Origin of the sequence: Xanthomonas graminis pv. graminis (assembly GCF_030168915.1) — a bacterium.
GTDB lineage: Bacteria > Pseudomonadota > Gammaproteobacteria > Xanthomonadales > Xanthomonadaceae > Xanthomonas_A > Xanthomonas_A translucens.
In genome coordinates this window covers 745,533-860,875 of the sequence record NZ_CP076255.1, presented here as the reverse complement: position 1 = coordinate 860,875, position 115,343 = coordinate 745,533, and the positions used below count along the sequence as shown (strand labels likewise).

The following is a 115,343-nucleotide window of genomic DNA, read 5'->3' as shown; positions in this document are numbered from 1 at the left end:
CGGCCCGGGCGCGCGCCGGGGGCCGGGCCGGCTCACTCCGCGGCGCCTTGCTTCCAGTAGAATCGGCCATCTCTGCACCGGTGCCCGCCCGCCATGACCGCTTCCCGCCACCGCCTCCCCGCCCTGCTCCTGCTGGCAGCGCTGCTGGCCGCGACCCGCATCAACCACTTCGGCGCGATCCCGGACGCCTCGTGGGCGGTGTTCTTCATCGGCGGCTTCTACCTGCGCAGCTGGACCCGCTGGGCGTTCCCGCTGCTGATGGGGCTGGCGGTGCTGGTCGATTACCTGGTGATCCGCGGCCAGGGCCTGGACTTCTGGCAGCACTACTGCGTGTCGGCGGCGTACTGGTGCCTGCTCCCGGCCTACTTCGCGCTGTGGGCCGGCGGTAGCTGGCTGGCAGGGCGCTACCACGGCGCCGACTGGCGCGCGTTGGGCCTGACCGCGGCCAGCCTGCTGGTGGCGGTGGCGCTGTGCCACTTGATCGCGCAGGGCAGCTTCTACTGGGTCAGCCGCAGCGTGCCCAACCCGACCCTCGCCGGCTGGTGGCAGAACTACAGCGACTGGCTGCTGCCGTACCTGGGCAGCGCGGCGCTGTACACCGCGCTGGCCGCGGCGATCCAGGTCGGTGTCGAGCAGCTGGCGCGGCTGGGCCAGCGCGGCCAGCCGGCCGGCCACTGAGCCAAGGCCTGGCAGCCGGCGATGGGCAACCGTCTCTCCAAGATCTACACCCGCACCGGCGACGACGGCAGCACCGGCCTGGGCGACGGCAACCGGGTGGGCAAGGATTCGGCACGGGTGGCCGCCTACGGCACCGTCGACGAGGCCAATTCGGCGATCGGCGTGGTCCTGGCCTGTGCGCTGGCCGACGACGTGCGCCACCTGCTGACCGCGATCCAGCACCAGTTGTTCGATCTTGGCGGGGAGCTGTGCATCCCCGGCCATGCGGCGATCCACGCCGCCGACATCGACGCGCTCGAGCAGCATCTGGACCGCTACAACGACACCCTGCCCGCGCTGCAGGACTTCATTCTGCCGGCCGGCGGCGAAGCCGCGGCGCGCTGCCACCTGGCGCGCACCATCGTGCGCCGCGCCGAGCGCGAGACGGTGGCGCTGTCGCGCCAGGACGCGGTACGGCCGGAGGCGATCCGCTACCTCAACCGCCTGTCCGACCTGCTGTTCGTGCTGGCGCGGGTGCTGGCCCGGGCCGATGGCCAGGGCGAAGTGCTGTGGCGCCACGACCGCCGCCAGGCCTGAGCGGCCGCGGTAGCACGCGCAGCGGACGGCCGGCATGCTGATCTATACCCATCCCGCCTGCCTGGGCCATGAACCCGGGCCGGAACACCCGGAGCGGCCGGAACGCCTGCAGGCCGTCACCACGGCGCTGCGCGAGGCCTTTCCCGACCTGGAATGGCGCGAGGCGCCGCTGGCCAAGCTCGGCGACCTGGCCCGGGTCCACGAGCGCGAGCTGATCGACAGCGTGCTGGCCGACATCGACGGCCATCGTATGCTCGACGTGGACACGGTGATCTCGCCCGGCTCGCGCGCCGCAGCCCTGCGCGCCGCCGGCGCCGGCCTGGCCGCGGTGGACGCGGTGCTGCACGGCGCCACCGACACCGCCTTCTGCGCGGTACGCCCGCCCGGCCACCACGCCACCGCCGCCACCGCGATGGGCTTTTGCCTGTTCAACAACGTGGCCGTGGCCGCCGCCCACGCCCGCGATACGCACGGCCTGGAACGCATCGCCATCGTCGATTTCGATGTGCATCACGGCAACGGCACCCAGGCCATCTTCGAGCGCGACCCGCGGGTGCAGTACCTCAGCACCCACCAGTCCGGGCTGTTCCCCAACTCGGGCGGGGTCCACGACCGCGGCGTCGGCAACCTGCACAACGCGCTGTTGCCGCCGGGCAGCGGCGGCTTCCGCTTCCGCAACACCTGGGCCGACCAGATGCTGCCGCTGCTGGACGCGTTCAAGCCGCAACTGCTGCTGATCTCGGCCGGTTTCGACGCGCACATGCGCGACCCGCTGGCCGACCTGATGCTGGAAACCGAGGACTTCGCCTGGCTCACCGTCGAGCTGCGCGCGCTGGCGCAACGGCATGCGCGCGGCCGCGTGGTGTCGCTGCTGGAGGGCGGCTACGACCTGCAGGCGCTGCGCGAATGCAGCGTCGCCCACGTCGACGCGCTGCGCTGAGGCCGGCCCGGACGGATGAACCCCGTCCCCGGCCCCGGGGACGCCTTCATTGCCCCCATGCATGGGATGGGGCAAGCTAGCGGTCGTTTTAGCCCGATACCTGACGCGCGTGCGCCGAGCCCTCCGCCTGCTACCCCTTCCGTTCAGTATCGCCCTCTGCCTGCCGGCGATGGCGGCCGAGAAGCCGCCCAACTGGGGCCTGTGCCCGACCCCGGACGTGCTGCCCAAGTTCGACGATGCGCCCAAGGTCGATCCGAAGATGGCCGCGCTCCGCGACCAGCAGCCGACCGATATCGTTGGCGACAAGCTGTCCGGCACCACCACGCTGCCCAACTACGACGGCAACGTCGCGCTCAAGCGCGGCGACCAGTTCATGGGCACCGACAGCCTGCGCGTGGATACGGAAACCGGCAATTACATCGCCGAAGGGCACGTGCGCTACCAGGATTCGTCGATCCGCATGGTCGCCGACCGCGCCGAAGGCAACCAGGACACCGACACCCACAAGATCACCAACATCCGCTACCAGCTGATCGAGCGCCGCGGCAACGGCAAGGCCGACTCGGTCGACCTGCAGGGCGCGCTCGGGCAGATGCACCGCTCCACCTACACCACCTGCGACCCGTCGCAGGTGGTGTGGGAGCTGCATGCGCCGGAGATCGATGTCGACAACGACGAGGGTTTCGGCACCGCGCGCAACGCGGTCCTGAAGATCTACAACGTGCCGATCCTGTACGCGCCCTGGTTCAAGTTTCCGATCGACGATCGACGCACCAGCGGCTTCCTGTTCCCGGCCATCGGCCTGTCCGGGCGCAACGGCTTCGACTACATGCAGCCGTACTACCTGAACCTGGCGCCGAACTACGACGCTACCTTGTATCCGCGCTACATGAGCTCGCGCGGCTTCATGCTCGGCAGCGAATTCCGCTATCTGTACGACGGCGGCAAGGGCGAACTGCAGTCAACGTACATGCCGGACGACCGGTTGCGCGACAAGGACCGCGGCAAGTTCGAATACCAGGGTTACCACAACCTGGATTCGCACTGGCAGGCGCGCGCGTCGGTGGCCTGGGTCAGCGACGAGCGCTACACCGAGGACTTCTCCAACCGCCTGCTCGGCAACTCGGTGTCCAACCTGCAGAGCACGGTCGGCGTCTACGGCACCGGCGAGACCTGGACCGCCGGCCTGATGGCCGATCGCTGGCAGCTGACCGACTACACCCTGACCGAGGACGCGCTGCCGTACAACCGCCAGCCGCGCGCCTTCTTCAACTGGGACCAGTCCTTCGGCAACTACTTCGAGGCCGGCCTGTACAGCGAAGCGGTGCGCTTCGTGCACGACGACGTGCATGAAAAAAGAACGGACGGCACTTACGAACGTACCGGCGTGACCACCGACAAGCCCGGCGGCACCCGCCTGGATCTCAAGCCCTATCTGTCGATGCCGCTGGCCGGCGCCGCCTGGTTCCTCAAGCCGACCGTGGCCTGGCGCTACACCACCTACCAGCTGGACAAGGATCTGGCCGCGACGCTGGGCGGCGATACCTCGCCCACGCGCAGCCTGCCGATTACCACCGTCGATGCCGGCCTGTACTTCGACCGCGACGCCAAGTTCGGCGACACCAGCTACCTGCAGACCCTGGAACCGCGGCTGTTCTATCTGTACACGCCGTACCGCAACCAGGACGACCTGCCGATCTTCGACACCCGCGAATTCACCTTCAGCTGGGGCCAGCTGTTCCGCGATTCGCGCTATACCGGTGCCGATCGCCAGAACGACGCCAACCAGATGACCCTGGCGCTGAGCTCGCGCCTGCTGCGCCAGGACGACGGCAAGGAAAAGCTGTCGGTCAGCCTCGGCCAGATCCTGTATTTCAACGACTCCCTGGTCAGCCTGCCCGGCAGCAACACCAGCATCCAGCAGGGCAAGTCGGCATGGATCGCCGACGCCAACTACATGCTCAACGACCGCTGGACGATGGGCGCCACCTACCAGTGGGATCCCAAGTACCGGCGCAAGGACCTGGCCAGCTTCCGCACCCGCTATCTGCTGCCGGGCGACGGCATCATCAACGTCAGCTACCGCTTCCGCCGCGACCTGCTGGAGCAGACCGACGTGTCGGTGCTATACCCGATCAACCCGACCTGGAGCCTGGTCGGCCGCCACTACTACTCGCTGCAAGACAGCAAGCCGCTGGAAATCATTGCCGGCGTGCAATGGGACAGCTGCTGCCTGGCCGTGCGCGCACTGGCGCGGCGCTATGTGCGCAACCGCGAAGGCGATCTGGACACCGCGTTCCAGGTCGAGTTCGTGCTGAAGGGACTCTCCTCGCTTGGCCAGGACACGGACCGCGTTCTGCGCCGTGCTATTCTCGGCTACAACCGCGACGACCTGTACTTGGTCCCGCCCAGCAACACCACGACCGATCCGGACGCTTACGATCCGAACCTGATTCCATGACCAATACCCTTTCTGTGTTCCTCGTCACCTTGCTGGCGATCGCCGGCGTGTCCGCTCCGGCTGCCGCGCAACAAACCCAACCACTGGACCGCATCGCTGCGGTCGTCGACGAGGATGTCGTGCTGCAGAGCGAACTGGATCGTGCCGTTCGCAACGTGAAGGCGCAGTATGCCGGCCGCGAAGCGCAGCTGCCGCCGGACAACGTGCTGCAACGCCAGGTGCTCGAGCGCCTGGTGCTGGTCAAGTTGCAGGTGGCGCGCGCCAACAGCACCGGCATCCGCGTCGGCGACGACGAACTGAACCGCGCCATCGGCAGCATCGCCCAGCAGAACGGCACCGACGTGGACGGCCTGCGCAAGAAGCTCGCCGCCGACGGCATGGCGTTCGACGACTTCCGCAACTCGGTGCGCGACGAGATCACCGTGCAGCGCCTGCGCCAGAGCTTCGCGCAGAGCCGCATCAACGTCAGCGAGAGCGAAGTGGACGCGGCGCTGGCGCAACAGGCCACCACCGGCGCCCAGTACCACCTGGCGCACATCCTGGTCGGCCTGCCGGAAGGCGCCACCGCCGACCAGATCAAGACCGGGCAGGGCAAGATCGACGGGGTCAAGACCCTGATCGACAAGGGCGAGATCGATTTCAGCGCGGCCGCGGTGCGTTATTCCGACAGCCCCAACGCACTGGAAGGCGGCGACCTCGGCTGGCGCAGCCTGGACGAGATCCCCAACGCCTTCGCGCAGCTGATCCGCGACATGAAGCCGGGCCAGGTCGCCGGCCCGCTGCGCGGCCCCAGCGGCTTCCAGCTGCTGAAGCTGGTCGAGATCCGCGACGCCTCGGCCAACCCGGAAAAGAAGACGGTTACCGAGTACCACGCCCGCCACATCCTGATCCGGGTCAACGAAGCGCAGCCCGACGCCGCCGCCAAGGCCAAGATCGAGACCCTGCGCGCGCGCATCGCCGGCGGTGCCGACTTCCAGGCCGTGGCCAAGGAGTCGTCCGACGACGCCAACAGCCGTGGCCAGGGCGGCGACCTGGGCTGGTTCCCGGTCGACGCGTTCGGCCCGGACTTCGGCCACCAGATCGAAGGCCTGAGCGACAACCAGATCTCGCAGCCGTTCCGCACCGAGGCCGGCTGGCACATCGTGCAGCGCGTGGCCACGCGCCAGACCGACGTGACCAGCGACAGCCAGCGCGCCCAGGTCCGCGAGACCATCGGCCGCCGCAAGCTGGAAGAAGAGTACAACCGCTTCCTGCAGGAAATGCGCGGCGAAGCCTATGTGAACCTGCGCGTCGGCGGTGCCGAGAGCGCCGCTGCGCCTGCGGCCGACGCCACCGCGCCGGCGGCAACCCCGGCACCGGCCGCCGCCAAGAAGTAAGCCGTGCTGCCCTCGCTCGCGCTGGTGCCGGGCGAGCCGGCCGGGATCGGCCCGGAACTGTGCGTGCGGCTGGCGCAACGGCCGCGACGCGACTGCCAACTGCTGGCCTTCGCCGATCCCGACACCTTGCGCGCCGCCGCCGCCGCGCTGTCGCTGCCATTGCAACTGCTGCCCGAATCCGCCCCCGCCCTTGCACCCGGCGACCTGCGCCTGCGCCCGGTCCGCAACGCGCTGCCGAGCCGCTTCGGCCATACCGAACCGGCCAATGCCGCCGCGGTGATCGGCGCACTGACCCAGGCCGCCGACGCCTGCCTGCGCGGCGAACTGGCCGGCCTGGTCACCGGCCCGGTGCACAAGGCGGCGATCAACGCCGGCGGCATCGCCTACACCGGCACCACCGAACTGCTCGCCCGCCACGCCGGATGCGAGGTGGTGATGATGCTGGCCAACGACATCGTGCGCGTGGCCCTGGCCACCACCCACCTGCCGTTGCGCGCGGTCGCCGATGCGCTGACCCCGGCATTGCTGGAACGCTGCCTGCGCATCGTCCACGCCGCGTTGCGCAGCGACTTCGGCATCGCCGCGCCGGTCATCGCGGTGCTCGGGCTGAACCCGCATGCCGGCGAGGACGGGCATCTGGGCCGCGAGGAAATCGAGATGATGGCACCGGTCCTCGACGCCTTGCGCGGCGAAGGCATGCGCCTGCTCGGCCCGCTGCCGGCCGACACCGCGTTCCTGCCGCAGAAACTGGCCGGCGTCGATACGGTGCTGGCGATGTACCACGACCAGGGCCTGCCGGTGCTCAAGTACAGCGGCTTCGAGCAGGCGGTGAACCTGACCCTGGGCCTGCCCTACCCGCGCGTGGCGGTCGATCACGGCACCGCGCTGGAACTGGCCGGGCGCGGCAGCGCCGACCCGTCCAGCCTGTTCGCCGCGGTCGCGCAATGCGCGCAACTGGCCGCGCGCCGCCCGCTGCTGTAGGAGCAACTGTCTTCTCATCCGATAACCTCACGCCATGGTGTGCGATCTCGTGCCATGGCGTTGAGTCGGATAAGCAGCACGCGCATGCATGCGGTGATGGCGACCTTGGCGGGCTTGCCGCGTGCCCGTAACTGTTGATAACGCTCCTTGAAGGAGGCTTGAGTGCGCACAACGCTCCAACAGGCCATGTACAGCACTCGTCGGATCGTGGCACGCCCGCCGCGGATGCGGCGTTTGCCGCAGTGCTGCCCGCTGTCCACGTTGTAGGGAGCCAGGCCGACCAGGGCCGCGATCTGGCGACGATCCAGCGTCCCCAGTTCGGGCAGATAGGCCATCAGGCTGGCGGTGGTGACCTCGCCGATGCCCGGGACCGTGCCCAGGGCGTGCGCCAGCGCATCGTCGAGCTGGCACCGCACCTGCTTGATCGCCTGGTTCATCCGCTGGATACGGCGGCGCACGTCGCCGATCTGCTCGATCAGGCACGCGCGCACCATGGCCAGGGTCGCCTGATGCAAGCGACGGCGCTCGTCGTCACGTTGCTGGACCAGTTGCTCGCGGCGCTGGACCAGCATGCGCAGTTGCTCACGCAAGGGATCGGGAGCCGGCGCGGGCGCTTGCACCAGGTGAGCCATGCGCGCCAGCAAGGCCGCATCCAGCGGATCGGTCTTGGCGGTTGTGCCCAAGGCCGTGGCGAAAGCGCGTGCCCGGCGCGGATTGATCCGGGTCACCGGGATCCCTGCCGTGGCCAGTGCCGTCATCACCGCCCGTTCGTAGCCGCCGGTGGCCTCCAGCAGCGCGTTGCCGACGCAGTGCCCGGCAAGGTGGTCGCACAGGCGCTGGTGGCCCTGGGCGGTATTGGGAAAGGACAGCAACTGGTCCAGGGGAAGCACGTGGACGGCCAAGGTGTCCTTGGCCACATCGATACCGATCCAAAGAGGCATAAGCGTTAGGTAGACTGGGGGACAGGAGAGAGCCACCTCGTCGCTGCCCACGCTTGTGAAGTTCGAGCGAACGCTCGTTCAACTGTTCGGGCTAGGCAACGAGGTCGATGTGCGGCCGCCCTGGCTCCTACACGTGCTTGAACACTACGGCCTGTCGGCGTGCCGCACATCGCTCTCCACTCAAACTGTAGAGCAATCTCCAGACACAAGCGGCTTCAGACGCGAACAGCACGTTGCCGACCTCGACCCGGTTCCAGCGCAGCGCGGCGGTCACGTGGGTGGCCTCGCTCACTTCCCAGGTGTCGGCGGCGAACACGCCCAGCGTGCTGCTGCGGCCGCTGACGCCGGAAAAGAACTCCCGGTCTTCGTCTGGATCGGCGACCACCGAACGGTCGTCCTGCACGAACGCCTCCTGTTCGTATTGCCGGTAGCGCACCCGGTTGCGGTCGTAGGTGGCGCCGAGGCTGAGCGCATGCGCGCCGGCCTGGCGGCTGACATTCAACGCCACGCCCTCGGCGCTCTGGCGCATCTGCGTGGTGTTGAGCACGCCGCTGTGCAAGGCGTCGGCAGCGGCGCGCGACACGGTGCAATCATCGTCCAGCGGCGTGCCGTCGGCGGCGTAGCCGTCGGCGCAATCCTCGACGAATTCCTCGTAGTCCTCATTGATGTCGCCGTTGACCGTGTCGCGGCGGCCTTCGCGGTAATAGGCCAGCAGGTGCAGCGCGGTAGCCGCGTCGAAGCGGTGGTCCAGTTGCGCGGTCAGCAGCGTGTTGCGGTTGCGGGTCAGGTCCGGCGAGGTGTAGACCGCGTTGCGGTCGGCTTCGTACAGGCCGGGCTCGATGCCGTCGTCGCTGTAGCGGCTACCGGGCAGCAGGCCATTGCCGATCAGGCGGCTGTGCCCGTGCAGCAGCGACACATCCCAGTCGGTGCTGTCGCCTTGCTTGCCCACTTTGCCGAACACGGTGCCGAGGCGGCCTTCGGAGGCGTCGCGCCAGCCGTGCTCGTCGAAGCCGGTGACCGCGACGAAGGCATGCAGGCCATCGCGACCGGCATAGCCATAGGAGGCGTCCAGGCGCTTGCGCGCGCCGCTGCCGAACGACAGATCCGAGCGCAGGCCCGGCGCAGTCAGGCCGGATTGGGTGGTGAACGCCAGCGCGCCGCCGAGCGTGTTGGGGCCGAACAAGGGGTTGGAGCCGGGCATCAGCGCGACGCTGCGGATCGCCGCCTCCGGCATCATGTCCCAGCTGACGATGTCGGCGAACGGCTCGTTCATGCGCACCCCGTCCAGGTACACCGACACGCCCTGCGAGGCGCCCGGCAGCGCCGAGGCGCGGAAGCCGCGGAAGGTGAGATCGGTCTGGAACGGGCTGCCCTGGACTTCGTTGGTGTCCACGCCGTTCATCTGCCGCAGCAGGAAGTCGGTGAGGTTGCCGGCCTGGCTGCGCGCGATGTCGTCGGCGTTGGCGATCTGGATCGTGTACGGCAGGTGGTCGGCATCGATCAGGGTGCCGGGAATCGGCGTGGCGGTGACCTCGACCCGGTCCAGCGCGGTGATCTGCGCGTCGTCGGCATTGACCGTGGTCTGCGCGCCTGCAGGCGCCGCGGCCAAGGCCATGACGATGGCGGCGGCCAGTGCGTGCGCGTGCGCCTGCCGGATACCGCGTCCTTTGCTGCTAACCATGCGTGCTCCTTGATGTCAGTAAAGTACGACCGATTTGATGCCCCTGCCCGCGCGGATCGCATCGAACGCGCGGTTGATGTCCTGCAGCGGCAGCGTCTCGCTGATCAGTTCGTCGATGCGGATCTCGCCGGCCAGGTAGCGCTCGGCGTAGGCCGGCAGTTCGCTGCGGCCCTTGACCCCGCCGAACGCGCTGCCGCGCCAGGCGCGGCCGGTGACCAGCTGCAGCGGCCGCGTGCTGATTTCCTGCGCGCTCGGCGCCACGCCGAGGATGATGCTTTCGCCCCAGCCCTTGTGGCAGCACTCCAGCGCCGCGCGCATCGCGCGCACGTCGCCGACGCACTCGAAGCTGTGGTCGGCGCCGCCGTCGGTGAGATCGACGATCACCTGCTGCACCGGCGCGCCGAAGTCCTTCGGGTCCAGACAGTCGGTGGCGCCCAGCGCGCGCGCCAGTTCGAACTTGTCGCGGTTGATGTCGACCACGATGATGCGCCCGGCGCGCGCCATCACCGCGCCCTGCACCACCGACAGGCCGATGCCGCCGAGCCCGAACACCGCCACGCTGTCGCCGGGCCGCACCCGCGCGGTGTTGAGCACTGCGCCAATCCCGGTGGTGACCGTGCAGCCGAGCAGGCACACCTTGTCCAGCGGCGCGGAGGGATGGATCTTGGCCACCGCGATCTCCGGCAGCACGGTGTACTCGGCGAAGGTGCTGGTGCCCATGTAGTGCAGGATCGGCCGCCCGCGCAGCGAGAAGCGGCTGCTGCCGTCGGGCATCAGCCCGCGGTCCTGGCTGGCGCGGATCGCCTGGCACAGGTTGGTGCGCCCGGAGCGGCAGAACTTGCACACGCCGCATTCGGGCATGTACAGCGGGATCACGTGATCGCCGGGGCGCACGCTGCTGACGCCGATGCCGACCTCCTCGACCACGCCGGCGCCTTCCTGGCCCAGGATCACCGGGAACGCGGCGTCCGGATCGGCGCCAAACAGGGTGCTGGCGTCGCTGTGGCACACGCCGCTGGCGACCAGGCGCACCAGCACTTCGCCGGCCTTGGGCGGTTGCAGGTCCACGTCCTCGATGGCCAGCGGTTCATTCGCCGCCCAGGCGACCGCGGCTCGCGTCTTCATTCCCCTCTCCCCGCATCCTGTCGCTGTGCCGCATGCGCTCCTCGCCTCACTGCGCGATGACCACACCCCAGGGCATGTCGCCCACTGCGATCTGCTTGATCTCCTTCATGCTGGCCGTGTCGATGACGCTCACGCTGTTGGAGCGGCCGTTGGCCACGTACAGCTTGCGGCCGTTGGCGCTGAGCGCCGGATTCCATGGGCGCTGCCCGACCGGGATCTCGGCCAGCGTGCTGCGCGCCGCGGTGTCGATCACGCTGACCGTGCCGGCGCCGCCGTTGGAGGCGTAGACGCGGCGGCCGTCGCGCGAAATGGCGATGCCGGCGGTGCGCTGCCCGGCCGGGATGCTGGCCACGCGCCGACGCGCGACCAGGTCGATCACATCGACCGCATTGGCCGTTTCCTGCGCCACGTACACGGTATTGCCGTCCGCGGCGAAGCCCATGCCGCGCGGATGGCCGCTGGTGGCGATGACGCCGGTGGACTTGCCCGCCTTCAGGTCGATCACGTCCAGATCGTCGGAGCCTTCGTTGCTGGTCAGCAGCAGCGCGCCATCGGGGCTGTAGACGCAATGCTCGGGCGCCTGGCCCTGGGTGGCGATGCGCGCGCCGATCGCGAAGCTGGCCGGGTCGATCAGCATCACCTGGTTCTGCCCTTCCACGCACACTGCGAACTGGCGGCCGTCCGGCGACGCGGCGATGCCTTCGGCGTTCTCGCCGATGTCCACGCTGCGCAGCACCCGATCCTGCAGCGTATCCAGTTCCAGCAGCCGGTGGCCCTGCGCATCGATCACGTACAGATGCCCCGACGGGCCGGGCAGGATCTGCTGCAGGCGCTTGCCGAGCTGGCCCTGCGCGGACAGCGTGCGCAGCACCGTATCGGTGCCGGTATCGATCACCGAGATGGTGCCGGCACGCTGGTTGGGCACGTAGGCCAACGCGGCCGCCGGCGTGGCGGACGGTTTGACGGCCGCACTTGGCGCCGCAGTGTCGGCGGGCGCCGGCGCGCGCTGGCAGGCCGCGACGGCCAGCAGCAGCGGCAACGCCGCGCTGCGCAGCGTGCGTCGCGCGCCTGGGGTCATGGCGCCGCGCCTGCGGTCTTGTTGATCGAATGGATGAAGGCCAGCAGCTTTTCGGTATCGCCGTCCTTGAGCACCGGCGCGAACGGCGGCATCTGCCCGACCACCTTCTCGTGGCCGACGCGGACCTTGCCGTGCGCGGTCATGCCGGCGGTGCCTTCGCTGATCAGCGTGCGCAGCGTGTCGTCGTCGTGGCCGTAGACCCAGATGTCGTTGGTCAGCGGCGGGCACATGCCGCCGCCGCCGGTGCCGCCGTGGCAGGCGCTGCAGCCGGCGGACAGGAAGATCTTCTTGCCTTCGGCGGCGAGTTCCGGAGTCACCTTCACCGGCGGGCCTTTCGGAATCGGGGTGACCGCGGCCGGCGGCGGGGTCGGCGCGGCGGCAACCGGGGCAGCCGCCGGAGCGGCGCTGGGTGCAGGCGCGGGCGCGGCGGCGGCCGGGGCCGCAGGCGGCGCGGCGGCGGGCGCGGACGGCGGCGCATCCTTGCCGCAGGCGGCCAGGGCCAGGGTCAACACGAACACGGACAGGTGCAGCAGCTTCGGCACGACGGAGTGACGGACGACGGCGTTGCGCATGGGAAGAGAACCTTTGCGGGACGGACTGTGAAGACGTGCACGCCGCGGCTGCGGCGCGAGCAGGGCGGAGGTGGCGATCATTGCGTGCGTCGGTGTTCGGCCTCCGTCAGCAGTTGCGCCAGCGACGCATCGCCGCGCTGTTGCGCCAACGCCGCCGGGGTCTTGCCGTCGGCATCGCGGGTCCCGGCATTGGCGCCGGCGGCGAGCAGGCGGCGGCTGGCGGCCTCGCGGCCGGCCGCGGCGGCCAGCATCAGCGGGGTGACGCCGGCGCGGTTGGGCCGGTCGGCCTCGGCGCCGCGCGCCAGCAATGCATCCAGCATCTTCGGATCGTTGCGCGCCACCGCGAACATCACCGGGGTGAAGCCGGCCGGATTGCTGCGGCGCACGTCGGCGCCGGCGCCGAGCAGGGCCTGCACCAGGTCGACATCGGCATAGGAGATCGCCAAGTCCAGCGCGGTCCAGCCATCCGTGGACACCGCATCGACCTTGGCGCGGCGCGCCAGCAACTGCTTCAGACTCTGCGCGTCGTTGCCCCAGGCCGCCTTCATCAATGGCGTCCAGCCGCTGCTGTCGCGGCTTTCCACGTTAGCGCCGGCGGCCAGCAATTCGCCGACCAGGACCGGCGCCTGGTTGCGGATCGCCTGGTGCAGCGGCGGCTCGCCGAGCAGGTTGGGCCGGTCGGCGCTGGCGCCGTGACGCAGCAGCCAGGCCACGCGCACGCCGTCGCCGGCATCCAGCGCATGCGCCAACTCCTGGTTGGGGTCGGCACCGCCAGCGATCCGCAATTGCAGTTGCGCCAGCATCTCCGAGGACGCCTGCGCGCTCGGCGTGGTGGTGTCGCCGGCCGGCGTGTCGTAACTGCCGTGCGAGCGCAGATCGCCGTTAACGATGCAGTCGGCGCAGGCCACCAGCGGCACGTGGTATTCGCGCAGGATCGCGCCGATCCTGCCGGCGCTGCGCTGCATCGCCGCGTTCAGCGCATCGCGCAGGTCGGCGTTCTTGCGCGACACCGCCCACGCCATCGAATATTCCAGCACCTCGTCGTCGATGACGTTCAGCGGCACCACACCGAGGCCGCCGCGCGCGGCGTAGTAGCCGGCGACCGGCCCCCAGGATTCGGCGGCGTCGAGCTGGCCGCCGGCGACGCGTTCGGCCAGCTTGCCCGGGTGGTCCTGCGGCGAGGTCGCCGAGTCGTAGAACAGATATTGCACGTCGCCGGATACGCCGTGGTCGAACAGGGCCTGCCGCGCCGGCGAACTCTGGAACACGCCGATCTTGAGTGTCTTCAGCGCCGGATCGTCCAGCGACGCCGGCTGCAACGCCAGGCCCTTGCGGATCACCAGCACATAGGTGGAGCGGTACAGCGGCTGCGTGGGCAAGCCCATCTCGAAATCGCTGTTCATGTCCATCAGCACGTCGCAACGCCCGGCGTTGATCGTGCTGCGCGCCAACCCACGTTGATAGTAGGTGCGCCATTCGTATTCCAGCCGCCGGCCCATCGCCTCGGCGAGGACCTGCGCGATCTTGTTCTGGAACCCTTCGCCGGCGCGATTGGACAACGGCATGTTGCCCGGATCGGCGCAGACCCGCAGCACCGCCGCATCGGCGGCGAGCGCGGGGGCGGACGTATCCGCCTTGGGTTTGGCGGCCGCGGTGGAAGCAGCCTCAGGAACGCGAGCCGTCGCGGACGACGGCTCGCGCGTGCAACCTGCGGCGACGAGTCCGAGGCTGCAAAGCAACACCACGGCGCGCGCGCCCCGATACAAGCGCTGCGGGGCGATCGCCTCCCCCGGGCGGTCGCTCGCAACATGGACGCGTCGCCGCCTGCTCATCGTGCGGTCTTGGCCGCGGCGGCAGGTGCGCCACCCGCCGCAGCGGTGGCGGTTGCGCTGGCGGTGACGGTCTTACCGGCGCCGTCGATGCGGAAGGTATGCACCATGCCGCCCAACGGGATCTTGTCGAAGCCGTTGCTGAAGGCTAGACCCGCCGCACCCAGCGCGCCATACGGATCGCCCGGATCCAGGCCACCGGCGACCGGCAGGCCGATCCAGCCGCCGATGCCGGAGAACACCGCCACATACTGGTGGCCGTTGGCCTTGTAGGCGATCGGGTTGCCGATGATGCCCGACGGCAGCTTCATCTCCCACAGCTTCTTGCCGGTGTCCTTGTCCACCGCGCGGAACCAGCCGTCGAGCGTGCCGTAGAACACCAGCCCGCCGTCGGTGACCAGGGTGCCGCTCCACACCGGGAACTTCTCCTTGATCTCCCACTTGGACTTGCCTTCGACCACGTCGAACGCCTTGACGATGCCCAGCGCGCCGGGCTCGTTCGGCTTCATCATCACGTTGGCGAACACGTACGGCAGGCCCATCATGGTGTTGCCGCGTTCCTGCGGTTCCAGTTCCATGTGCCAGTTGTTGGTGCCGCAGAAGAACACCGCCGAATTGGCCGGATCCACCGAGCACGGCTGCTGGTCCTTGCCGCCCATCGCCGACGGGAACGCCTCGACCTTCTTGCCGCGCTCCAGCGGCGAATGCGCGGCGACCTTGATCGGGCGGCCGGTCTTCATGTCGATGCTCTCGGCCCAGTTGGCCGGCACGAACTTGTGCGCGCGCAGCAGGGTGCCGTCGCGGCGGTCGAGCACGTAGGCGAAGCCGTTGCGGTCGAACTGCACCACGGAGGGCACCTGCTTGCCGTCGATGGTCAGGTCGACCAGGATCGGCTCGTTGATGCCGTCGTAGTCCCACTGGTCGAACGGCGTCTTCTGGTAGCCCCACACCGCCTCGCCGGTCTCGATCTTGCGCGCGAACAGGGTCATCGACCACTTGTTGTCGTATTCGCCGCTATCGCATTCCTTCTGCGTGGTCTTGCCGCAGCGGTACGACGGGCTCCACAGGCCGGGGTTGCCGGTGCCGTAGTAGAGCAGTTTCAATTTCGGGTCGTAGCTGTACCAGCCCCACGCCGCGCCGCCGCCGCGCTTCCAGCCTTCCTCGGGGAAGGTCTTGACACCCAGGTCGCCGAGCTGGCCGTGCTGCGGATTGGCCTTGTTGAAATCCGCCCCCAGGCAGATGTCCTTGTCGGTGCCGGTGGCCTCGCACGACCAGGCCTGCTTGCCGTCGCCCAGCGCATACGCGGCGACGCGGCCGCGCACGCCGAACTCGTTGCCGCTGATGCCGGCCACGACCTTGCCGTCGGCGATGATCGGCGCCATGGTGATGGTTTCGCCCTTTTCCGGATAGGCGAGCTTCTGCTTCCACACTTCCTTGCCGGTCTTGGCATCCAGCGCGATCACGTCGCCGCTGAGGCTGGCGAACACCAGCTTGCCGTCGGCGTAGGAGGCGCCGCGGTTGACCGTATCGCAGCACGCCACCGCCACCGAGCGCTCGTCCTGCTGCGGGGTGTATTTCCACAGCACCTTGCCGCCGTCGTCCTGCGCGGCCAGATCGATCGCGAACACGTTGTTCGGATACGCGCTGACCATGTACATGACGCTGCCGATCACCAGCGGCTGGCCTTCGTGGCCGCGGGTGGCGTCGGTCTTCATTTCCCACGACATCTTCAGGTTCTTGACGTTATCGCGGTTGATCTCGGCCAGCGGGCTGTGCCGATTCAGGCCCAGGTCGCGACCGATGCCACCCCAGTTGTCCGGATTGCTGGCGGTGGTGGCGAATTCGCTGTCGGTATCGGCCACCGCGGCCGGCGCGGCAGCGGCCGGCTGCTGCGCGGCGGCAGGCGCGGCCGGCGCAGCGGCGTCTTCCTGCTTCTTGCAACCTGCCAGCACCAGCGCGGTTGCCAGCGCGAGCAGCGTCCAGGCACGGGTACGACATGGATGACTGTGCATCGTTCTACTCCCCTCGTTGAAGAGCCGCGGCACTCGCCGTCGAACGGCCCGCGCGGCGGGATGTGGAAACATCGGGAGCAAGAGAGCAATCGACGTGCCAGCGCGCTGCTGCACTGCGCCATCGTTGAGCCGCAAGCATCGGCCGCGGCACGGGCACAGATGCGCCTCCGCAGCGCTGCCGCCCTGTATCGGAAACGGCACACTTTGCGCCACGCGCCTGTATCGCGCTTGGCGCAGCGGGGTCGAAGTGCCATGTGCGGCAGCGACCGGCAGACCTGGCAGACACCAGGACAGGCGCCGGATCGATCCGTCGCTGTGCTGCCGGTGCGCGTTGGGGGCGCCTGAGACTCCTTGGAGGAACTTAAGTCCCGACGCTATTGCATCGCACAGCAGTGGTTGGAGATTCGGCGCTGCAGATCGCCGAGGCGAGCAGCAAACCGCAGCATCCGCGACGGCAAACTCTCCAGCTCTTGCTCTGCTCCGCTCTTGTTCTGCTCTTGTTTCTGCTGTTGCTGTTGCTTTGGACTTTCCGGGTTCCCTTACGCAGCGGCGAATAGATCGGGAAAAACCCCGAAGGGGCGGCCCACAGGGATGTGCGCCGTTCGCAGCAGGGGCAGGGCTCGCCGGAAAAAGGCGAAGCACTGCTTCGCCCCGGCGGGCGGGCCGGCGCCGCGAGGCGACTGCCCAGGACTTGGCCGCGTAGCGGACAAGCCCCTTCCGCGAATCCTGGCCTATTCGCGGACCCGGAGCGCGCAGCGCGGAGGGCGCGTAGGCAGGGTGTGCTTGACCAGCCTTCGACTGTGGTAAAGCGATTCTTTTGGTTACGTTGATCAGCCTGCGGCTGCTGAGGAGCGCTTCTTTGCACACGCAAAGAAAAGTGACCCGCCGCAAGGCGAAAGCGCTGCTTTTGCGATGCCAGCGGTAAATCACTGTAGGAGCGGCTTCAGCCGCGACACCTTCCTGACAGAACCAGTCGCGGCTGAAGCCGCTCCTACAAAAGCAAATGCATCCGCTGTTGCAGTGGCGATGGCAGGGGAATCAGAAGGATGCAGAGATTGGCAATTCGCCAAGTCACGCATGCGCACAGGACACCGGATCTGCATGACAGTGGCAACAACCGCAACTGGCGCGCTTTTCACTTTCGTGGGAGGGACTTCAGTTCCGACGGAGCTTCACCGCTAAAGCGTCGGGACTGAAGTCCCTCCCACAGAAAAGAACGCCCTACCCGGCCGCGTCCCGCCACCATTCCAGCAGCGCCGCGCAATCGGCGAAATGCAAATCGGCCAGCGCCGGCCAGAGATTGTCCGCATGCAGCAGTACCGTCGTCGCGCCAGCATGACGCCCGCACTGCAGGTCGTATTCGTGATCGCCGATCATTGCCAGCGCCTGCGGCGCCACGCCCCAGTGCGCAGCCAGCTGCTGCAGCCCGCCGGGATGCGGCTTGGGCGGCGCCTCGTCGCGGCCGAGGATGGCGACCTCCTCGAACAGGTCATCGACCCCGATCTCGCGCAACGTCAGCCGCGCCAATTCCTGCGCATTGCGGGTCAACACCGCCAGCCGGCAACCGGCCGCGTGCAGCGTGCGCAACAGCGACGGCGCACCGGGCGCGGCGACCGCGCCCAAGGCCAACTCGCGTTCGTGCTCGAGCAACCAGGCGTGCTTGGCCACGCCCTCCTCGGCCGGCAGCGCGGCCAGGTGCTGCAGGATGTCGGCCTGCGGCGGAATCTGCAGCGCGCGGCGGATCAGCGCGAAATCGTGCACCGCACGGGTCAGCGTGCCGTCCATGTCGAACACCCAGTGCCGCACCTGGCGCAGGCGCGCGCCAGGTGCCTCTACGCTCAATCCCATCCCGGCATCTGCGACCCGTCCAGGCCGCCGGTCTCGAACACCGCGGTGCGGGTGCCGCCGGCCTTCACCGGGAACTCGATCTGCAGCACCGTGGTCTTGCGCGCCAGTTTCCAAAGCGCCTTGTCGTCGCTGATGAACATCGCGATCGCCTCGTCGGTATTCGGGCGCCACGCCGCGGCCGCGCGCGGCGCGGCGTCGTCGGCCTTCAACTGCACCTTGCAGCCGCCGGCGCAGCGGAAATCGCCGGCCTGCAGCACCAGGTAGGCGCTGCGCTTCCATTCGGGGTGATCGCGGAACACCAGTTGCACCGGCTTCGGGCCGCTGCCGTCCACATCGACCTTGTCGCGGCTGTACAGCATCGCCGAGCGCTGCGTGCCCTTGCCGGCCGGCACCTGCGAATATTCCCAGGCGGCCTGCATGCGCCTCAGCTCGCGCGCCGCCTCGCCCTTGGCCTTGACCTCGGCATAGCCAGGCTCGATGCGCTCGGCCGCGTCCGAACCGGGATATTGCTCCAGCAGCGCCGCGCCGTGGATGCGCGCCAGGTCCCAGTTGCCGGATTTCACCGCGGCGTCGTATTGCTTGGCCAGGTCGTCGGCGGCCTGCGCCTTGGCCTGCGCTTCGGCGGCGGCCTGCGCCTTGCGCTCGGCCTCGTGGTCGCCGCAACCGGCCAGGGCGACGGCGCACAGCGCGCCGAGCAGAATGCGTTTCATCGGGGAACTCCTCGTTGGATCAAAGTAGCGATCGCCTGCGCGACCTCGTCCGGCTTCTCGACGATGGACATATGGCCGCTGCCGTCGAGCAACACCTGCAGCGCCTGCGGCACGCGCTCGGCGTACAGCGCCAGCGCGCTGGCATCGATCACCGCATCCTGCACGCAGTTCAGCAGCAGCGCCGGCTGGCGAATGCGCGCGGCTTCCTCGAACGGCAGGAAGGCCTCCTCGCTGCGTCCGATCCGCGCCAGCACCTGCTGTTCGAAGCCGGCCTCGCTGCGCCGCCAGGCGACGATCGAGGACACCGCCCAGGACGGGATGCGCGGCTTGCTCGGTTCCAGCACAAACACCGTATCGATGTAGCGGCGCAGCGAGTCGGCGTCGTATACGGCGAACGGATTATCGCCGTCCAGCACCGCCTGGCCGAAGGCGTTGTCGGCGAAGCGCACGCCGGCGGCGTTGAGCAGGCCGACGCGATCGAACAATGGCGGATGGCGCGCGGCGGCGAGCGCGGCGATGCCGCCGCCCATCGAATGCCCGATCAGCACGCATTCGCTGCCCGTACCGCGCACGCACTGCGCGGCGAACGCGGCCACACGCTCGGCCTGCGCGACGAAGCCGTAGTCCTGCCCGTCGATGCGCTGGCTCTCGGCCCAGCCGGGCAGATCGGGGATGAATAGGTGATAGCGATCGCCGAGCGCGCGCGCCAACGGCAACCAGTTTTCCTTGCTGCCGGTGAAGCCGTGCACCAGCAGCAGCGCAGGGGCGGCGGGATCGGCCGCGGCGCAGTGCAGGTAGGTCCAGCGATGCCCGGCAACCTGCGTCTGGCAGCGCCGTAGGCCGCTGCCCCGGCGCAGGCGCAGGCTTTCCAGGCGCACCAGCAGGAACGGCTTGCGGCGCAACACCAGCACCGCGCCCACCAGCAGCGTCAACCCCACGGCCAGCGCGGTGAACGCCAGCAGCAGCAACAACGTCATCAGCAACATGGAAGAGCCGGGAACCGGAAACGGGCCATGCACCTACCTTCGCATGCGGCTCGGTTTGCGCCAAGTCCTGCACGCTGGCGCAGTGCGCTCGGGTCGGCGTGCCGCAGGCAGTGCGCGGCGGCCATCGCCGTCGCGCAAACGAAAACGGCGCTGGGACTGCTCCCGGCGCCGCGATCCGTGCCGTGCGTTCGCACGCAGCGCCGCCTCAGTGCGCGGCGGCGCCCTTGTCGGCCTTGGCCAGCATGTCTTCCACCGACACCGTGGTGATCGGGTGGTAGCCGGGCTTGGCCTGGGCGAAGACCTGCTTGGCGAAGGCCAGGCCGTCCGCGGTCTTCACCAGCTCGGCGTAGATCGGCAGGATCAGCTTGCGGCGGCCGACGCGGGCGATGAACTCGCCGGCGGCCGGGCGCGCTTCGACATAGCCGCTGCGGATCGCCAGCGGATACCAGCGCATGGCGATCTCACCGTTCGCAGTGCCGGTGAAGTGGTAGGCGGCGTCGAGCTGCTTGAGCTGCTCGGACTTCAGCGTGGCGCCCAGGCCGCTGAGGAAACGCGTCCACTCCTGCGTGCTCCACGCATCGGTGACCTGCTTGGCCGGCAAGGTGCCGCTGCCGGCCCAAGCGATGCGCGCGGTATCGACCAGCGCGAAGTTGCGCGAACGCGCCTTCTGCGCGAACGCCGGGATGCCCGGCTCGTCCAGCCACGCGTGCAGTTCGGCCTCGCTGACCGCATCGGGCTTCTTGGTCAGCAGGTTCTTGTTCAGATAGGCGACGAACTGGTCGGTGTTGGCGCTCTGGAACGCGTGGTCGTCGAACCAGCCGCGCAGGAATGCATCGAAGGTGGCGCGGCCGAAGCGCTGCTCCAGGAACTGCAGGAACCAGGCGCCCTTGACGTAGGCGACCTGGCTCAGCGCGTCGTCCGGATCGCGCTCGGTCAACGCCGGCAGCGCCAGCGCCTGGTCGGCCGGGCGCATGTCCTTGACCTCGGCGAGCAGGTCGGTCTGGTCGATCTCGCGCTCCATCTCCGCCGCTTCGGCGCCGTACAGCGCTTCGGTGATGCGCGCCTGCACGTAGGTGGTGAAGCCTTCGTTGAGCCAGATGTCCTTCCAGCTGGCGTTGGTCACCAGGTTGCCGGACCAGCTATGCGCCAGCTCGTGCGCGATCAGCGACACCAGCGACTTGTCGCCGACGATCACGGTGGGGGTGGCGAAGGTCAGGCGCGGGTTCTCCATGCCGCCGAACGGGAACGACGGCGGCAGCACCAGCATGTCGTAGCGGCCCCAGCGGTACGGACCGTACAGCGTCTCGGCGGCGACGATCATCTTCTCGGTGTCCTCGAACTCCTTGGCCGCCTTGTCGGCCATGGTCGGCTCGGCCCACACGCCCGAACGCTCGGAGATCGGCTTGAACACCAGGTCGCCGGCGGCGATGGCCAGCAGGTAGGACGGGATCGGCTGCGGCATCTTGAACGTGTAGTCGCCGTCGCGCGCCGCCTTCGGGTCGTTGTCGGCGCTCATCAGCACCATCACGTCCGGACGCGACACGACGTGCGCGCTGTAGGTGAAGCGCACGCTCGGCGTGTCCTGCAGCGGCACCCAGCTGCGCGCATGGATCGCCTGCGACTGGCTGAACATGAAGGGCAGTTTCTTGCCCTCGGTCATCGACGGCGCCAGCCACTGCAGGCCCGAGGCGGTCGCGGCGGTGTGATAGGCGATGGTGACCTTCTGCGGCTGGTTCGGCGCTTCGATGGTCAGCTTGCTGCCGTAGATCTTGTCGACCGGCGCCAACGCGTACTGCAGCGGCGCCAGGTTGCCCTTGCCGTCGTCGCCCTGCACGTTTTCGATGGTCAGCTCGCGCGTGTCCAGCAGCAGCTGCCTGGCGCTCTTGTCCTTCCAGTCCAGCGTGTAGGTGGCGGTGCCGCCGATCTGCTTGCGGTCGAAGTCCAGCTTCAGGTCCAGCGCCAGATCCTTGATCACGACCTTGGCCGGTTCGGCGTAGGAGCTTTCGTCGTGGCTGCGGTCGGCGGGTTTCACGGCGGCGTCTGGCTTTGCGGGCATAGAGGACGCGGCTGGCGGTGCAGGCGCATTGGAACAGGCGGCCGCGGCGAAGGCCACGGCCAGGGACAGCAGGAACGGAGATCGCATGAACGCCACCGCGTGTAGAAAGCGTGGATTCTATCGCAGCCGTGCCGGGCGCCGCATGCGCCCCGCCAGTGACGGACGCTATGCCGGCAACTCCTGCACGAGCGGTTGCCAGGTCGCCGGAAGCTTGCCCAGATCGCGTTCCTGCCATTGCGCGTGGCCAAGATATTCCTCGGCGATTCCCTGCACCAGCCGCTGCCTGAGCTGCGCATCCATGTCCGGCAGCCGGGACACAGGCACGCCCCACTGCTGCGCGAAGCGGATCGCATACCGGTATCCGTCCACGTCCTCCAGAACCGGGCGAAGCGCAGGATCGGCCCACGACACGGCCAGTTCCTGCAACAACGAGGGACGTGCCTGGTCCGCGCGCAGCATCTGCTCGACACGACGCCTGGCCCTGTCCAGGAACGCCGCAGGATCCCCAAGTCGGAACCTGCGCGAACTCCAGCGGAATCCGTTTGCCCAATGCGGATCGGCCATCATCTTCCTGAGCAGGGAAATCGATCCTCCCTCGAGGATGACCGCGCCGCTACCGCCATGCCGGGCGACGGCATGCTTGAGCAAGGCGTTGGCCTCGGATGCGATCATCATGCCGTCGGACAGCCGGCGCGAGGCGAGATAGATCCGGCGCGTACCGCGCAGCTCCGACGGCAGCGGCCGCCCACTGCCGGTCGCCAACGCGGGGCAGCACTGGATCCGGTCCAGGGCAACCACCGGCAGTCCGCTGCGTTCGGCCAATGCCACGGCGGCGGCGGTCTTGCCGCTACACGTCGGACCCCAGATCAAATGCACGGAAACGTTCATTGTGCCCCTGCCTCTTCCTGGCGTTTTAGCGTGACGGATGGGGACGTAGGCCGCGCACGCGTCTGCATGAAATTGGCGATCGTCCTGGCGGCATGCAGGCCAATCCCTTCCTTCCAATTTTCGGACAGGATCAGGCCGCTGCTCAACGACCGTGCGGCGTCCATGCCGGGAGTCTCCCACTCCAGATGCGCAGAAGCGCCGACTGTTTGCGCGAAGGTGCGGCCAAGCATGGAGTCATCGCAGGTATACAGAAGGCAGATGCGTCCCCCATGCCGCGCCACAGCGTCGAAGCGGTTCGCCGCCTCGCGCGACATCGCGCCCCGTACCAACGGTATCGACGAATGGATGCAGACGATGTCAGTAGCGCGAAACCGCTGGCGATTTCCCGCATCGCGGCCATGGATGAGGAAAAACCGCACGTCCCCGGGCAAGCGGAATTCGCGCTGGCAAGAATGGTGAGCCCCGAACACATGCGGCACCAACTGCGACAGCGCAGGCATGCACTCGAACTCTTCGAAACACAGGATCTCCACCAGCACCAGCCATTCGAAGGCATCGTCGATGCAGGTGAGTGGGAGCAATGTCGATGTCATAGGTCACTATCACCGCGATCAGAATGAGCAGCCAGCCTACGCCGCGCGATGTAACGAGAAGGCCAAAGCGATGTGACGAATTTCTGCAGTTCTGAATCCGGTCATGCCGATCGCGCTGAGCTGCGCAAGCACCGCCGGAACTGCGGATTTGAGCAACGCCAGTGCGCACCGCAGATGATCGCCATCACGTCTCCGGCCCGCGGCGGTGGCGGCGGCCGCACCGCGCGACCGCGCCTCGCGCAGACAGCGGATCGCCAGGGACTACAACTGGCGCCGACGCGCCGACGCGGCATCTAGACCTTGTAGCCCGAGTGGATCGCGACGATGCCGCCGGTCAGGTTCTTGTAGTGGCTGCGGGCGAAGCCGGCCTCGGCCATCATGCCCTTCAGCGCGTCCTGCGGCGGGTGCTTGCGGATGCTCTCGGCCAGGTACTGGTAGCTGTCGGCATCCTTGGCGAACAGCTTGCCCAGCCGCGGCAGGATCTTGAACGAATGGAAGTCGTAGATCGGCTTGAACCAGTCGGCGGTGACCGCGGAAAACTCCAGCACCCGCGCCTGTCCGCCGACCTTCAGCACCCGGTACATCTCGCGCAGTGCCGCGTCCTTGTCGGTGACGTTGCGCAGGCCGAAGGCGATGGTGACCAGGTCGAAGCTCTGGTCCGGGAACGGCAGCGCCTCGGCGTTGCACTGCACGTAGTCCAGGCCCGCGACCAGGCCGCGGTTGGTCAGCCGGTCGCGGCCCACCGACAGCATGCCGGCGTTGATGTCGCCCAGCACCACCGCGCCGTCGCCGCCGACCCGCTCCTTGAGCAGCGCGGCGATGTCGCCGGTGCCGCCGGCCAGGTCGAGCACGCGGTCGCCCGGCTTGACCTGCGCGGTGGCCACGAAATAACGCTTCCAGGCCCGGTGGATGCCCAGGCTCATCAGGTCGTTCATCAGGTCGTAGTTGCCGGCGACCGAGGTGAACACCTCGCCGACCAGCTTCTGCTTGTCCTTGGCGGCGACGTCGCGGAAGCCGAAATGGGTGGTGCCTGAGGTGTAGGGGGATTCGCTCATGCGGGGGATTATCGCACTGCCGGCCGCTTCGTGGCGGTGAAGCGGCGGCACCGCCGCCGCGCCGGGGTGACAGCCGCCCGCCGCCTGGGCCAGACTCCAGGGCCACGCCCGCCATTGGCCCGACGATGCTGACCACACCCGATTACCGCGCCCTGCTCGATACCGCCATCGCCGAGGCCCGCCAGGGCCTGGCCGAAGGCGGCATCCCGATCGGCGCGGCGCTGTACCACAGCGACGGCCACCTGCTCGGCTGCGGCCACAACCGCCGGGTGCAGGAAGGCGACCCGTCGGTGCACGGCGAGACCGATGCGTTCCGCAAGGCCGGCCGCCAGCGCCGCTACCAGGACACGATCATGGTCACCACGCTGGCGCCGTGCTGGTACTGCAGCGGCCTGGTGCGGCAGTTCAACATCGGCACCGTGGTGGTCGGCGAATCGGTGACCTTCCAGGGCGGCATCGACTGGTTGCGCGAGAATGGGGTCAGCGTGATCGACCTGCACAGCCAGGAATGCATCGACCTGCTTGACGGCTACATCGCGGCCAACCCCGACGTGTGGAACGAGGACATCGGCGAGGACTGAACCGCCGCGCGGCCGGTTCAGAACCGGTACTGCACGCCGGCGGTGACCGTGCGCGCTGCGCCCACCGCCACCCAGGGCGTGGCCGCGACCGAGCTGGTGTAGTAACGGCGGTCGAACACGTTGTCCAGGTCCAGCGACACGCGCAGCCGTTCGTCGATGCGCCAGTACGCCAGCAACCTGGCCACGCTGTAGCCGGGCAGCTGCGCCGGCGCGATGCCGGCGTCGGCCTGCGCCTGGGTGTAGGCTTCGGCCAGCCGCTGGCCGCTGTAGGTCATGCCGCCGCCGAAGCCGAGCAGGCCGCCGCCGGGCAGTGCCGTCTCGCGCACCGCGAGCAGGCTGGCGTTGAACTTGGGCACGTTGATCAGGCTGCCGCCGAGCTGCAGCGTGTTGTCGCGCAGCACCTGCACCCGGTTCCACGAGGCGCTGGCGTTGAGCCGCCAGTGCGCGCTCAGTTGCCCGGACAGATCGGCCTCGGCGCCGCGGCTGCGCACGCGGCCGGCAGCGATCTGGTTGCCGGGGTTGCTCGGATCGCCGGTGAGCACGTTGTCCTTGACGATCTCGTACAGCGCCACGGTGCCGCCGAGGCGGCCATCGCGCGCCTGCCATTTGCCGCCCAGTTCCAGCGCGCGGCCGCTTTCCGGCGCCGGCGCATGCGCGGTGCCGGTGCCGTTCCACACGTCGGAACCGGTGTTGGGGCGGAACGTGCGCCCGGCGTTGAAGTACCACGACCACTGCTCGCCCGGCGCATAGCTCAGGCCGATGCGCGGCGTGGTCTTGGCCGGCGCCTGCGCGTAATGGCCGCCGCTGCGACGGTCGTCCAGCGCCTGCCGGTAGCGGTCGTGGCGCAGGCCCAGCAGCAGCGTCCACTGCGGCGTCAACGCGATCGCGTCCTGCAGGTACAGCGCCGCGTTGCGCTGGCGCTCGCGGGTATCGACGAACGGCAGCGGCATCGGCAGCGGCTGTCCGTAGACCGGTGCGAACACGTCCAGCGCGTATGGCGCGGCGGCGCTGGGGCGGATCCGCCGCATGCGCTGGGTCAACACGAAGTCGTAAGCCTCGGCGCCGAGCAGCACCCCGTGGCGCCAGGCGCCGGTGTCCACCTGGCCGCGCAGTTCGGCCTGCAGCGCGGTGTCGTGCGAGACGAAATCGCGCCAGCGCCGCTGCCGCCACAGGGTGCGGCCGTCCCCGCGCAGCACGCTGGGCTCGGTGGAATAGCCGCTCAGGCTGCCGTCGCGGCGCGAGGCGGCGAGCAACGCGCTCCAGTCGGCGGCGATGTCGTGCTGCAGCAGTAGCTGGTGATTGCGGTTATCGACCTGCACGTCGCCGTCGCCCGGCTCGCCAAGGAAGCGCGAACGCGGGATCGCGCCCAGGTCGCCGCGCACCGCGACGATGCCGCGGTCCAGCGGCACCTGCTGGCGCAGCCATTCGCCGTCGTAGCGCAACGTGGTCGCCTCGCCCAGGCGCCAGGTCAGCGCCGGCGCCACGAAACGGCGCCGGCTGTGCACGAAGTCGCGGAAGCTGTGCTTGTCCTCGAGCGCGACGTTGAGCCGGTAGGCGAGCGACTCGTCGAGCAGCGGGCCGGTGCTGTCGGCGGCGACGCGGTAGGCATCGTGGCTGCCGGCGGACACTTCCAGCGCCGCGGCCGGCCGCCACTGCGGACGCTTGGTGACGATGTTGAGCGTGCCGCCCGGCTCGCTGCTGCCGTACAGCGCCGCCGCCGGGCCCTTCAGGAATTCGATCGCCTCGATGTTGGCGGTATCGCGCGGGGCATTGTAACCGCGGTTGGCGGCCAGGCCGTTGAGCAGGGTCGCGCTGCCGGTGTTCTCGTTGCCGGGCAGGCCGCGCACCGCGAAGTTGTCCCACAGCCCGCCGAAGCCGTTCTGCCGGGAGATGCCGCCGACGTAGTCCAGGGTGGCGTCGAGCCGGGTCGCGCCCAAGTCGTCGATCGCCTGCCGCGGCAGCACCCGCACCGATTGCGGCAACTGGCGCAGATTCAGGCCGGTCTTGCTGCCCTCGATGGCGTCGGCCTGGTAGGTCCCCGAATCGCGGCGACCGACCACCCGCACCGCATCCAGTTCGGCCGGCTCCGGATCGGCGGCGGGATCGGTGCCGCGCAAGACCGTATCGGCGTCCGCCGGACCCGCGCACAGGCCGGCCAGCAAGGCCATGCAGGACAGGGACAAGGGCTGCGGCAAGGGTAACGGCATGGACAGGGCACCTTAAAAAGAGTGTTATGTTATTTCAATATTGGAACGAACGCAGCCTATGTCTCCCGCTTCTGTCGCCGCCTGCGCAACTGCTGCTCCCGCGTCCTCGCGCCTGGCCTCGATCGATCTGCTGCGCGGCACGGTGATGGCGCTGATGCTGCTCGACCATGTGCGCGAGACGTTCTATGCGCATCATCCGATCGGCGATCCGATGGACGTGGAAACCACCGCACCGGCGCTGTTCGTGGCGCGCGCCCTGGCGCACCTGTGCGCGCCGATCTTCGTGTTCCTGACCGGCCTGTCGGCGTGGCTGTACGCGGCGCGGCAGCCGCATGGTCGCACAGCGGCGGCGGCGTTCCTGCTCAAGCGCGGGCTGTTCCTGATCGTGCTGGAACTGACCCTGGTCAACTTCGCCTGGACCTTCGCCTTCCCGCCGCAGCTGCTGTACCTGCAGGTGATCTGGGCGATCGGGCTGAGCATGCTGGCGCTGGCGGCGCTGCTGTGGCTGCCGCGGCCGCTGCTGGCGCTGCTCGGGGTGGCGCTGGTGGCCGGGCACAACCTGCTCGATGGCGTGCATGTGCACGGCGACGGTCCGTTGGCCACGGCCTGGGCCGTGCTGCACGATCGCAGCTGGCTGCAGCTGGGCGAGCTGCGCGTGCGCACCTCGTATCCGTTGCTGCCGTGGATCGGGGTGATCGTGCTGGGCTACGCGGCCGGCCCCTGGTACGGCGCCGGCACCGCGCCGGCGCAACGCCAGCAGCGCTTGCTGGCCTGCGGCCTCGGCGCGCTGGCGCTGTTCCATCTGCTGCGCTGGCACAACGGCTATGGTGATGCGCCCTGGCGCGACCAGGCCGAAGTGGCGCACACCGCGATGCATTTCTTCAACCTGACCAAGTACCCGCCGTCGCTGCTGTTCCTGCTGCTGACCCTGGGCGTGGGCCTGCTGTTGCTGCGCCTGTACGAACAGCCGCGGCTGGCGCGGGCGCTGGCGCCGCTGGCGGTGATCGGCGCGGCGCCGATGTGCTTCTACCTGCTGCATCTGTACGTGCTGAAGCTGCTGTACCTGGCGGCGCTGGCGTCCTGGGGCGCGAACCACGGCGCCTTGTTCGGCGTGGACAGCGTGGCCGCGCTGTGGGCGATCGCCGCGGTGTTGGGCGTGGCCCTGTACTGGCCGGTGGCGGCGTTCGCGCGGCTGAAGGCAGGCCGCCGCGACCTGGCCTGGCTGCGCTACCTGTAGCGACGCCTGAGTTGGGTTGGGTCGGGATTCATCGCCGTGCAATACCGGCATGCTTGACTGGTCGCTCTGTCCGCGCCTGGAGACCTGCGATGCCGACCCGCCTGCCGCGCCTGCTGCTGATCGGCCTGGTCCTGGCCACCACCGCCGGCGGCGCCACCGCCGCGCGTCAGCGCGATGCCTGGGTGGTGCAGCAGATCCACGACTACAACCATCCCTATGCGGCGCAGCAGGCCGAACTGGACACCAAGATGGCGATCATGGCCCGCAGCGCCTACGCGTTCTACCGCGGCACCGACCATCTGTTCTACCAGGACATGAAAACCTTGCCGGCCTCGCTGTGGACCAGCCCGCAGACCGGCTACACCTGGCTCGGCGGCGACACCCATATCGGCAATTTCGACGCCGCGCGCGACAGCAGCGGCAAGGCGGTGTTCCAGGTCGCCGACTTCGACGAAGGCCATCTCGGCCAGTACGTATGGGACCTGCGCCGGCTGGCCGCGAGCATGGTCCTGGCCGGGCGCGACAACGGCCTGTCCGACAGCGACATCGGCAGCGCGATCGACACGATGGTCGGTGCGTACCTGGACAAGATCGGCGACTTCAAGGGCGGCGATGCCGAGAAGAGTTTCCAGCTGACCAAGAGCAACACCAGCGGCGTGGTGGCCAAGGCCATCGACAGCGCCGACGGCAAGAGCCGCGGCAGCCTGCTGGGAAAATACACTGCGGTCAGCGGCGGCAAGCGCACGTTCCAGTCCCTGGACAACCTGGTCGCGGTGGACAGCGCGACGTATGCGTCGGTCGCCAAGGCGATGAACGGCTACGTGGCCTCGATCGCCGCCTCCAAGCGCTATGCGCCCAGTTACTACACGATCAAGGACGTGCACCAGAAACTCGGCTCAGGCACCGGCAGCCTCGGCCGCCAGCGGCTGTACGTGCTGGTCGAGGGCGCCAGCGACTCGACCGGCGACGACGTGATCCTGGAATGGAAGCAGCAAGCGGCCAGCGTGGTCGCCGTCGCCGCGCCGTCGCAGATGCCCGCCTCCAGCTACGACGACCACGACGGCGAGCGCGTGGCGCGCACCGCCAAGGCGCAGACCCTGGATGCCGATGTGCTGATCGGTTACGCCAGTGTCGCCGGCGTGCCGTTCTATGTGCATGAGAAATCGCCATTCCAGGAAGACCTGGACCCGACCGCGCTGAGCAGCGCCGGCAAGCTGGCCACCGCCGCCACCTACCTGGGCCAGGCGCTGGCCTCGGCGCACGCGCTGTCCGACCAGGACTACGACCCGGCCGTGGTCGGTTACAGCATCGACAAGCAGATCGACGCGGCGGCCAGCAGCAAGAGCGGACTGAAATCGGAGCTGCGCCAGTTCGCGTTCGACTACGCGGCGCAGGTGCAGCTGGACTGGAAGGGATTCGTGGCCGCGTACCAGGCCGGGACGCCGTTGTACTGAGCGCTGGGTTCACCGCCACAAACCCTGTAGGAGCGGCTTCAGCCGCGACCGGGCATCACCGGTAACGCCCGGTCGCGGCTGAAGCCGCTCCTACAATTGTTCTGCGCGCTGCAATGCGCTCGCTGCGCAGGCGTACTTTCTTCCGTATCCGGTTTGCCGACAGAACGTCTGCGGGAGCGACTTCAGTCGCGACGAAGCTTTCCCAGGAAAGCCCGTCGCGATTGAAGTCGCTCCCACAACTTTACCGACCGCAAGCAAGTAGTTGCGCGCACTGCGGCGTGCCGGCTCGCCTGCGGCCAGCCGGCACGCCGCAGTTACAGGATATAACGGCTCAGATCCGGATCCTGCACCAGCTCGCCCAGATGCGTGTTGACGTAGGCGGCATCGACGACGACGCTCTGTCCGTCGCGGTCCGGCGCTTCGAAGCTCAGCGTGTCGAGCAGGCGCTCGAGTACCGTGTGCAGGCGCCGCGCGCCGATGTTCTCCTGGCGCTCGTTGACCAGGAACGCGATCTCGGCCAGGCGGTCGATCGCATCCTCGGTGAAGCTCAGGGTCACCCCCTCGGTCAGCAACAGCGCTTCGTACTGCTTGCTCAACGCCGCCTTCGGCTCGGTGAGGATGCGGATGAAATCGTCCTTGGACAGCGCCGACAGTTCGACCCGGATCGGGAAGCGGCCCTGCAACTCCGGGATCAGGTCGCTGGGCTTGGCCAGGTGGAACGCGCCGGAGGCGATGAACAAAATATGGTCGGTCTTGACCGTGCCGTACTTGGTGCTGACGTTGGAGCCTTCGACCAGCGGCAGCAGGTCGCGCTGCACGCCTTCGCGCGACACGTCGCCGCCCGTGGATCCCGCTTCGCCGCGCTTGGCGACCTTGTCGATCTCGTCGATGAACACGATGCCGTGCTGCTCGCAGGCCTCGATCGCTGCGGCGCGCACGTCGTCCTCGTTGACCAGCTTGCCGGCCTCTTCCTCGATCAGCAGCGGCCGCGCCGCCTTGATCGTCAGCTTGCGCGACTGCGACTTGCTGCCGCCCAGATTGGAGAACATCTGCCGCAGCTGCTGGCCCATTTCCTCCATGCCCGGCGGGGTCATGATGTCCATGCTGACGTTCACCGCCACGTCCAGCTCGATCTCGCGCTCGTCCAGTTCGCCGGCGCGCAGCATGCGCCGGAACTTGCTGCGGGTGTCGTTGTCCTGCGCCGAGGGTTCGCTGCGCGCGGCTTCCGGATCGAAGCCGATGCCGGCGCTGCGCCGCGGCAGCAGCGCGTCGAGGATGCGGTCTTCGGCGCGTTCCTCGGCCTGGGTGCGCACGCGGGTCTTGGCCTGTTCGCGATACAGCTTGACCGCGGTGTCGGCCAGGTCGCGCACGATCTGCTCCACGTCCTTGCCGACGTAGCCGACCTCGGTGAAGCGGGTAGCCTCGACCTTGACGAACGGCGCGTTGGCCAGGGTCGCCAGGCGCCGCGCGATCTCGGTCTTGCCGACGCCGGTGGGGCCGATCATCAGGATGTTCTTGGGCATCACTTCGTTGCGCAGCGCATCGGGCAGCTGCATGCGCCGCCAGCGGTTGCGCAGCGCGATCGCCACCGCGCGCTTGGCGTCGTGCTGGCCGACGATGTGGCGGTCCAGTTCCTGCACGATCTCGCGCGGGGTCATGGTGCTATGGGTATCGGTCATGTCGGGAAATCGAAGAAGGAATCGGGAAGGGAGCATCGGCAATGGCAAGCGCAGGCGTCATCGGCAACGGAAACAGGAACCGCGGTTGCGATTCCCGATTCCCCATTGCCGATTCACAGCTCCTCGACCACCACGTTGCGATTGGTATAGATGCAGATGTCGCCGGCGATGTTCAGCGCTTCGACCGCGATGGTCCTGGCGTCCAGTTCGGTGTGGCCGAGCAGCGCGCGCGCCGCCGACAGCGCGTAGGAACCGCCCGAGCCGATGGCGATGATGCCGTCCTCCGGCTCGATCACGTCGCCGGTGCCGCTGATGATCAGCGAGGTTTCCTTGTCGGCCACCGCCAGCAACGCCTCCAGCTTGCCCAGGCGGCGTTCGGTGCGCCAATCCTTGGCCAGCTCCACCGCCGCGCGGGTCAGCTGGCCGTGCTTCTCGAGCTTGGCCTCGAACAGTTCGAACAGGGTGAACGCATCGGCGGCGGCGCCGGCGAAACCGGCCAGCACCTGGCCGTCGCGGCCGAGCCGGCGCACCTTGCGCGCATTGCCCTTCATCACGGTATGGCCCAGCGTCACCTGACCATCGCCGGCCACGGCGACATGGCCGTTGCGGCGCACCGACAGGATCGTGGTGGCCTGGAAAACGTTGGGATTCTGACTGGGGTCCATGCGGCCTCCGGGGTGGTCTCACAGAGGTGGGGCCGGCCGCGCGCGCTTCAAGCGCAGCAACGCAGGCTCAGGGCGCGGGCTTGCGCTTGGCGCGCGGATGCGCAGCGTCGTAGACCTTGGCCAGGTGCTGGAAATCCAGGTGGGTGTAGATCTGCGTGGTGGCGATGTCGGCATGCCCGAGCAGTTCCTGCACGCCGCGCAGGTCGCCGGAGGATTCGAGGATATGACTGGCGAAACTGTGCCGCAGCATGTGCGGATGCACGTGCTTGAACAGGCCCTGGCGCCCGGCCAGCTGCTTGATCCGGATCTGCACCGCGCGCGCCCCGATCGGCGCGCCGCCGCGGCCCGGGAACACCGGCGCCTCGGCCGCCGCCTTGGTCTGCGCCTGCCATGCCAGCAGCGCCTTGCGCGCGTGCGAGCCGACCGGCACCAGCCGCTGCTTGTTGCCCTTGCCGAGCACGCGGACCAGGCCGCTGGCGAAATCCAGGTCGCGCCAGCGCAGCGCGCACAGCTCGCTCAGGCGCAGCCCGGAGGAATAGAACAGTTCCAGCAGCGCGCGGTCGCGCAGGCCCAGCGGCACGTCGGTCGGCACTTCGACCAGGCGCACCGCCTCGTCCGCATCCAGCACCTGCGGCAGCTTGCGCGGCGCCTTCGGCGCACGCAGCGCGGCGGCCGGACTGGCGGCGATCTGGCCGTGCTTGAGCAACCACGCATAGAAACTGCGGCACGCCGACAGGCGCCGCTGCAGGCTCTTCGGCGACAGCCCGCGGCGGTGCTCGGCGGCGATGAAATGGCGCAACTGCTCGGCGCCGAGCGCCACCATCTCACCACCGGCGTTGTCCGCCGCCCACGCTGCCAGCGCGGCCAGATCGCGGCGGTACGCGTCCAGGGTGTGCGCGGACATGCGGCGTTCGACTTGCAGATAGTCGAGGAACCGGGACTCGGGACTCGGGACTCGGGACTCGGCTGCAACGGCGGACGCATCGGCCCGCTTTTTCCGAGTCCCGAGTCCCGAGTCCCGAGTCCCGGCCTTCATGCGAAGCGCTGCAGCGCCACCGTCAGCGACTCGCCCATCATGCGCAGGAACAAGGTGCCCATGCCGGGGTAGAAACGGTTCGGATCGCGGCTGCCGACCGCGAGCAGGCCCACGCCCGGCAGCGGCAGCAGCGCGGTGGACTGCACTTGCTCGAGGCGCTCGGCGTACAGCAGCGCCTGCTTTTCCGGCTGCAGGCGGCCGCAGATCGGCTCGCCGTCCTGCAGGCAGTCGCGGAACGGCGCCAGCCGCGGATCGTCCTGCGCCAGGATCTGCAACCACGGCGCCTGCTCCAGCCCGGGCAGCGGGCGCAGCAGCACGATGCTGACCAGGTCGCCCTGGAAATCCTCCTGCAGCGAGGCGGCCATGGCGCGCACGCTGTCGGCGGCGCTGGTCTGCCGCATCAGCGCCAGGGTCAGCTGGTGGGTGCGCACCGCCAGGCGCTCGTTGACCTGGGCGTTGCCGGCCAGCTCGGACAGGCGCCGCGACAGCTCGCGGTTCTTGTCGCGCAGCACTTCCAGCTGGTAGCTCGCCAGCGACGCGGTCGGGCCGTCGTCGCGCGGCACCACCAGGGTCAGCGCCAGGTCGGGAAACTGTTTCAGGAACGCCGGGTGGCGGCGCAGCCATGCGGCGATTTCGTGCGCGCCGATCTTGTCCTGAGTCTCACTCACTGGATCCACTCCCCATCGAAAACGAAGGCGGCCGGCCCGGACATCACCACCGGCGCCGCGTCATGCGGCCAGCGCACGCGCAGTTCGCCGCCGGGCAGCACCACGCGCACGTCGCGCTCCACGCGGCCGCGCTGGATCAGCACCGCCGCGGCCGCGCAGGCGCCGCTGCCGCAGGCCAGGGTCTCGCCGACGCCGCGCTCGTACACGCGCAGGCGCACATGGCCGCGGTCGATCACCTGGGCGAAGCCGACGTTGACCGAATCGGGGAACGACGCATGCTGCTGCAACAACGGCCCCAGCCGCTCGACCGGCGCCGCATCGACCAGGCCCACTTCCAGCACCGCATGCGGATTGCCCATCGACACCGCGCCGAAGCGCACGCTGCCGCCTTGCAGCGGCAGCACGTATTCCTCGCGCATGCGCGGGAAGCCGATCAGCGGCACGTCTTCCGGGGCGAAGCGCGGCACGCCCATCGCCACCGCGAACTGGCCGTCGGCACCACGTTCGATGCGATGCGAGGCGAACGGACTGTCGATGACGAACGCATCGCTGCCGGCGGCACCGTCGCGCACCAGCCAGGCGGCGACGCAGCGCGCACCGTTGCCGCACTGCCCGGCCAGGCTGCCGTCGGTATTCCAGATGCGGTAGCTGGCCACCGCCTCCGGGGTACGCGGCGCCTCGATGGTCAGCAGCTGGTCGCAGCCGACGCCGAAGTGGCGGTCGGCCAGGCGTATCGCCAGCGCGGCATCCGGCGGCGGGGTGCCGTCGCGCAGGTCGAGCACCACGAAATCGTTGCCCGCGCCCTGCATCTTGGAAAAGCGCAGGCGCGCCGCGACGTTGGCCTCACTCATTCCCATCGGTGGGCGTGGGGCTGGTGGTGGCGGCCGGCTTCTGCTGGCCATCGACCGGCTGCGCCTGGCCGGCCGGATCGGTGGTGACGGGTGGCGTCGCGTCGGGCGCGGCGGCCGGTGCGGCTTCCACCGGTACCGGCTTCTGCGGCATCACCAGCGGGCCCTTGTTGCCGCACCCGGACAGCGCCAGCAGGGCGGCGCCGAACAGGGCGATACGGATCGGATGAGGGAACGATGTGCTCATGCGCCGAGTATAGCCAGAAGGGCATGAACCGGCTGTGCCGCCTGCCACGCTGTGGCCAGGCGCAGCCACGCCTGGGCCGAGGCAGACGCGCGATCCCGCTTCACTCGCGCGGCGGCGGCTCCGGGCGCAGCCACAGCCACAGCGCCACGCCACTCATGCAGCCGATCGCCACGACCTGCACCCAGAGCTTGTGCACGAACAGCAGCAACACCAGCGCGCAGACTGCCATGGTCAGCGTGGCCATCCACTTGCCGCGGCGGCTGACCGCGCCGTGCGCTTCCCAGTCGCGGATGCTGGCGCCGAAGCGCGGATCCTCCAGCAACCGGCGTCGCAGGCGCTCGGAGCCGCGCGAGGCGGCATAGGCCGAGATCAGCACGAACACCGTGGTCGGCAAGCCGGGCACGAAGATGCCGACGATGCCCGTGGCCAGGCTGACATAGGCCAGCAGCCACCAGGCCCAGCGGAAACGGGAAGGGGATTCCATCGGCGCATGATAAAGCCGCGACCGGATGGCGACGCGGGAGATGCGCGCTCGGCATCCGCCTCTTGTGCGGTGTGCGAGCGACTTCAGTCGCGACGCGTGGAGCGGTGCGCTCGCCTAACCTCGATGCAGTCGGGACTGAAGTCCCTCCCACAGTGCGCCCAGCCGGCACTCGGGGTACCCCGTCCTTGTGGGAGCGACTTCGGTCGCGACGCGGAATTCGTCGGCCGCCGGCTTCGAAAGCCGTCGCGGCTGAAGCCGCTCCTACAGGAAGCAGGTGGCGCGCCGGCCGCGTGCACTGTAGGAGCGGCTTCAGCCGCGACCGAACGCCAGGCCACTCTGCCCTACTTCGCCGCCTGCTCCACGCCCAACTGGTCGAGCACGAACGCGTACGATTCGGCCTGCTCGCGGTAGCGGCGGAAGCGCCCGGACTTGCCGCCGTGGCCGGCTTCCATGTTGACCCGGAACACGATCGGGCGGGTGCCGGTGTTGTCGTCACGCAACTTGGCCACCCACTTGGCCGGCTCCCAGTACTGCACCTGCGAATCCCACAGGCCGGTGCCGACGAACAGTGCCGGATACGCCTGGCGGGTGACGTTGTCGTACGGCGAATAGCCGAGCATGTAGTCGTAGTACTGCTTCTTCTCCGGATTACCCCATTCGTCGTATTCGTTGGTGGTCAACGGGATGCTCGGGTCGAGCATGGTGGTGACCACGTCGACGAACGGCACCTGCGCGACCAGCACGCGGTAATCCTGTGGCGCCATGTTCGCCACCGCCCCCATCAGCAGTCCGCCGGCGCTGCCGCCGGCCGCAGCGACCCGGTCCGGCGCCGCATAACCCAGCTTGACCAGGCCGCGGGTCACGTCGATGAAGTCGGTGAAGGTGTTCTTCTTGTGCAGCAGCTTGCCCTGGTCGTACCAGTCGCGGCCCATTTCCTGGCCGCCGCGGATGTGCGCGATGGCGTAGACCACGCCACGGTCGAGCAGGCTGACCACCGGCAGGTTGAAGGCGGGATCGGTGGACATGCCATAGCTGCCGTAGGCGTACTGGTACAGCGCCGCGCTGCCGTCCTTCTTGAAGCCCTTCTTGTACACCAGCGACACCGGCACCTTGACCCCGTCGCGCGCGGTCACCCACACGCGCTCGGTCTGGTACTTGCCGGCGTCGTAGCCGATCACCGGCTGCTGCTTGAGCAGCTTGCGCTCGCCGGTACGGGTGTTGAGTTCGTAGGTGGTGGCCGGCGTGGTCAGCGAGGTGTAGCTGTAGCGCAGCCACGGCGTGTCCGGCTCGGGATTGACCGACAGGCCCATCGAATACGCCGGCTCGTCGGCCTTGACGTAGTCCTCCTTGCCGTCGGCGAAGTGCAGGCGGATCCGCTCCAGGCCGTCGGACCGCTCGGCGATGGCGGTGAAGCCGTCGAACAGTTCGAAGCCGTCGATGAACACCTTCTCGTCGTAGGGCAGCCAGGCCTGCCACTGCGAACGCTTGGTGGCGCCGTCGGGCGCGGTCATCAGCGCATAGTTCTTGGCCTTCCAGTTGGTGCGGATCACCCAGCGCCCGTCGAAATGGTCGGCGCTGTATTCGACGTCGCGCTCGCGCGGCGCCAGCACGGTGAAGTGCTGCGGATCGGCGGCCGGCGCATAGCGCTGCTCCGAGGCCACCGTGCTCTCCATGCCGATGACGATGTACTTGTCGTCGCGGGTGCGGCCCAGGCCCATGTAGTAACTGTCGTCCTTTTCCTCGTAGACCAGCGCGTCCTGCGCCGCCGGCGTGCCCAGCACGTGCTTCCTGACGCGCACGGTGAGCAGCGTTTCCGGATCGTTCTCGACGTAGAACAGGGTCTTGTTGTCGTCGGCCCAGACCACGTGCGGCGACACGCCGGGCACGTGGTCGGCGTAGACCTCGCCAGTGTCCAGGTTCTTGAAGCGCACCACGTACTGGCGGCGGCCGACGTCGTCCTCGGTCCAGGCCAGGATGCGGTTGTCCTGGCTGACCACCGCGTCGCCCACGCTGAAATAGCCCTTGCCGGCGGCCATCGCGTTGACGTCGAGCAGGATTTCTTCCGCCGCGTCCATGCTGCCCTTGCGCCGCGCGTGCACCGGGTAGTCCTTGCCGCTCTCGTAGCGGGTGTAGTACCAGTAGCCGCGCTCGCGATAAGGCACACTGCTGTCGTCCTGCTTGATGCGGCCGACGATTTCCTTGTACAGCTTATCCTCCAGCGGCTTGAGCGGCTTCAGCAGCTGGTCGGCGTAGGCGTTCTCGGCGTTGAGATAGGCCAGCATCTGCGGGTTTTCGCGCTTGTCGTCGCGCAGCCAGTAATAGTCGTCCTGGCGGGTGGCGCCGAACGGCGCGGTGACCGTGTGCGGCTGCTTGGCCGGATGCGGTGGAGTGGCGTCGGTGGCGAGGGCGGAAGCGAAAGGCGCGGTCATGAGCAGGAACAAGCTCGCTAGCAAGGGACGGTGGTGCATCTAATGGGGCTCCGGCGGCGGTAACGCAACTAAGGACGCGCCGCCCAGGCCGGGAAGCGGCAGGCATGCGGCGCGGCGCCGCACGATGCCGGCCGAGTCTCCGCGCAACGCCGCATCCTGGCAAGCGCGCGCAACGATTTGTGCGGCGTGCTGCCCTATGATCGGGCCATGAGTCCGCCTCGCACCGAATCCCATACCGTGCCGCACGCGCCGCCCGCCTACAGCCAGCGCAGCCGCGACATCGAACCGTTCCACGTGATGGCGCTGCTGGCCCGCGCCAACGAACTGGAACACGCCGGCCACGACGTGATCCACCTGGAGATCGGCGAGCCGGACTTCACCACCGCCGCGCCGATCGTCGGCGCCGGCCAGGCCGCGCTCGCCGCCGGCCACACCCGCTACACCGCCGCACGCGGGCTGCCGGCGCTGCGCGAGGCGCTGGCCGCGTTTTACCGGCAGCGCCACGACGTGGACCTGGACCCGGCGCGGATCATGATCACCCCCGGCGGCTCCGGCGCGCTGCTGCTGGCCAGCGCGCTGCTGGTGGATCCGGGCAAGCGCTGGCTGCTGGCCGACCCCGGCTATCCGTGCAACCGGCATTTCCTGCGCCTGGTCGAGGGCGCGGCGCAGCTGGTGCCGGTCGGCCCGGACAGCCGCTACCAGCTGACCCCGGCTTTGCTGGACGCGCACTGGAACGCCGACAGCGTCGGCGCGCTGGTCGCCTCGCCGGCCAACCCGACCGGCACGCTGCTGGACCGCACCGAACTGGCCGCGCTGGCGCAGGCGCTGCAGGCGCGCGGCGGCCACCTGCTGGTCGACGAGATCTACCACGGCCTCAGCTACGGCATCGACGCGCCCAGCGTGCTCGAGGTCGACGACAGCGCCTATGTGCTCAACAGCTTCTCCAAGTACTTCGGCATGACCGGCTGGCGCCTGGGCTGGCTGGTGGCGCCGCGCGCGGCGGTGCCGTCGCTGGAGAAGCTCGCGCAGAACCTGTACATCAGCGCCTCCAGCATCGCCCAGCATGCGGCGCTGGCCTGTTTCCTGCCGGAAACCCTGCAGATCCTGGAAGCGCGCCGCGCCGAATTCGGCCAGCGCCGCGACTACCTGCTGCCGGCGCTGCGCGCGCTCGGCTTGCGCATCGACGTCGAGCCGCAAGGCGCGTTCTACCTGTACGCCGACGTGAGCGCCTTCACCGACGACGCGCAGGCGTTCTGCGCGCATTTCCTGGAAACCGAGCATGTGGCGTTCACTCCGGGCGTGGACTTCGGCCAGTACCGCGCGCGCCAGCACGTGCGCATCGCCTACACGCAGAGCCTGCCGCGGTTGCAGGAGGCAGTGGCGCGCATCGCGCGCGGGCTGCAGCGTTGGTCGCGCTGACCCGAACCGCTTGACCGCTCGGTCGCCGCTGCATCCAGCCAGCTCGACGCGCCGCCGCATGCAGCGGCAAGACGAAGGCCCGCTCCCTTGCCGGGAGGCGGACCGCGCCGATCACTTGGCCAACCGCTCCCACAGGAACCCGTACGCCAGCGCCTGCATGTGCGCGGTCTGCGCGTTGTTGGCCGCGCCGCCGTGGCCGCCTTCGGTGTTCTCGTAGTAGCTCACGTCCTTGCCGGCGTCGATCATCTTCGCCGCCATCTTGCGCGCATGGCCCGGGTGCACCCGGTCGTCGCGGGTGGAGGTCAGGAAGATCACCGGCGGGTAGGTCTTCTTCGGGTCGAACAAGTGGTACGGGGAGAAGGACTGGATGTAGGTCCAGTCGTCGGTATCAGGGTTGCCGTACTCGGCCATCCATGAGGCGCCGGCCAACAGGTGGCTGTAGCGCTTCATGTCCAGCAGCGGTACCTGCACCACCGCCGCGCCGAACAGCTGAGGGTATTGCACCAGCATGTTGCCGGCCATCAACCCGCCATTGCTGCCGCCCTGCACGCCCAGGTGCTTGGCCGAGGTGATCTTGCGCGCGGCCAGATCCTGCGCCACCGCCGCCATGTCCTCGTAGGCCTTGTGCCGGTTCTGCTTCAGCGCCGCCTGGTGCCAGCGCGGGCCGTATTCGCCGCCGCCGCGGATGTTGGCCAGCGCATACACGCCGCCCTGGTCGAGCCAGGCGCGGCCGAGGCCGCCGGAATAGAACGGGGTCATCGAGACCTCGAAGCCGCCATAGGCGTACAGCAGGGTCGGATGGCTGCCGTCCAGCTTGAGTTGCTTCGGCCGGACCAGGAAGTACGGCACCTTGGTGCCGTCCTTGGACACGGCGAAGTGCTGCTCGATCGCGTCCTTGGAGGCATCGAAGAAGCTCGGCATCGCCTTCAGCGTCTCGATGCTCTGCGGGCCGCGCTGCACGTCGGCCAGCATCAGTGTGGTCGGGGTCAGGAAGTCGGTGGAGGTCAGCCACACCTGGTCGTTCTCGTCGGCATCGACCGCGTCGACATCGATGCTGCCGAAGCCCAGGTCGCCGACCGGGAACGGCGCGCGCGCCCACTCGCCCTCGCCCGGGGTTAGCACCCACAGCCGGCTCTTGACGTTGTCCAGCACGTTCAACACCAGGTGCGACTTGGTCCATGCGAACGCTTCCAGCGAGGTGCTGTCGGTCGGCGTGAACAGCACCCGGAACGTACGCTTGCCGGCCATGACGTCGTCGAACTTGGCGGCCAGCAGCGCGCCGGCGGGATAGGTGGTGCCATCCACGGTCCACGGCTCGCGCAGCTGCAGGGTCAGCCATTCGCGGTGCACGCGCTTTCTGGCCGAGTTGGGCACGTCGATCTTGCGCAGACGGCCATCGGCGCCCCGCAGGTACAGCTCGTCGTTGTAGAAGGCCAGCGTGCGGCTGACGAAATCACGCTCGAAGCCGGGCGTGTCGTCGTGCGTCGCGTCGATGTACATGTCTTCCGGCTTGCCTTCGTAGACCAGGCGCGCGCTCTGCAGCGGGGTGCCGCGCTTCCACTGCTTGACCACGCGCGGATAGCCCGAGCTGGTCATCGAACCGGCACCGAAATCGGTATAGAGGTAGACGGTATCGGCATCGATCCAGCCCAGCCCGCCCTTGGCCTCGGCGCGGAAGAAACCGTCCTTGACCCATTGCTTGCTGCCCAGGTCGAACTCGCGGGTGACGTCGGCGTCGGCACCGCCGCGCGACAGCGCGATCAGGCAGCGGCGGTAGTCCGGGCGCAGGCAATCGGCGCCATGCCACACCCAGTTCTCGCCCTCGGCCTTGTTCAGCGCGTCCAGATCCAGCACCGTCTCCCACGTCGGCTCGGGCTTGCGGTATTCGTCCAGGGTGGTGCGCCGCCACAGGCCGCGCTCGTGCGTACGGTCCTTCCACAGGTTGTAGTAGTACGGGCCGATCTTCTGTACCGCCGGAATCTTCGCGTCCGAGTCCAGAACTTCGCGGATGCCGGCTTCGCGCGCCTGGAAGCCCGGCTCGGCGGTCAGCCGCGCCTCGGTCTTGGCGTTCTGCGCCTTGACCCAGTCCAGCGGCTTGGCGCCGGTGACGTCTTCGAGCCAAGTGTAAGGGTCTTGGGGCATCGCGGTTTCCTTTGCCGCTGCGGTGCCGGAGACGATCAGTCCGGCAAGCAGGCAGGCATGGGCAAGAGAGGGCATGGGTCAGGTCCAGGGGGCGGGGGAAGAACAGCCCAGGACCGTAGCACGCAGCACCGCGGCCCTCCCCCTGCCGAAGGTCAGGCCGCACGAGTGAACCGCCACGCCGGCGCGCGCCGCCGGCGCCGCGCCTGCACCCGTGGCCGTACCCGCGCCATGATCCGGCGCAACGGCCGCAGCGGCAGCGGAAAGCGGTGCAGCGCCCACCATGCGCTCAGCGGCATGCCCAGCAGCCATAGCGGCCGCCAGCCCAGCCATTCGCTGGAGCCGCGCGCGGCCGGCCATACCAGGACCAGGGCCAGGCCGGCGAGCAGTGCCTGCCGCACCAGGCGGCGCAGGCCGGGGTGCGGCGCGTGGGCGGGGCGGAAGGAACGGGCGATCGGCATGGCGGCGACTCCGGAGCAGGGCTGAGGCGCGCAGCCTGCCGCGCGGCCATCTCAACGGCTGCGACCCACTATTGACATGACTTTCGCCCGATACTGGGTAGCGTATTTCTTCAAGCCCCGGATTCCTGCCTTATGCGCCTGCTTTCCCTGTTCGCCTCCGTGCTGCTGCTCGGCATGGCCGTTCCCCTGCCGGCGGCGCGCGCGAAGTCCCCGGAGCAAGAACCCTCGCAGCAGCCGCCGATCGACCTGCAGCGCTTCATGGGCCGCTGGTACGTGATCGCGCATGTGCCTTATTTCGCCGAACGCGGCCATGTCGCCAGCAGCGACGAGTACACGCTCACGGAAAACGGCAAGATCGGCGTGCGCTACCAGTACCGCGAAGGCTTCGACGAGCCGCTCAAGGAAGTCACCTCGCGCGCCACGGTCAAGGACGGCACCGGCAACCGCCGCTGGACCACTTGGTTCTTCGCCGTGGTGCCGACCAAGTACCGCATCCTCGAGGTGGCGCCGGACTATTCCTGGGCGCTGATCGACTATCCCGGCCGCGACCTGGCCTGGGTGTTCGCGCGCACCCCGGACATGGATCACAAGCAGTACCGCGAACTGGTCGACAAGCTGGATCGCGACTACGGGGTCAATGTAGACAAACTCAAGCGCGTGGCGCAGCACCGCGCCCAGGTCGGCAAGCTCGGTTTCGAAGTGCCGAGCAAGCCCTGAGGCGTGTCGTCACTCCCCGAACAGGTTGCAGCGCCGATCACCTGCCGCTCAGCGAAGCGCCAGCCGGCCCACGTATGATCGGGCCGGTCCGTCCCCCAGACAGGTGCACCGCTTGGCCAGCGTTCCCTCCGACAGCCTCTGCGCTTCGGCGCCCGCCGCCGCCGCAGACCCCACCCGCGGCCAGGTATTCGCGCAGCACTGTCCTTCGCGCGCCGTCCTCAGCCATGTGACCAGCCGCTGGGGCGTGCTGGTGCTGGTGGCCCTGCGCAAGGGCACGCACCGCTTCGGCGACCTGCGCCGCTCGCTCGAAGGGGTCAGCGAGAAGATGCTGTCGCAGAGCCTGCAGGCGCTGGAAGCCGACGGCCTGGTGCAGCGCACCGCCTACCCGGTGGTACCGCCGCACGTGGAATACGCGCTGACCCCGCTGGGCGAGGACGCAGCGTTGCATGTGCAGGCGCTGGTGGACTGGATCGAGACCAATATCGGCGCCATCCTGGGCAGCGGCAGCGCACCGCCGAATGCACTGTAGGAGCGGCTTCAGCCGCGACAGGTGGTATCAGCTATCGGTAATGCCTGTCGCGGCTGAAGCCGCTCCTACAACGGCGGCATCACGCCTGATACCAACGCTTCAGTCGTCGCTGTAGTTGCTCAGCGCCAGCGACAGCAGCGCCTTGGCCTGTTCGCGCAGCGAGCGCGGCTCGACGATCTCCGCATCCGACCCGTAATGCAGCACGTCCATCAGCAGCTCGCGCGAGACGCTGTACGGCAGCTTCAGTTCGTAGCGGCCGTCGGCCAAGAAGCGCCCCTGCTGTTTGGAATGCCAGTGCTCGTCGGCGACCCAGCGCGCCGCCTTGGGACTGAACACGATCGTCGCCCAGCCCTTGGGCGCGCCGGAGAAGATCCCGTAGCTGGCTGCCAGCTGCGAGTCCAGTTCCTCGTCGGCCACGTCCTGCGCCACCTGGTCGAGCAGCCGCGCATGGTTGATGCGGTCCACCGCGAAGCTGCGCACCGCATCGCGGCCGTGGTCCCAGGCATCCAGGTACCAGTTGTCGCGGTAGTGGGTGATGCGCTGCGGCGACACCGTGCGCTTGGTCGATTCGTCGGTGGAGCGCGCGCGGTAGTCGAACGACAGCCGCTTGCGCTCCAGCACCGCCGAGGCGACGGTGCGGAAGCTGGCCTCGTCGAGCTTGCGGCCGCGGTGCGGGATCACCCGCACCCGCTCCACCGGCCAGTGGGTGGCCCCGGCCTGTGCCGCCAGCAGGCTCTCGATGCGCTGCTGCAACGGCGCCAGCACCGAGGACAGCACCCCGCCGCCGGTGCGCGCCAGCAATTGCTGCGAGGCCAGCAGCGCGTGCAGTTCCTCGGAACTGAGCCACAGCCCGGGCAGTTCGAAGCGATCGCTCTCGCCGGTTTCGTAGCGGAACCCGGTCTCGCCGTCGCCTTCGACCGGGGCCATCAGCGCATCGCGCAGGAACGCCAGGTCGCGGTAGACGGTGGCGCGGGAGCAACTCAATTCGTCCTGCAGGCGCGCCACCGTCACCGGGTAGCGGGCGGACTTGAGCAGCCGGTGCAGAGCATTGATGCGTTCGTAGCGGTCCATGCCGCCGATTATGTCTGAGTCCGCGGCGGAAAACGCGCCGCGGCCCGGCATGCGTGCCCTCCCGAGCGCGGCGGCGCCCCCGAACCGGCGATGAAGCCGGGGCCTGGCAGCGGCCGGGAGGTCATGTGGATCCGGTATGATGAAATCGTTTCCATTTCGTTAGCCGAAGGCTGCGTCCTCAACCGGAGAGTAAAGCCATGCCCCGCCGCGCCACCGCACTATCCGCAATCACCTTGCTGCTGCTGTACACCTCCGCGGCCTGCGCCGCCGACGTACCCGCCCCGCCGGCGGAACCGGGCAGTTCACCGTGGAGCGGCGCCGGCGAGCTGGGCTTCGCCTCTTCGCGCGGCAACAGCTCCAACGAAAGCTTCAATGGCCGGCTCAAGGGCCAGTACCTGGACGGCGACTGGATCCACAGCATCGACCTGTTCGCGCTGCGCGCCAGCGCCGAGTACACCAACACCAACGACGACGGCAGCACCGAGCGCGTGCGCCAGACCACCTCCAACCGCTATACCGGCAGCGCCGGCAGCGCGCTGCAGTTGGGCGAACACCGCCAGCTGACCGCCTCGCTGCGCTACGAGCGCGACGATTTCGCCACCTACGACCGGCTGGCCACGATCGGCATCGGCTACGGCACGCGCATCATGGACGGCGACCGCAAAAGCATCGACGTACAGATCGGCCCCGGCGTGCGCCGCGCCCACGACGTGGACGAAGACCGCACCGAAACCGGCCTGATCGGCCGCGGCCTGGTCGACTTCAAGTACGGCCTGACCACCAACACCGAGCTGGTCAATACCCTGCTGGTCGAGTCCGGTTCGTACAACACCTTCGCGCAGGACGACCTGGGCATCTCGGTCAGCATGAACTCGCGGCTGGCGCTGAAGGCCGGCTGGCAGGCACGTCACAACAGCGATGTCAGCGACGAAAAGAAGAAGACCGATACGCTGACGACGATGAATGTGGTCTACAAGTTCAAGTAGGGCTGGGAATCGGGAATCGGGAATCGGGAATCGGGAATCGGAAACAGCATGCGCGGACCATCCTGCGCGTGCGACCCGGCGTTTCAGCAGACCACGGCTTTTGTAGGGCGGCTTCAGCCGCGAAGAACGAAGCCATCCTGCTCTCCGGCTTCGGACGCAGTCGGAACTGAAGTCCCTCCCACAGTGCACCCAACCAGCGCGCCGCAAGTCATTGTGGGAGCGACTTCAGTCGCGCCGCGCAGAGCCATGCAGTTGCCAGGCTTCAGAAGCGATCGTGACAGATGGACCAAAAAAGCCGGGGATCGCAGCGGCTTTGGCGACCTGTCGCGGCTGAAGCCGCTCCTACAGTGCACCCGGCGAGTCGGCCGCTTGCTTCCTGTAGGAGCGGCTTCAGCCGCGACGAACGAAGCCATCCAGCTCTCCGGCTTCGGACGCAGTCGGGACTGAAGTCCCTCCCAAAGTGCACCCGGCCGGCTCGCCGCAAGTCATTGTGGGAGCGACTTCAGTCGCGACGCGCAGAGCCATGCAGTTGCCAGGCTTCAGAACCGATCGTGACAGATGGACCAAAAAAAGGCCGGGGATCGTAGCGGCTTTGGCAACCTGTCGCGGCTGAAGTTGCTCCTACAGTGCACCCGGCGAGTCCGCCGCTTGCTTCCTGTAGGAGCGGCTTCAGCCGCGACGAACGAAGCCATCCAGCTCTCCGGCTTCGGACGCAGTCGGAACTGAAGTCCCTCCCATAGTGCACCCGGCCGGCTCGCCGCAAGTCATTGTGGGAACGACTTCAGTCGCGACGCGCAGAGCCATGCAGTTGCCGGGCTTCAGAACCGATCGTGACAGATGGACCAAAAAAAGGCCGGGGATCGCAGCAGCTTTGGCGACCTGTCGCGGCTGAAGCCGCTCCTACAGTGCACCCGGCGAGTCCGCCGCTTGCTTCCTGTAGGAGCGGCTTCAGCCGCGACGAACGAAGCCATCCAGCTCTCCGGCTTCGGACGCAGTCGGGACTGAAGTCCCTCCCATAGCGCACCCGGCCGGCTCGCCGCAAGTCATTGTGGGAGCGACTTCAGTCGCGACGCGCAGAGCCATGCAGTTGCCAGGCTTCAGAAGCGATCGTGACAGATGGACCAAAAAAAGGCCGGGGATCGCAGCGGCTTCGGCGACCTGTCGCGGCTGAAGCTCCTACAGGGTTCGCGGCGTGTAGAGCTCCGCTGCGCCCGGATCGGGCGCGCGCGGGTTCGGATCCGCTCAAGCAGGCAGGTGCAGATCCAGTAGCTCGCGCGCACCGGCACCGAGCAGCGCCTCGGCCACGGCCTGGCCCAGCGCCTCCGGATCGCCTGCCGGACACTGCGCATCGGCGCGCACCAGGCGGCCGTCGGCGACGCCGCCGACCATGCCCTGCAACAGCAGGTCTTCGCCCTGCCATTGCGCGAATGCGGCCACCGGCACGTGACAGCTGCCGTGCAGCGCACGGTTCATCGCCCGCTCGGCCTCCACGCAGCGGCGTGTGGGCGCGTCGTCGAGCGCGGCGAACAACCCACGCGCAGCCGCGTCGTCGCCGCGGCACTCCACCGCGATGGCGCCCTGCGCCGGCGCTGGTAACCAGTCCGGCGCCTGCAGGCGCTGGGTGATGCGCGCTTCCAGGCCCAGCCGCTGCAGGCCGGCGCAGGCCAGCACGATGCCGTCGTAGCCGCCGTTGTCGAGCTTGGCCAGGCGCGTGTTGACGTTGCCGCGCAGGTCCAGCAGCTGCAGGTCCGGACGCCGCGCGCGCAGTTGCGCCTGCCGGCGCAGCGACGAGGTGCCCACGCGCGCGCCCAGCGGCAGCGTCTCCAGCGACGCATAGAGATTGGAGACCAGCGCATCGGCCGGGTCGGCGCGGACCAGGATCGCCGGCAGCACGAATGGCGGGTCCAGTTCCATCGGCACGTCCTTCAGCGAATGCACCGCGCAATCGGCCTCGCCGCGCAGCATCGCCAGTTCCAGCTCCTTCAGGAACAGGCCCTTGCCGCCGATCGCCGCCAGCGAGCGGTCCAGCACCTCGTCGCCACGGGTACTCATCGGCACCAGCACCACGTCCAACTGCGGATGCGCCTGGCGCAGGCAGGCGGCGACGTGTTCGCTCTGCCAAAGGGCGAGCGGACTCTTGCGGGTAGCGATGCGCAGGATCTTCATCGGCCCATTATCGCGGAAAGCGCCGCCACCGGCCGCTGGCGCAAAGGCCGACCACGCTTGCTGCCAAGCGCCGCCCTTGCACAGGCGCACGCCAGGTCAGCGCAACTCCCAACGCCGAACGGCTCCCCATGCCGAATCCCAATCGCGGCCTTCAAAGATGGCGGATCTCCTGCCGCAGCTGCGCCACGCAGCGCCGGCTCACCTCCAGCGGCTGCTTGGCGTGGCGCAGGACCGCATGCACCTGGCCTTCGCCGAGGCGCCGCAGTTCGACCAGTTCGTGGCGCGCGACCAGGCAGTTGCGGTGGATGCGCACGAAGCGTTCGGCGAATTCCTCTTCCAGCGACTTCAGCGACTCCTCGATCAGGTCCTCGCCGCGCGCATGGTGCACCACCACGTATTTTTCCTCGGCCTGCAGATAGTGGATGTCGTCGACCGGGATCAGCCGCAGGCTGCCGCGCAGGCGCGCGCACAGGTGGCTGCGGCGTTGCTGCGACGGGAGCGTCGTGGCGCTGCTGCGCCCGGCCATGAAGGTGCGCGCGCGTTCCAGCGCCGCCGCCAGCCGCTCGGCGCGCACCGGTTTCATCAGGTAGTCGATCGCCGCGGCCTCGAACGCGGACAGCGCGTGCGCGTCGTAGGCGGTGCAGAACACCACCGCCGGACGCGGCTCGAAGCTGGCCAGGTGGCGCGCCGTCTCCAGGCCATCGATACCGGGCATGGCGATGTCCAGCAACACCAGATCCGGGTGCAGGTCGGCGCAGGCGCGCAGCGCCTCCAGGCCATTGCCGGCCTCGGCCAGCACCTCGACGCCGGGGTGTTCGGCCAGCAGCGCACGCAGGCGCTCGCGCGCCAGGGGTTCGTCGTCGGCGATCACCACCTTCACGTACGTCACCTCAGTGGGCTGGAGCGCGGTCTCGCCGCATAGTAGCCCCACTGCCGGCGGGCCGTCATCCGCACCGCACGGGCTGTGGCCGCAGCGCGCGCCGACCCACCGCTGCGCCGCGGCCGCGGCTCAGCCGGCGGCGAAGCGCGCGCTCATCCAGTCGCGCAGATCGGCGATCTCCTCGGCGCAGACCTGGTGCGCCATCGGATAGCGCTGCCACTGCAGCGGCATGCCCAGCGCCTGCAGCGCCTGCGCGGTCTGCTCGGCATAGGCGTGCGGGATCACCGGATCGCCCTGCCCGTGGGCCATGAACAGCGGCTGTGACAGCGCCGCCGGCGCATGCCAGCGGGCCACGTCGGCCACCTCCGGCAGGTAGGTGGACAGGGCGATCAAGCCGGCCAGCGGCCGTTCGCGGCGCAGCCCCGTCGCCAGCGTGATCGCCCCGCCCTGCGAGAACCCGGCTAGCAGCAGGCGCTCGGCCGGCACGCCGCGCACACGTTCGCGCGCGATCAATGCCTCGACCTGGGCGACCGAGGCGGCGACGCCGGCGCTGTCGGCGCGGTTGGAGAAATCCGGGCTGACGATGTCGTACCAGGCGCGCATGCGCACGCCGTTGTTGATCGTCACCGCGCGCACCGGCGCATGCGGGAACACGAAGCGCAAAGCCGGCCAGTCCGGCCGCAGCAGCTCCGGCACCAGCGGTGCGAAGTCGTGGCCGTCGGCACCGAGTCCGTGCAACCACAGCACGGTCCACGCCGGCGAAGCGGCGGTTTCGTGTTCCACAGTTTCCAGCATGCGCGCAGTCCCCATCGAGATGGGCGCATTATGCCTGCCGCGTCAGCCGCTGACGCGGCGCGCGGCGGCGGCGGCGCGGCGCAATTCGCCCGCGCGCAGCAGCACGGCCGGCGGCTGCTGCTCTTCGGGGATGGACAGGATGCGCAGCTGGCGCAGCCACAGCCCGGCTGCACGCGAAGAACTCAGCGCCACCACCGGAATCGCCAGCGCCATGCCGATCACCACCGGCGCCATCCACGCCGCCAGCGACGGCGACACCACGTAGGCCATGCCGCCCATCAGCAAGCCGAACGCGCTGAGTCCGCCGTAGCTGCGCGCCAACGCCAGCCACGACAGGCGGCCATCGTCGCGCTGCTGCGCGTCCCAGCCCGAGTCCTTGCCGGCCAGCACTTCGGCCACGCCGCGCGACTGCACGTACATCACCACCGGCGCCATCAGCGCCGCCAGCACGGTTTCCAGCAGCATGCTCAACAGCGCGCGCAGCGCACCGCCGCAACCGCGCCGCTCCTGCGGCTTGAGCAGCATCGCGAAGTAACCCAGCACCTTCGGCGCCAGCAGCACGAACATGGTCACCGCGAATACCCAGAACACCCGGGTCGAGTCCTGCTGGTGCCAGTAGCGCGCCGGCGAGAAAGGCGACACCACCTTGGCGACCAAGTCGAAGCCGTCGCTCTGCAGCGGGATCGCGATGCCGATCAGCATCAGCAAGCCCCACATCGGCGCAGTGAAGTAATGGCCGATGCCGATCATCATGTGCATGCGGCTGATCCAGTGCAGCCCGCGCGCGAAGACCACCTTGGAGTGCTGCAGGTTGCCCTGGCACCAGCGGCGGTCGCGCACCAGCAGGTCGGTCAGCGTCGGCGGGCCTTCCTCGTAGCTGCCCTGCAGGTACGGCACCATGTGCGTGGCCCAGCCGCCGCGGCGCATCAGCGCGGCCTCGACGAAATCGTGGCTGAGCACATGGCCGCCGAACGGCTTGCGCCCCGGCAGCGCCGGCAGGCCGGCCTGTTCGGCGAAGGCCTGGGTCCGGATCACCGCGTTGTGGCCCCAATAGTTGCTCTCCGCACCGTGCCACCAGGCCACGCCATAGGCGATCACCGGGCCGTAGACGCGGCCGCCGAACTGCTGCATGCGCGCGAACACGCTGTTGCCGTTGACCACTTCCGGCAGGGTCTGGATCAGGCCGACATCGGGATTGGCCTCCATCCCGGCGACCAGACGCACGATGGTCTCGCCGGTCATCAGGCTGTCGGCGTCCAGGATCAGCATCTGCGGATAGGCGCCGCCGAAGCGGCGCACCCAGCCGGCGATGTTGCCGGCCTTGCGCTCGGCGTTGTCGGCGCGGCGCCGGTAGTAGATGCGGCCCTGGCCGCCGGTGCGTTCGACCAGGTCGGCGTAGACCTGCTCTTCCTCGGCGCCGACCGCGGCGCGGGTGGTGTCGCTGAGGATGAAGAAGTCGAAGTACGCGATCTGCCCGGTGGCCTCGACCGATTCGTAGATCGCCTGCAATCCGGCCATCAGCCGGTGCGGATCCTCGTTGTAGGTGGGCATCAGCAACGCGGTGCGGCTGCGCACGCTCGGCAGCGGCGCGTCCGGGTCGATGCCGAGCTTGCGCCCGCCGCCGAACACCAGGGTCACGAATCCGGCCAGCGCGCTGACGAACGAGAACGCGATCCACGCGAACAGGGGGATGAACAAGGCCATCAGGCAGCCTTCGAGCACGCTGACCCCGCCGATCAGCAACACCTTGCCGATCAGCACGCTGGCGTAGGCGGTCATCAGCGCAGTGCTGCCGAACACGTACAGCCGCCGCCAGAACATGCCGGGCGGGGTGCTGGGCAGGCGTTTGTTGCGCAGTTTGCCCTGGCGCAGCGATTGCACCGGCATCGGCAACGGCGCCTCCGGCGGCAACACGGCATGACCGGCATCGAGGACAGCGGAATCGGGCAGGGTCGATGTGGGGGCGACCATGCTCATGCGTTCCGCCAGCCTCGTCGGACGGCGCAGCGACGCGGCGACGCATCTGCGCGCGGCGCGACGAACCCTGGCGCCATTACCGGCGCCGGCTTGCTGTGATTGCCACTCGTACCCACGTTCTCTCCTGTCGGGCGGGCAAAATACCGCCGCCACTGTAAACCTCGAATAGTAAGCTTTCGCGAAGATGGCCAAGCATGCGGCGCCACGGGCGCAGGCAGGTTCGTTCAGCCACCCGCCAATGCAGCGCCGCGCACACGCCAATCGCTGCAGGCACTGGCGCTGCAGCCAGCGGCCGGCACATGCAGATGTGGCGTTACCTCAGCTGCAAGGCACCATGCCCTGCCGCGCGAGCGTAAGCGAAGACAGCGCGTAGCCCCGATCCGATCGGTTGCCACGCCGACGCCGCGGCGCAGTTGCAGTTGCAGTTGCCCGAATGCTCGCGTGCAGTGGCATGCGCGGTGCACGCGCGACACGCGGCGCGCCGGCAAGGCGCATTGGCGCAGCGACGCGTGGATCGGCGCCGTTGCAGCGCGTGGCACGCCGCTGCGCGGCTCAGGCCGGCGCCTGCAGCGCGGCGCTGCCCTCGCCCGGCGGCGCTTCGCCGACGTACGGGAACGCCAGGGTGATGGTGGTGCCGCACCCCAGTTCGGAATCCACATCGACGAAGCCGCCGGCCTGGCGCACCAGGCCGTAGACCTGGGCCAGGCCCAGGCCGGTGCCCTTGCCTTCGGGCTTGGTGGTGAAATAGGCCTCGAACAGCCGCGACTTGGTGTCCTCGGACATGCCCTCGCCCTGATCGCTGACCGCCAGTGTCACGTAGCGGCCCGGCTGGCGCATCGCCGCGGCCTGCGCCGGCGGCACCTGCAGGCTGCCGCAGCGGATCGACACCACGTCGCCGGACTGGCAGGCGTCGCGCGCGTTCAAGGCCAGGTTCAGCACGGCCTGCTCGACCGAACTGCGGTCGGCATAGGTGGTGGCGCCGCCGGCCGCGGTCGCCAGCTGCAGTTTCATGTCCCCGCCCAAGGCCTGCGCCAGCAGCGGCTGCATCTGCGCGACCACCTCGCACAGGTCCAGCCACTGCGGCTTGACCGGGTGCGCGCGAGCGAAGCCTAGCAGGCGCCGGGTCATCCGCGCGCCATGCTGCAAGGCATCGCCGGCGATGCCGAGCAGCTTGCGCTGGTCCGGCTGCAGCCGCTGCGGATGTTCGGCCACCATGCTCACCGAGGTCATCGCGGTCTGCAGCATGTTGTTGAAGTCGTGAACGATGCCGGCCAGCATCTGACCGATCGCCTCGCCCTTCTGCGCCTGGGTCATGGCCCGCTCGGCGACGCGCTGCGCGGCCAGGGCGATGTCCAGCTGCCCGCGCAGCTCGATATGCTCGGCCTGAAACTGCTGTCCCAGCGTCTCGCTGACGACCTGCACCACTGCCCCGGCGCCGGCCTGCGGCAGATCGCCCAGGGTGCGCAGGGCCTCCTCGATCTGGCGATGCTGGGTGACGTCGCGGCTGATCACCAACACCCGTTCCACTTCGGCGTTGGCGTTGGTCAGCGGACTGGCCAGCACCTGCCACCAGCGCGGCCGGCCGTCGAAGGTCTCGCGCTGCGCCCAGAATTCATATTGTTCGTTGCGCAAGGCGGCGGCGAACGCCGTTTCCACGATCGAGCGCATCTCCTCCGGCCACAGATCCAGCCACGCGCGGCCGACGACATGCCTGGGCTCGGTCGCGCCGAGCAGGCTCAGGCCGCGTGTGTTGATCGAACGCACGACACCGTCGCGGCCGATCTCCTTGATGCAGTCGTGCGAGAGTTCGACGATCTGGCGATAGCGAGCGTGGGTGGGCAAGCTGCGTCTCATGATGGGTGGTTCAGCATATCTGCATCACTGCAGCGTCACCAGCGCTTCACCGGCGAATCGTGAAGGTGCATGCACTGAAGACGACGTGGCATGCCATTATGCGCGGGACTTGCGCCCTCACTACGATCCTGTTGGTGGAGGACGATCAAACGATTCGGGAATTGGCGGCGATGATGCTCGATGGCGATGGCTATCGGGTCCTGTCTGCCGGCACTGCGAACGAAGCACTCGCGCTGCTGGAGCGGCATCACGACGTGGACCTGATCTTCAGCGACGTGCAGATGCCCGGTTGCGACGGCATGACCATGGTCCGCGAACTGCGCCGCCGCCTGGTCACGATCCCCGCCCTGCTCACCTCGGGCATGAAGAACCCCGACACCGCGACGCTGCCGACGCATACCGGCTTCCTGTCCAAACCCTACAGCCATGCCGGCCTGCTGGCGGCGCTGCAACGGCTGCAACCGGTGCACTAGCGCACACTGCCGGCGCACGCCGCCGCCAACTCAGCCGAACACCAATTTTCCGTACTGCGCCGAACGGATCGCCGCCAGACGCTCGGCCACGAAGTGCTCGCCTGCACGCACGTCGCCGAAGTACACGCCGTCGAAGGCGTGCCGGCTGAGCACGGCGCCGTCCGCGCCCGAGATCCGGATCTGCGGCACCAGCACCCCGTCCGGCGCCGCGGCGAGCACCGCGTCCAGCACGAAGCCATCCAGCTCGCGTCGCATCCGTTGTGGCGATTGGTCCATTCCGGCATTGCAGCACAGGCCCGATGAAGACAGCACAACCTGCAAATTCGCGACGGCGGCGGCAGGCGACGGCGACATCGGAAACGAAGCTAAACGGTTCATCGGAGCGATCGCGTCTCGCCGCCTGGAATGCGGCGAAATCACTATGCGGCAACCCTGCGGGCGCAGTGTAGACAAGGCGCCACTTCACGTTGCTTTTATCGCTGCGTTCGTACATTACTTGACAGGCGTTGATCCGGTCGTTCAGTCCCATCTCTTTCGTCTCCGGTTTATTGGCTTTCGCGTCGCGCGCCCGCATGGACGCGCGATGGCAGTTGCTGTTGCGTGTCCCCCATGCCCCGTCCCCCCCTCCCCGACGGAACCGCCATGTCGCCCCCAACGCTCGCCGATCTGCCCGATAGACAACGCGATACCCATCCGGTCCTGCGCGCCCCGCGGCGGCGCCACCGCGATGCGCGCGGACGCTTCATCCGCCCTGCCGAAGTCACCGTCAAGCTGCAGCCGGCGCCGCACCGCGCCAGCCTGTTCGTGACCTCGGAGATGGCCGACTTCATCAAGGCCGGCGGCCTGGGCGACGTGGCCGCGGCATTGCCGCGCGCGCTGCGCGGCAGCTGCGACATCCGCGTGCTGATCCCCGGCTACCCGGCAGTGCTGCGCAAGACCGGGCCGCTGGAGATCGTCGGCCAGATCGCCGCCCACGCCGGCCTGCCGGCCTGCATGCTGGGCCGCGCAGACCGCCCCGACGGCCTGTGCGTGTACGTGCTGCTGTGCCCGCAGCTGTTCGAGCGCCAGGGTTCGCCGTACGTGACCAGCGACGGCCGCGACTGGGAAGACAACGCGCTGCGCTTCGCCACGCTGTCGCACGCCGCCGCGCAGATCGCCGGCGGCCGCGCCGGGCTGGACTGGCATCCGGACCTGCTGCACCTCAACGACTGGCCGTGTGCGCTGGCCGCCGCCTACGTGCGCTGGTCCGGCGGGCGCACGCCATGCCTGCTGACCATCCACAACCTGGCCTACCAGGGCCTGTTCCCGTACGCGATGGCCAACGCGCTGGGCATCCCCGACAACGGCCTGCAGGACCTGGAGTTCTACGGGCAGATGTCGTTCCTGCGCGCCGGCATCGTCCACGCCGACCACATCAACACGGTCAGCGTCAGCTACGCGGCGCAGATCACCGGCCCGGCGCAGGGCTGCGGCCTGGACACGCTGCTGGCCCGGCATGCCGCCAGCGGCCGCCTCAGCGGCATCGTCAACGGCATCGACCCCAGCTGGGACCCGCGTACCGACGATCACCTGCATACCCATTTCGGCATCGATCAGGTGCAGGGCAAGCGCGACAACGCCGGCCAGGTGCGCCGCGCGTTCGGCCTGCTCGACAGCGACGGCCCGCTGTTCGCGGTGGTGTCGCGGCTGGTGCACCAGAAAGGCCTGGACATGGTCTGCGAGGTGGCGCCGCAGATCGTCGCCGCCGGCGGCCAGATCGTGCTGATCGGCGGCGGCGAGCCGCAGATCGAGCAGGCGGTGGCGGCGCTGGCGCGGCGCTTCCCCGGCCATGTCGGCGCCCACATCGGCTTCGAGGAGCGGCTGGCGCGGCGCATGTTCGCCGGCTCGGATTTCCTGCTGATGCCCTCGCGCTTCGAACCGTGCGGGCTGAGCCAGATGTACGCGCAGCGCTTCGGCAGCCTGCCGATCGCGCACGCCACCGGCGGCCTGATCGATACCGTGGACGACGGCGTCACCGGCTTCCTGTTCGAGGAGCCGTCCGCCGATGGCCTGCGCCGCTGCCTGCAGCGGGTGTTCCGCACCTTCCGCCTGCCCGGCCTGCTGCAGGCGATGCGCCGCGCGGCGATGCTGCGGCCCAGCGGCTGGGACCTGGCCGGGCGCAAGTACATGGCCCTGTACGACCGCACTGCCCCGCTGTCGCCGGCGGTGGCATGAGCGAACGGGAACGGGCGCCGGACGCGATCCCGGTGTGGGACGCGCCGCTGGAAGCGGCGAACGACGAGCGCGAACGCCGCGCACTGCAGGCACTGGCCCGCGGCGAGGCGGTTGACGCGTTCGCCTGGCTGGGTCCGCACGCCGCCGCCGACGGCACACTCCGGGTCCGCGCGCTGGTGCCGGACGCCGACGCGCTGGGCCTGCTCGACGTCAGCGGCAAACTGGTGGCGCGGATGCGCGCGCACCCGGATGCCGAGGGCCTGTTCGAAGGGGAACTGAAGACCGCGATGGACTACCGGCTGCGCATCGTGTGGCCGGACGCCGTGCAGGAAATCGACGATCCCTATGCCTTCGGCCCGGTGCTGGACGAAGCCTGGCTGCAGGGCATGGCCGAAGGCGACGGCGCCGCGCTGCGCACCGCGCTGGGCGCGCACCACAGCCGCGTCGGCACGGTCGACGGGGTACGCTTCGCGGTGTGGGCGCCGCATGCGCGGCGGGTCGCGCTGGTCGGCGATTTCAATGGCTGGGACGGCCGCCGCCATCCGCTGCGTCTGCATCGCCAGGCCGGCGTCTGGGAACTGTTCGTGCCCGGGCTGCACGGCGGCGAGCACTACCAGTACGAGATCCTCGACGCGGACGGCACGCCGCTGCCGCGCAAGGCCGACCCGGTCGCCCGCCACAGCACGTGCGCGCCGGACACCGCCTCGGTGGTGCCTGGTGCCGCCGACTTCGCCTGGCACGACACGGCCTGGCTGGCGCAGCGCGAGGCGCGCGCCGGCGCCGCGCAGCCGATGAGCATCTACGAAGTGCATGCCGGCTCCTGGCGCCACGACGCGCACGGCCAGCCGCTGCAGTGGGATGCGCTGGCCGCGCAGCTGATCCCGTACGTGCGCGACCTGGGCTTCACCCATCTCGAACTGCTGCCGATCGCCGAATATCCGTTCGGCGGCTCCTGGGGCTACCAGCCGCTGGGCCTGTACGCGCCGACCGCGCGGCATGGCGACGCGGACGGCTTCGCGCGCTTCGTCGATGCCTGCCACCAGGCCGGGATCGGGGTGATCCTGGACTGGGTCGGCGCGCATTTCCCCGACGACGCGCATGGCCTGCAGCGCTTCGACGGCACCGCACTGTACGAGCACGCCGACCCGCGCGAAGGCGTGCATCGCGAGTGGAACACGCTGATCTACAACTACGGCCGCGCCGAGGTGGTCGCCTACCTGATCGGCAGCGCGCTGGAGTGGATCGAGCGCTTTCACGTCGATGGCCTGCGCGTGGATGCGGTGGCGGCAATGCTGTACCGCGACTACGGCCGCAACGAGGGCGAATGGGTACCCAACGCCCAGGGCGGGCGCGAAAACCTGGAGGCGATCGCGTTCCTGCGCCGGCTCAATGCCGAGATCGCGCAGCGCTTCCCCGGGGTGCGGGTGATGGCCGAGGAATCCACCGCCTGGCCGGGCGTGACCACACCGCTGGAGCAGGGCGGGCTGGGTTTCAGCCACAAATGGAACATGGGCTGGACCCACGACAAGCTGAGCTACATGCGGCGCGACCCCAGCCATCGCCAGCACCACCACAGCGAGATGAGCTTCGGCCTGGTGTATGCGTTCTCCGAGCACTTCGTGCTGCCGCTGTCGCACGACGAGGTCGCGCACGGCAAGGGCTCGCTGTTGGCGCAGATGCCCGGCGACAGCTGGCAACGCTTCGCCAACCTGCGCGCCTACCTGGCCTTCATGTGGGCGCACCCGGGACGCAAGCTGCTGTTCATGGGCGGCGAATTCGCGCAATGGCAGGACTGGGACCACGACCGCGCGCTGGACTGGGTGCAGGCGCAGCGCGCCGAGCACCGTGGCGTGGCGCGCCTGGTCGGCGACCTCAACCGCCAGCTGCGCGCGCAGCCGGCGCTGTACCGCAGCGACCGCGCCGCCGACGGCTTCGAATGGAGCGTGGCCGACGACCACCGCAACAGCGTGTTCGCCTTCGTGCGCCACGACCGCGCCGGCGGCGCGCCGCCGCTGCTGGCGGTGAGCAACTTCACCCCGGCCGTGCACCACGGCTACCGCCTAGGCGTGCCGCGCGGCGGGCAATGGCGCGAACTGCTCAACACCGACAGCGGCCATTACGGCGGTTCCAACCAGGGCAACGGCGGCGTCTTGCGCACCGCCGCGCAAGCGATGCACGGACACGCGCAATCGCTGGCGCTGACCCTGCCGCCGCTGTCCACCCTCTGGTTGCAAGCGGAGTATTGACGTGAACATCGCAACGAGCACGACCCCGACCGACGGCGCGGCAACCACGTCGCCCGCCGCACCGCGCCAGGGCGCCTGGCCCGCCGCCAATGGCGAGGTCGCGTTCGCGCTGTGGGCGCCGGACGCGCAGCGCGTGGAACTGGTGTTCGACGACGGCCGCCGGCAACCGCTGGCCGCGGCGGCGGACGGCTATTTCGCCGCGACCATCGCCTGCGCCGCCGGCACCCGCTACCGCTACGCGATCGACGGCGGCGAACCGGTGCCCGATCCCGCTTCGCGCTGGCAGCCCGACGGTGTGCATGGCGCCAGCGCGGTGCTGGCCAGCGACGGCTACCGCTGGCAGCACGACGCCTGGCACGGCCGGCCGTGGGCGGACACGGTGTTCTACGAACTTCATGTGGGCGCCTGCGGCGGCTACGCCGGGCTGCGCGCGCAGTTGCGGACGCTGGCGGCGCTGGGCGTCACCGCGATCGAACTGATGCCGCTGGCCGCCTTCCCCGGCCGCCACAACTGGGGCTACGACGGCGTACTGCCGTACGCGCCGGCCGCGGCCTACGGCCATCCCGACGAACTCAAGGCGCTGATCGACGAAGCCCATGGCCTGGGCCTGAGCGTGTTCCTGGACGTGGTCTACAACCACTTCGGCCCGGACGGCAACTACATCGGCCAGTATGCCTCGGCGTTCTTCCGCCAAGACGCGCCGACCCCGTGGGGCGCGGCGATCGACTTCCGGCTCGCACCGGTGCAGCGCTACTTCATCGACAACGCGCTGATGTGGCTGCACGAATACCGCTTCGACGGCCTGCGCCTGGACGCGGTGCACGCGATCGTGCCGAACGCGTTCCTGGACACGCTGCGCGAGGCGATCGCCGCCAGCGTGCCGGCCGGGCGCCACGTGCACCTGGTACTGGAAAACGAAGCCAACCAGGCCGGCGTGCTGGAGCGCGGCTACAGCGCGCAATGGGACGACGATTTCCACAACAGCCTGCACGTGCTGCTGACCGGCGAGAACGAGGGCTATTACGCCGGTTTCGCCGATGCGCCGGTGCAGCACCTGGCGCGGGTGCTGGGCGAAGGCTTCGCCTACCAGGGCCAGGCCGACCACCGCGGGCATGCGCGCGGCGAGCCGAGCGCGCAGCTGCCGCCGCACAAGTTCGTGATCTTCGCGCAGAACCACGACCAGATCGGCAACCGCGCTCGCGGCGACCGGCTGATCACCCAGGTGTCCGAACCGGCGCTGCGCGCGGCGCTGGCGCTGACCGCGCTGACCCCGATGATCCCGCTGTTCTTCATGGGCGAGCCGTGGGGCAGCCGCACCCCGTTCCTGTTCTTCACCGATTTCGCGCCGCCGCTGGACGAAGCCGTGCGCGAAGGCCGGCGCCGCGAGTTCGCGCATTTCGCCGCGTTCGCCGATCCGCAGCAGCGCGCGACCATTCCCGACCCGAACGCGCTGAGCACGTTCGAAGCGTCCATCGCCGACATCAGCGATGCCACCCACGGCGACGGCGCGCGCTGGCGCGACTGGTTCGTGGCGCTGCTGGCGCTGCGCCGCCAGCACCTGGTGCCGGCGTTGGCGCAGGCACGCGCGGTGGGCGCGCGCACGCTGGGGCCGAAGGCGGTGGCCGCGGGCTGGACCCTGGGCAACGGCGAATGGCACGTGGCCGCGAACTTCGGCGACACGCCGGTGGCGCTGGATCTGCCTGGCGCGACGGTGCATGCCGAAAACGCCGGCGACGACCCGGCGCAGCTGCCGCCGAACGCCTTCGTCGCCCGCTACCGAGCCGGTTCCGCAACGTGAGCGCGGGCTGTCGCGACGCCATCGCGACAGCGCTTCCGGCACGCTGCCCATCCCGTTCGTCGCCCGCGCGCGTGCGCCTGCCTGACGGCGACGCCGCGCGCGCGGCGACCGCTGTGCGTCCTTCTTTCCCCATTGCCGCGGCCCCGACTCGCTCATGACCGATACCCCCCTGCACACACTGGCGTCCGCCGCCGGCCTGCTGGTCGACTGGATCGACGCCTCCGACACGCCGCGCACGGTCGGCACCGACACGCTGCGCAGCGTGCTCGGCGCGCTCGGCCTGGACGCACACGACGACGCCGCCTGCCGCGACAGCCTGCGCCGGCTGCAGGCCAACGCCAACGTCGAAGCGTCGCTGCTGACCGCCGACCTCGGCATGCCGATCGACGCCGGCGGTACGCCCGGCGCGGCGTACCGGCTCGAACACGAAGACGGCGGCCGCCGCGACGGCCGCTTCGATGCGCAAGGCCGCGTCGCCGCGCTCGATCGCCATGGCTACTGGACCCTGCAGCATGGCGATCGCCACGCCACGCTGGCGCTGGCGCCGACGCGTTGCTACGGCGTGGCCGAGGCGGTCGGCGCGGACGCGCCGCGGCGCTGGGGCCTGTCGCTGCAGGTGTATTCGGCGCAAGGCGCGGGCGACGCCGGCATCGGCGATGCGGACGGCGTGGCCACCTGGGCCGGGCGCATCGCGCAGGCCGGCGGCGATGCCATCGCGCTGAGCCCGGTGCATGCGGCACGGCCGATCGGCACGCACTACAGCCCGTATTCGCCGGGCGACCGCCGTTTCCTGGATCCGCTGCAGGCCGCCCCGGCACGCGTGCTCGGCGCCGCCGCGGCGCAGCGCGCGCTGCAGGCGGCCGGGCTGGAACAGGCCTTCGCCGACGCACAGACGCGCACGCTGATCGACTGGCCCGCCTCGTCCGCGGCGAAGTGGCAGTGGCTGCGCCAGCTGCATGCCGATTTCGCCCGGGCCGACGCCGCCCTGCATGCGGATTTCGCCACCTTCCAACTGGCGCGCGGCGCCGCGCTGCGCGACTACGCCGCGTTCGCCGCGCGCGATTTCGGCGATGCCGATCCGGCCATGCACAGCTTCGCGCAGTGGCTGGCCGCGCGCAGCTGGGCCGGCGTGCAGCAGCAGGCGCGCGCTGCCGGCATGGGCATCGGCCTGATCGCCGACCTGGCGGTGGGCTTCGATCCCGGCGGCGCCGAGGCCGCGGCCTGGCCGCAGGCGGTGCTGGCCGGGCTGGAACTGGGCGCGCCGCCGGATGCGTTCAACGGCGACGGCCAGGCCTGGGGCATCGGCGGTTACTCGCCGGCCGGGCTGCGCGCCAGCGGCTTCGCGCCCTTCATCGAACTGCTGCGTGCGGTGATGCGCGACCGCGGCGGCGTGCGCATCGACCACATCCTCGGCCTGCTGCGGCTGTGGACGATCCCGCGCGGCGCCAGTTCCGCCGACGGCGTGTACCTGCGCTATCCGCTGCACGACCTGCTGCGCCTGCTGGCGCTGGAATCGTGGCGGCACCGCGCGATCGTGATCGGCGAAGACCTGGGCGTGGTGCCGGACGGCATCCGCGCCGAACTGTCGCAGCGCGGGGTGATGGGCATCGACGTGCTGCTGTTCACCCGCGACGCCAAGGGCGCGTTCCTGGCGCCGGCGCAATGGCGCGACGATGCCATCGCCACCACCACCACCCACGACCTGCCGACGCTGCGCGGCTGGCGCCGCGGCGAAGACATCGACTGGCGCCGCCGCCTGCAGCTGTCAGACGCCGCGCAGCAACGCGCCGACCATGCGACCCGCAGCGCCGACGTGGCGCGCATGGACGCCGCGGTCGCCGCAGCGCTGCCGCAGGCGCACGACCCGGAACTGGACGCGCTGCGCTTCGTCGCCGCCACGCCCTCGCCGCTGGCGCTGCTGCCGGCCGAGGACGCGCTGGGCCTGGACCAGCAACCCAATCTACCCGGCACCGTCGATGGCCACCCGAACTGGCGCCGGCGCTTGCCGGCGGCGGACACGGCGGCCGCCGGCGCGCCGCTCGCCACCCGCCTGCAGGCGTTCGCGCACGCGCGCCGCAACGCCTGCCCCGCGCAAGGAACCGACGCATGAGCTTCACCCCGCTGCGCGCCACCGCCCGCCTGCAAGTGCACGCCGGATTCACCCTGCTCGACGCCGCCGCGCAGGTGCCGTACTACGCCAGCCTGGGCATCAGCCATCTGTACCTGTCGCCGATCGGCATGGCCGTGCCCGGCTCCACCCACGGCTACGACGTCACCGATCCGCGCCAGGTCAATCCCGAACTCGGCGGCGAACCGGCACTGCTGGACCTGTCCGCGCGCGTGCGCGCGCACGGCATGGGCCTGATCCTGGACATCGTGCCCAACCACATGGCCGCGCACGCGGCCAATCCCTGGTGGTGGGACGTGCTCAAGCATGGCCGGCGCAGCCGCCACGCCGGCTGGTTCGACATCGACTGGCGCGCGCCCGGCCGCGACGGCAAGCTGTGGCTGCCGGTGCTGGACCGCGCCTACGCGCAGGCGCTGAGCGAAGGCGCGCTGCAACTGTGCGTGGCCGAGGACGGCGAGGTGCAGCTGGCACACCACGACCAGCGCTTCCCGATCCGCCTGGAAGGCGCCGTGGCCCAGGATCCGCCGGCCGCGCGCCAGGCCTGGGCGGCGCGGCTCAACGACGCCGCGCGGCTGGGCGACGACGCCCTGCATCGGCTGCTCGAACGCCAGTGCTACCGGCTGGCCTGGTGGCGGGTCGGCAACGACATGCTCAACTACCGCCGCTTCTTCGACATCACCTCGCTGGCGGCGCTGCGCGTGGAGCAGAACGAGGTATTCGCCGCGGTGCACGAACTGCCGCTGCGGCTGGTCGCCGAAGGCCATCTCGACGGCGTGCGCGTGGACCACGTCGATGGCCTGGCCGATCCCACCGGCTACGTGCAGCGGCTGCGCGCGCAGCTGGACCGCGCCGGGCGCCGCCGCGGCATCGCCGCCGGCGGCATCGCGCTGTACATCGAGAAGATCCTGGCGCCGCAGGAAACCCTGCGCAGCGACTGGCCGTGCGACGGCAGCACCGGCTACGACTTCATGGACCAGGTCGCCGGGGTACTGCACGACCCGGCCGGCGCCGCGCCGCTGACCGCGCTGTGGCGCCGCTACAGCGGCCGCAGCGGCGACTTCGGCCAGGAACAGCGCGCCGCGCGCGACGAGATCCTGCAAGGCTCGCTGCAGACCGAGTTCGTGCGCACCGTGCAGGCGCTGGCCGCCGCCGCGCACCTGGACCCGGCCACCCGCGAGTTCAGCCCGCAGATGCTGGCGCAGGGCCTGATGGCGCTGCTGCGGCAGTTCGAGGTGTACCGCACCTACGCCGGGCCCGATGGCCTGGACCAGGCCGATGCGGCGCGCCTGGCGCAGGCCGCGCAGCACGCGCGCGCCGGCGCCGAGCCGCGGGTGTGCGCGGCGATCGACGCGATCGAGCGCTGGAGCCGCGACGGCCGCGGCACCGGCAAGGCGCAGATCGCCCTGCGGCGCATCGTGCGCCGGCGCATCGAGCAGCTGTCGGCGCCGCTCAACGCCAAGTCGGTCGAGGACACCGCGTTCTACCGCCACGGCGTGCTGCTGTCGCGCAACGAGGTCGGCAGCGACCCGGACGTGTTCGCGCTGGCGCCGGACGCGTTCCACGCCGCCAACGCCGCGCGTGCGCAACACCACCCGCGCGCGCTGCTGGCCACCGCCACCCACGACCACAAGCGCGGCGAAGATGTGCGCATGCGCCTGGCCGCGCTCAGCGCGCAGGCGCCGTGGTGGGCCGACCAGGTGGCGCGCTTCCAGGCCTTGTCCGCCGACCTGCTGCCGGCCGGCAGCGCCGCGCCGTTGCCCGGCGACGTGCTGATGCTGTGGCAGATGCTGGTCGCCGCCTGGCCGCTGGAACTGGCCAGCGACGACGCCGCCGGCCTGGCCGACTACGCCGCGCGCATCGGCGCCTGGCAGCTGAAGGCCGCCCGCGAGGCCAAGCTGCGCACCTACTGGACCTGGCCGAACGACGCCTACGAACGCGGCGCGCGCGCACTGCTGGACGCGGCGATGCTGGCGCCGGCCGGCGCGCCGCTGCGCGAGGCGCTGGCGCAGGCCGCGGCCGCGCTGGCTCCGGCCGGCGCGCTCAACAGCCTGGTGCAGACCACGCTGCGGCTGAGCGTGCCGGGCGTGCCCGACCTGTACCAGGGCAGCGAAGGCTGGGACCTGTCGCTGGTCGATCCGGACAACCGCCGGCCGGTGGACTACGCGCTGCGCCAGGTCTGGCTGGACGACGCCAGCGCAGCGTCGGCGCTGCTGCGCGACTGGCACAGCGGCCATATCAAGGCCTGGTTGACCGCGCAGTTGCTGCAGCTGCGCGGCGCGCATCCGGCGCTGTTCGCGCATGGCGGCTATCGCCCGCTGCAGGCGCAAGGTCCGCACGCGCAGTATGTGCTCGGCTTCGCGCGCGAACATGCGGGCAAGACCCTGCTGGTGGTGGTGCCGCGCCTGACTGCCGCGGCGCAACCGCTGGATGCGGCGGCGCCGCTGCGCGGGCAGCTGAATTGGCATAACACCTTTCTGACGTTGCCCGCGGCACAGTACCGGCACGTGCTGAGCGGGCGCGACCTCGCGGTATCGGCCTCGATGCCGGTGGCCGACCTGCTCGCCGAGTTCCCGGTGGCCGTGCTGACCGCCGTTCCCTGACATGCCGGTGGCCGTGCAGGCCACCTTCCCCTGACAAGATCGCCATGGACGCAGAAACACGCCAGCGCCGCATCCAACAACTCGCACACGCAATCTGGGAAGCCGAAGGCCGGCCCGACGGCCGCGCCGCCCGCCATTGGGCCATGGCCGAACGCCTGGTCGACGCCGAAGCCCGCGCCGACCCGCAAGACCACTCGCTTTCCCCGGCCGGCAACGGCCCCGCCACGTCGTAAGGATTCTGCATGCCGCTTCGCAAGCTCGCCCGCCGCTCCCGCATCCGCGAAGGCCGCTCGTTTCCGCTGGGCGCCACCTGGGACGGCCTGGGCGTGAATTTCGCGCTGTACTCGACCAATGCCACCAAGGTCGAGCTGTGCCTGTTCGACGAACGCGGCCGCGAGGTCGAGCGCATCGTGCTGCCCGAGTACACCGACGAAATCTGGCACGGCTACCTGCCCGACGCGCGCCCCGGCCAGCTGTACGGCTACCGCGTGTACGGTCCGTACGCGCCCGACGCCGGGCACCGCTTCAATCCCAACAAGCTGCTGCTCGATCCCTACGCCAAGCAACTGGTCGGCGAACTGAAATGGGCGCCCGCCCTGTTCGGCTACACCATCGGCCACAAGGACGCGGACCTGAGTTTCGACCGCCGCGACAGCGCCGCCTACGTGCCCAAGTGCGCGGTGATCGATCCGGCCTTCACCTGGGGCAAGGACCAGCGCCTGCAGACGCCATGGGACCGCACGGTGATCTACGAGACCCACGTGCGCGGCACCACCATGCGCCATCCGTCGGTGCCCGAGGCCTGGCGCGGCACCTTCTCCGGGCTCAAGGTGGACGAGGTGGTGGAGCACATCAAGCGGCTCGGCATGACCGCGGTGGAACTGCTGCCGGTGCATGCCTTCGTCGACGACGAATACCTGCTCAAGCAGGGCCTGCGCAACTACTGGGGCTACAACACCATCGGCTTCTTCGCGCCGCAGCCGCGCTACATGGCCACCCGCACCGTGGCCGAGTTCAAGCAGATGGTGGCGCGGCTGCACCATGCCGGGCTGGAAGTGATCCTGGACGTGGTCTACAACCACACCGCCGAAGGCAACGAACTGGGGCCGACGCTGTCGTTCAAGGGCATCGACAACGCCAGCTACTACCGCCTGGCCGAGAACCGCCGTTTCTACATCAACGACACCGGCACCGGCAACACCTTCGACCTGACCAATGCCGGCGCGCTGCGCATGGTCAACGACTCGCTGCGCTACTGGGTGTCGGAGATGCACGTGGACGGGTTCCGCTTCGACCTGGCCACCATCCTCGGCCGCGAGCACCACGGCTTCGACCCCAAGGGCGGTTTTCTGGACGCCTGCCGCCAGGATCCGTTGCTGAGCCAGGTCAAGCTGATCGCCGAACCGTGGGACGTGGGGCCTGGCGGCTACCAGGTCGGCGGCTTCCCACCAGGCTGGTCGGAATGGAACGACAAGTTCCGCGACAACGTGCGCGCGTTCTGGCGCGGCGACGAAGGCCAGCTGGCAGAACTGGCCACGCGCCTGACCGGCTCGGCCGACCTGTTCAACCACCGCGGCCGTCGCCCCACCGCCTCGGTCAACTTCGTCACCGCCCACGACGGCTTCACCCTGCACGACCTGGTCAGCTACGAACACAAGCACAACCAGGCCAACGGCGAAGACAACCGCGACGGCTCGGACAACAACATCTCCGCCAACTACGGCGTGGAAGGCGAGAGCGACGACGAGCAGATCAACGCGCTGCGCCTGCGGCAGATGCGCAACATGCTGGCCACGCTGCTGCTGTCGCAAGGCACGCCGATGCTGCTGGCCGGCGACGAGTTCGGGCGCAGCAAGGGCGGCAACAACAACACCTACTGCCAGGACAACGACCTGACCTGGCTGAACTGGGAAAGCGGCGAGCGCGCGCAGCGGCTGACCGCGTTCGTGACGCGCCTGACCCACCTGCGCGCGCACTACCCGCTGCTGCACCGCGCACGCTTCTTCGACGGCGTCTACGACGAAGAACTGGGTATCAAGGACGTGAGCTGGCTGGCGCCGGACGGCGAGGAGATGAACGAAGCGTCCTGGCACGACCCGCACGCACGCGCGCTGATGATGCGCCTGGACGGCAAAGCGCCGTCCAGTGGCCTGCGCCAGGCGGCCTCGAACGTGACCTTGCTGATGATCGTCAACGGCGCCACCGAGGACGTGACCTTCACTCTGCCGATGGTCGAAGGCGAGCACTGGCGCGTGCTGATCGACACCGCCGAACGCGATCACGAACACGGCCTGCCCGGCGGCTCGCAATGGCATGGCATCTGCCGTTCGTTGACCCTGTTGGCCGCCGAGCGCGACGGCAAAGTCGCCGCGTCCCAACACCAGAATGCGGCGCCGCCGGCACCGGCGGCATAACGCGAAGCGGTAGCAGACAGCGGCCCGGATCGATTGCTGGGCCGCTCCCGCACAGACAAGCCCGCCTGTGTAGGAGCGTCTTCAGCCGCGACCGCATCCGCGGCCGGCGCCCCATCCGGATTCAAGATGTCGCGATGGCTCAGGGTCATCGACTTCGGGACGTTACGCGATGCCGAGACATTTCCACTGCGTTCGTCGCGGCTGAAGCCGCTGCTACACAGGATTGCGGCATGTTGCATGCATGCACTGTAGGAGCGGCTTCAGCCGCGACGGTGTCCGCCGTCATTGGCCCATCCGGATTCAAGATGTCGCGATAACTCGGGGCCATCGACTTCGGAGCGTTACGCGATGACCAGAGGCTGCGACTTCGCTCGTCGCGGCTGAAGCCGCTCCTACAGGGACCGCGGGCGAATTTCCGCTGCCGATGCTGTCGTTTGTGGGAGCATGGCGTTGCTCGGATTGACTCCAATAGCGCGCCTGGCGCAGCTGCCCGATCGGCTTTTCGGTATCGTTGACCCGCAGGACGCGCCACATTCGGGCCTGGCTGACGGACGTTGGCCGATCCGCACACCTGCGTCCGCCGCGCGCCGTCCCCCACCCCGCAGGAGTCCGCATGCCGCTGTATCCCTTGTTCGCCGATCTGGGCGGGCGCCGCGTGCTGGTGGTCGGCGGCGGCGAGGTGGCGATGCGCAAGATCGAGGCGCTGCTGCACGCCGGCGCGCAGGTGCTGGTGTATGCGCACGCGCTCAACGCCACGGTGGCGCAGTGGCTGGCGCAGGGCCGGCTGCAGCGGGTCGATGGCCAGTTCGATCCGCAATGGCTGGACGACGCCTGGCTGGTGGTCGCGGCCACCGACGACAACGCCTTCAACCGCGAACTCGCCGCGCAGGCCGGGCAACGCCGCAAGCTGGTCAACGTGGTCGACGACGCCGAGCTGTCCACGTTCCAGGTACCGGCGATCATCGACCGCGATCCGCTGCTGGTGGCGATCTCCTCCAGCGGCGCGGCGCCGATGCTGGCGCGACGCCTGCGCGAGCGCTGGGAGACCGAGCTGGACCATTCCTATGCGCAGCTGGCGCAGCTGTTCGCGCGCCACCGCGAGGCGATCCGCGCGCGCCTGCCGCAGCTGGCGCAGCGCCGGCGCTGGTTCGAACAGGTGCTGGAAGGGCCGGTGCAGGTGCTGCTGCAGAGCGGGCAAACGCAGGCCGCCGAGCAGGCATTCCATGACGCCCTGCAGCGCAGCGAGCAGGATGTGCCGCGCCGCGGCAGCGTGTGGCTGGTCGGCACCGGCAACGGCGATCCTGGCGCGCTGACGCTGAAGGCACTGCGTGCGTTGAACCAGGCCGATCTGTTGCTGTGCGATCCGGCAGTGGACGCCGCGGTGCTGGGCCTGGCGCGCCGCGATGCGACGCGGCAACCGCTGCCGGCCGACCCCGCCGCGCATCTGGCGTTGCTGATCGAGCAGGTGCAGGCCGGGCAGCGCGTGGTCAGCCTGAAACCGGGCGATGCGTTCCGGCAGCTGCCGCATGCGCAGCTGGCCATGCAACTGGCCGCTGCCGGCATCGCCTGCGATGTGGTCCCGGGCGTGGCATCGGCCTGATCAGCGCAGCGCGGTCGCGGCAGCGATTCAAGCCGGCGTCGGCGCCACCACCACCTCCGCCGTCGGCACCCCGGCCACCTGCAGCAACTGCTTGCGAAAGCCCAACCACAGCGCCAGCGACAGCAGCGAGATGCCGCCGAGCAGCAGGAACGCGGCACGGTAGCCGAAGTCCTGCGCGATCCAGCCGCCCAGCGCCGGACTCAGCGCCGCGCCGATGCCCTGCACCGTCATCACCGCGCCCTGGCCGACGTTGACCCGGCCGGTGCCCTGCAGCAGCCGCGCCACCAACGCCGGCACCACCACGCTCTGCAGGCCGGCGCCGACGCCGTCGAGGATCTGCACCGGGAACACGCCCCAGGCATGGATCAGGCTGGCCGCGATCAGGCCGCGCAGCGGCAGCGCCAGGAAGGTCAGCAGCATCACCCACCAATGCCCGCGCACGCGGATCAGGCGCATCGCCAGCAGCGAGGCCACCACCATGGTCGCCTGCGCGACGATGATCGTGGTCGCGGTCAGCGCACTGGGATCGCTCTGGTGTGCGGCGACCACGGCCATGCCGTACAGCGGCAGCATCGCCGCATTGCCCAGGTGGAACAGCGCAAGCGCCAAGGCCAGCACCAGCAGCGGCTTGCAGGTCAGCAGCACCGACCAGCCGCTGGCGTGGTCCGCGCCGTGCGCGCCGGTCTCGGCCAGGCCGCGTGCGGCGCGATGGTCGATCGCATCGCGCGGGATCAGCAGCACCGAGGCGATCGCCAGCACGCCGAAGCATCCGGTCAGCGCGAACACCGCGCCGAAGCCGAATTTCCAGCCGAGCAGGCCGGCCAGCGCCGCCGCGACCACGTTGCCGGCATGGCTGCCGACCTGGTTGCGCGCGATCTGGTGATCGAAACCGGCCTGCCGCACCAGGCCAAGGGTGATGCCCGACAGCGCCGGGCCCAGCGCCGCGGCGGCGAGCGCGGTCATCACCTGCGCGGTCACCACGCCGGCGAAGCTCGGCGCCCACCACAGCAGCGCCGAGGCCAGCAGGATCAACGTGCAGCCGACCACCACGATGCTGCGCTTGCGCCTGGTCGCATCGACCAGCGCGCCGCCCGGGGTGGTGGCGAGCATGCCGGCGATGCCGCCGATGCTCATCACCGAGCCGATCGCCGCCAGCGACCAGCCCTTGGATTGCAGGAACACGCTCAGGAACGGACCGAGCCCGTCCTGCACGTCGGCCAGGGTGAAGTTCAGCGCTTCCAGCGCGCGCGTGCCGCGCGGGCGGGCGCTCGGCGCGGCAGCCGGCGGCGCGCTCATCGCCGCACCGCCGCGCGGGCGGAAGCACGCGGGAAACCGTAGCGAGGCGCACAGCGAATAAGCGACATGGCGAGGTCCTGAAAGCGCCGCCGCGGACACCGCGACGGATGCGAAAAGATACGCGACACAGGGGCCGTCGCGTCACCGCGACCGCCCCCGCGCTGCCCGGTTCAGTGCTTGGGTTTGGGCTTGGGCTTGTCCGCGGCGTGCGGCTTGGGCGGATGCGGCTTGGGCGCGATCGGCTGCAACGCCGACGCTTTCGCGCCCAGTGCCTGCGCGTGGATCACCGTGCCGTGCGGCGAGACCAGCGCGTGGCCTTCCACCGCCAGCGGCTTGCCCACCGCCAACCATTTCGCCAGGGGCGTGGCGGCATGCGGCGGGAAGCGCACGGTGCTGTCGTCTTCGAGCAGCGCGCCGTGCACCTGACCGTGCGGGCCATGCAGCAGCCGCGCGACGACACCGCTGTGCTGGATCTTGGCCGGCTTTGCGTGCTTCTCGGGTTTTGCAGATGTCTCCGGCTGCTTGGCCGGCTTGTGTTCGCCGTGCGGCCCATGCGGCCCGCGGTCGGCGATGCGCTTGCCGCCGTCGGGGTCGATCGCCAGCGCGACCAGCATGTCCACGCCGTAGGGCTTGAGGCCACGCACGCCGAGCGCGATGCCCGGCTTGAGCGCTTTCAGCAACTGCGCCGACAGGTGCGGCGCGGTGTGCACCTCGGTGCCGTCGTCGAGCAACAGGCCATCGACCTCGGCCTTGGGATTGAGCAGGAAGCGGGCGAGCGTGCCGCGGGTTTCGGGCAGGTAATCGGGATCGACCCAATGCATAGCGTTACTCCAAAGAAAGGGGGTACCGGCGTCGCGCCGGTAGCGGCGCCCGCCGCGGCAGGCGGGCGCCGGAGTTACAGGGCCGGCCGACTCAGCGCGGCGCGGGCGGCGGCACCGGCGGCGCAGCAGGCGCGGCAGGCGCGGCAGGCGCAGCGGGACTGCCAGGCGGCGGCGGCGGGACCGGCGGTGCGGGCGGTGCGAACAGGGTGCGCTGCGAGGCGCGGTCGCGGCCGAGCTGGGTCGCTTCCAGCGAGCGGCCGGCTGCGGTGACCACACCGAAACCGCTGACGCTCAGCGGCGCGCCGACGCGCAGCAGCGTGGCGTATTGCAGGGCCACGTGCGGCGGCATCCGCACCACGGTGCCGTCGCTGAGCAGCACCCCGGCGGTGTCGCCGCCGGGACCGTAGACCAGGCGTTCGATGCGGCCTTCGGCCCGCATCGGATTCAACGCGGGCGGGGTCGGCGGCGCGGGCGGGCCGGCCAGCGGGTTCGGCGGGCGGTCCACCACCTGCTTGCCGCTGCGCCGTGCGCTGATCGCACTGGCCTGCAGCAGCGGCAGCGTGCCCAGGCGATAGCCCTGCACGGTCACCGCATCGCCGCGGCGCACCGCGGCCTGCAGGTCGGCCGACAGGTGCGGCGGGAAGCCGACCTGGGTGCCGTCGCGCAGCCACAGCCCATCGACGTCGCCGTTGGGATTGAGCATGAAGCGGTCGACCGTGCCTTCCAGACTGACCGGCGTGGCGGCAACCGGCGGCGGCGGCGCGGGAGGCGCAGGCGGAGCGGGCGGCGGCGCGATACCGGCCGCGGCGGCGGCAGGGGGGGCGGGCGGAGCCGGCACCTGCGCGGCGGCAGTGGCGGTGGCGATGGCCAGCGAGAAAGCGAGTGCGCTACGACGGATCATCGGAAGTTCTCCAGGGCGGCGAGGGGGCCGCCTGTGCAGATGTCAAAGCAGCATCCGTGCCAAGTTTCAAGTATTTGATTCTGAAAGGTATAATGCAGGCGAACGGCCACCGGGGGTGTCTGCGCTTCATCCACTATTGTCCGCTTTGCGGACAGCTGTGGTGACTGCCAGCGGACGCTTGGGGGTGTTGTTCATTCGCTGCTCTGCTGGTCGCGGCTTTGGGGAAGCGCGTCCGGCGGATTGGGGGTTCGGTTTGGCGGGCGCGTTGCGGGGAGTGGGTGTCGCGGCTGAAGCCGCTTGTGTCTGGAGATTGCTCTACAGTTTGAGTGGAGAGCGATGTGCGGCACGCCGACAGGCCGTAGTGTTCAAGCACGTGTAGGAGCCAGGGCGGCCGCACATCGACCTCGTTGCCTAGCCCGAACAGTTGAACGAGCGTTCGCTCGAACTTCACAAGCGTGGGCAGCGACGAGGTGGCTCTCTCCTGTCCCCCAGTCTACCTAACGCTTATGCCTCTTTGGATCGGTATCGATGTGGCCAAGGACACCTTGGCCGTCCACGTGCTTCCCCTGGACCAGTTGCTGTCCTTTCCCAATACCGCCCAGGGCCACCAGCGCCTGTGCGACCACCTTGCCGGGCACTGCGTCGGCAACGCGCTGCTGGAGGCCACCGGCGGCTACGAACGGGCGGTGATGACGGCACTGGCCACGGCAGGGATCCCGGTGACCCGGATCAATCCGCGCCGGGCACGCGCTTTCGCCACGGCCTTGGGCACAACCGCCAAGACCGATCCGCTGGATGCGGCCTTGCTGGCGCGCATGGCTCACCTGGTGCAAGCGCCCGCGCCGGCTCCCGATCCCTTGCGTGAGCAACTGCGCATGCTGGTCCAGCGCCGCGAGCAACTGGTCCAGCAACGTGACGACGAGCGCCGTCGCTTGCATCAGGCGACCCTGGCCATGGTGCGCGCGTGCCTGATCGAGCAGATCGGCGACGTGCGCCGCCGTATCCAGCGGATGAACCAGGCGATCAAGCAGGTGCGGTGCCAGCTCGACGATGCGCTGGCGCACGCCCTGGGCACGGTCCCGGGCATCGGCGAGGTCACCACCGCCAGCCTGATGGCCTATCTGCCCGAACTGGGGACGCTGGATCGTCGCCAGATCGCGGCCCTGGTCGGCCTGGCTCCCTACAACGTGGACAGCGGGCAGCACTGCGGCAAACGCCGCATCCGCGGCGGGCGTGCCACGATCCGACGAGTGCTGTACATGGCCTGTTGGAGCGTTGTGCGCACTCAAGCCTCCTTCAAGGAGCGTTATCAACAGTTACGGGCACGCGGCAAGCCCGCCAAGGTCGCCATCACCGCATGCATGCGCGTGCTGCTTATCCGACTCAACGCCATGGCACGAGATCGCACACCATGGCGTGAGGTTATCGGATGAGAAGACAGTTGCTCCTACAGGGACTTGCGGTAACCCTGCTGAGTGCGCTGTGGGAGGCACTTCAGTCCCGACTGTGACCGGAGCCAGGAATATCCGTCGCTGCGCTCGTTGCGGCTGAAGCCACTCCTGCAAAAGCGTTGCTGTTGCGGCTGCGTCGATGCATTCGGGCGCGTTGCGGCTGACCGGCGGCCCGCCTTAGCCCAGCCCGTAATCGTCGAGCTTGCGGTACAGCAGTTGGCGGTGAATGCCGAGCCGGCGCGCGGCTTCGGCGCGGTTGCCCTGCGCCTGCGCCAGCGCCGCCTGGATCATCTGTTTCTCCAGTTGCGCGATCGCATCGGGCAGGGTCAGCGCCGACGTCTCCGCCGTCGGCGCCGCTGCATCGCCGGCCAATAGCTCGTCCAGGTCGTGCGCCTCGATCGTCGGCGTGCGCACCAGCACCTGGCAACGCTGCATCGCATTGCGCAACTCGCGCACGTTGCCCGGCCATGGATAGGCGCGCAGCCGCGCCTGCGCCGCCGCCGACAGCGTGCGCGCCGCGCTGGCGCCGTCCTCGAGGAAATGCTGGGCCAGCAGCACGATGTCGTCGCCGCGCTCGCGCAGCGGCGGCAGTTCGATCGGCACCACGTTGAGCCGGTAGCGCAGGTCGCTGCGGAAGCGGCCGTCGGCGACCAGCTGCGCCAGCTCGCGGTGGGTGGCGGCGACCACGCGCACGTCCACCTTCTGCGCGCCGCGCCCGCCCAGCGGCGACACCTCGCCTTCCTGCAGGAAACGCAGCAACTTGGCCTGCATCGGCAACGGCATGTCGCCGATCTCGTCCAGGAACAAGGTGCCGCCGTCGGCTTCTCGGATCAGCCCGGCACGATCGGCGACGGCGCCGGAGAATGCGCCCTTGCGGTAGCCGAACAACTCGCTTTCGATCAGCTCGGCCGGGATCGCCGCGCAGTTGACCGCGACGAACGCGGCGCCGGCACGGCGGCTGGCGCGATGCAGCGCGCGCGCCACCAGTTCCTTGCCGGTGCCGGTCTCGCCGCTGACCAGCACCGGCAAGTCCGAGGCCGCGGCCAGGCCGATGCGCTTGTGCACGGTGCGCATCGCCGCGCTGTGGCCGAGCAGTGCACCGGCTTCCTCGGCCGGCGCCGGCGCTGGTGGCGCGCTGGCGGCGCCGGCAGGCGCCTGCAGCGCGCGCTCCACCACCGCGACGATGTCGGCGCGGCCCACCGGCTTGACCAGGTGATCGAACGCACCGAGCTTCATCGCTTCGATGGTGTTGCTGCTGGAGGCATAGGCGGTGAGCATCACCAGCGGCACCGCGGCCGCCTGCGCATCGTCCTGGCGCGCGCGCATCAGCGCGATGCCGTCCATGCCTGGCATGCGGAAATCGACGAAGGCCAGATCGATGCCGCCTGCGCGCAGCCGCGCCAGTCCGGCCTGCCCGTCGGCGGCGGCGATCACCTCGTGGCCGAACGAGCGCAGCGTGGCCTGCAGCGTGCTCAGGAAAGCGGTGTCGTCGTCGACGATCAGGATGCGCGCCATGGCAGTTCCAGAATGAAGGAGGTGATGCCGTCATGGTGGACGTAGCGCACCTCGCCGCCGTGCGCGCGCGCGATCTCGCGCACCAGCGCCAGGCCCAGGCCGTTGCCGTCGCTGCGGCCGCTGGCGAAGGGCTCGAACAGGTGCGCGGCCACCGGCGCCGGCACCGGTTCGCCGCGATTGGCCACGCTCAGCCGCAACAGGTCGGCGTCGGCGGCGACCGTCAGCGTGACCGCGGTGCCGGGCGTGGCGTGCTGCAGCGCGTTGCGCAGCAGGTTGTGCAACGCGCGCGCGGCCTGCTGCGGATCCAGCATCCACTCGCCCGGCGCATCCGCCAGTTGCAGCGCGATCGGCGGCGCCGGCTCGCCCCATTCGGCCGGATCCAGCAGCGCCTGCAGCCACGGCTGCAGCGCCACCGTCTGCCGTTGCAGGCGGATCGGCTGGACCATGCCCAGCAGGCTCTCCACCACGCCGTCCAGGCGCTGGATCTGCGCCAGCATCAGTTGCGCCTGCGCCTCGTCGAATCCGCCCTCGCCGGCCGCGATCTGGTTTTCCAGGGCCAGGCGCAGGGTCGCGATCGGATTGCGGATCTCGTGCGCCACGGTGGCGGTCATGCGCCCGAGCGCGGCCAGCCGTTCGTGCCGCGACAGCTCTGCGCCGAGCCGCCGCGCCTCGGCCAGGGCCTGCGCACTGCGCTGCGCATAGTCGGTGACCGCCGCGCCGAGGCGGTCCAGCTCCGGCGCGCCGGTCGCCGGAATCGTCGGCACCTCCGCCGGCGTCGCCAATGCCTGCTGGATGGCGTGCAAACGCTGGCTCCAGCGCCGCACCACCCAGCCCAGGGCCACCGCCGAGACCACCGCCAGCGCCAGGATCAGCGCCATGCCCACCGCCAGCGGGCGCCCGGCCGAGGCCTCGCCGGTGGCCGCGACCCGGGTCATCGCCCACGCCGCGGTGGTGCGGTCCAGCGCGCAGGCGGCGATCAGCAGCGTCTCGCGCTGGCCATCGCGCTGGTACTGCACGGGCTGCTGGCCGCCAACCGCGCGCTGCGCGGTGGCGACGATGGCGTTGCGCTCGGCGGTCGGCACATCGGTCTTGTGCTCGCTGCCGTCGTAGGTGGGATAGGCATAGGCGATGAAGCCGCGCTGCCGCTGCCAGATTCCGCCCTCCACGCCCGCGGCGTCGGCCAGCACCAGTTGCACCACCACCGCGGCCAGGCCGGCGCCGTCGCTGCCGCGCGCGGCCGCGCTGGCGCCGTTATAGCGCTGCACGATGCGCGTGCAGTCGCCCTGCAGCCGCGCCTGCGCCTCGCCCACGCGCACGCCTTCGCTGTGCCGGTACAGGCCGAACAGCACCACCGCCATGCCCAGGCAGGCGGCGAGAATGACGATCCAGATCAGCAGCAACTGCCGCAACAGCGAACGGGGCATGGTCCACCGGGGACGCGAAAAGAGGAAAGAAGGTAGCAGTGCGGCGAGCCGCCGCGCATGCGCAGACGCGCTGCAGCCGTTGACCGCTCAGCGCAGGTTGGTCTTGACCAGTTCCACGACCTCGTCGCCGCGCCCGCTCATCACCGCGCGCAGCAGGTACAGGCCCATGCCCTTGGCCTGCTCCAGCTTGATCGCCGGCGGAATCACCAGCTCCTGGGTGGCCACGCGCACATCGAGCAGCACCGGCCCCGGATGCGCGAAGGCCTGGCGCAGCGCCGGCTCGAGTTGCGCGGACTCGTCCACGCGCAGGCCGAGAATCCCCATCGCATTGCTCATCGCCGCGAAGTCCGGATTGCGCAGGTCGGTGCCGGTGTCCAGATAGCCGGCCGATTTCATCTCCATAGCCACGAAGCCGAGCGAGGCGTTGTTGTAGACCACCAGCTTCACCGGCAAGCCCAGTTGCGCCAGCGAGATGAAGTCGCCCATCAGCATGCTGAAGCCGCCGTCGCCGCACAGCGCGATCACCTGCCGGCGCGGGAACTGCGCCTGCGCGCCCAGCGCCTGCGGCATCGCGTTGGCCATCGAGCCGTGGTTGAACGAGCCGAGCAGGCGGCGCTTGCCGTTCATGGTCAGGTAGCGCGCCGCCCACACCGTGGGCGTGCCGACATCGCAACTGAAGATCGCGTCCTCGTCGGCCAGCGCATCGATCATCCGGGTCACGAACTGCGGATGCAGCGGTTCGCCGGGCGCGGCCGCCACCGCCAGCGCGTCGAGGCCTTCGCGCGCCTTGCGGTAGTGCGCCAGCGATTTTTCCAGGAAGCCGCGCTGTTCGCGCCGCTGCAGTTTCGGCAGCAGCGCGGCGATGGTCTCGCGCACGTCGGCGGCGATGCCCAGCTGCAGCGGCGTGCGCCGGCCCAGCGCGGATGGATCGCGATCGACCTGCACGATGGCCGCGTCCTGCGGATAGAACTGGCGGTACGGGAAATCGGTGCCCAGCATCAGCAGCGTGTCGCAGTTGAGCATGGCCTGATAGCCGGAACTGAAACCGATCAGGCCGGTCATGCCGACGTCGAACGGGTTGTCCCACTCCACGTATTCCTTGCCGCGCAGCGCATGCACGATCGGCGCGCCGAGCAGGTCGGCCAGCGCCACCAGTTCGTCGTGCGAGCCGGCGCAGCCGCTGCCGCACAGCAGCGTGGTCGCCGCGCTCGCCTGCAGCAGGTCAGCCAGGCGTTCCAGGTCGGCGTCGGCCGGCAGGATCCGCGGCGGCGCCAGCGCCGGCCAGGCGGTCGGCGTGCCCTTGGGCAGTTCCTGCAGCGCCACGTCGCCGGGAATCACCACCACCGCCACGCCCTGTTTCAGGATCGCGGTGCGCATCGCCCGGTGCAGCACCTCCGGCATCTGCGCCGGATTGCTGACCAGCTCGACGTAGTGGCTGCACTCGCGGAACAGTTCCTGCGGATGGGTTTCCTGGAAGTAGCCCAGGCCGATCTCGGAAGAAGGGATATGCGCGGCGATCGCCAGCACCGGCTGATGGCTGCGGTGGCAGTCGAACAGGCCGTTGATCAAATGCAGATTGCCCGGCCCGCAGCTGCCGGCGCAGACCGCGAGCTTGCCGCTCAGCGCGGCCTCGGCGCCGGCCGCGAACGCGGCCACTTCCTCGTGGCGCACGTGCATCCACTGGATGCTGTCCATCTGCCGCAACGCATCGGTCAGCCCGTTGAGACTGTCGCCGGTCACCCCCCAGATACGTTCGACCCCGGCGCTGTGCAGGGTTTCGGCCAGATGCCGGGCGATGCTGAGTGTCGGCACGTGCGCTGCTCCGCGGGAGGGGGAGCGGCAGCGTCGCACTGGGCGCGTAAGTCCGGCGTCACGGAGCCGCCGCCGCGCCGGCTTGGGTCAGCATGGCGAAGTCAGCGGCTGGAGTCGCCGACGCGCGACACGGTGCCGGCAGATGCCGGTTGCGCGACGGCTGGCTGCGTGGCATCGCCCAGGAACCGGCTCAGCGCCTTGCCGTAGTAGTGGACATTCTCGTGATAGCCGTAGAAAGGATTGGCGGAGGGCTCGGGCGGCGCGGCGTCGAGGCCGTCGTCCGGCTTCAGGCCCAGGCTGATGCGCACCAGGCCGGTGTCATGCAAACCCACCGTCTTGAGGTTGTCGACCAGGTTGCGGCGCGGCGCATGCGCCGCATTGAGCGTGATGATCACGCCAGGGGACGCCCTGAGATCGTAATGCGGGCTGTCCGCGAGCGCATGCTTCACCTGCGCCCGATTGAACAGCGCCGGGTCGGCCAGGACCAGCGATGGCGGATGGCTAAGCCTGCGTGCGCCTTGCAGCCCGGCGGCGAACATCTGTGCCGAGCCGCCGCCCAACGACAGGCCGCAAACACGCCGGATCCTGACATCCTCTCGCTCTCCCAATGCCTTCGCGACGAGGCTGCCGGCTTCCTTGGCCCACCGATAGACCTGGCCGACGCCGCCCTTGATGGTCGTGCCGTTCTGCCCTAGGGATGCATCGACCTGACCGTCGAAATAGATATCGACCTCGGTCCTCTCCGACCGCGTGTGCGGATCGGTGACGGTCCTCTCCCTCAGCCACAGGTGGATATGCGCCGCCAGCCACTGCAACCGTTCACGGTCACCCAGCTTGATATTCGGATGTGACATCAAACGGGAGCTTTTGATGATTTCATTCTCGTCAATGCAGTCGTAGCGCTTGAACACGCTGTGCAAGCCGATGTCCAGACGCTCGCGGATGTCTGCCGACAGCTGGGCGCGCGCGGCAGGATCGTGCAGCGCGTGCGCGTCGATCGGATCAAGATTCAATGCCTGCGCCAGACTGCCCAACTGCTCCGCGGACAGCGACTGCAGCGTCGCATTCGGTTGCTTCACCAGCTTGATCTGCTTGACCGCCGGTCGCGCCGCGGTGGTCGCTGACGGGCCCGCAGTGGCGACTGGCGCCGCACTGCTGCCGGTGACCGGCGGCGCAGGTGACGACGTCGCTGGCGCCGCGCTCGGCGGGCTTCCCGCGATGGCGGCGTCCAACGCGTCCTTGCGCGCTGCATGGCGCAGCAGCGCGCCCAATGGACCGCGCGTCCCCGGCGGAAGATCCGCAGTGGCGGGAGGGGACATCAGGCTCGCCAGATCGCCGCGGGTCTGCGCCGGCAAGCTGACCCAACTCGACGCGGCGGTGGGCACCGGTGCCGGCGCGGAGCGGCCAGGCCGGGCTGCGCGCTGACGCAACGACTGCGGGCGGCGCGACAAGCCATCGACCACCGACGACGACGACCCCGGATCGTGCGCCGCGGGTGCCGGCGACGGCGCGACCGCGCTCGCTGGAGCCGCCGCTGCAGCGGTGGGCTTGCTGCCGAACAGTCTCGAAGGAAGTGCAAAAAATTTCATCTTGGCCCGCCAATGCAATGCGTCCCAGCCATTGCGACAGTTGCGGCCATCGGCATGCGCCAGCGGCGCATGTGTGCACGCGGCAGCGCCATCGGTCTACGGCACGCGTCCGCTGTCTGGACCCGCTGCATGCCGATGCGTTGCCACTTCGTGTCGCAGGAGGCTGCCTGGCAGGCGATACGCAAGCCCTTGGTTTGCCGAGAACAGGGGGTGCAAGTTTACGCTTGCGCCATGCCGCGCTTCCCACGCACAGCCGAAAAAGCAACCGCTTTTTCGAAGCAGCGCCTGCCCAACGGCGGGCCGGCGGCGCGGCGGCACTGCGTGGATGGGATGCCCGGCAACAGGAACGGCGGCCACCGGGCGGGAATGCACCCGCCGGTGTGCCCCGGCTGCGTCCGCGGGAACGACCGCTGGCCCTGCGTCAACCAGCGTGTGTCGCCTGCCGCAAGCGGTGGGCGTGCCGCGGCCGGCTCGGGAAGGCGTGGCGCACGATCCGCCACATCACCTGGCCGAACTGGCGCGGCAGCGAGCCGGTGTTGTAATGCTGGCCGTAGCGCGCGCAGATCGCCTTCACCTCGACCGCCAGCGCCGCATAGCGGTTGGCCGGGATGTCCGGGTAGAAATGGTGCTCGATCTGGTGGCTCAGGTTGCCCGACAGCACGTTCAACAGCTTGCCGCCGGCCAGGTTGGAAGAACCGCGCAGCTGGCGCAGATACCAGTGGCCGCGCGACTCGCCCCTGATCGACTCCTTCGGGAACGTCTCCGCATCGGCGGTGAAGTGGCCGCAGAAGATGATCACGAAGGTCCAGATGCTGCGCAGCACATTGGCGGTGAGGTTGCCCAGCAGCACGGTCAGGAAGAACGGGCCGGCCAGCGCCGGGAAGAGCACGTAGTCCTTCAGGATCTGCCGGCCCATCTTGCGCCCGACCGGGGCGAAGCTGCGGCGCAACTCGCCGCGCTTCATCTTGCCGGCGAACCAGCGGCCCAGGCGCAGGTCCTGGATCGCCACGCCCCATTCGAACAGCAGCGCGAACACCACCGCAATGAACGGCTGCGCCAGGTAGAACGGGCGCCAGCGCTGCTCGGGGAAGATCCGCAACAGGCCGTAGCCGATGTCGTCGTCCATGCCGCGCACGTTGGTATAGGTGTGGTGCTTGAAGTTGTGCGTTTTGCGCCAGTTGTCGCCGGTGGCGACGATATCCCACTCGTAGGTGTTGCCGTTCAACTGCGCATCGCCCATCCAGTCGTACTGGCCGTGCATCACGTTGTGGCCCAGCTCCATGTTCTCCAGGATCTTGGACAGGGTCAGCAGCGCCACGCCGGCGATCCACGCCGGCCACAGCACGCTGTGCACGAACGCGCCCAGGAACAGCAGCGCGCGCCCGGCCAGGCCGGTGTAGCGCACTGCGGCGACGATGCGGCGGATGTAGCGCGCGTCGGCCTCGCCCAGGGTGGCGACGGTGCGCGCGCGCAGCGCGTCGAGTTCGTCGCCGAAGGCCTGCAGTTCGGCCGGGGTCAGTGCGCGGTTGCGGGGAACAGCCATGGGGAAGTCCTTCAAAGGTCCAGGATCAGGTCGCTGCTGGCGCTGTTGATGCACAGCTTCAGCATCGAACCCGGTTCGGTAGCGTGCGCGCCGGTGAGCAGGTCGCGGGTCGCGCCGGATTGCTTGCCGCAGGCGCAGCTGTTGCAGATGCCCATGCGGCAGCCGTGCTTCGGGCGCAGGCCCTCGGCTTCCAGCGCGCTGAGCAGCGATTGCCCGCGCGGCAACTGCAGCACTCGGCCGCTACGCGCCAGGGTCACCGCGACCGTGCCGTGTTCGGCGTCGGCCAGCAGCGGCGCACTGAACGCCTCGGCCTGGAAGCGCGCGACCCTGCCCTCCAGGCGGTTTCGCGCAGCCTGCACGAAACCGCCCGGGCCACAGGCCAGCACCTGCGCCTGTTCCAGCCCGGCCAGGTGCGCCAGCGGCAGCGTGTCCACACGCGGCGCCGGCGCGGCGCCTTCGCCGGTGACCGCCAGCTGCAGGCGGAAACGCGGGTGCTCGGCGGCCAGCGCCTGCAGTTCCTCGACGAAGCACAACTGGTCGCTGCGCCGCGCCCAATAGATCAGGTCCACGTCGGCCGGCATGCCGGCCGCGGCCAGCTGCCGCAGCAGCGCGCGCATCGGGGTGATGCCGCTGCCAGCGGCCAGTAGCAGCCAGCGTCCCTGCGGCGCGGCCGGCAGCACCATGTCGCCGAACGCCTGGCCCAGTTCGAAGGTCTCGCCGATCCGCGCGGTGTCGGCCAGGTACTGGCTGACGCGGCCGCCGTCGATCGCCTTGACCGTGATCGCCAGGCGCCCGCCCGGCAGCGGCGTGGGGCTGTAGCTGCGGGTCAGGCGGCGCCCGTCGATCTCCACCCCCAGCTGCACGTGCTGGCCGGCGTGCAGGCCGCGCCAGTGGCGGTTGGCCTTGAGGATCAGAGTCACCGCGTCGCTGCTGGCGCGTTCGCGCTGCAGCAGCCGCGCGCGCGGGCGCTGCCAGGTCCACAGCGGATGGAGACGGGTGGACCAGAAATCGAACACCTCCGGCTGCACCCAGGCGCGCAGGGCGCGGGTGGCGGAGCGGGTGGCGGCAGGACGGCGGGCAGCGTTCATGGCGACCACTATACAGACGCAGATACAGATGTCTATACAGTTGTATATTCACGAAGGGGTTATGATCGCGGCCTTGCCACGCCCAGTCCGTCCATGACTTCCATCGTTCCCCTGCCCCTACCCGAGGATGCGCTGCCCGCGCGCAAGAGCGCGATCTCGCGCGAAGACCTGCTGGCGGCGGCGCTGAAGCTGATCGGACCGCACCGCAGCGTGTCCACGCTGAGCCTGCGCGAAGTGACCCGCGAAGCCGGCATCGCCCCGAACAGCTTCTATCGCCAATTCCGCGACATGGACGAACTGGCGGTGGCGCTGATCGACCTGGCCGGCAGTTCGCTGCGCACCATCATCGGCCAGGCGCGGCAGCGCGCGGCCGGCAGCCACCGCAGCGTCATCCTCAGTTCGGTGGAAACCTTCATGGAGCAGCTGCGCGCCGACGACAAGCTGCTGCACGTACTGCTGCGCGAAGGCACGGTGGGGTCGGACGCGTTCAAGCGCGCGGTGGATCGCGAGCTGAACTATTTCGAGGACGAGCTGCGCGTGGACCTGATCCGCCTGGCCGCGATCGACCATGCGCCGCTGCACGAACCGGCGCTGGTGTCCAAGGCGATCACCCGGCTGGTGTTCGCGATGGGCGCCACCGCGATGGACCTGCCGCCGGAGAAGGACCCGGAGCTGATCCGGCAGATCAGCGCGATGCTGCGCATGATCATCCTCGGCTCGCGCACGGTCGCCGCTTCGGCATAGCCGCTCCAGCGCCGGCGCATGGGCCGCACGCCAGCGCGCCCTGAACTGTTTATTCGCAGTCTACGTCCCCGTCCATGGATCGCCTTGCGCACCGAACGACAGGGCGTGCAACGGGCGCGATGCCTCGGCGTATTCCTGCCGCAGCCGTCGCCGCTAGTATCGCCCCACTTTGCAGGCCGATGCCGGGCGCGTGAGGAGAACACCACGCGCTTTGTGTGGCCGAATGTTGTGGTCAAGTTTTGGTGGACACGTGGATAGGGGGTTTCAGGTAGTGGCTTTCTCGTAGTCGGCTGGAGATCGATAGCCGAGGGTGGAGTGCAGGCGGTGGGTGTTGTAGAAGCCGACGATGTAGTGGGTGATATCGGCGATGGCCTCGTTGGGGTTGGTGTAGCGACGCTGCCAGACGCGCTCCATTTTCAGGCTCAGGAAGAACCGCTCCATTACCGCGTTGTCCCAGCAGTTGCCCTTGCGGCTCATGCTGGCCACCAGCTTGTGCTTGGTCAGCAGGTCGCGGTGGGCCTGGCTGGCGTACTGGCTGCCGCGGTCGCTATGCACGATCAGCCCCGGCTTGGGCTGGCGCAGGGCAATGGCCATCTGCAAGGCGGTACAGACCAGCTCGGCCGGCATGGTCGGTGCCATTGCCCAGCCCACCACCTTGCGCGAGTACAGGTCCAGCACCGCGGCCAGGTACAGCCAGCCGCGCTCGGTGCGGATGTAGGTGATATCGGCCACCCAGGCCTGGTCGAGGGCGTCCGGGTTGAAGCGCCGATCCAGATGGTTGTCCGCCACCGGCATCTCGTGTCGGCTGTCGGTGGTATGGACGAACTTGCGCCTCCAGCGCGCCTTCAGTCCCTGCTGCTTCATCAGGCGGCGGACTCGATGGCGACTGGCGGGCAGACCCTGGGCCTTCAGGCTCGCGCTCAGCCGGCGGCTGCCATAGTTGCCGCCGCTGGCCTGGAACGCCGTCTGCAATGGCGCAGCGAGCGTGCACGCCCTCGGTGCTGAGCGCCGCCGACGGGCCGCATACAGCCCCGAGCGGCTCACGCCCAGCAGCTGGCACAGCCGGGCGGTTGCGGCCTTCTCCTGCCACTGATCGATCATCTGCTGGATCATTTCAGTTCCCGGGCGAAGAAGGCCGATGCTTTTTTTAACAAGCTGTTGTCCTCACGCAGTCGCTGGTTCTCCCGTTCCAACTCACGGATGCGTTGCTGCTCGGGGGTCAGGGGCCGACCTTGCCCAGGCTGGCCGGCATGCTCGGCCTCGTATTGGGCCAGCCAGCGACGCACGGCGCTATCGACCAAGTCCAGGTCGCGGCACACCTGACCCACGCTCAGGCCTTGGTCGCGGATCATTTGCACCACCTGCAGCTTGAAGGCGGTATCGAAATTTCTACGGATACGGGGCGTCATGTCGTTCAAAGTCCTCGCTGGGGATGATCATCCCCTATCGAGGTGTCCACGAGAATTAGACCAGGACATGGTACTGGGGATCGATTCCGTCATGCCTTTGCCACCCAACAGCCTTCATCAGCAGCCCCCTTGCAGATCGGTGAACAAGCGCCTATGGGGCTCTCATTCACTCTGCATAGAGCGGAAATACGAATCGAACGGCTCCATCTCCATGGCCTCGCGCCTGCGGTCGAGTCCCGCTCTGTCCTCGATGGGATAAGGCTCGAGCTTTCCATTCTCTTCACCGACTTGCGACCCATAGATCTGTGGTTTCCCCTGGAACATCCTCAGCCGATCGATCATCAGAGCGTAATCGTGGCGCGCCAGTTCGCCCCGGAGCATGAGGGGCCGAACTTGGACGAGCGCGTCCTGCATCAGCTCAGGGCTATGGGAATGTTGCACGAGCAGGTAGAACTCGCCAACGCCCTTGCGACCGACCATCGCCTGGCTCGGAAATCCATAGTCCCGAAGCACCTGTGCGACAAACTTGCTGTTCTTGGCATCATCCGCATCGACCGCCTTGGCTTCGGCGGAATCGGCATCCGTCGCCGCGTTGTCCCATGCCTCCCGCAGGGCCTGATCCCGCTCGTAACGTTCGTCCAGGGTCTGCCTCAGATCAGGGTGGGTGATCGGTGCAGGATGTCGGCACAGGCCAGACGCGGCCACCACCGCGTCGTGCGGCACGCCCACCGACAGCAGATCATTGGCCGCCCGAAGATCCAGAGCGACCGGCGCCAAGCCCAGTTCATCGCGATGCTGGTTGACGGTCATCTCGTCCAGCCCTTTCGGCAGGCTCAGCACTCCATCCTGGAGCTCCGGGATGGCGCCATAGGTTTGCTTCTTGCCACGGGCGACAGCAATGCGGTCGGCCATCTCGGCGTAACCTCGGGCATCGATGTCGTCCCCCACGCGCTCGCTGAGCGCATCGACCACCTTCCGTTGGAGTGCCTTGTCCCCACCGGAGGCCAGGATCACCGGCCCCATGGCATTGAGCACGTCGCACCCCACCTGCCCCTCGGACGGGACACCACCCTCCAGTGCCTTCTTCAGCGCATCCAATTCTTCGCGATTGAGCGGACGTTCGCTGGCGCGGGCTTTCAGAGCGAGCAGTTGATCTCGCAGTGCGGACCCGGGACCTTCCGCACTGTGCGCGAATGGCACTTGGGCCACGAGGCCCAGAACGAGACAAGTCGAAATCGCTACGAGTCGGGACATTCGGCGGCACCCTGTCTGAAAATCAAGAATACCTCGTATCCACCGCGCCGGCACTGCTGAGCTGGGCCGCCAATTGCGCGTAGCGATGGGACGCGCAGATGGCTTGCAACTCGATCCCGTTCGAGCCAGCCGCTTGTGGCGGACACGCGCCGGAAGACAGTCTGATGACAAATTCACAGAACCCGCCGAGAACCCTCATGGAGGGAACGTCATCCTCCACCCAGAGGAATTGCCCCTGCTGGTTGACCTCCACGAAAATGCAATTCCCGGAACGATCCACAATGAAATCGAAGCATCCCATATCCAGTGCCATTGCCCGCATGAACTCAAGGCACTTGCCACGGATTTCAGCCGGAAGTTCGATCGGACTCAGGACGCCTTGAAGGTCGTCTATCGCTCGCCAGTCGAGTCTGCCGACGGCACTCGACTGAGAGTCGATGCGCACGGAGTACTCCTGCCCTCCGAAGAAGGTCGAGCGGATTTCATACTGTTTTTCGATGCGAGATTGATAGATGGCGGGTACGGCCCGAATGGTGTCGGGGTCCGTCAGATCGTCGGCGGTAATCCCCGACGTGTAGTTCTCGCGCACCCCGTCCTTTTCGATCCACGTCATCGAACCGAAGGTCTTGAAAATCGTTCCCTGCCCATCTGCACTTCGGTCAAGGATGAATTGCCTGATGGCCTCCGGGTCGTTGCTGATTAATGTTTCCGGAATCTGGAACCCTACCAGCGAAGCCTGGCGCAGCTGCTGGATTTTGCTTTCCCCGTTCCAACGAACCGCTGGGGAATGAAGCCAGCGCACCGACGCCCCCAGGGGCGACCAGAGGAATCCGAAGAACGCCGCGTTGTCCACCGCAGCAAATTTCCGATCATCGGGATGCAACCAGTCCGGCAGTTCCATCTTTCCGATCCGGCGCAGCCACACGACGTCGAAATCCGATGGCACGTAAGTGCGCCCGCACACCGTCCACCGGACCTCGCCGTGGTGGAACAGGACACTGCCTACGTGCTCCCCCGCCACGACCTGATTAGCGCTGTGTCTCAGCTGGTGATGCTGCCTTGGTTTAGAAATGCAGGTTCTTCAGTGAGATACGGCGATGACGCTCAATCGGATCCAGTTCCAAAAGGGGCTTTCGATTCCGGCTTTTCTGAGCCGCTACGGCTCCGAGGCGCAATGTGTCGAGGCCTTGGTTCAGGCCAGGTGGCCCAATGGCTTCGTGTGTCCGCAGTGCGGACACACGCATGCCAGTGGCTTTGAGCGGGGACGCCAGCACCTGTGGCAGTGCGCGCGCTGCCGGGTACAGACCAGCTTGACCGCCGGCACGCCCATGGCAGACACCAAGCTTCCCTTGCGGGTGTGGTGGCTGGCCATCTATCTGGTGAGCCAAGCCAAGAACGGAATTGCTGCGCTGGAACTGGCTCGGCAACTGGGCGTGTGCTATCGCACTGCATGGCGGATCAAGCACAAAGTGATGTCGGCGATGGCCGATCGTGAGCAGTCACGCCGGCTCGACGGAGAGGTCCAGATCGATGATGCCTATCTGGGCGGCGAACGCGCCGGTGGTCCAGGCCAACCGCAGTGGCGCAATAAAGTGCCGTTTATTGCAGCGGTTTCCCTGCATCAAGGGCGCCCGCGCTATCTCCGCCTGGATGTGGTCTCCAGCTTCCGAAGAAGCGTCGTGCACACGTGGGCTCAGCAGGCACTGGCACCGGGCACCCATGTCGTCAGTGATGGGCTGACAGCGTTCACCGGTGTGGGCTGGGCAGGCCTGACCCACGATGCCATCGTGACCGGAAGCGGCCGCAAAGGCGTCCAGCAGCCTCGTCTGCGTTGGGTCAATACGATCCTGGGCAATCTCAAAACGGCGCTTAGCGGCACCCACCATGCGGTGGACTTCCCCAAATACGGCGCGCGCTACCTGCATGCGCATGCCTACCGCTTCAATCGCCGCTTCAACCTGGCCGCCATGGTGCCGCGCCTGGCCAGTGCCCTGGCCGGCGCGGGAAGGCTCACAGAGCAGCAACTGCGTACGACAGCTGAGACACAGCGCTAATCAGGCCGCCACGAGGGGCTCGCTCCAGACGACACAGCCGTGCCCCAGCGCTTCGAGCGCCGTGGCAACGGCCAGCGCATGAACGTCTTGCGTGTTGGAAATGATGAGAAGGTTCATGCCGCTCGCCGTGCCCATGCCCTGGATGCCCGCACCGGATGGGAGAGGGTCCAGTGCACTGGACCCTCCGTCAACCATGCCGTGAAACGCGATTTCAGTTGTCGTCGAAGGTGCGCGACGAGCCATTGGCACCGCCACCCACCGTGATCTTCGTGCGCTTCGGCTTCTTCTTGTCGCCGTCGTCGCCATCGTCGTCGCCACCGGAAACCTGCGAGATCTCCTCGTGGCTCAGCGCGCGCGCGTGCACGTACCCCATCACCCGCTTGTTGCTGATTTCGTTCTGCATTTTTCTGCTCCGTAGGAACAAACATGGTGGCAGCGAAAGCCGCGCTGCCTTCGGCATCCAGGGTGGGTTCACCCTGAAATTTCAGTGGTGCGAAGCACCAGGGGCTGGGGCGCCCCTCCCTTTTCGGTCAAGCGGTTGCTGACGACGCAGCCGTTGCGCAGGACCACGACCCGATCCGCGCTGGCGATCGTGTCCGGCCGGTGGGCGATGATGATTCTGGTGATGTCCAGCCGCTCGATTTCATGGTTGATCCGGCGCTCGCAGTCCACATCCAAATGACTGGTGGCCTCGTCCAGTACGAGAATCCTGGGCTTCTTGTACAGCGCTCTCGCCAGCAAGACCCGCTGCTTCTGACCGCCCGAAAGCGAGGACCCCATGTCGCCCACGAAAGACTCGTAGCCCATCGGCATGGCACTGATCTCCTCGTGGATGTGCGCCAGTTGCGCCGCCGCGATGATGTCTTCGAGACGGCCGGCATCGTCGAAGAAGGAGATGTTTTCGGCAATCGAGCCTGCGAACAGAGCATCGTCCTGCATCACGGTTCCGATGAGGCTGCGGTACTCGCTCAGGCCGTGATGAAGAATGTCGATGCCATTGATTTCAATCCGGCCGCCGCTGGGCTCCAACAGTCCCAGCAACAACTTCGCCAATGTGCTTTTGCCGCACCCACTGGCTCCGACGATGCACAGAGACTGCCCTGACTCGATATCCAGGTCGACCCCGTTCAGCACCAGAGGCTCCCCTTCCGCGTAGCGAAAGCAAACCCCTTTGAGCGACAGGTTCGGGCGCCCGGCCTCCGAGCCGCTGCGCACACTCAGGGCATTTCGCTCCGGGGCTGCCAATGCGATATCGGCAATGCGCTCGCCATGGAGACGCAGCATTTTCAACTCGACCAGCTTGTCGACCAGTCCACCCATCTTGGCGGAGAATTGGTCCGCATAGGCCACGAAGGCAACGACCATTCCGGCCGAAAACCGGCCTTGCATGGTGAAGTACGCCCCCAATGCGATGAGGGACGCGCGAAGCAATCCGAACAGGCACTGGCTGATGACGGCAAACGAGAGGGTGATTCGCTGAACGACCATGTCGCGCTCGGCCATCTCATACGTCGCGTTGGCCAGGCGCGCGCTGCGGTCGCTCTGTTTGTTCGCGAGCTTGATCGCCTGCACGCCACGCACGGACTCCATCAGCACCGTCTGCTGCTTCGCGCCGTACACCAGTTGTTCCTCGGTGGTTCGCCACAGCGTGCGGTACATCGCCAAGCGCAGCACGATGTAGATTGTGAAAACGCCCACCACGCAGCCGGTGAGCGGCAGGCTGTAGAGGCACAGAATCCCCAGCGCCAGGATTCCCATCACGCCATCGAGCATCGCCTCGACAAAGCTGCCCGTCAGCGTGGACTGTATCGAGTGGATCGAGGAGAACCGGGATACGACATCGCCCATGTGGCGCTTTTCGAAGTATTCCAGCGGCAGCTTCATGAGGTGGCTGAACAGGTTGTTTGTCCACTGCGCACCCAGCGACGCACCGAGCCAGCTCAAGATCCACGCACGTGCCAGCGTCAGGCCGGACTGGATCACGATGACCAGCATGAAGCCGACCGTCATCACGGCAAGTAGGCTGCGATCCGAGCTCACCAGGACCTGGTCGAGCACCCACTGCATCTGGAACGGGAGGGTCAGCCCCAGCACCTCGATGCCCAATGCGAGGCCGACGATCTGTAGGAACGCCCGCTTCCAACCGAAGACGCGTCCCGTCAGCGAACGCAACGGCATCGGCTTGGGTCGCCGCGTCGTCTCGAAGTCCTCGGTGGAAATGAGCTCCAGCGCAATGCCGGTGAAGTGCTTGCTCGCCTCGTCCATTCCCATTCGGACACGCCCACGCGCGGGATCGTGGATCTCTATGCCCTTCTTCGTGACCCGGCTCAGCACCACGAAATGATTGAGGTTCCAGTGCAGGATGCATGGAACGACGGCGTCGCGCAGATACTCCATCTCGGCGCGAAGCGGCCGCGTGGCGAACCCCATGGCATTGGCGATGTGCATGATGCGGGACAGGGTCGCGCCTTTGAGCGACGTGCTGAACCGCCTGCGCATGCCGGCAAGATCGACGTGGTGCCCGTGGTATCCCGCAATCATCGTCAGGCACGCCAGCGCGCACTCTGCAGCCTCGGTCTGCATCACCATGGGAAGATGCTTTCTGACGCGCCAATCCGCCCAGTGCCTGCCCGCGCCCATCACCCCCTCACTAACCATGCTGATGGTCCTCGATGGAGCGCTTTTGCAAGCCATAGAGGGGTTCGAACAACCACTCGATCAACCGGCGCCGGTCCAGCAGGATGTCCGCATCGAGCGTCATCCCCGGCCGGAGCGCTTCGGGCTTTCCATAGATCTGGACATCCTGGCTCTCCAGGTCCACCAATACCCGGTAGCTCGCCTCCTTGATGTCCTTGCCCGTCGTCTTGTTCGCCTCCGATGGCGAAAGCGAACTGCGTGACACCTGCTGTACCCGACCGAGGTACTGGCCGAACTTCTGGTACGGGTACGCCCGATACCGGATGACGACCTGTTCTCCGGTGCGCAGGAACCCAACCGCCTGGGTAGGTACCCAAAGCTCTGCCTGCAACTTCGACGATGCCGGGAGCACCGCCATCATCGGCTGCTGCGTTCCCACCGATTGCCCCAAATAGATGGGGGCGCTGGTCACCACGCCATCGACGGGCGCTTTCAGAAGTCCCGCGTTCTGCGCGGCATTCCTGGCAAGGAGCTGCATGACGTCCGCCAACTGGCGCTCGGTCTCGTTGTCCTTGCCTGCGAGCACGGCGGGCAACTGATCCCACTGGGCCTGGAGTTCGTTCAGTTGCTGGCGCAACTGCAATCCCTGGCGACGCAAATCCTTCAGTTGAGCCTGGTGCTGCAACGCCTGGTCGTGTTGCGTGAGGATCTGCTGCCGGCTGACGACCCCGGAGTCCTGGTATTTCGACCACTGCTCATAGAGCGCGACGGCATCTTTCGCACGTTGGCTTTGCAGATCTGCCTGGTCATCGACCTGGCGGATCTGGGCTTGGAGCAGCTGGATCCGCTCCTGAATGTCCTTGCGCTGGATTCCGCCCATCCGCTCTTGCCCGGCAAGATCGTCCATCAACTTCTGGCGCTTATAGGACAGCTGCTTTGCGACGGCAGAATTCACGTCGCCCATCGCCGCACTGCTCTGTGTTTCGGAAATCTCCAGCAACGGCTGCCCAGCGTTGACGCGGTCTCCCTCGCGTACGTAAATGCGCGTTACTGATCCCGGCGATGGCGCCGCCACCATGAGCAACCCATGCGTTGGCACCAGCGCTCCGCTCACCGGTTCGTGCCGGGTGTAGCGACCGAGAAACAGCAGCATGGCGATGGCAACTACGGCAGCGATGCTGAAGCCCACGAAAGCCCATCCAATGCGCGGCGTGTGCAAGCGGATCGATCCGACGAGCTGGCTGCGTCTGTTGTTGTAAACCTCTTCCCGGAACAAGCTGGAACTCACACCATGGTCCTCGGGGCGCCGATTCGTAGCCGATGCATAGCCGTCTATGTGCGGGCTATGATGTCAGGCCACTGCCTCCCTTCCTATTGGGAAATCTATGAGTGCCCGGGTACTGATCGAAGGGTGGGCCTGGCTTCCCTGGACCGTCCTCTTTCCTGCCACGGTGCTGCTCTGGCACCAACGCACGCGTGTTCTCGGCCTGTGGGCGACCGGTGTCGGCTACGCACTCGCTTCGCTGGTGGGACAGATTTCCGCGCCGGTCGTGTTCTGTCTTGCCGCGTTGCTGTTCGCGGGCTGGGCGGTCGCGGATGGCCGCACCCGCTGGCTCCGCATCGCCGGCCATGCGCTGTTTATCCTGACCGCTCTGGTCCTGCGCCAGCACATCGCGCCCGGCTTTCACAACCCACTCGCACTGGAAGGCACTCTCGCCACCGGTGCGGTGCCTTTCAAGGCCTACCTCAATCTCGACAAGACGCTTGCGGCGGCATGGGTCGTGGCGGCGATCGCGTGGCTCGACAACGACGGCCCCGTGAAGCGGCGCATCGGCGCAGGCATGCTCATCGGCGTGGCCACCTTCGTGCTGCTGGCGGTGCTTGCCCTGAGCGCTGGCGTGGTGCAGGTGGAGCCGAAGATCCCTCCGGCGACCTGGCTGTGGGCGCTGAACAACATCCTGCTGGTCTGCTTCGCCGAGGAAGTCTTGTTCCGCGGCTACCTGCAAGGCGGACTCACCCGTCTGCTCGCCGGACGTCGCGGTGGCGAATGGATAGCGATCGTGGTCGCTGCGGCGCTCTTCGGCGTTTCGCACCTGGGACAGGGGCTGGCAATGCAAATGCTGGGCGCCGTCGCGGGCATTGGCTACGGCATAGCCTACCGTCGATACGGGCTGCCAGGGGCCATCGCCGCCCACGCCATCCTCAACACGAGCCACCTCCTGCTGCTGACTTACCCCGCCCTGGCTTGAGCCGCGCGCGGCAGGAAGGTCTGCAGAAATTCCACGGAGGCCGCCGCCACGGCTCCCGCGATCGGCGTCTTGTGGGGTGAGCCGATGGCGTGGGCGCCCGCGGCAAACGCCTGCGCGCGCCGGTTGGCCGGTGGTGTCCCGAGCGCATCGAACATGGCCAGCATCGCAGGCACGGAGGCCGTCTGGTCTTCACCGCCTTCCGGATCCCGGTAATACCCGAGATACACGGGACACCGCACCCGGGGCCACGGAGGCGCCACAGCGTTCTTCCCGAATGTCTCGCGCAGTGCCTTGAAACCGTCCAGATGGACGGTATCGGACCAGTATGCGAGGACGGCCTGCGACCTCGGACGGGGGTCTTTCCAGGGATCGTGTCCAGCACACAACTGGTCCAGCAGCGCGGGATCGGCGGCCTGCACACCAGGCGACCAAGCCACAACGGCGGCCACGTCATCGGGCCGGGTGGCGGCAAGCCAGAGGCCGAGCGTGGCGCCGAGGGAGGACCCGACGATAGCCACGGCCTCCCCCATCGCGCACGCGCGGTCCAGGGCCTTGATCGCCGACGCTTCCAGGCGCTCCGCGGTCAGCCCACGCATCGCGTCGGCGGCCTCTTCGCCGTGTCCCGGCCAGCAGTGCACGCAGAGGTTGGCGCCCACTGCGTCGGCCATCTGCTCGGGCAGATCGCCGGCCTCACCGGGGCTTGCCGTGAAGCCATGGAGGTACAGGAGCGCGAGAGGTGTACGAACACCGGTGCCCAGGCGCCATCGTTCTCTCGCTTCGTTGCCAGGCTTCACCCTTCGCTCCCGGGTGGCCGCCTGGCCGCATGGTGCCTGATGGCGGCAAGCAGTTCGTGTGCATTGATCGGCTTTGCCAAGTAGCCCGATATGCCGCTGGACATGGCGTCCCGAACCGAGTCGCTGCGTGTGTCGGCCGTCAGGACGATGATCGGCGGGAGACGGGCGACGTTGCCGGCCACCTCGTGCAATGCATCCCAGCCGGACGTTCCGGGCATGTGCAGGTCCAGGAAAACGATATCCGGCGACGACGCCTGGATTCGGCTGACCGCGTCCCGGCCATCTGCGTGGAACGTCACCCGATGACCGGCGCGGGACAGCAGGTTGTCGATGACCACGCGATTCATCTCCATGTCTTCGAAGACCAGGCAATGCAGCGACGGCACCGTCTCCCGGTGCTCGCTCAATGCCTCGTGCAGGTCCAGGGATCTGCTGCTGTCCAAGACCGCTGCCGGCGCCGAGAATTGCCACCGGAAGACGCTGCCGCCTGCGGGATTGTCGCGGACCGACAGGGTCCCTCCCATGGCTTCGCACACCGATCGCGCGATGTACAGGCCCAGGCCCACGCCGCCCTCTGTCCGGCTCGAACCGGAACTGAGCTGCTGGAACGGTGCAAAGATCGCCTCCTTCTTGCTATCCGGAATTCCTATCCCTGTGTCGACGACCGTCACCCGCATGTTCCAACGGCCTTCGACCGGCGTCGCGGCGATCGTCAGATCCACCATGCCTCCCGCTGGCGTGAATTTGATGGCGTTGGTGACCAGGTTGGTGATGACCTGCTCGATGCGACCCTCGTCGCCCATCAGGCACGGCGTTTCGGGCGCCTCGATCTGCCATCCGATGGTCACCCCCTTTGCGGAGGCGGCGTTGGCGCACACGGCTTGTACAGTGTTCATCACGTCCAGCATGTTGAGCGGCTTCTCAACCAGCCGCAGCCGGTCGCCATCGATGCTGGCAACATCCAGGACCTCGTTCACCCGATGCCTCAGCGCATTCGCGTTGGCGCTGACCACGCGCATCAGATCCTGTTGCTCGCGTTGCAGGGAGCGCGCGTCGATGAGCTGCGCACAGTTGATGATCGCGTTGAGCGGCGTGCGCAATTCATGGCTCATGGTGCTGATGAAGCGGCTTTGTGTCTCGCGAGAAGCCAGGGCCTGGAACGCGATCTCCTGCATCGCCAGAACCATGCGGGCCACCATGAGCGGCAACACGACGGTCAGCGCCACCGCGTACACGAAGTAAGCGGGCCGGGACAGCCAGTATCCCTGCGGGGCCGTCAACAGCAGCAGCACGAATATGCCGATCAAGGCAGGCTTGATGGCTTTCTTCCCGTAGCGCGCAACGGCTGCGATCGCGATGAAGGGCAAGAAGGCGTTGAGCCAGATCAACAGAATGAACGAGTAGTAGGTCTGTATGCCGATGAACAGAAGGTTCATGGCGAACCCGGCGCCGTCCAGCCAGTCGCTCGCCGGGATGATGCGGCGGCGCACGAGCACCATCCACACCAGCGAGACCGCCAGCAATGCGGCTGTCACAGGAAACACCGACCGCGCCTCCTCGTGCAGGATCGGCTGCGGGCCATACATCCAGCCACCACTCCACACCGTCACGATGGCCTGGATGATGAAGCGGCCGATGCACGCACGGTACTCCAGGAATGATTCAAAAATCCGGACCAGCCGATCGTTCTTGAGCTGCTTGGCCGCCAGAATCAGGCCGGGTGCCTCCAGCTGCGCTGCATCACCTCGCATAGCGGCTCACGACCCCCGTGCTTCGGCAAGCGTTTCGCGAAAGCCCTTGACGAGCTTGAGTGCTGCGTTCGCGACGGCCTGGTAGCGCCGTGCGACAACGATCCTGTCCACCCCGTGACAGACGTCCGAGCGCAGCCGCTCGCACGCCTGCAGCAGCTGCGCGGCGCCCGATGGCGCCAGCGCGTTCTTCAACGCGTGGATCTGGTCGAGGATGCTCTCTTCGCTCGTGTCCGGGACCTGGATCGTGCACGTTCCGATGCAACGCTCGATCTCCCCGAGCACTGCCGCCACGTAGTCGGGAACGCGGTCCGAATTGAGGCTGAGCATCAGGTCGAGCATCGAGCCTGGCTGAACTCGAGGCTGGGCATGGGATGTATCGTCGTTGCGGGCCACCAATGCGGGGGCCGCCGCACCACCCTGGAGCCGGCGCGGCAACTCGTTTTTTTGCAAGAGCTTGTTGACGACGGATGTCATCGGGCCATTCCTCAGATCGGCTAAATCAGCAAGCGCGATCTTGATCTGCAGGCCGCCGCGCCGGTGCGGTCGGCGCCATCTGTCTACGAATCGAGACAGAAGCCGACTTGGCGCCTGCCCGCTTTCACCTGGGGCCTGACCACGGAGGCTTCACCGCTCAAGACTCCAAAGGCCCAGACCGAAATTTCGAGGAGCCCTTCTTGCCCTTGTGCAGATAGAACAGCACCGACTCGAGCACTGCAGAACCTCGATGGATCGACCGCTCCGGAGTACAGCAATGTCTTTTGCAGCGGCCATTCGACCATCCGTGGCTCATGTCAAAGCCGCTTTACAAGTAGTGCGCGCTACAGGAGTAGACCTTTGGTTTTTCCCTAGGCATCCCGGCGGTTTCTGGAAAATCTGCCGGTTCCGTCAATGTGCGCTGGAGGATCGCATGGGCCACGGTGGCGACAAGGAGCCGTCGCAGATCAACCGCGACGAACATCAATCACTGCCATCGACTTTTCCAACCTGGGCATGCCCGGATATTCAGTTAGAATTTGTAAAAGTTCAACTCAGTAGAGCCATGGTGGCATCAAGAATGAACACGCCGTGCGGACGCGGCAAAGATTTCGACCCGGAGGGATGCCGCCCTCAACCAAGCTCGGAAATTTCCGTTGGGACAATCCGGGTAAAGGTATGCGCGTGACGGACATGACTGTCCAAGATGCCCGCCCAATGAGTCGATTTCTCAGAATGGCAGTCGTGGCAGGCGTCGAAAGCGCGGTCCGAATCCACATCGATCGCGGAGATAACCTCAATGCACGCGACGAGAAGGGACAAACGCCTCTGATGCTTTCCGCGGCTCGCAACAAGCCCGCGATTTGCAAGATGCTGCTCGCCGCTGGCGCCGACGCTGGCTTGCTTGATCCGCTGGGGCGTAACGCCCTCAGCATCGCCGAGGCGGCTGGAGCAACTGAAGCCGCCTCGGCCATTGAGGCGGCTTTTGAGCGCGTTGGTGTTACCACTGGCAAGCCTGCGCATGCGGCCAACCATGTTTCGCTCCTCAGCTTCGCCGAAGCCGAACTCTACAAGAACACTGCACGAGTCGAAACCACGACACCGGAAGCTGCTGCGACAGGAATTGCAGTGGTGGTCGTTGACGATGGCTCCGATTTCGATCTGAGCGGCTGGGAAGCTGAAGAGGACCAAGACCCTCCCGAGGGGGATCCGGCCCTCGCGATAGCCGCCGTTGAAATCCAGGCGGCGATCACTGAGCATCACCCTATCGATACGTCCGCCGACTGGGACGACTTCGAGGCGTTTCTTCCCGACTGCGCGACCCCTCTGCCCAGGCCCGATGATGCCGAGGCCCGTGAACGACTGCGTCTGGTCTTGCTTCGCGCCGTCCGCGAAGGGAGCGTTCCGCGTTTTGCCATCGAAGACTTGATAAACAACAACGATGGCAACCCCGATGCCGAAGTCAGCAAGTTGCTGACCATGGTCATCAACGACCTCGGCGCAGAAGCCGACGAGCGCTTTGAATATTCAGCTCCCCACGAGAGCTTTGAGGTCTTCATCGCGCCCGATGAGGAACCCAGCGAAGAGGAGGCAGTCGCCGAAGCCCTGGCATTCCTGGATAACCTAGCCGCACGCCGCAACGAGCCGTTACGCCTTTACCAGCGGGATCTCCGGCGCCAATCTCTGCTCACGGCTAAAGAAGAAGTCGCGTTGGGTCAAGCCATGGAACTTGGCGTCGAGAAGGCGCTCGACGCGCTGGCCGCATGGCCCTCGGGCGTCGCAGTCCTACTGAATGCAGCCCGCTAAGTAGCTGAAGGCACGAGGCCCCTTCGCAGCATATACTTTGCTTCGCAGGCCGATCTGCTGGAAGCTGAAGCCGCGCCCATTGCCGATATCGACGCAGTCGTCAGCCTGGAAGCAGCTTTGGAATTGCCTGATCTCGAGGGCGAGGCTACAGGACCCGAAGACGAGCGAGACTTGCAGTCCGGCATGGACACCAAGGAATCCACCGACGAGCTTGCGGAGTTTTGCGCCAACGCAGAGCTCCTGTCGGAGCTGGCCGTCGACGAGAGACAGAACACACCCACGTGGGAGTCCTGCCGACGGGTTTTGGCTTCGCTAGGCCTGACCCGAGGTTTTCTGATGGAGCTTGCCAACTCGGACCTGGCTGGCGAGGCCGATGCTGCCCTTGCATTCGCCCAGGCGATGACGACTTACCGGCGCGCGCACGACCAGATGGTGGTCGCCAACCTGAAGCTCGTCTACTCCATCTCCAAGAAGTATCTATCCAGTGGTCAACCTCTCGACGACCTGCTGCAGGAGGGAAACATAGGGCTCATCAAGGCAGTGGATCGATACGACTGGCGCAGAGGCTTCAAATTCTCGACCTATGGGACCTGGTGGATTCGCCAGCATGTCGGGCGCTTTGTGGCCGACAAGGGCAATACCATCCGCCTTCCCGTACACGTGTACGAGAAAATCAGGCGGATCGCGCAGACTGCCAAGGACTTCGAGCTCCGCCATGGACACACCCCAACTCTCGAAGAAATCTCCGCGCTCGTCGAGATGCCCGTTCACAAGGTCGATGCCCTCGTCCGCATGGATCTGGAGCCACTTCCTCTCCATGAGCTGCCTGACATAGACAACCTCATCGCTGTCCACGCCCAGGAACAGTTCGCTGTCCGCGATGCCGCTGAATTTGTCGAGGATATCCAATTCGGCGATTCTGTAGATCGCTTCCTGAGCACACTAAAGCTCAAGGAAGCGAATGTTGTGCGCATGCGCTATGGCATCGGTCTCCTCGACTCGATGACGCTTGAAGAGGTTGGAGCGTGCTACGGCGTGACACGCGAACGCATTCGGCAAATCGAGGCCAAGGCCCTTGGGCGGCTCCGGCACCCGGTGCGCCTCGAACAGTTCTTGACCGAGGTCGGTCTTAGTCCAGCGTCCGAGCCCGAGCAGCGGGCACTCATCCCAGGCGGTTCGGCCGTGGCTGACCACAGTACGGCGCCGAGACCATGAAAGCGGCCACTCCTGAGCGCATATGGCCAAACAAGGATTATTGGCGATGAGCAGCAAGACAAGAAGCGCGCCGCCGCACGCAATGGCGATGCTCGAGTCCCTGCGGGGGCTCGGCTATTCTGCCGGCGCGGCGTTGGCTGACATCATCGACAACAGCATTTCGGCCGGCGCCACCGAAGTTCGGCTCGACTTCGCCTGGGAAGGCGCTCACAGCAGGATCACTATCCTTGACGACGGGCGTGGCATGAGTGATGCCGAGCTTGAAAGCGCCATGCGCCTGGGCGAGAAGAACCCCCTGGACGCACGCTCGGCGCAAGACCTCGGGCGCTTCGGCATGGGTCTGAAAACCGCATCCTTCTCGCAGTGCCGCCGGCTCACCGTCGCCACAATAAAAAAAGGGGCCACAAGCTGCCTGCGGTGGGACCTCGACGAGCTCGCGGCCAATCCCGATGGCGGCTGGCTCCTGTTCGAGGGGCCGGCGCAAGGATCAAAGCCTTTCGTCGCGGGACTGAAAGGCAAGACGGCGGGGACCGTCGTGCTGTGGGAGACGATGGACCGCATCGTAACCGAGGGCTACACCGCCGACGACTACTTGGCTCTGACGGTCGAAGTCGAGGCCCACTTGGCGATGGTGTTCCACCGCCTGCTGCGAGGGCCGAAGGCTCGGCTCAAAGTGCTCTTGAACGGACGCGCAATCGCGCCATGGGACCCGTTCATGTCGGGACACGCGGCCAAGCCGTGGACCTCCCCCGTGACCAAGCACGCCACCGACTACGGCTCGGTCGCCGTGCAGTGCCACGTCTTGCCCCACCGCGACAAGCTGACCACTGCCGAGTTTGAAGCCAACGGCGGCCCCGCAGGCTGGACTGCCCAACAGGGCTTCTACGTCTACCGCAACGAGCGACTCTTGGTCGCGGGCGGATGGCTTGGCCTTGGCAACTCGCGCGCGTGGAACCGCGAAGAAGCGCACCGCTTGGCGCGCATCCGCCTGGACATTCCCAACACGGCCGATGCCGATTGGAAGATCGACGTTCGCAAATCCACGGCCCGCCCGCCCGTGTCGCTGCGGCCTTGGCTGACGCTCTTGGCCGAGAACACTCGCGAGCGCGCCCGCCGGGTGTTTGCCTATCGCGGAACGCCGACACCCACGCAGGGCAACACCCCCATCGAGCAAGCCTGGCGCGTCGAGCGCGTGAAGGACGGCATGCGGTATCGGATCGAGGAGGCGCACCCGTCCGTGGCGGCCGTTCTAGGCAGCGCCGGGGACTTGGCGCCGCTGGTCAAGGCAATGCTTCGAGTCATCGAAGAGACGGTGCCCGTGCAGCGCATATGGCTCGACACGGCCGAGCAAAAAGAGACGCCCCGCACTGGCTTCGCTGGCGAGCCGCCCGAGGCAGTCGTGGCGGTGCTGGGCACTTTGTTCGCCGACATGATCGGCCGCAGAGGCATGAGCTTGGAAGCGGCCAAGCGCGCGCTGCTCTCAACTGAGCCGTTTCAGAACTATCAGGGGCTTGTCGCAGGGCTTGGAAGCCAGGGCGAGCCCAAGCGCAAAAAGACATAGAACAGGGAGACCGAATGCCAAATTTCAGCACCGCGACGGCAACCGCCGTCAGCATCGCGCAAAGCCTGTTGGTGGCCGAGAAGGACAAGGGGCCGATTACTGCCAACCTCATCACGGAGAAGGTGAACATTGCCGCTGCCGTGGTCGCGCCGGGCAACGAGCATTCCATCGACACGGCAGCAGCCATCTCCGAGCTGATTCGCCGGTTCAGCCTTTGGATCGGGCAAGACACGGCCATGGCGGACATTACGGGCCACGAGGCTTGGCTTGGTGCGGCCCGCAAGAAAGATTGGCGCTACTGGCCCCGATACCAAGACATGCTCGAACGCAGCATGTCGTCCACGGCGGTCGACGCCGTGAACGTGTCAACCGACCGCATCCTTGGCTTGATGGAAGACCCGGCGCGACCCGGCACATGGGACCGCCGTGGCTTGGTCGTGGGCCACGTCCAGTCGGGCAAGACCGCCAACTATTCGGGGCTGATCTGCAAGGCGGCCGACTCGGGCTACAAGATCATCATCATCCTGGCGGGCCTGCACAACAACCTGCGTTCGCAAACGCAGATTCGGCTCGAAGAGGGCTTTCTCGGCTACGAGACCTCGGCCACGGGCGACATCGTGAAGCTCATCGGCGTCGGCGAACATGGCCGCGACTTCGAGATCAAGCCCAACTGCGCGACCAACAGGACCAACACAGGCGACTTCAACACCAAGATCGCCAAACACCTTGCCATCACGCCCGAGCAGCGCCCATGGCTCTTCGTGGTCAAGAAGCACAAGGTCGTGCTTGAGCGGCTTCTCAAATGGGTCAGGGGGCATGTGGCCGACGCCACCGAGGCCGAGACCGGCAGGAGATTCGTCTCCAACCTGCCGCTGCTTTTGATCGATGACGAGGCCGACCACGCCTCGGTGGACACCGGAGAACAGCACATCGGCGCCGACGGCAAGCCCGACGAGGACCATGAGCCGAAGGCCATCAACAGCAGGATTCGCAAAATCCTCAACACCTTCGCCAAGAAGGCCTATGTCGGCTACACGGCCACGCCGTTCGCCAACATCTTCATCCATCGCCAGAACGCCACGTCCGAAGAAGGCCCCGACCTCTTCCCGCAGTCGTTCATCATCAACCTCGCGGCGCCGTCCAACTATGTCGGCCCAGCCCGCGTCTTTGGCCTGCGGACGCCCGAGGGGCGCGCCGGCCTGCCGCTGACCCGCGTCTTCAAGGACCACGCGAGCGAGGACGGGCTCGACGGTTGGATGCCGCCCAAGCATCCGAAGGACCACGCGCCGGCCCACATGGGCCAAGACATGCTGCCGCCTTCGCTGCGCTCGGCCGTGCTCTCGTTTGTCCTCGCGTGCGCGGCCCGCGAGGCGCGCGGCCAAGGCGCCAAGCACTCGTCCATGCTCGTGCACGTCACCCGATACACCCTTGTTCAAAAAGAGGTGCATCGCCAGGTCGAGGACTTCGTCAAGAAAATGAAGCTGCGCATCACGCGCGAGATCGACCACCAGGCGTTGCTCGATGAGTTGCGGGAGCTGTGGGAGACAGACTTTGCCCCCACGACCGAAGCCATTGCCCATCAGCTCACCGAGTCCGAGGAGCCCCCGGCGCCCATGCCATGGGCCGACGTTCTCGCCCAGCTCCCCGACGCGCTCTCGGACATCGACGTGCGCATGGTCAACGGCAAGGCCAAGGACGCGCTGGACTATGCGGAGGACGGCCCGAAAGGCTTGAAGGTCATCGCCATCGGCGGCGACAAGCTTGCTCGCGGCCTCACGCTCGAAGGGCTCTGCACCAGCTATTTCGTTCGCACGACGAAGATGTATGACACCCTGATGCAGATGGGCCGTTGGTTTGGCTACCGGCCCGGCTACATCGACTTGTGCCGCCTCTACACCACCGAGGAGCTTGTCGAGTGGTTCGGCCACATCGCCGACGCCTCCGAGGAACTTCGCGAGGAGTTCGACACGATGGCCGAAAGCGGCGCGATCCCACGCGACTATGGCCTGCGTGTCCAGTCGCATCCGGTGCTGCTGGTGACTTCGCCCTTGAAGATGCGGACGGCGAAGAACTTGCAACTGTCGTTTAGCGGCGAGCTGCTCGAAACGGTGTCGATGCACAGCGACGACAAGATTCTTGGGCAGAACCTCGACGCGACAAAAAAACTCATCGCCGCATGCGGCAAGCCGCATGAGACTGACCCCAAGCGCATGCGTGGCGGCCTCGAGCAGCGTTGGGATGGATTCCTTTGGAATGGCGTCTCGGCGGAGGCCATCGCGGAGTTCTTCGAGTCGTTCATAACGCACCCTAAGGCTCGCAAGGTCAACAGCGCGCTGCTGCGCGACTTCGTCCGCTCCATGGCCGCCACTGGAGAGCTGACCTCGTGGACCGTGGCGTTGCTTGGCGGCGGCTCGGGCGCCGCCCACACCTTCGCGGACGGACTCACCATCGGTGCAATGACCAAGCGCACGGCCGACAAGGACATCACAGACCGATACGCGATTGGGCGGCTGCTGTCGCCGCGCGACGAGGCCATCGACTTGGACAACGCGGCCTGGACCGCTGCGCTGGCGAAGACGCAAAAGGCATTCAACCCTGACGCCGGCCGCCAGAAGGACGGCGTCAAGCCCAGCATGCCTGAGGTTCCCAACGGCCCCTCCATCCGCCAGATGCGCGGCAGGGGATCGGAAGCCGATGGCGTGGCCCCAGCCCGAGAGCGCGGCCTCTTGCTGCTCTACCCGCTGGACCCGCAGCAGTCCGGCAGCGAGGCGCTTGCCGGCCGGACCGATCCGGTCATGGCCTTCGGCGTCAGCTTCCCCGCGAGCGACTCCGGCGTGAAAGTCGAATACGCGGTGGACCACCTGCTTTGGACACAAGAATATGGCCCAGCCGATTGACGACATCGAGCTCGCGTGGAGCTCGCTGCGCGACAGCGCGGACACCTCGGGATGGCGCAGCATCTCCATCGCCACCGTGGGCTCGTGCTCCTTGAGGGCCGGGCGCAGCTTCCCCGACAAGAGCGAGGCTCTGCTCGCGGGGTTCGCATCCTCGACGGTCCCTGCCGCCGAGAAGCTGCCCGAAGGTCAGGGCTTCACCGTGGCGCGTGTCGATCCCACCGGCGACGGGATGACGTGGCTCGCCCTGACGCGCAACCCGCATAGCAGCTTGGAGCTGTTCGGCGCGATGGTCGCCGACGTGGTCAATGCGATGGGCCACGAGTCCGGGGCCGACGAGCAGCGGCTGCTGCGCATCTTTCTGGGCCGAATCCGGGCGTGGCAAGAGTTCATGCGCAAGGGCGCCCAAGCGCTGAGCCCCGAGGCCGAGGTCGGCCTGATTGGGGAGCTCACACTGCTGAGGGCGATCATCGAGACCGGAGCGCTGCAGGCCCAGGCCATTGAATCCTGGGTGGGGCCGCTCGACGGCGTTCAGGACTTCGAGATCGGCGCGGGCGCCATGGAGGTCAAGGCCACGCTGTCGGCCGCCGGCTTCCCCGCCAAGATCGGCTCGCTCGAGCAGCTCGACGACTCCACGCGCCAGCCATTGTTTGTCGCCGCGGCGAGGCTGCGGCAAACCGACAGTGGCGTGAGCCTGCCCGAGTTTGTCCAAGCGATGCGCGTGGCGATCAAGGGCGATGCGGAGGCCGAGCGGCTGCTCTCCGAGCGCCTGCTCGCGGCTGGCTATTTCGATGCGCACGCCGACCGCTATCCGCGTCGGTTTGCGCTGGCTGGAATCCGGGTCGTGGAAGTCGGCGAGGGCTTCCCGCGCCTGACCTCGGGCACTGCGCCAGCAGGCATCATGAGAGCCATGTATGAAATCGACCTCGACAAGGCGCCTGGCGACAACGTCGGCGTCGAGGGCGCATTGAAGAAACTGGGAGCAATCTAAGAATGAATTTGCCTGAATTCCTGCGCGAGACGCAGACCGCCGTCCGTTCGCAGATGCGAGATGGCGCGCTGTATGAGGAGCTGGTGTTCTCCGGCATCGTGATGGACCACATGTCGGACATCGGCATGACGTTCGAGCCCGTCGAATGCCACTTCGAGGGCAAGGTCGGCAACGCCAACTTGCGCCTGAGCGGCTATTCGCTGTCGGAGGAAAACGACCAGCTCGACTTGTTCGTGAGCCTCTACGCCAATGTCGATGCGCCCACGCCTGTCCCGGACGCCGAGACCAAGACCGCCGTCGAGCAGTGCCTGCGCTTTCTGACGCTGTGCGCCGAGGGCAAGATGGCGCCCAAGCTCGATCCGTCCAGCGACGTGCGCTCGCTGGCCGAGACGCTGCAGGCCATCTACGACGACTTGGAGCAAATCCGCGTCTACGTCATCACCGATCGCGTCGCCAAGTCCAAGAGCTTCAAGACCCGCGACATAGGCGGCAAGGCCGTGCGCCTGGAAGTGATGGACATCGAGCGTCTGCATCGCCACTGGTCCGAGGGTAAGCCGCGCGACGAGCTGGTGGTCGATTTCACCGAAGTCTCAGGCGCACCCCTGCCCTGCGTGTTCGTGCCTGGCGAAAACGATGACTACGACTACGCCCTGACGGCCATCCCGGCCGAGGCGCTGCGCTTGCTCTACGAGAAGTTCGGCGCGCGCCTGCTTGAGGCCAATGTGCGGTCGTTCCTGAGCGTCAAGGGCAAGGGCGTCAACGCCGGCATCCAGAACACGCTGCGCTCGGCTCCCGAGCGCTTCATGGCCTACAACAATGGCATCGTCATCGTGGCCGACGAGATGCGCCTGGGCAAGCCCGGCGACGGCTCTGCCGGCATCGCCTGGCTCAAAGGCCTGCAAATCGTCAACGGCGGACAGACCACCGCGTCGATCTACTTCGCCAAGAAAAAGTATCCAGACACGGATCTCAGCCGCGTGCGGGTGCCCGCCAAAATCATCGTCATGCGCGCCCAGGACTCGGCCAAGGAAGAGGCGCTCGTCTCCGACATCTCGCGCTTTGCCAACAGTCAGAACGCCGTACGGCAATCGGACCTGTCAGCCAATAAACCCTTCCACGTCGAGATCGAGAAACTCTCGCGTTCGGTCTACTGCCCCGATGGCGTGGGCCAGTGGTTCTACGAGCGCGCCTCAGGTAGTTACAACACTCTACTGGCCCGCGAGGGAACCACGCCAGCCAAGCTCAAAGCGTTGAAGGAGGCCATCCCGCCAGCGCGCCGCATCACCAAGACTGACTTGGCTAAATACATCACAGCCTGGGACAAGAAACCCGACATCGTCAGCCTCGGCTCGCAGAAGAACTTCGACAAGTTCATGGCGGGCCTGACACCGGCAGACGGCCAAGAAGCGCCACTGCCCAGCGTCGCAGACTTCAAGGGCATGATCGCCAAGGCCAAGATTTACCGCGACGCGCAGAAGCTGTTGCGGCCGATGTTCCAGGCCTTCCAGGCCAACGTGACCGCCTACACGGTGTCGCTGGTGGCCGAGAGGCTCGGCCATCGCATCGACCTCGAGCGCATCTGGGCAAAGCAGGCGGCGTCTCCCGAGCTGCTCGCGCAAATCGCCGTGTGGGCAAAGGAGGTCAACGACGTGCTGCACTCATCGTCCGGCGGCAAGATGGTGTCCGAGTGGGCCAAGAGGCCCGAGTGCAAGGAGGCCGTGATGAGCGCTAGCTATTCGGCCCCGGCCACCAACATCCCGGAAGTGAAATAGGTCAATATGCAAGAGCCTGGGTATCGCGGCCAATACGCCCTTCTCGCGATTTGAACGAGATCTTCATCGCCACGCACGCCCGCTTGACTGCTAAGCACGCGGAGTACTGGCGAAAGTACGCGAGGAAAACCCGACTGCGTCACGACGAATCGCTCATGGCAACCCGAGCGCAACCGGGCCAGGAGGAAGGCCGCAAATGGCAGACAGCTACCCGTAGATCGTAAGGATCCACTCGACATCTTCTCCATGAAGCACATGCCTGAAGCAAATGACGCCGCGCAGCCGGCGGTGAAACTAGAGTTGCCCAACGACGCGCAGACGCTGACCGACGTCGTCTCAGAGTTCTTGCCCGCTGTCTCCTCGGGTCGTGAGTTTGCAGTTGACGTCCCACTCCCCTCCGTCGGGAGTTCGAACTCGCATCTGGATCTGGCCGATGACTATCTAGACGCGTCCCTTATCGCCGAGCGTCTCGGCGCCTATGCGACACGACGATCAATGTCGTGGATGAAGGTCGAGCACTCGAATGTGATCCGGCTTGAACTTGACAGCTACGACCCGCATGCCATGGCGCAGGAACTCGCGCGGATGGCGATATTCGTCGATTATCCCAATTACGAGACCGATGGTCTGCGCGGCGAATTCGAGCAGGTCTGGGAGGCTCGATACGACTACGAGGAATCCCTGGAACAGAGCGAACTCCTGTTCCCCGAGATAGCCGATCACTACGTCGGCAACCTGATCGCGTCGTATGGGGAGTGGGAGGATCCCGAGGCGCTAAAGGAGCATTTTCAGCGCCACCCGGAACGGCGGTATGGCTTCTTCGTCACTAGGTCCATCCGCGCAGGTGGCGGGGCCGTTCTTTCGTCGGATAGCGAGTTGATCCTACCGGCGGACGCATTACTCGCGGAGGTGCTCGAGAGCACGGGTTACAGCGGTGAAGCGCTCATGCCTGCACGGATGGTCATGACCGAGCAAGAAGCCAGTTTCATTGGCGGGCACGTAGTTGTCGGTGTGCCATCAGAGCTCGTCACTCAGGCGATCGCCTGCGGCGACGAGTTTGTTCGACGTACGCAGCCCGAGCCGGACTCGTATGACCTTATTGCCTTCCGAGGGCGGGTCGGCGGTTCCGATGGCGAGCCGTCAGCCTGGGTCGGCGACTTGTCGGGGTTTGCCGCACTCAGGTGCTCCGGGTTCACCATCGTCTTCTTTAGCGAACACCAGCACCCCACCCCAGGACGCGCTGCTCAGGCCGAGGCCCTGCAATCTCTGGCAACAAGTCTGCACGATGGTGGGGCGGCCAAGTCGGCGCCCGATCTTCCGTGGGAGATTCTCGACGATGAGCTTTTCGAGCAGCTTTGCTGGGACTACCTGTATGCATCGCCGGACTTCGATCGAGACCGGCTGGAGAAGATCGGCAAGTCACGCTCGCGCGATGGCGGACGGGACATCGTGGCCTGGACGAAACACGCCTTCCCTTTCTATCGTCCCCCCGTCAAGTGGGTCTTCCAGTGCAAACATATCCGTGCTGATGACTCGCTGACGCCAAAGCACATCAAGTCCATCGGCGATGTGATCGAACAATACGATTCAGGGGGGTACGGCGTGATGACCTGTGGGTACATCGACGCCACTCTCCACGACAGGGTCGATTCAATCTGCGAGAAGCGCGGCGTAGAAGTGCGCAAGGTCGATCGCTTTCAACTTCAAGCTTTTTTGTCGATGCGCCCCCATCTAGTCGATAAGTATTTCCGGGTGCGTCGCCCTGTGAAGGGCTGAGCCGAGCGAGCCTCGGACGAGCTGTATTTCGTGACCACCGTCGCTTGCTGAGCGTCTACGGGACAAGGGAACTCTAGTCCAGGGGTAAACAAATCGGCGCAGCGAAATGAGTCACAATGGGCACGACATTCGGGCTCCACCGAATGTTGTCAGATGCAGCGTTCGGGGCCGGGCCGCCTTGGGCTTGGCGATCACTGCTACGACGGGTTCACCCTGACCCTGAGATTTCATGTTCGTCGAACCCTGACACGGCGCGCTGCCTTTTCGGTATAAACCCATGGTTGATCTCGTCTCCCCCGCCGACCGCAGCCGGATGATGGCCGGCATCCAGGGCAAGAACACCAAGCCCGAGCTGATCGTCCGCCGGATGCTCTTTGCCTCGGGCTACCGCTTTCGGCTTCATCGGCGCGATCTGCCTGGCGCTCCCGACATCGTGATGTCGGGACGCAAGGTGGCCGTGTTCGTACACGGCTGCTTCTGGCACATGCATGAGGGATGCCGATTCGCCAGGATGCCGGCTACGCGGCCAGAGTTCTGGAAGACCAAGCTCGAGGCGAATGTAGCGCGCGACCGCCGCGCGGTCGAGAATCTGCGAGCACTCGGCTGGCGGGTGCTGTGCGTCTGGGAATGCTCGACGCGCGACACGGAAGCCGCCGCGGGCCTGCAAGCCGCCATGAGCTCGTGGATCGAGGGTGGCGAACCCTTTGGCGAAATCGGCGCGCCGACGCGAGGCTGAGCATGGCCGAGTCAGCCGTCGAAGCACTCAGAGCTCTGGCAGATGCCCACTTGTCGGCGATCCTGCAGCGGCTGCCGAGCGACCGCCTGGGCAGGTTCATCTTGTTCATCGAGGTTGTCCGCGCGATGGACTACCGGAGCATCACCGCCTATCCAGACAGCGTAAAAGACGCGCAAACCGAGCAGTCTCTGGACTTGATGTATTGGGGATGGAACAGGGCCGTCGCAGAGCTCTTCGAACCGCTGGATCAGCCCGGCGCGTTCCCGATGATGGAGAGCACGCGCGAGTCTCGCGGCTTCGCCGCCGGCCTCATGCAAGAGTTCGGCAAGGTGTCGCTCGCGCGCCGCTTGGCCGACATGGGCGAGCGCGGCATCATGGAGATTACCCGGGACAGCGAAGACTTCCGCATGCGCATGACCGAGGACGCGCGCGCGCAATTCGCCGACTTCGTAGAGTCTGACCGCCTCAAGGCTTCCGAGGCCCGATTGCCATCGTCAAGCGCCGGCTGGACGATGGCCTCCATGCGAGATGCCATGCGCTTCCCCGCCATGCCAGGCAACTACGTGGCGTTGGCCAACGCGCCGGTGAGGCGTTGGCTCCGGCCCGACATCGAGGAGCTCATCAAGCCGCTCGTGAGGCCATGGGACACAGGCTATGGGGTGATGGTGGCCTATGACGCCCGCATCGAGGTAGACAAGCACTACATGGCCGAGGCTCTGGCTCTGGCGACGCCTTGGCGCGAGGACTCTGGCATCCATCCCGACGCAAAGCTGGGCTCCATCACCGGCGGCGACATTGCCGGCATCGGCGCAGCGCTCATCAGCCTCCACGCCAAGCACTTCGGCTGCGTTTCGGTCGCCAAGAAGCTGTTCTCTCAAGTGTCGGTCCCGCAGAGCCTGACCATTTGGGGGCCGAAGGATGCCCTCGAAGAGTCGATCTCTTTCATGAGCGGCAGGCCTGAGCACGTGGTCCGTGCCGCTTTCAATGCTCTGGCGATGACAGCGGAGCAAGCCAAGAAGCTTGCAGACCATTCGACGCCCTTGATCCCTTTGCTCTTCGATCTGGGCAATGGGTTCATCTTGCGGCCGGTGTCGTGCCTCACCCGAAATCCTTTCACTGCCGCCAAGACCCAGCATCATTGGTTGGACCCGCGGACAGAGCACGCCATCGCCGCCGACCGCGAGGAGTGGATGCGCGAGCATCTCTATGGGATGTTCGGCGGCAAGCGATACATCCGCTTCCCTGGGAACCTCAAACTCCGCCGCGGCGGCGCGGTCCTCACGGACATCGACGCGATCATCTACGACAAGCAAACCGGCGACGTGGGCCTTTTCCAGTTGAAGTGGCAGGACTATTCGACCAACGACGTGCGCCAGCTCCGCAGCAAAGCCGCCAATCTCTCTGCCGAGCTGGTGGACTGGTCGGGCAAGGTCAAGTCATGGCTCAATGAAAATGGCGTCTCGGCGCTCGACATGTCGCTGCGGTTGAAGCAAAAGCGAGGCGAGGCCGCCAGAAGCACGCTGCTCTTCGCCATTTCAAGGTCGTCGGTCCGCACGCAAGGCTACGGCGTCAAGACGGAAGCGCCCGGTCTGGCGATGGCGACGTGGCCGCAGTTTGTCCGCGCGCGCATGGAGATTGGCCCTTCCGCTTGGTCCATGCGCGATGTTCACGAGCGCCTCATCGAAGAACACGCGCGGGTTCCCAATGTCCAGCCGCTGCCGGCCGCTTTGAGCATGACGGGCTCGACGCTCCACATTCACGATTTGTGGAATCGGACTGACGACGACGAGAGCTCGGGCGATGCCGGTGAAGGGTCCGTCCGCGCGCTATAACGGGCCATTGGTCGAAGCTGAGACGGCGGCGCCAGGCGTATGCCATTCGCACGACTTCTGCGATGACAACATGGTCATCTACGCGGCCTTCCTTCGCCACGGGATGGACCCAGCAAGCGAAGGCGGCATGAGTTGCACGGCGCGTTGTGGAACCAAGCGTGGAACCTGGCCAAGTCGCGGGACTTTCGAGTCGAGTGCTGAGGCTGCGCTCGCCGCCTACTTGCGCGGCGACGACATGAAGGCGTAGATGATCTCAGCGATCTGCTTGGCCAGCAGTGGCGGGACCGCGTTGCCGATCTGCCCGTATTGCTCGGTGCGGTTTCCCTCGAAAAAGTAGTTGTCGGGGAACGTCTGCAGGCGGGCTGCCTCGCGGGCCGTCAGGCTCCGGCACTGCGCGGGGTCCGGGTGGATGTAGTAGTGCCCATCCTTCTTGATGTGTGCCACCACCGTGGACGAAGGATGCTTGCCCATCTGCACGCGGAAGCGATCCTTGAACGGGATCGTCTCTTCGTCCACGTTCACATGGTCGGGCAACAGCCTTGGCGGGAAGTTGCGAAGGTCCGGGGCGTAATTCTGGGTCGCGGCGAAGCAGGCCGCGAACATGTAGCGGTGCAGGTCCGACCGCATGTGGCTGCGCGTCTCGTGTTGCAGCACGCCGCCGACCTTGGAGTCCAGATACCACTCGCGCAACGCCTTGGGCATGGCCTCACCCGGCTCTACTGCCATGGGGATGAAGGTTGAGCCAAAAGTGGTTTGCTTCTCGGCCCGCTTGATGAACTTCTCCATGGCCGTCTCGATGACGCTACGCAGTGGAATGTGCCAACCTTTGAGCGATTTGGGCGACTCGCGCACCGCCTCAATCCAAGCCTCTTGCGAATCGGGCTCCTTCGAGAGCCGGCTGCGCAGCGGGGGCAGGCCAGCCAAGGCGGCACTCACGCCCACCTTCTTTTTGACCTTAGTGAGAAGGAAGCGCTCGGGGTTCTCCGCGAACGCTGGAGTCGCCGTCGCCACGTCCGAGCGAATGCCGAAGAGGATGACCCTGTGGCGGCTCTGCGGGATGCCGTGGTCGTCGGCCTCGATCACATAGTCGTTGGGGTCGAGCTCCTCCCCTTCGGTCTTGTGGACCACCAGCGAGCGGACCTCGTAGCTGAGGTTCCCCCGCGGCGATTTGAGGTCGGCGAGGATTTTTTCGAAGATGCGCTTGCCCGAGTTCGTGGAGTTGAGCATCCCCTTGACGTTCTCCATCACGAATACGGCGGGGGCAAACTCCTGGATGATCCGCAGATATTCGGTGTAGAGGAAGTGCTTGGCGTCGGCCTCGAACTTCTTCGGGTCCTTACGGCGCAGGCGCGACCGCCCCGCCATCGAGTACGCCTGGCACGGGGGGCCGCCAATGAGCACCCAGTCGGTCTGCGTACCCAGAACCTCTCGGATCCAACCGTCCACCTCCTTGGCCGGCGTAACGCCGAGTTCCGCGCAGCGCGCCTCCCTGGCGGCGTGTTCGGCAGCATCCTTGATATCGGGGTGGTCAAGGAACGCCTCGCGGGTGATCTTGCCGCGAACGTAGTCGTAGTAGCAGTCGGGGACCTTGCCCTTGGGGAACTTGCGGAAGATTGCCCGCAGCAGCAGCGTCCGATGGGCGATCGGGTCCTTCTCCACGGATACTTTGACGGAGAAACGCCGCGCGCCATTTTCGTCAAGGATGGACGAAAATCCTTCGCATAAGCCTCCTGGCCCGGCGAACAAATCGATCACCGGAATCTCACTATGCCGCGACATCAATTCCCTTTCTCGCTTCAATTGAAGTATTTGGAAACGCACCCGGTGCAGTGAAAAAGGGGCGCCAACCGGAGGCCCGGATCCAATGCGAATTCACGCCATCTTCTTGCGAATAGGCACGACTTTCTTCTCGGAGCTCCGCAGACTATCCAGGTAATCAGCCCACGCCTGCATTATCTTTTTGCGCTCTGGCAGGTGTGCGGTGCGATTGTAGGCACGTCCCAGCGGATCGCGCACCGCATGCGCAAGTTGGTGCTCGATGTAGTCGGGGCGGAAGCCCAGCACCTCATCCAAGACGGTGCGCGCCATCGCGCGAAAGCCGTGACCGACGATGGTCTCGCCGTCGAATCCCAGGTTGCGCAGGGCAGCATTGATTGTGTTCTCGCTCATCGGCCTGTCTGAGCTGCGCAAGCCAGGGAACACGTAGTCGCTGCGCTTGGTAAGCGGCCACAGACCCTGCAGCACGGCCACGACCTGGCTGGACAGTGGAACGATATGCGGGGTTTTGGTCTTGCTGGTGACGTAGCGCCACTCGGCGGCATCCAGGTCGATATCGGCCCACTTGGCATGCCGCAGCTCGCCGGGACGCACGAAGAGCATGGGAGCAAGTTTGAGGGCTGCCTGCGTCACCGCGGCGCCTTGGTAGGCCCACAGTGCGCGCAGCAGGTCGCCAATCTGCTCGGGGTCCGTGAGGCTGGCGAAGTGCCTGGTCTGGGGTTGCTCCAGGGCGCCGGCCAGGTTGTCAGCCGGGTTCCTTTCGGCGCGGCCCGTGGCAATGGCGTAGCGGAACACTCGGCCGGCATGGGCACGGGCCCGATGAGCAGTCTCAATGATGCCCCGCTGCTCCAGCTTCCGCAGGGCAGCCAGCAGGATGGGTGCGCTCACATCGGTGATGGGCATGTCGGCAATGGACGCCAGATCTTTCTCGATCAGCCGGCGCTCGCGCTTGACCGAGCCGGAACTCAGGCCTTCCTTCGCGCGCTTGGTCAGCAGCTCCAGTCCAATGGCGCCGAACGTGGTGTTCATGCGCTCGGCCTGGACGGCTCGCTCGACGCGCGCGACATGGGCCGGGTTGGCTCCACCCTTCAGCAGCACGCGCAGCTTGTCGCGCTCCGCGCGTGCCTGCATCAGTGACATGGCCGGGTATTCGTCGATGGTCACGATGCTTGGCTTGCCGGCATAGCGATAGCGGTAGCGCCACGCCTTTGAGCCGGTGGGGCGCACCTCTATGCACAGGCCGTTCGAGTCGGCCACTCGAAAGGCGGTCTCTCTAGGTTTCAGCGCGCGAAGCTTGGCGTCCGTGAGCATGTGAGTCAGACAGTTGTGAGTCGGAGCGACCCATTGTCGCTCCACGACTCACAGCCTGACTCACTTTATTGCCGGATGCAACTGGACACTATTGGACTTCAGCGGACTGTAAGCGGCTATTTTTAGGTAATTTCCTGCAAGACCCGGACCAATCCGGATATCCCTGGACTGCTTTTTGGTGGGCCCACCAGGATTCGAACCTGGAACCAAAGGATTATGAGTCCTCTGCTCTAACCGTTGAGCTATAGGCCCTGAAGGCGTTTCAGGCGGTTTTGCGCGATCGCCGTTGCAATTTCGGTGTAACCCTGCGGCTTGTCAGTCGACTCTGGAGGGCATCCATCGCGTCCCGCATTGAAGCGGCGTGAGTGTACCGTTCCGCCATGGCGCGTGTCTTCCATCCGCCCATCATCTGGATCGTCGCCGCGTCGAGGCCGGCATGCGCTGCGTTCGTGGCTGCGGTGTGGCGCATCGTGTGCGGCGTGACGTGCTTGGCGATGCCGGCGCGCTGGACGCAACGGGCGAAGATGGCGTTCATCTGGTATGCCCTGCCAGACTTCGCGCGCGGCGAGGCGAACAGGAACGCTTCGGGCTCCATGTCGGCGATCACCTCGCCCAGGTAGTCGGCCAGCAGCTGCGGCATCGCCTGCTCGCGCCGGCCGGCCTTGTCTTCGCGGATCCAGAGAATACGCCGCTCCACGTCGACGTCGGCGGCGCGCAGGTTCAACGCCGCGCTGTGCCGCAGGCCGGTGTAGAGCGTCACCATGACGAAGCGGTGCGCCAGGTCCGACTGGTCCTCCGCCGCGGCCGAAAGTAGCCGCTGCGACTCGGCCGGCGTCAGGTACACCAGCTTGCCCTCCGGCTCGGCCTGGCGCGCCAGCATCGGCACCGCGGCGAGCAGCTTGCGCCGGCGCATCGTGTTGAGCATGTGCAGCAGCGCCGATCGCTCCCGGTTGATCGTCGCCGGGCTCGCACCCTCGCCCTTGCGCTTCGCGACGTAGGCCATCCAGTCGTCGTCGGTCAGGCGCGCGGCCTGCTTCTGGCCCAGGTGCGGGACCAGGTGCTGCTCGAATCGCATCCTCTTCGCCACCAGGTCCCGCCCATCGTGCCCCGCCAGATATGCGAGGTAGTCGTCCGCAGCCTGGGAAATGCTCAAAGCGCGCGCCTGACGGCTACCCGCTACTCCATGTGCGGCGGAGCGCTTGGCGGCCTTCAGCGCACTCACAACGTCTTCGGCCTGCGTGCGGGTGTAGCCCTCCGACTCCAGGCCGACTACCTGGTGGTGCCGCCGGCGGTTGACCATCACGTTGACCGACCAGCGGCCGTCCCCGCTGCTGGTGCGCGTGTAGGTGATGCCGTGCTCGCTCAGCGACTGGCCAGGCTGCAGGCCGCGCATGCCGGCACGCGTGAGCTTGGCGAAGGCGGTCATTTCTTCTGCCCGATCCTCTCGTACTCGTCGATGTCCAATTCGAGGCTCCCCAGCACCGAGAGCGGCTGATCCCAGCTCTCGATCACTTCCTTCATGTCTTCATTGAGACGATCGCGATGAGCCATGAGTCTGGCCAGAGCGCGCTCAACCTGACGGACGTAGTCCTCGGGTGCGACGCCAGGTTCCCGTATCTCCGCCAATGTTTTCTCGTGCGACTGGATCTCCTGCTGAACCAAGCGAAGCTCTTCCGTTCGGTTCGCGAAAGTGACGGTCTCCAACGAGTCGAAGCTCGTCGCCAAGCGCCTCGCAACCTCAGCTTCGAGGGTCCTATTGGCATGTAGTGCCGCCTGAGTAAGGCGATCCTTCAATTCAGCGGGAAGCGCAACGCGCCACTCAAAGGACTCTTCAAGGCGCGCCACGATGTCCGCGTTGACGGATCGCGCGGCCGTGTCTGCTGCCGCCTCGATCCTGCCGCGCAACTCCGGGGGGAGCCGGACACTGAAGTTTCCTGCTCTCTCCTTCTCGGGCTTGGGCGGCCTTCCCGGCTTCTTCTTGGGAGCTTGAGACATGCGATTTCTGCAGAGTTGGACGCGAACGCAAAGATAACGCAAAAAACCATTGCTATCCACAAAAACCAGTAGTAGGCTTTATCTGCGTTCGCATTGTAACGCATAAACAAGAGCCCACACTCATGACCACCAAACCATCCGAACTTGCTGCAAATCGCCTCAAAGGACCCGAGGCCGCCTCTTATCTCGGCCTGAGCAACTCGACTCTCGAAAAGATGCGCCACGAAGGCCGCGGCCCACGCTACGTCCGCTTGGGCGGCCGGGTGTTCTACCGCCGCGCCGACCTCGATCAGTACCTCGAGGCGGGCGTCGTGGAGACGACCGACAGCCGTGCCCTCGCCGGCTGAAGAGAAGCGGCCCGCCCGGTTGCACCCGGAACGAGCCGCGGAAGCCACCCCGAACCCTCTCACAGGACGAACTGACCATGCAGAGCATACAGCTCACCGAAACCCGCACGACACGTTCGCCGAGGCCAGGCCCGAAC

Annotated in this window: 91 protein-coding genes, 1 tRNA gene and 1 pseudogene (1 of these 93 only partly in view); 38 read left to right on the top strand and 55 right to left on the bottom strand. The window is 67.6% G+C overall.

All coding sequences use genetic code 11. From position 1 onward, the window contains the following. Positions 1 to 93: 93 nt before the first annotated feature. The 6 genes from KHF85_RS03670 (at position 94) to pdxA (ending at position 7,012) form a co-directional block, all read left to right on the top strand. Entirely contained in the window at positions 94 to 678 is a 585-nt protein-coding gene (locus KHF85_RS03670; RefSeq protein WP_284568575.1) for a hypothetical protein, read from the top strand. A 21-nt stretch (positions 679 to 699) separates the two neighbouring features. Continuing rightward, positions 700 to 1,254 (top strand): cob(I)yrinic acid a,c-diamide adenosyltransferase, encoded by a 555-nt coding sequence (locus KHF85_RS03665; protein WP_003472711.1) that lies wholly within the window; start codon positions 700 to 702, stop codon positions 1,252 to 1,254. 34 nt (positions 1,255 to 1,288) lie between these two features. Next, entirely contained in the window at positions 1,289 to 2,194 is a 906-nt protein-coding gene (locus KHF85_RS03660) for a histone deacetylase family protein (protein ID WP_284568574.1), read from the top strand. A 109-nt stretch (positions 2,195 to 2,303) separates the two neighbouring features. Then, on the top strand, positions 2,304 to 4,655 hold the full coding sequence (gene lptD / locus KHF85_RS03655) for an LPS-assembly protein LptD (protein WP_409976649.1): 2,352 nt from the start codon (positions 2,304 to 2,306) through the stop codon (positions 4,653 to 4,655). Then, entirely contained in the window at positions 4,652 to 6,031 is a 1,380-nt protein-coding gene (locus KHF85_RS03650) for a peptidylprolyl isomerase (RefSeq protein ID WP_284568572.1), read from the top strand. The genes lptD and KHF85_RS03650 overlap by 4 nt, the downstream gene beginning before the upstream one ends. A 3-nt stretch (positions 6,032 to 6,034) precedes the next feature. Next, positions 6,035 to 7,012, top strand: a complete 978-nt coding sequence (pdxA, locus tag KHF85_RS03645) for a 4-hydroxythreonine-4-phosphate dehydrogenase PdxA (protein ID WP_284568571.1) — start codon at positions 6,035 to 6,037, stop codon at positions 7,010 to 7,012. 14 nt (positions 7,013 to 7,026) lie between these two features. On the opposite strand, the gene KHF85_RS03640 is transcribed toward pdxA, so the two are convergent. From KHF85_RS03640 to ubiE, 14 genes and pseudogenes are all read right to left on the bottom strand, one after another. Next, complete coding sequence (locus tag KHF85_RS03640) at positions 7,027 to 7,953, bottom strand: IS110 family RNA-guided transposase (RefSeq protein WP_284566813.1); 927 nt, start codon at positions 7,951 to 7,953, stop codon at positions 7,027 to 7,029. Positions 7,954 to 8,167: 214 nt separating this feature from the next. After that, positions 8,168 to 9,634 (bottom strand): annotated as a pseudogene (locus tag KHF85_RS03635) (TonB-dependent receptor); the annotation flags it as partial. A 15-nt stretch (positions 9,635 to 9,649) separates the two neighbouring features. Further along, on the bottom strand, positions 9,650 to 10,759 hold the full coding sequence (locus tag KHF85_RS03630; RefSeq protein WP_053834807.1) for an S-(hydroxymethyl)glutathione dehydrogenase/class III alcohol dehydrogenase: 1,110 nt from the start codon (positions 10,757 to 10,759) through the stop codon (positions 9,650 to 9,652). Between the two features lie 46 nt (positions 10,760 to 10,805). Next, a complete protein-coding gene (locus KHF85_RS03625; protein ID WP_284568570.1) occupies positions 10,806 to 11,837 on the bottom strand; it encodes a beta-propeller fold lactonase family protein in 1,032 nt (343 codons plus the stop codon). Then, positions 11,834 to 12,409 carry a c-type cytochrome gene (locus tag KHF85_RS03620; RefSeq protein ID WP_284569464.1) on the bottom strand — a complete coding sequence of 192 codons (576 nt, stop codon included), beginning with the start codon at positions 12,407 to 12,409 and terminating at the stop codon, positions 11,834 to 11,836. The genes KHF85_RS03625 and KHF85_RS03620 overlap by 4 nt, the downstream gene beginning before the upstream one ends. A 77-nt stretch (positions 12,410 to 12,486) precedes the next feature. Further along, positions 12,487 to 14,241, bottom strand: a complete 1,755-nt coding sequence (locus KHF85_RS03615; protein ID WP_409976648.1) for a quinoprotein dehydrogenase-associated putative ABC transporter substrate-binding protein — start codon at positions 14,239 to 14,241, stop codon at positions 12,487 to 12,489. Next, entirely contained in the window at positions 14,238 to 16,250 is a 2,013-nt protein-coding gene (locus KHF85_RS03610) for a methanol/ethanol family PQQ-dependent dehydrogenase (RefSeq protein ID WP_284568569.1), read from the bottom strand. The genes KHF85_RS03615 and KHF85_RS03610 overlap by 4 nt, the downstream gene beginning before the upstream one ends. A 1,221-nt stretch (positions 16,251 to 17,471) precedes the next feature. Next, positions 17,472 to 18,098, bottom strand: coding sequence for an HAD family hydrolase (locus tag KHF85_RS03605; RefSeq protein WP_284568568.1), 627 nt, complete (start codon positions 18,096 to 18,098; stop codon positions 17,472 to 17,474). Beyond that, positions 18,089 to 18,808 (bottom strand): outer membrane protein assembly factor BamD, encoded by a 720-nt coding sequence (locus KHF85_RS03600; protein ID WP_185822175.1) that lies wholly within the window; start codon positions 18,806 to 18,808, stop codon positions 18,089 to 18,091. The genes KHF85_RS03605 and KHF85_RS03600 overlap by 10 nt, the downstream gene beginning before the upstream one ends. Next, a complete protein-coding gene (locus tag KHF85_RS03595) occupies positions 18,805 to 19,794 on the bottom strand; it encodes an alpha/beta fold hydrolase (protein WP_284568567.1) in 990 nt (329 codons plus the stop codon). Before KHF85_RS03595 ends, KHF85_RS03600 begins: the two co-directional genes overlap by 4 nt. Before the next feature lie 205 nt (positions 19,795 to 19,999). Further along, positions 20,000 to 21,937 carry a M1 family metallopeptidase gene (locus KHF85_RS03590; RefSeq protein ID WP_284568566.1) on the bottom strand — a complete coding sequence of 646 codons (1,938 nt, stop codon included), beginning with the start codon at positions 21,935 to 21,937 and terminating at the stop codon, positions 20,000 to 20,002. A 78-nt stretch (positions 21,938 to 22,015) separates the two neighbouring features. Further along, positions 22,016 to 22,738 carry an isopentenyl transferase family protein gene (locus tag KHF85_RS03585; protein WP_284568565.1) on the bottom strand — a complete coding sequence of 241 codons (723 nt, stop codon included), beginning with the start codon at positions 22,736 to 22,738 and terminating at the stop codon, positions 22,016 to 22,018. Beyond that, complete coding sequence (locus tag KHF85_RS03580) at positions 22,735 to 23,331, bottom strand: hypothetical protein (protein WP_284568564.1); 597 nt, start codon at positions 23,329 to 23,331, stop codon at positions 22,735 to 22,737. Before KHF85_RS03580 ends, KHF85_RS03585 begins: the two co-directional genes overlap by 4 nt. Before the next feature lie 293 nt (positions 23,332 to 23,624). After that, positions 23,625 to 24,386 carry a bifunctional demethylmenaquinone methyltransferase/2-methoxy-6-polyprenyl-1,4-benzoquinol methylase UbiE gene (gene ubiE, locus KHF85_RS03575; protein ID WP_284568563.1) on the bottom strand — a complete coding sequence of 254 codons (762 nt, stop codon included), beginning with the start codon at positions 24,384 to 24,386 and terminating at the stop codon, positions 23,625 to 23,627. A gap of 125 nt (positions 24,387 to 24,511) precedes the next feature. On the opposite strand from ubiE, the gene KHF85_RS03570 reads away from it, so the two are divergent. Further along, positions 24,512 to 24,967, top strand: coding sequence for a nucleoside deaminase (locus KHF85_RS03570; RefSeq protein ID WP_284568562.1), 456 nt, complete (start codon positions 24,512 to 24,514; stop codon positions 24,965 to 24,967). Positions 24,968 to 24,984: 17 nt separating this feature from the next. Here KHF85_RS03570 and KHF85_RS03565 read toward each other — a convergent pair whose 3' ends face one another. Next, on the bottom strand, positions 24,985 to 27,174 hold the full coding sequence (locus tag KHF85_RS03565; RefSeq protein WP_284568561.1) for a TonB-dependent siderophore receptor: 2,190 nt from the start codon (positions 27,172 to 27,174) through the stop codon (positions 24,985 to 24,987). Positions 27,175 to 27,232: 58 nt separating this feature from the next. Here KHF85_RS03565 and KHF85_RS03560 point away from each other — a divergent pair, with 58 nt between their 5' ends. After that, a complete protein-coding gene (locus KHF85_RS03560; RefSeq protein WP_284568560.1) occupies positions 27,233 to 28,411 on the top strand; it encodes a DUF1624 domain-containing protein in 1,179 nt (392 codons plus the stop codon). Between the two features lie 89 nt (positions 28,412 to 28,500). Then, on the top strand, positions 28,501 to 29,865 hold the full coding sequence (locus KHF85_RS03555) for a DUF2252 domain-containing protein (protein ID WP_284568559.1): 1,365 nt from the start codon (positions 28,501 to 28,503) through the stop codon (positions 29,863 to 29,865). A 314-nt stretch (positions 29,866 to 30,179) separates the two neighbouring features. On the opposite strand, the gene hslU is transcribed toward KHF85_RS03555, so the two are convergent. From hslU to KHF85_RS03515, 8 genes are all read right to left on the bottom strand, one after another. Continuing rightward, positions 30,180 to 31,544, bottom strand: a complete 1,365-nt coding sequence (gene hslU, locus KHF85_RS03550) for an ATP-dependent protease ATPase subunit HslU (protein WP_284568558.1) — start codon at positions 31,542 to 31,544, stop codon at positions 30,180 to 30,182. 113 nt (positions 31,545 to 31,657) lie between these two features. After that, positions 31,658 to 32,209, bottom strand: a complete 552-nt coding sequence (hslV, locus tag KHF85_RS03545; RefSeq protein ID WP_284568557.1) for an ATP-dependent protease subunit HslV — start codon at positions 32,207 to 32,209, stop codon at positions 31,658 to 31,660. A gap of 67 nt (positions 32,210 to 32,276) precedes the next feature. Beyond that, positions 32,277 to 33,245 (bottom strand): tyrosine recombinase XerC, encoded by a 969-nt coding sequence (xerC, locus tag KHF85_RS03540; protein WP_409976647.1) that lies wholly within the window; start codon positions 33,243 to 33,245, stop codon positions 32,277 to 32,279. Further along, positions 33,242 to 33,913 (bottom strand): DUF484 family protein, encoded by a 672-nt coding sequence (locus KHF85_RS03535; protein ID WP_053837093.1) that lies wholly within the window; start codon positions 33,911 to 33,913, stop codon positions 33,242 to 33,244. The genes xerC and KHF85_RS03535 overlap by 4 nt, the downstream gene beginning before the upstream one ends. Continuing rightward, positions 33,910 to 34,764 carry a diaminopimelate epimerase gene (gene dapF, locus KHF85_RS03530; protein ID WP_284568555.1) on the bottom strand — a complete coding sequence of 285 codons (855 nt, stop codon included), beginning with the start codon at positions 34,762 to 34,764 and terminating at the stop codon, positions 33,910 to 33,912. The genes KHF85_RS03535 and dapF overlap by 4 nt, the downstream gene beginning before the upstream one ends. Then, positions 34,757 to 35,008 carry an LPS translocon maturation chaperone LptM gene (lptM, locus tag KHF85_RS03525; protein WP_284568554.1) on the bottom strand — a complete coding sequence of 84 codons (252 nt, stop codon included), beginning with the start codon at positions 35,006 to 35,008 and terminating at the stop codon, positions 34,757 to 34,759. The genes dapF and lptM overlap by 8 nt, the downstream gene beginning before the upstream one ends. 100 nt (positions 35,009 to 35,108) lie before the next feature. After that, complete coding sequence (locus tag KHF85_RS03520; RefSeq protein ID WP_284568553.1) at positions 35,109 to 35,492, bottom strand: YbaN family protein; 384 nt, start codon at positions 35,490 to 35,492, stop codon at positions 35,109 to 35,111. A 341-nt stretch (positions 35,493 to 35,833) separates the two neighbouring features. Further along, a complete protein-coding gene (locus tag KHF85_RS03515) occupies positions 35,834 to 37,921 on the bottom strand; it encodes a S9 family peptidase (RefSeq protein ID WP_284568552.1) in 2,088 nt (695 codons plus the stop codon). A gap of 207 nt (positions 37,922 to 38,128) precedes the next feature. Here KHF85_RS03515 and KHF85_RS03510 point away from each other — a divergent pair, with 207 nt between their 5' ends. Then, the gene (locus KHF85_RS03510; protein ID WP_284568551.1) at positions 38,129 to 39,340 is read left to right on the top strand and encodes a pyridoxal phosphate-dependent aminotransferase; all 1,212 of its coding nucleotides are present in this window, start codon (positions 38,129 to 38,131) and stop codon (positions 39,338 to 39,340) included. Positions 39,341 to 39,451: 111 nt separating this feature from the next. On the opposite strand, the gene KHF85_RS03505 is transcribed toward KHF85_RS03510, so the two are convergent. Next, positions 39,452 to 41,557 (bottom strand): prolyl oligopeptidase family serine peptidase, encoded by a 2,106-nt coding sequence (locus tag KHF85_RS03505; protein WP_284568550.1) that lies wholly within the window; start codon positions 41,555 to 41,557, stop codon positions 39,452 to 39,454. Positions 41,558 to 41,634: 77 nt separating this feature from the next. Beyond that, positions 41,635 to 41,940 carry a hypothetical protein gene (locus KHF85_RS03500; RefSeq protein ID WP_284568549.1) on the bottom strand — a complete coding sequence of 102 codons (306 nt, stop codon included), beginning with the start codon at positions 41,938 to 41,940 and terminating at the stop codon, positions 41,635 to 41,637. Positions 41,941 to 42,072: 132 nt separating this feature from the next. On the opposite strand from KHF85_RS03500, the gene KHF85_RS03495 reads away from it, so the two are divergent. Both KHF85_RS03495 and KHF85_RS03490 read left to right on the top strand, forming a co-directional pair. After that, positions 42,073 to 42,657 carry a lipocalin family protein gene (locus tag KHF85_RS03495; RefSeq protein WP_284568548.1) on the top strand — a complete coding sequence of 195 codons (585 nt, stop codon included), beginning with the start codon at positions 42,073 to 42,075 and terminating at the stop codon, positions 42,655 to 42,657. A gap of 112 nt (positions 42,658 to 42,769) precedes the next feature. Continuing rightward, positions 42,770 to 43,186, top strand: coding sequence for a winged helix-turn-helix transcriptional regulator (locus tag KHF85_RS03490; protein WP_345782175.1), 417 nt, complete (start codon positions 42,770 to 42,772; stop codon positions 43,184 to 43,186). Positions 43,187 to 43,285: 99 nt separating this feature from the next. Here KHF85_RS03490 and KHF85_RS03485 read toward each other — a convergent pair whose 3' ends face one another. After that, positions 43,286 to 44,257, bottom strand: a complete 972-nt coding sequence (locus KHF85_RS03485) for a helix-turn-helix transcriptional regulator (protein WP_064540508.1) — start codon at positions 44,255 to 44,257, stop codon at positions 43,286 to 43,288. A 197-nt stretch (positions 44,258 to 44,454) separates the two neighbouring features. Between KHF85_RS03485 and KHF85_RS03480 the strand changes: the two genes are divergently transcribed. Further along, the gene (locus tag KHF85_RS03480) at positions 44,455 to 45,243 is read left to right on the top strand and encodes a DUF481 domain-containing protein (RefSeq protein WP_053837079.1); all 789 of its coding nucleotides are present in this window, start codon (positions 44,455 to 44,457) and stop codon (positions 45,241 to 45,243) included. Positions 45,244 to 46,485: 1,242 nt separating this feature from the next. Here KHF85_RS03480 and hemC read toward each other — a convergent pair. The 5 genes from hemC to KHF85_RS03455 all read right to left on the bottom strand — a co-directional run bounded on the left by hemC (position 46,486) and on the right by KHF85_RS03455 (position 52,903). Continuing rightward, positions 46,486 to 47,409, bottom strand: a complete 924-nt coding sequence (hemC, locus tag KHF85_RS03475; protein ID WP_284568546.1) for a hydroxymethylbilane synthase — start codon at positions 47,407 to 47,409, stop codon at positions 46,486 to 46,488. Positions 47,410 to 47,560: 151 nt separating this feature from the next. Further along, complete coding sequence (locus KHF85_RS03470; RefSeq protein WP_284569462.1) at positions 47,561 to 48,289, bottom strand: LytR/AlgR family response regulator transcription factor; 729 nt, start codon at positions 48,287 to 48,289, stop codon at positions 47,561 to 47,563. Positions 48,290 to 48,418: 129 nt separating this feature from the next. Continuing rightward, positions 48,419 to 49,084, bottom strand: a complete 666-nt coding sequence (locus KHF85_RS03465; protein ID WP_284568545.1) for an alpha/beta hydrolase — start codon at positions 49,082 to 49,084, stop codon at positions 48,419 to 48,421. A gap of 42 nt (positions 49,085 to 49,126) precedes the next feature. Continuing rightward, positions 49,127 to 51,061 (bottom strand): glucans biosynthesis glucosyltransferase MdoH, encoded by a 1,935-nt coding sequence (gene mdoH, locus KHF85_RS03460; protein WP_284568544.1) that lies wholly within the window; start codon positions 51,059 to 51,061, stop codon positions 49,127 to 49,129. A gap of 552 nt (positions 51,062 to 51,613) precedes the next feature. After that, a complete protein-coding gene (locus tag KHF85_RS03455) occupies positions 51,614 to 52,903 on the bottom strand; it encodes a two-component system sensor histidine kinase NtrB (RefSeq protein WP_284568543.1) in 1,290 nt (429 codons plus the stop codon). Positions 52,904 to 52,974: 71 nt separating this feature from the next. On the opposite strand from KHF85_RS03455, the gene KHF85_RS03450 reads away from it, so the two are divergent. Continuing rightward, positions 52,975 to 53,388 carry a response regulator gene (locus KHF85_RS03450; protein ID WP_284568542.1) on the top strand — a complete coding sequence of 138 codons (414 nt, stop codon included), beginning with the start codon at positions 52,975 to 52,977 and terminating at the stop codon, positions 53,386 to 53,388. Between the two features lie 30 nt (positions 53,389 to 53,418). Here KHF85_RS03450 and KHF85_RS03445 read toward each other — a convergent pair whose 3' ends face one another. After that, on the bottom strand, positions 53,419 to 53,766 hold the full coding sequence (locus tag KHF85_RS03445; RefSeq protein ID WP_284568541.1) for a hypothetical protein: 348 nt from the start codon (positions 53,764 to 53,766) through the stop codon (positions 53,419 to 53,421). Between the two features lie 264 nt (positions 53,767 to 54,030). Between KHF85_RS03445 and glgA the strand changes: the two genes are divergently transcribed. From glgA to KHF85_RS03405, 8 genes are all read left to right on the top strand, one after another. Then, the gene (gene glgA / locus KHF85_RS03440) at positions 54,031 to 55,602 is read left to right on the top strand and encodes a glycogen synthase GlgA (RefSeq protein ID WP_284568540.1); all 1,572 of its coding nucleotides are present in this window, start codon (positions 54,031 to 54,033) and stop codon (positions 55,600 to 55,602) included. Beyond that, positions 55,599 to 57,848 carry a 1,4-alpha-glucan branching enzyme gene (locus tag KHF85_RS03435; protein WP_284568539.1) on the top strand — a complete coding sequence of 750 codons (2,250 nt, stop codon included), beginning with the start codon at positions 55,599 to 55,601 and terminating at the stop codon, positions 57,846 to 57,848. The genes glgA and KHF85_RS03435 overlap by 4 nt, the downstream gene beginning before the upstream one ends. A 1-nt stretch (position 57,849) precedes the next feature. Beyond that, a complete protein-coding gene (gene treZ / locus KHF85_RS03430) occupies positions 57,850 to 59,646 on the top strand; it encodes a malto-oligosyltrehalose trehalohydrolase (RefSeq protein WP_284568538.1) in 1,797 nt (598 codons plus the stop codon). 154 nt (positions 59,647 to 59,800) lie between these two features. Next, entirely contained in the window at positions 59,801 to 61,756 is a 1,956-nt protein-coding gene (gene malQ, locus KHF85_RS03425) for a 4-alpha-glucanotransferase (protein ID WP_284568537.1), read from the top strand. Beyond that, a complete protein-coding gene (treY, locus tag KHF85_RS03420) occupies positions 61,753 to 64,374 on the top strand; it encodes a malto-oligosyltrehalose synthase (protein WP_284568536.1) in 2,622 nt (873 codons plus the stop codon). Before malQ ends, treY begins: the two co-directional genes overlap by 4 nt. A 44-nt stretch (positions 64,375 to 64,418) precedes the next feature. Continuing rightward, a complete protein-coding gene (locus KHF85_RS03415; protein WP_003477953.1) occupies positions 64,419 to 64,607 on the top strand; it encodes a DUF2934 domain-containing protein in 189 nt (62 codons plus the stop codon). Positions 64,608 to 64,616: 9 nt separating this feature from the next. Next, positions 64,617 to 66,788, top strand: coding sequence for a glycogen debranching protein GlgX (gene glgX / locus KHF85_RS03410; RefSeq protein ID WP_284568535.1), 2,172 nt, complete (start codon positions 64,617 to 64,619; stop codon positions 66,786 to 66,788). Between the two features lie 613 nt (positions 66,789 to 67,401). Then, complete coding sequence (locus tag KHF85_RS03405; RefSeq protein ID WP_284568534.1) at positions 67,402 to 68,388, top strand: NAD(P)-dependent oxidoreductase; 987 nt, start codon at positions 67,402 to 67,404, stop codon at positions 68,386 to 68,388. Between the two features lie 27 nt (positions 68,389 to 68,415). On the opposite strand, the gene KHF85_RS03400 is transcribed toward KHF85_RS03405, so the two are convergent. From KHF85_RS03400 to KHF85_RS03390, 3 genes are all read right to left on the bottom strand, one after another. Further along, positions 68,416 to 69,684: an MFS transporter gene (locus KHF85_RS03400; RefSeq protein ID WP_284568533.1), complete on the bottom strand. Its 1,269-nt coding sequence runs from the start codon at positions 69,682 to 69,684 to the stop codon at positions 68,416 to 68,418. Positions 69,685 to 69,854: 170 nt separating this feature from the next. Then, positions 69,855 to 70,505: a hypothetical protein gene (locus KHF85_RS03395; protein WP_284568532.1), complete on the bottom strand. Its 651-nt coding sequence runs from the start codon at positions 70,503 to 70,505 to the stop codon at positions 69,855 to 69,857. A 91-nt stretch (positions 70,506 to 70,596) separates the two neighbouring features. Then, positions 70,597 to 71,406 (bottom strand): hypothetical protein, encoded by an 810-nt coding sequence (locus KHF85_RS03390; protein ID WP_284568531.1) that lies wholly within the window; start codon positions 71,404 to 71,406, stop codon positions 70,597 to 70,599. A gap of 506 nt (positions 71,407 to 71,912) precedes the next feature. Here KHF85_RS03390 and KHF85_RS03385 point away from each other — a divergent pair. Then, positions 71,913 to 72,839, top strand: coding sequence for an IS110 family RNA-guided transposase (locus tag KHF85_RS03385; protein WP_284566813.1), 927 nt, complete (start codon positions 71,913 to 71,915; stop codon positions 72,837 to 72,839). 195 nt (positions 72,840 to 73,034) lie between these two features. Here KHF85_RS03385 and KHF85_RS03380 read toward each other — a convergent pair whose 3' ends face one another. The 6 genes from KHF85_RS03380 to KHF85_RS03355 form a co-directional block, all read right to left on the bottom strand. Next, positions 73,035 to 74,372, bottom strand: coding sequence for a sigma-54-dependent transcriptional regulator (locus KHF85_RS03380; RefSeq protein ID WP_284568530.1), 1,338 nt, complete (start codon positions 74,370 to 74,372; stop codon positions 73,035 to 73,037). Continuing rightward, positions 74,357 to 75,796, bottom strand: a complete 1,440-nt coding sequence (locus tag KHF85_RS03375) for a sensor histidine kinase (protein ID WP_284568529.1) — start codon at positions 75,794 to 75,796, stop codon at positions 74,357 to 74,359. The genes KHF85_RS03380 and KHF85_RS03375 overlap by 16 nt, the downstream gene beginning before the upstream one ends. An 87-nt stretch (positions 75,797 to 75,883) precedes the next feature. After that, positions 75,884 to 77,593: a ubiquinone-dependent pyruvate dehydrogenase gene (gene poxB / locus KHF85_RS03370; RefSeq protein WP_284569461.1), complete on the bottom strand. Its 1,710-nt coding sequence runs from the start codon at positions 77,591 to 77,593 to the stop codon at positions 75,884 to 75,886. A gap of 116 nt (positions 77,594 to 77,709) precedes the next feature. Continuing rightward, complete coding sequence (locus KHF85_RS03365; protein WP_284568528.1) at positions 77,710 to 79,197, bottom strand: polycystic kidney disease 1-like 3; 1,488 nt, start codon at positions 79,195 to 79,197, stop codon at positions 77,710 to 77,712. Positions 79,198 to 79,618: 421 nt separating this feature from the next. Beyond that, positions 79,619 to 80,740, bottom strand: coding sequence for a fatty acid desaturase family protein (locus KHF85_RS03360; protein WP_284568527.1), 1,122 nt, complete (start codon positions 80,738 to 80,740; stop codon positions 79,619 to 79,621). Between the two features lie 11 nt (positions 80,741 to 80,751). After that, complete coding sequence (locus KHF85_RS03355) at positions 80,752 to 81,828, bottom strand: ferredoxin reductase (RefSeq protein WP_284568526.1); 1,077 nt, start codon at positions 81,826 to 81,828, stop codon at positions 80,752 to 80,754. Between the two features lie 93 nt (positions 81,829 to 81,921). Between KHF85_RS03355 and fabR the strand changes: the two genes are divergently transcribed. Continuing rightward, positions 81,922 to 82,572 carry an HTH-type transcriptional repressor FabR gene (gene fabR / locus KHF85_RS03350; RefSeq protein WP_284568525.1) on the top strand — a complete coding sequence of 217 codons (651 nt, stop codon included), beginning with the start codon at positions 81,922 to 81,924 and terminating at the stop codon, positions 82,570 to 82,572. A 264-nt stretch (positions 82,573 to 82,836) separates the two neighbouring features. On the opposite strand, the gene KHF85_RS03345 is transcribed toward fabR, so the two are convergent. The 3 genes from KHF85_RS03345 to KHF85_RS03335 all read right to left on the bottom strand — a co-directional run bounded on the left by KHF85_RS03345 (position 82,837) and on the right by KHF85_RS03335 (position 86,136). Further along, a protein-coding gene (locus tag KHF85_RS03345; RefSeq protein WP_284566970.1) for an IS3 family transposase occupies positions 82,837 to 83,981 on the bottom strand; the annotation gives its coding sequence in 2 pieces (ribosomal slippage) (positions 82,837 to 83,729 and positions 83,729 to 83,981; 1,146 coding nt in all). Positions 83,982 to 84,143: 162 nt separating this feature from the next. Continuing rightward, positions 84,144 to 85,235 carry a DUF6624 domain-containing protein gene (locus KHF85_RS03340; RefSeq protein WP_144423668.1) on the bottom strand — a complete coding sequence of 364 codons (1,092 nt, stop codon included), beginning with the start codon at positions 85,233 to 85,235 and terminating at the stop codon, positions 84,144 to 84,146. A gap of 22 nt (positions 85,236 to 85,257) precedes the next feature. Then, positions 85,258 to 86,136, bottom strand: coding sequence for an ATP-grasp domain-containing protein (locus tag KHF85_RS03335; protein ID WP_284568524.1), 879 nt, complete (start codon positions 86,134 to 86,136; stop codon positions 85,258 to 85,260). Between the two features lie 196 nt (positions 86,137 to 86,332). Between KHF85_RS03335 and KHF85_RS03330 the strand changes: the two genes are divergently transcribed. Continuing rightward, on the top strand, positions 86,333 to 87,289 hold the full coding sequence (locus KHF85_RS03330) for an IS1595 family transposase (protein WP_284566649.1): 957 nt from the start codon (positions 86,333 to 86,335) through the stop codon (positions 87,287 to 87,289). Between the two features lie 211 nt (positions 87,290 to 87,500). Here the strand turns inward: KHF85_RS03330 and KHF85_RS03325 are convergent, their stop codons facing one another. The 3 genes from KHF85_RS03325 to KHF85_RS03315 form a co-directional block, all read right to left on the bottom strand. Next, positions 87,501 to 87,692, bottom strand: a complete 192-nt coding sequence (locus KHF85_RS03325; RefSeq protein WP_284568523.1) for a hypothetical protein — start codon at positions 87,690 to 87,692, stop codon at positions 87,501 to 87,503. A gap of 68 nt (positions 87,693 to 87,760) precedes the next feature. Further along, positions 87,761 to 89,878, bottom strand: coding sequence for a peptidase domain-containing ABC transporter (locus KHF85_RS03320; RefSeq protein ID WP_284568522.1), 2,118 nt, complete (start codon positions 89,876 to 89,878; stop codon positions 87,761 to 87,763). 61 nt (positions 89,879 to 89,939) lie between these two features. Continuing rightward, positions 89,940 to 91,214 (bottom strand): HlyD family secretion protein, encoded by a 1,275-nt coding sequence (locus KHF85_RS03315; protein ID WP_284568521.1) that lies wholly within the window; start codon positions 91,212 to 91,214, stop codon positions 89,940 to 89,942. Between the two features lie 97 nt (positions 91,215 to 91,311). On the opposite strand from KHF85_RS03315, the gene KHF85_RS03310 reads away from it, so the two are divergent. Next, the gene (locus tag KHF85_RS03310; RefSeq protein WP_284568520.1) at positions 91,312 to 92,175 is read left to right on the top strand and encodes a CPBP family intramembrane glutamic endopeptidase; all 864 of its coding nucleotides are present in this window, start codon (positions 91,312 to 91,314) and stop codon (positions 92,173 to 92,175) included. Here the strand turns inward: KHF85_RS03310 and KHF85_RS03305 are convergent. Genes KHF85_RS03305 through KHF85_RS03295 form a run of 3 tightly spaced genes read right to left on the bottom strand, consistent with a single transcriptional unit; the run spans position 92,157 to position 95,194 of the window. Beyond that, positions 92,157 to 92,969, bottom strand: coding sequence for an alpha/beta hydrolase (locus KHF85_RS03305; protein ID WP_284568519.1), 813 nt, complete (start codon positions 92,967 to 92,969; stop codon positions 92,157 to 92,159). The two genes, KHF85_RS03310 and KHF85_RS03305, sit on opposite strands and share 19 nt — an antisense overlap. After that, the gene (locus tag KHF85_RS03300) at positions 92,966 to 94,720 is read right to left on the bottom strand and encodes an ATP-binding response regulator (protein ID WP_284568518.1); all 1,755 of its coding nucleotides are present in this window, start codon (positions 94,718 to 94,720) and stop codon (positions 92,966 to 92,968) included. Before KHF85_RS03300 ends, KHF85_RS03305 begins: the two co-directional genes overlap by 4 nt. 6 nt (positions 94,721 to 94,726) lie before the next feature. After that, a complete protein-coding gene (locus KHF85_RS03295) occupies positions 94,727 to 95,194 on the bottom strand; it encodes a hypothetical protein (RefSeq protein WP_284568517.1) in 468 nt (155 codons plus the stop codon). A 277-nt stretch (positions 95,195 to 95,471) separates the two neighbouring features. Between KHF85_RS03295 and KHF85_RS03290 the strand changes: the two genes are divergently transcribed. From KHF85_RS03290 to KHF85_RS03245, 10 genes are all read left to right on the top strand, one after another. After that, positions 95,472 to 95,882, top strand: a complete 411-nt coding sequence (locus KHF85_RS03290) for a hypothetical protein (RefSeq protein ID WP_284568516.1) — start codon at positions 95,472 to 95,474, stop codon at positions 95,880 to 95,882. A 29-nt stretch (positions 95,883 to 95,911) separates the two neighbouring features. Beyond that, positions 95,912 to 97,000, top strand: a complete 1,089-nt coding sequence (locus tag KHF85_RS03285) for an ankyrin repeat domain-containing protein (RefSeq protein WP_284568515.1) — start codon at positions 95,912 to 95,914, stop codon at positions 96,998 to 97,000. Between the two features lie 183 nt (positions 97,001 to 97,183). Further along, positions 97,184 to 98,215 (top strand): sigma-70 family RNA polymerase sigma factor, encoded by a 1,032-nt coding sequence (locus tag KHF85_RS03280; RefSeq protein WP_284568514.1) that lies wholly within the window; start codon positions 97,184 to 97,186, stop codon positions 98,213 to 98,215. A 46-nt stretch (positions 98,216 to 98,261) separates the two neighbouring features. Then, the gene (locus KHF85_RS03275) at positions 98,262 to 99,776 is read left to right on the top strand and encodes an ATP-binding protein (protein ID WP_284568513.1); all 1,515 of its coding nucleotides are present in this window, start codon (positions 98,262 to 98,264) and stop codon (positions 99,774 to 99,776) included. A 14-nt stretch (positions 99,777 to 99,790) separates the two neighbouring features. After that, positions 99,791 to 102,673 (top strand): Z1 domain-containing protein, encoded by a 2,883-nt coding sequence (locus tag KHF85_RS03270; RefSeq protein WP_284568512.1) that lies wholly within the window; start codon positions 99,791 to 99,793, stop codon positions 102,671 to 102,673. Further along, the gene (locus KHF85_RS03265; protein ID WP_284568511.1) at positions 102,657 to 103,661 is read left to right on the top strand and encodes a PD-(D/E)XK motif protein; all 1,005 of its coding nucleotides are present in this window, start codon (positions 102,657 to 102,659) and stop codon (positions 103,659 to 103,661) included. The genes KHF85_RS03270 and KHF85_RS03265 overlap by 17 nt, the downstream gene beginning before the upstream one ends. A gap of 2 nt (positions 103,662 to 103,663) precedes the next feature. Further along, the gene (locus tag KHF85_RS03260) at positions 103,664 to 105,433 is read left to right on the top strand and encodes an AIPR family protein (RefSeq protein WP_284568510.1); all 1,770 of its coding nucleotides are present in this window, start codon (positions 103,664 to 103,666) and stop codon (positions 105,431 to 105,433) included. Positions 105,434 to 105,679: 246 nt separating this feature from the next. Beyond that, entirely contained in the window at positions 105,680 to 107,209 is a 1,530-nt protein-coding gene (locus KHF85_RS03255; protein ID WP_284568509.1) for a hypothetical protein, read from the top strand. Positions 107,210 to 107,486: 277 nt separating this feature from the next. Then, positions 107,487 to 107,945, top strand: coding sequence for a very short patch repair endonuclease (locus KHF85_RS03250; protein WP_284568508.1), 459 nt, complete (start codon positions 107,487 to 107,489; stop codon positions 107,943 to 107,945). A 2-nt stretch (positions 107,946 to 107,947) separates the two neighbouring features. Continuing rightward, complete coding sequence (locus tag KHF85_RS03245; protein ID WP_284568507.1) at positions 107,948 to 109,777, top strand: hypothetical protein; 1,830 nt, start codon at positions 107,948 to 107,950, stop codon at positions 109,775 to 109,777. A 216-nt stretch (positions 109,778 to 109,993) separates the two neighbouring features. Here the strand turns inward: KHF85_RS03245 and KHF85_RS03240 are convergent, their stop codons facing one another. From KHF85_RS03240 to KHF85_RS03220, 5 genes are all read right to left on the bottom strand, one after another. Further along, positions 109,994 to 111,532: a DNA cytosine methyltransferase gene (locus KHF85_RS03240; protein ID WP_284568506.1), complete on the bottom strand. Its 1,539-nt coding sequence runs from the start codon at positions 111,530 to 111,532 to the stop codon at positions 109,994 to 109,996. Between the two features lie 117 nt (positions 111,533 to 111,649). Beyond that, positions 111,650 to 112,864, bottom strand: coding sequence for a tyrosine-type recombinase/integrase (locus KHF85_RS03235; RefSeq protein ID WP_284568505.1), 1,215 nt, complete (start codon positions 112,862 to 112,864; stop codon positions 111,650 to 111,652). Between the two features lie 176 nt (positions 112,865 to 113,040). Next, positions 113,041 to 113,116: transfer RNA gene (locus KHF85_RS03230), tRNA-Ile, on the bottom strand. A gap of 10 nt (positions 113,117 to 113,126) precedes the next feature. Next, positions 113,127 to 114,290: a tyrosine-type recombinase/integrase gene (locus tag KHF85_RS03225; RefSeq protein ID WP_284568504.1), complete on the bottom strand. Its 1,164-nt coding sequence runs from the start codon at positions 114,288 to 114,290 to the stop codon at positions 113,127 to 113,129. Beyond that, complete coding sequence (locus KHF85_RS03220) at positions 114,287 to 114,859, bottom strand: Arc family DNA-binding protein (protein WP_284568503.1); 573 nt, start codon at positions 114,857 to 114,859, stop codon at positions 114,287 to 114,289. Before KHF85_RS03220 ends, KHF85_RS03225 begins: the two co-directional genes overlap by 4 nt. Positions 114,860 to 114,981: 122 nt before the next feature. Between KHF85_RS03220 and KHF85_RS03215 the strand changes: the two genes are divergently transcribed. Beyond that, on the top strand, positions 114,982 to 115,206 hold the full coding sequence (locus tag KHF85_RS03215; RefSeq protein ID WP_284568502.1) for a helix-turn-helix transcriptional regulator: 225 nt from the start codon (positions 114,982 to 114,984) through the stop codon (positions 115,204 to 115,206). 77 nt (positions 115,207 to 115,283) lie between these two features. After that, a protein-coding gene (locus tag KHF85_RS03210) for a hypothetical protein (protein WP_284568501.1) crosses the window boundary here: on the top strand, positions 115,284 to 115,343 show its start. 153 nt of this gene lie beyond the right edge of the window; the window shows 60 of its 213 coding nt (coding positions 1–60); it begins with the start codon at positions 115,284 to 115,286; its stop codon lies off the right edge, out of view.

Excerpts from the sequence above, each read along its gene's own strand:
- KHF85_RS03340 (WP_144423668.1), bottom strand. The coding sequence starts at position 85,235 with ATGTCCCGACTCGTAGCGATTTCGACTTGTCTCGTTCTGGGCCTCGTG.
- KHF85_RS03500 (WP_284568549.1), bottom strand. The coding sequence starts at position 41,940 with ATGCCGATCGCCCGTTCCTTCCGCCCCGCCCACGCGCCGCACCCCGGC.
- KHF85_RS03290 (WP_284568516.1), top strand. The coding sequence starts at position 95,472 with ATGTCTTTTGCAGCGGCCATTCGACCATCCGTGGCTCATGTCAAAGCC.
- dapF (WP_284568555.1), bottom strand. The coding sequence starts at position 34,764 with ATGAGTGAGGCCAACGTCGCGGCGCGCCTGCGCTTTTCCAAGATGCAG.
- KHF85_RS03235 (WP_284568505.1), bottom strand. The coding sequence starts at position 112,864 with ATGCTCACGGACGCCAAGCTTCGCGCGCTGAAACCTAGAGAGACCGCC.
- KHF85_RS03670 (WP_284568575.1), top strand. The coding sequence starts at position 94 with ATGACCGCTTCCCGCCACCGCCTCCCCGCCCTGCTCCTGCTGGCAGCG.
- KHF85_RS03615 (WP_409976648.1), bottom strand. The coding sequence starts at position 14,241 with ATGAGCAGGCGGCGACGCGTCCATGTTGCGAGCGACCGCCCGGGGGAG.
- KHF85_RS03355 (WP_284568526.1), bottom strand. The coding sequence starts at position 81,828 with ATGAACGCTGCCCGCCGTCCTGCCGCCACCCGCTCCGCCACCCGCGCC.
- KHF85_RS03630 (WP_053834807.1), bottom strand. The coding sequence starts at position 10,759 with ATGAAGACGCGAGCCGCGGTCGCCTGGGCGGCGAATGAACCGCTGGCC.
- KHF85_RS03445 (WP_284568541.1), bottom strand. The coding sequence starts at position 53,766 with ATGAACCGTTTAGCTTCGTTTCCGATGTCGCCGTCGCCTGCCGCCGCC.
- KHF85_RS03320 (WP_284568522.1), bottom strand. The coding sequence starts at position 89,878 with ATGGTGATGCAGACCGAGGCTGCAGAGTGCGCGCTGGCGTGCCTGACG.
- KHF85_RS03245 (WP_284568507.1), top strand. The coding sequence starts at position 107,948 with ATGGCCGAGTCAGCCGTCGAAGCACTCAGAGCTCTGGCAGATGCCCAC.
- KHF85_RS03300 (WP_284568518.1), bottom strand. The coding sequence starts at position 94,720 with ATGCGAGGTGATGCAGCGCAGCTGGAGGCACCCGGCCTGATTCTGGCG.
- lptM (WP_284568554.1), bottom strand. The coding sequence starts at position 35,008 with ATGAGCACATCGTTCCCTCATCCGATCCGTATCGCCCTGTTCGGCGCC.
- KHF85_RS03375 (WP_284568529.1), bottom strand. The coding sequence starts at position 75,796 with ATGCCCCGTTCGCTGTTGCGGCAGTTGCTGCTGATCTGGATCGTCATT.
- KHF85_RS03270 (WP_284568512.1), top strand. The coding sequence starts at position 99,791 with ATGCCAAATTTCAGCACCGCGACGGCAACCGCCGTCAGCATCGCGCAA.
- KHF85_RS03280 (WP_284568514.1), top strand. The coding sequence starts at position 97,184 with ATGGACACCAAGGAATCCACCGACGAGCTTGCGGAGTTTTGCGCCAAC.
- KHF85_RS03600 (WP_185822175.1), bottom strand. The coding sequence starts at position 18,808 with ATGAAACGCATTCTGCTCGGCGCGCTGTGCGCCGTCGCCCTGGCCGGT.
- glgX (WP_284568535.1), top strand. The coding sequence starts at position 64,617 with ATGCCGCTTCGCAAGCTCGCCCGCCGCTCCCGCATCCGCGAAGGCCGC.
- KHF85_RS03335 (WP_284568524.1), bottom strand. The coding sequence starts at position 86,136 with ATGGAACTGCCGGACTGGTTGCATCCCGATGATCGGAAATTTGCTGCG.
- KHF85_RS03510 (WP_284568551.1), top strand. The coding sequence starts at position 38,129 with ATGAGTCCGCCTCGCACCGAATCCCATACCGTGCCGCACGCGCCGCCC.
- KHF85_RS03435 (WP_284568539.1), top strand. The coding sequence starts at position 55,599 with ATGAGCGAACGGGAACGGGCGCCGGACGCGATCCCGGTGTGGGACGCG.
- fabR (WP_284568525.1), top strand. The coding sequence starts at position 81,922 with ATGACTTCCATCGTTCCCCTGCCCCTACCCGAGGATGCGCTGCCCGCG.
- KHF85_RS03495 (WP_284568548.1), top strand. The coding sequence starts at position 42,073 with ATGCGCCTGCTTTCCCTGTTCGCCTCCGTGCTGCTGCTCGGCATGGCC.
- KHF85_RS03640 (WP_284566813.1), bottom strand. The coding sequence starts at position 7,953 with ATGCCTCTTTGGATCGGTATCGATGTGGCCAAGGACACCTTGGCCGTC.
- KHF85_RS03250 (WP_284568508.1), top strand. The coding sequence starts at position 107,487 with ATGGTTGATCTCGTCTCCCCCGCCGACCGCAGCCGGATGATGGCCGGC.
- KHF85_RS03485 (WP_064540508.1), bottom strand. The coding sequence starts at position 44,257 with ATGGACCGCTACGAACGCATCAATGCTCTGCACCGGCTGCTCAAGTCC.
- KHF85_RS03590 (WP_284568566.1), bottom strand. The coding sequence starts at position 21,937 with ATGCGATCTCCGTTCCTGCTGTCCCTGGCCGTGGCCTTCGCCGCGGCC.
- KHF85_RS03265 (WP_284568511.1), top strand. The coding sequence starts at position 102,657 with ATGGCCCAGCCGATTGACGACATCGAGCTCGCGTGGAGCTCGCTGCGC.
- treY (WP_284568536.1), top strand. The coding sequence starts at position 61,753 with ATGAGCTTCACCCCGCTGCGCGCCACCGCCCGCCTGCAAGTGCACGCC.
- KHF85_RS03295 (WP_284568517.1), bottom strand. The coding sequence starts at position 95,194 with ATGACATCCGTCGTCAACAAGCTCTTGCAAAAAAACGAGTTGCCGCGC.
- KHF85_RS03565 (WP_284568561.1), bottom strand. The coding sequence starts at position 27,174 with ATGCCGTTACCCTTGCCGCAGCCCTTGTCCCTGTCCTGCATGGCCTTG.
- KHF85_RS03225 (WP_284568504.1), bottom strand. The coding sequence starts at position 114,290 with ATGACCGCCTTCGCCAAGCTCACGCGTGCCGGCATGCGCGGCCTGCAG.
- malQ (WP_284568537.1), top strand. The coding sequence starts at position 59,801 with ATGACCGATACCCCCCTGCACACACTGGCGTCCGCCGCCGGCCTGCTG.
- KHF85_RS03255 (WP_284568509.1), top strand. The coding sequence starts at position 105,680 with ATGAAGCACATGCCTGAAGCAAATGACGCCGCGCAGCCGGCGGTGAAA.
- ubiE (WP_284568563.1), bottom strand. The coding sequence starts at position 24,386 with ATGAGCGAATCCCCCTACACCTCAGGCACCACCCATTTCGGCTTCCGC.
- KHF85_RS03310 (WP_284568520.1), top strand. The coding sequence starts at position 91,312 with ATGAGTGCCCGGGTACTGATCGAAGGGTGGGCCTGGCTTCCCTGGACC.
- KHF85_RS03285 (WP_284568515.1), top strand. The coding sequence starts at position 95,912 with ATGAGTCGATTTCTCAGAATGGCAGTCGTGGCAGGCGTCGAAAGCGCG.
- hemC (WP_284568546.1), bottom strand. The coding sequence starts at position 47,409 with ATGAAGATCCTGCGCATCGCTACCCGCAAGAGTCCGCTCGCCCTTTGG.
- KHF85_RS03660 (WP_284568574.1), top strand. The coding sequence starts at position 1,289 with ATGCTGATCTATACCCATCCCGCCTGCCTGGGCCATGAACCCGGGCCG.
- hslU (WP_284568558.1), bottom strand. The coding sequence starts at position 31,544 with ATGACCGATACCCATAGCACCATGACCCCGCGCGAGATCGTGCAGGAA.
- KHF85_RS03385 (WP_284566813.1), top strand. The coding sequence starts at position 71,913 with ATGCCTCTTTGGATCGGTATCGATGTGGCCAAGGACACCTTGGCCGTC.
- KHF85_RS03395 (WP_284568532.1), bottom strand. The coding sequence starts at position 70,505 with ATGCATTGGGTCGATCCCGATTACCTGCCCGAAACCCGCGGCACGCTC.
- KHF85_RS03330 (WP_284566649.1), top strand. The coding sequence starts at position 86,333 with ATGACGCTCAATCGGATCCAGTTCCAAAAGGGGCTTTCGATTCCGGCT.
- KHF85_RS03595 (WP_284568567.1), bottom strand. The coding sequence starts at position 19,794 with ATGTTGCTGATGACGTTGTTGCTGCTGCTGGCGTTCACCGCGCTGGCC.
- KHF85_RS03400 (WP_284568533.1), bottom strand. The coding sequence starts at position 69,684 with ATGAGCGCGCCGCCGGCTGCCGCGCCGAGCGCCCGCCCGCGCGGCACG.
- KHF85_RS03570 (WP_284568562.1), top strand. The coding sequence starts at position 24,512 with ATGCTGACCACACCCGATTACCGCGCCCTGCTCGATACCGCCATCGCC.
- KHF85_RS03585 (WP_284568565.1), bottom strand. The coding sequence starts at position 22,738 with ATGAACGTTTCCGTGCATTTGATCTGGGGTCCGACGTGTAGCGGCAAG.
- KHF85_RS03465 (WP_284568545.1), bottom strand. The coding sequence starts at position 49,084 with ATGCTGGAAACTGTGGAACACGAAACCGCCGCTTCGCCGGCGTGGACC.
- KHF85_RS03415 (WP_003477953.1), top strand. The coding sequence starts at position 64,419 with ATGGACGCAGAAACACGCCAGCGCCGCATCCAACAACTCGCACACGCA.
- KHF85_RS03520 (WP_284568553.1), bottom strand. The coding sequence starts at position 35,492 with ATGGAATCCCCTTCCCGTTTCCGCTGGGCCTGGTGGCTGCTGGCCTAT.
- KHF85_RS03650 (WP_284568572.1), top strand. The coding sequence starts at position 4,652 with ATGACCAATACCCTTTCTGTGTTCCTCGTCACCTTGCTGGCGATCGCC.
- KHF85_RS03325 (WP_284568523.1), bottom strand. The coding sequence starts at position 87,692 with ATGCAGAACGAAATCAGCAACAAGCGGGTGATGGGGTACGTGCACGCG.
- KHF85_RS03260 (WP_284568510.1), top strand. The coding sequence starts at position 103,664 with ATGAATTTGCCTGAATTCCTGCGCGAGACGCAGACCGCCGTCCGTTCG.
- KHF85_RS03605 (WP_284568568.1), bottom strand. The coding sequence starts at position 18,098 with ATGGGATTGAGCGTAGAGGCACCTGGCGCGCGCCTGCGCCAGGTGCGG.
- glgA (WP_284568540.1), top strand. The coding sequence starts at position 54,031 with ATGTCGCCCCCAACGCTCGCCGATCTGCCCGATAGACAACGCGATACC.
- KHF85_RS03620 (WP_284569464.1), bottom strand. The coding sequence starts at position 12,409 with ATGCGCAACGCCGTCGTCCGTCACTCCGTCGTGCCGAAGCTGCTGCAC.
- KHF85_RS03275 (WP_284568513.1), top strand. The coding sequence starts at position 98,262 with ATGAGCAGCAAGACAAGAAGCGCGCCGCCGCACGCAATGGCGATGCTC.
- mdoH (WP_284568544.1), bottom strand. The coding sequence starts at position 51,061 with ATGAGCATGGTCGCCCCCACATCGACCCTGCCCGATTCCGCTGTCCTC.
- KHF85_RS03610 (WP_284568569.1), bottom strand. The coding sequence starts at position 16,250 with ATGCACAGTCATCCATGTCGTACCCGTGCCTGGACGCTGCTCGCGCTG.
- KHF85_RS03515 (WP_284568552.1), bottom strand. The coding sequence starts at position 37,921 with ATGACCGCGCCTTTCGCTTCCGCCCTCGCCACCGACGCCACTCCACCG.
- KHF85_RS03360 (WP_284568527.1), bottom strand. The coding sequence starts at position 80,740 with ATGGCTGTTCCCCGCAACCGCGCACTGACCCCGGCCGAACTGCAGGCC.
- KHF85_RS03405 (WP_284568534.1), top strand. The coding sequence starts at position 67,402 with ATGCCGCTGTATCCCTTGTTCGCCGATCTGGGCGGGCGCCGCGTGCTG.
- KHF85_RS03625 (WP_284568570.1), bottom strand. The coding sequence starts at position 11,837 with ATGACCCCAGGCGCGCGACGCACGCTGCGCAGCGCGGCGTTGCCGCTG.
- KHF85_RS03480 (WP_053837079.1), top strand. The coding sequence starts at position 44,455 with ATGCCCCGCCGCGCCACCGCACTATCCGCAATCACCTTGCTGCTGCTG.
- KHF85_RS03215 (WP_284568502.1), top strand. The coding sequence starts at position 114,982 with ATGACCACCAAACCATCCGAACTTGCTGCAAATCGCCTCAAAGGACCC.
- KHF85_RS03380 (WP_284568530.1), bottom strand. The coding sequence starts at position 74,372 with ATGGCGCGCATCCTGATCGTCGACGACGACACCGCTTTCCTGAGCACG.
- KHF85_RS03365 (WP_284568528.1), bottom strand. The coding sequence starts at position 79,197 with ATGAAATTTTTTGCACTTCCTTCGAGACTGTTCGGCAGCAAGCCCACC.
- KHF85_RS03505 (WP_284568550.1), bottom strand. The coding sequence starts at position 41,557 with ATGCCCTCTCTTGCCCATGCCTGCCTGCTTGCCGGACTGATCGTCTCC.
- xerC (WP_409976647.1), bottom strand. The coding sequence starts at position 33,245 with ATGAAGGCCGGGACTCGGGACTCGGGACTCGGGACTCGGAAAAAGCGG.
- KHF85_RS03665 (WP_003472711.1), top strand. The coding sequence starts at position 700 with ATGGGCAACCGTCTCTCCAAGATCTACACCCGCACCGGCGACGACGGC.
- KHF85_RS03580 (WP_284568564.1), bottom strand. The coding sequence starts at position 23,331 with ATGACATCGACATTGCTCCCACTCACCTGCATCGACGATGCCTTCGAA.
- KHF85_RS03390 (WP_284568531.1), bottom strand. The coding sequence starts at position 71,406 with ATGATCCGTCGTAGCGCACTCGCTTTCTCGCTGGCCATCGCCACCGCC.
- KHF85_RS03220 (WP_284568503.1), bottom strand. The coding sequence starts at position 114,859 with ATGTCTCAAGCTCCCAAGAAGAAGCCGGGAAGGCCGCCCAAGCCCGAG.
- hslV (WP_284568557.1), bottom strand. The coding sequence starts at position 32,209 with ATGGACCCCAGTCAGAATCCCAACGTTTTCCAGGCCACCACGATCCTG.
- KHF85_RS03555 (WP_284568559.1), top strand. The coding sequence starts at position 28,501 with ATGCCGACCCGCCTGCCGCGCCTGCTGCTGATCGGCCTGGTCCTGGCC.
- KHF85_RS03560 (WP_284568560.1), top strand. The coding sequence starts at position 27,233 with ATGTCTCCCGCTTCTGTCGCCGCCTGCGCAACTGCTGCTCCCGCGTCC.